96 protein-coding genes, 1 pseudogene and 1 riboswitch (1 of these 98 running past the window's edge) are annotated in these 115,343 nt (G+C 44.2%); of the genes and pseudogenes, 25 read left to right on the top strand and 72 right to left on the bottom strand.

What is annotated here, in order from left to right; all coding sequences use genetic code 11:
- The 6 genes in view from ACFQZX_RS13965 to ACFQZX_RS13940 are tightly spaced (at most 6 nt apart) and all read right to left on the bottom strand, a layout consistent with a single transcriptional unit that may run on beyond the window.
- Positions 1 to 1,557 carry the beginning of an RHS repeat-associated core domain-containing protein gene (locus ACFQZX_RS13965; protein WP_377116367.1) on the bottom strand. The gene continues 6,945 nt to the left of window position 1, outside the view, so only the first 1,557 of its 8,502 coding nucleotides appear in the window; its start codon is at positions 1,555 to 1,557; the stop codon falls past the left edge of the window.
- A 1-nt stretch (position 1,558) separates the two neighbouring features.
- On the bottom strand, positions 1,559 to 2,353 hold the full coding sequence (locus tag ACFQZX_RS13960) for a hypothetical protein (protein WP_377116364.1): 795 nt from the start codon (positions 2,351 to 2,353) through the stop codon (positions 1,559 to 1,561).
- A 1-nt stretch (position 2,354) separates the two neighbouring features.
- The gene (locus ACFQZX_RS13955) at positions 2,355 to 8,963 is read right to left on the bottom strand and encodes a hypothetical protein (protein ID WP_377116362.1); all 6,609 of its coding nucleotides are present in this window, start codon (positions 8,961 to 8,963) and stop codon (positions 2,355 to 2,357) included.
- A gap of 6 nt (positions 8,964 to 8,969) precedes the next feature.
- Entirely contained in the window at positions 8,970 to 9,407 is a 438-nt protein-coding gene (locus tag ACFQZX_RS13950) for a hypothetical protein (protein WP_377116359.1), read from the bottom strand.
- Entirely contained in the window at positions 9,388 to 10,476 is a 1,089-nt protein-coding gene (locus ACFQZX_RS13945; RefSeq protein WP_377116357.1) for a DUF928 domain-containing protein, read from the bottom strand. Before ACFQZX_RS13945 ends, ACFQZX_RS13950 begins: the two co-directional genes overlap by 20 nt.
- A gap of 2 nt (positions 10,477 to 10,478) precedes the next feature.
- Positions 10,479 to 13,559, bottom strand: a complete 3,081-nt coding sequence (locus tag ACFQZX_RS13940) for a hypothetical protein (RefSeq protein ID WP_377116354.1) — start codon at positions 13,557 to 13,559, stop codon at positions 10,479 to 10,481.
- Between the two features lie 329 nt (positions 13,560 to 13,888).
- On the opposite strand from ACFQZX_RS13940, the gene ACFQZX_RS13935 reads away from it, so the two are divergent.
- The 3 genes and pseudogenes from ACFQZX_RS13935 to ACFQZX_RS13925 form a co-directional block, all read left to right on the top strand.
- Positions 13,889 to 17,479, top strand: a complete 3,591-nt coding sequence (locus tag ACFQZX_RS13935; RefSeq protein WP_377116351.1) for a PKD domain-containing protein — start codon at positions 13,889 to 13,891, stop codon at positions 17,477 to 17,479.
- 231 nt (positions 17,480 to 17,710) lie between these two features.
- Complete coding sequence (locus ACFQZX_RS13930) at positions 17,711 to 17,866, top strand: phosphoenolpyruvate carboxykinase (ATP) (protein ID WP_377116348.1); 156 nt, start codon at positions 17,711 to 17,713, stop codon at positions 17,864 to 17,866.
- A 39-nt stretch (positions 17,867 to 17,905) separates the two neighbouring features.
- Positions 17,906 to 18,480: pseudogene (locus ACFQZX_RS13925) on the top strand (phosphoenolpyruvate carboxykinase (ATP)); the annotation flags it as partial.
- Between the two features lie 766 nt (positions 18,481 to 19,246).
- On the opposite strand, the gene ACFQZX_RS13920 reads toward ACFQZX_RS13925, so the two are convergent.
- From ACFQZX_RS13920 to ACFQZX_RS13895, 6 genes are all read right to left on the bottom strand, one after another.
- Entirely contained in the window at positions 19,247 to 19,438 is a 192-nt protein-coding gene (locus ACFQZX_RS13920; protein ID WP_377117078.1) for an HRDC domain-containing protein, read from the bottom strand.
- A gap of 109 nt (positions 19,439 to 19,547) precedes the next feature.
- A complete protein-coding gene (locus ACFQZX_RS13915; protein ID WP_377116346.1) occupies positions 19,548 to 19,793 on the bottom strand; it encodes a hypothetical protein in 246 nt (81 codons plus the stop codon).
- 27 nt (positions 19,794 to 19,820) lie between these two features.
- The gene (locus tag ACFQZX_RS13910) at positions 19,821 to 20,021 is read right to left on the bottom strand and encodes a phage integrase SAM-like domain-containing protein (protein ID WP_377117076.1); all 201 of its coding nucleotides are present in this window, start codon (positions 20,019 to 20,021) and stop codon (positions 19,821 to 19,823) included.
- Between the two features lie 641 nt (positions 20,022 to 20,662).
- Positions 20,663 to 21,901 (bottom strand): RNA polymerase sigma factor, encoded by a 1,239-nt coding sequence (locus ACFQZX_RS13905; protein WP_377116343.1) that lies wholly within the window; start codon positions 21,899 to 21,901, stop codon positions 20,663 to 20,665.
- 39 nt (positions 21,902 to 21,940) lie between these two features.
- Positions 21,941 to 22,294: a YciI family protein gene (locus tag ACFQZX_RS13900; RefSeq protein ID WP_377116341.1), complete on the bottom strand. Its 354-nt coding sequence runs from the start codon at positions 22,292 to 22,294 to the stop codon at positions 21,941 to 21,943.
- 186 nt (positions 22,295 to 22,480) lie between these two features.
- Positions 22,481 to 24,124, bottom strand: a complete 1,644-nt coding sequence (locus tag ACFQZX_RS13895) for a TPR end-of-group domain-containing protein (RefSeq protein ID WP_377116339.1) — start codon at positions 24,122 to 24,124, stop codon at positions 22,481 to 22,483.
- Positions 24,125 to 24,235: 111 nt separating this feature from the next.
- On the opposite strand from ACFQZX_RS13895, the gene ACFQZX_RS13890 reads away from it, so the two are divergent.
- Both ACFQZX_RS13890 and ACFQZX_RS13885 read left to right on the top strand, forming a co-directional pair.
- Positions 24,236 to 25,612: a sensor histidine kinase gene (locus tag ACFQZX_RS13890; protein ID WP_377116336.1), complete on the top strand. Its 1,377-nt coding sequence runs from the start codon at positions 24,236 to 24,238 to the stop codon at positions 25,610 to 25,612.
- Entirely contained in the window at positions 25,587 to 26,276 is a 690-nt protein-coding gene (locus ACFQZX_RS13885; protein WP_377116334.1) for a response regulator transcription factor, read from the top strand. Before ACFQZX_RS13890 ends, ACFQZX_RS13885 begins: the two co-directional genes overlap by 26 nt.
- Positions 26,277 to 26,529: 253 nt before the next feature.
- On the opposite strand, the gene ACFQZX_RS13880 is transcribed toward ACFQZX_RS13885, so the two are convergent.
- The 5 genes from ACFQZX_RS13880 to ACFQZX_RS13860 form a co-directional block, all read right to left on the bottom strand.
- Positions 26,530 to 28,044, bottom strand: coding sequence for a TlpA family protein disulfide reductase (locus tag ACFQZX_RS13880; RefSeq protein WP_377116332.1), 1,515 nt, complete (start codon positions 28,042 to 28,044; stop codon positions 26,530 to 26,532).
- Positions 28,041 to 28,367 carry a hypothetical protein gene (locus tag ACFQZX_RS13875; protein ID WP_377116330.1) on the bottom strand — a complete coding sequence of 109 codons (327 nt, stop codon included), beginning with the start codon at positions 28,365 to 28,367 and terminating at the stop codon, positions 28,041 to 28,043. The genes ACFQZX_RS13880 and ACFQZX_RS13875 overlap by 4 nt, the downstream gene beginning before the upstream one ends.
- Positions 28,360 to 28,899: an RNA polymerase sigma factor gene (locus ACFQZX_RS13870; RefSeq protein WP_377116329.1), complete on the bottom strand. Its 540-nt coding sequence runs from the start codon at positions 28,897 to 28,899 to the stop codon at positions 28,360 to 28,362. Before ACFQZX_RS13870 ends, ACFQZX_RS13875 begins: the two co-directional genes overlap by 8 nt.
- Before the next feature lie 8 nt (positions 28,900 to 28,907).
- Positions 28,908 to 29,249: a DUF6249 domain-containing protein gene (locus ACFQZX_RS13865; protein WP_377116327.1), complete on the bottom strand. Its 342-nt coding sequence runs from the start codon at positions 29,247 to 29,249 to the stop codon at positions 28,908 to 28,910.
- Positions 29,250 to 29,949: 700 nt separating this feature from the next.
- Positions 29,950 to 30,453 carry a hypothetical protein gene (locus tag ACFQZX_RS13860; RefSeq protein WP_377116325.1) on the bottom strand — a complete coding sequence of 168 codons (504 nt, stop codon included), beginning with the start codon at positions 30,451 to 30,453 and terminating at the stop codon, positions 29,950 to 29,952.
- A gap of 269 nt (positions 30,454 to 30,722) precedes the next feature.
- Here ACFQZX_RS13860 and ACFQZX_RS13855 point away from each other — a divergent pair, with 269 nt between their 5' ends.
- On the top strand, positions 30,723 to 30,980 hold the full coding sequence (locus tag ACFQZX_RS13855) for a hypothetical protein (protein WP_377116323.1): 258 nt from the start codon (positions 30,723 to 30,725) through the stop codon (positions 30,978 to 30,980).
- Positions 30,981 to 31,129: 149 nt separating this feature from the next.
- The gene (locus ACFQZX_RS13850; protein WP_377116321.1) at positions 31,130 to 32,293 is read left to right on the top strand and encodes a glycoside hydrolase family 43 protein; all 1,164 of its coding nucleotides are present in this window, start codon (positions 31,130 to 31,132) and stop codon (positions 32,291 to 32,293) included.
- Between the two features lie 91 nt (positions 32,294 to 32,384).
- On the opposite strand, the gene msrA is transcribed toward ACFQZX_RS13850, so the two are convergent.
- The 3 genes from msrA to ACFQZX_RS13835 form a co-directional block, all read right to left on the bottom strand.
- A complete protein-coding gene (gene msrA, locus ACFQZX_RS13845; protein WP_377116319.1) occupies positions 32,385 to 32,873 on the bottom strand; it encodes a peptide-methionine (S)-S-oxide reductase MsrA in 489 nt (162 codons plus the stop codon).
- A gap of 223 nt (positions 32,874 to 33,096) precedes the next feature.
- Complete coding sequence (locus tag ACFQZX_RS13840) at positions 33,097 to 33,792, bottom strand: adenylate/guanylate cyclase domain-containing protein (protein ID WP_377116317.1); 696 nt, start codon at positions 33,790 to 33,792, stop codon at positions 33,097 to 33,099.
- 249 nt (positions 33,793 to 34,041) lie between these two features.
- Positions 34,042 to 35,406 (bottom strand): hypothetical protein, encoded by a 1,365-nt coding sequence (locus tag ACFQZX_RS13835; RefSeq protein WP_377116315.1) that lies wholly within the window; start codon positions 35,404 to 35,406, stop codon positions 34,042 to 34,044.
- A 289-nt stretch (positions 35,407 to 35,695) separates the two neighbouring features.
- On the opposite strand from ACFQZX_RS13835, the gene ACFQZX_RS13830 reads away from it, so the two are divergent.
- The gene (locus tag ACFQZX_RS13830; protein WP_377116313.1) at positions 35,696 to 37,060 is read left to right on the top strand and encodes an APC family permease; all 1,365 of its coding nucleotides are present in this window, start codon (positions 35,696 to 35,698) and stop codon (positions 37,058 to 37,060) included.
- Here the strand turns inward: ACFQZX_RS13830 and ACFQZX_RS13825 are convergent.
- From ACFQZX_RS13825 to ACFQZX_RS13715, 23 genes are all read right to left on the bottom strand, one after another.
- Positions 37,032 to 37,868, bottom strand: coding sequence for an amidohydrolase family protein (locus ACFQZX_RS13825; protein WP_377116311.1), 837 nt, complete (start codon positions 37,866 to 37,868; stop codon positions 37,032 to 37,034). The genes ACFQZX_RS13830 and ACFQZX_RS13825 overlap by 29 nt on opposite strands.
- Positions 37,855 to 38,712, bottom strand: a complete 858-nt coding sequence (locus ACFQZX_RS13820) for a fumarylacetoacetate hydrolase family protein (protein WP_377116309.1) — start codon at positions 38,710 to 38,712, stop codon at positions 37,855 to 37,857. The genes ACFQZX_RS13825 and ACFQZX_RS13820 overlap by 14 nt, the downstream gene beginning before the upstream one ends.
- 12 nt (positions 38,713 to 38,724) lie before the next feature.
- The gene (locus tag ACFQZX_RS13815; protein WP_377116307.1) at positions 38,725 to 39,489 is read right to left on the bottom strand and encodes an SDR family NAD(P)-dependent oxidoreductase; all 765 of its coding nucleotides are present in this window, start codon (positions 39,487 to 39,489) and stop codon (positions 38,725 to 38,727) included.
- Between the two features lie 7 nt (positions 39,490 to 39,496).
- Positions 39,497 to 41,164: a UxaA family hydrolase gene (locus ACFQZX_RS13810; protein ID WP_377116305.1), complete on the bottom strand. Its 1,668-nt coding sequence runs from the start codon at positions 41,162 to 41,164 to the stop codon at positions 39,497 to 39,499.
- A gap of 108 nt (positions 41,165 to 41,272) precedes the next feature.
- The gene (locus tag ACFQZX_RS13805; RefSeq protein WP_377116304.1) at positions 41,273 to 42,079 is read right to left on the bottom strand and encodes an OmpA family protein; all 807 of its coding nucleotides are present in this window, start codon (positions 42,077 to 42,079) and stop codon (positions 41,273 to 41,275) included.
- An 18-nt stretch (positions 42,080 to 42,097) separates the two neighbouring features.
- On the bottom strand, positions 42,098 to 42,760 hold the full coding sequence (locus ACFQZX_RS13800) for a DUF2461 domain-containing protein (RefSeq protein ID WP_377116302.1): 663 nt from the start codon (positions 42,758 to 42,760) through the stop codon (positions 42,098 to 42,100).
- Positions 42,761 to 42,791: 31 nt separating this feature from the next.
- Complete coding sequence (locus ACFQZX_RS13795; RefSeq protein ID WP_377116300.1) at positions 42,792 to 43,070, bottom strand: hypothetical protein; 279 nt, start codon at positions 43,068 to 43,070, stop codon at positions 42,792 to 42,794.
- A gap of 13 nt (positions 43,071 to 43,083) precedes the next feature.
- Positions 43,084 to 43,659 (bottom strand): DUF420 domain-containing protein, encoded by a 576-nt coding sequence (locus ACFQZX_RS13790; RefSeq protein ID WP_377116298.1) that lies wholly within the window; start codon positions 43,657 to 43,659, stop codon positions 43,084 to 43,086.
- Between the two features lie 99 nt (positions 43,660 to 43,758).
- The gene (locus tag ACFQZX_RS13785; RefSeq protein ID WP_377116296.1) at positions 43,759 to 44,457 is read right to left on the bottom strand and encodes an SCO family protein; all 699 of its coding nucleotides are present in this window, start codon (positions 44,455 to 44,457) and stop codon (positions 43,759 to 43,761) included.
- A 5-nt stretch (positions 44,458 to 44,462) separates the two neighbouring features.
- A complete protein-coding gene (locus ACFQZX_RS13780; protein ID WP_377116294.1) occupies positions 44,463 to 44,828 on the bottom strand; it encodes a cytochrome C oxidase subunit IV family protein in 366 nt (121 codons plus the stop codon).
- An 18-nt stretch (positions 44,829 to 44,846) separates the two neighbouring features.
- On the bottom strand, positions 44,847 to 45,557 hold the full coding sequence (locus ACFQZX_RS13775; protein ID WP_377116292.1) for a cytochrome c oxidase subunit 3: 711 nt from the start codon (positions 45,555 to 45,557) through the stop codon (positions 44,847 to 44,849).
- Positions 45,558 to 45,564: 7 nt separating this feature from the next.
- Positions 45,565 to 46,149: a cytochrome c oxidase subunit 3 gene (locus tag ACFQZX_RS13770; RefSeq protein ID WP_377116290.1), complete on the bottom strand. Its 585-nt coding sequence runs from the start codon at positions 46,147 to 46,149 to the stop codon at positions 45,565 to 45,567.
- Positions 46,146 to 47,036 carry a heme o synthase gene (gene cyoE / locus ACFQZX_RS13765; RefSeq protein WP_377116288.1) on the bottom strand — a complete coding sequence of 297 codons (891 nt, stop codon included), beginning with the start codon at positions 47,034 to 47,036 and terminating at the stop codon, positions 46,146 to 46,148. The genes ACFQZX_RS13770 and cyoE overlap by 4 nt, the downstream gene beginning before the upstream one ends.
- Complete coding sequence (locus ACFQZX_RS13760; RefSeq protein ID WP_377116286.1) at positions 47,033 to 48,094, bottom strand: COX15/CtaA family protein; 1,062 nt, start codon at positions 48,092 to 48,094, stop codon at positions 47,033 to 47,035. The genes cyoE and ACFQZX_RS13760 overlap by 4 nt, the downstream gene beginning before the upstream one ends.
- A 136-nt stretch (positions 48,095 to 48,230) precedes the next feature.
- A complete protein-coding gene (locus tag ACFQZX_RS13755; RefSeq protein ID WP_377117074.1) occupies positions 48,231 to 50,021 on the bottom strand; it encodes a cytochrome c oxidase subunit I in 1,791 nt (596 codons plus the stop codon).
- 118 nt (positions 50,022 to 50,139) lie between these two features.
- The gene (locus tag ACFQZX_RS13750) at positions 50,140 to 51,345 is read right to left on the bottom strand and encodes a cytochrome c oxidase subunit II (protein ID WP_377116284.1); all 1,206 of its coding nucleotides are present in this window, start codon (positions 51,343 to 51,345) and stop codon (positions 50,140 to 50,142) included.
- 48 nt (positions 51,346 to 51,393) lie between these two features.
- On the bottom strand, positions 51,394 to 52,653 hold the full coding sequence (locus ACFQZX_RS13745) for a quinol:cytochrome C oxidoreductase (protein ID WP_377116282.1): 1,260 nt from the start codon (positions 52,651 to 52,653) through the stop codon (positions 51,394 to 51,396).
- Positions 52,654 to 52,665: 12 nt separating this feature from the next.
- Complete coding sequence (locus ACFQZX_RS13740; protein ID WP_377116280.1) at positions 52,666 to 53,241, bottom strand: c-type cytochrome; 576 nt, start codon at positions 53,239 to 53,241, stop codon at positions 52,666 to 52,668.
- Positions 53,234 to 53,770 carry a DUF3341 domain-containing protein gene (locus ACFQZX_RS13735; protein WP_377116278.1) on the bottom strand — a complete coding sequence of 179 codons (537 nt, stop codon included), beginning with the start codon at positions 53,768 to 53,770 and terminating at the stop codon, positions 53,234 to 53,236. Before ACFQZX_RS13735 ends, ACFQZX_RS13740 begins: the two co-directional genes overlap by 8 nt.
- Before the next feature lie 2 nt (positions 53,771 to 53,772).
- On the bottom strand, positions 53,773 to 55,245 hold the full coding sequence (gene nrfD / locus ACFQZX_RS13730; protein ID WP_377116276.1) for an NrfD/PsrC family molybdoenzyme membrane anchor subunit: 1,473 nt from the start codon (positions 55,243 to 55,245) through the stop codon (positions 53,773 to 53,775).
- 27 nt (positions 55,246 to 55,272) lie between these two features.
- Positions 55,273 to 58,368, bottom strand: a complete 3,096-nt coding sequence (locus ACFQZX_RS13725) for a TAT-variant-translocated molybdopterin oxidoreductase (protein ID WP_377116274.1) — start codon at positions 58,366 to 58,368, stop codon at positions 55,273 to 55,275.
- Positions 58,369 to 58,416: 48 nt separating this feature from the next.
- Complete coding sequence (locus ACFQZX_RS13720; protein WP_377116272.1) at positions 58,417 to 59,691, bottom strand: c-type cytochrome; 1,275 nt, start codon at positions 59,689 to 59,691, stop codon at positions 58,417 to 58,419.
- Positions 59,692 to 60,139: 448 nt separating this feature from the next.
- Positions 60,140 to 61,120, bottom strand: coding sequence for a deoxyhypusine synthase family protein (locus ACFQZX_RS13715; protein ID WP_377116270.1), 981 nt, complete (start codon positions 61,118 to 61,120; stop codon positions 60,140 to 60,142).
- Between the two features lie 115 nt (positions 61,121 to 61,235).
- Here ACFQZX_RS13715 and ACFQZX_RS13710 point away from each other — a divergent pair, with 115 nt between their 5' ends.
- The 4 genes from ACFQZX_RS13710 to ACFQZX_RS13695 all read left to right on the top strand — a co-directional run bounded on the left by ACFQZX_RS13710 (position 61,236) and on the right by ACFQZX_RS13695 (position 65,049).
- Complete coding sequence (locus ACFQZX_RS13710) at positions 61,236 to 62,372, top strand: polymerase (RefSeq protein ID WP_377116268.1); 1,137 nt, start codon at positions 61,236 to 61,238, stop codon at positions 62,370 to 62,372.
- A 96-nt stretch (positions 62,373 to 62,468) separates the two neighbouring features.
- A complete protein-coding gene (locus ACFQZX_RS13705; RefSeq protein WP_377116266.1) occupies positions 62,469 to 62,951 on the top strand; it encodes a hypothetical protein in 483 nt (160 codons plus the stop codon).
- Between the two features lie 142 nt (positions 62,952 to 63,093).
- On the top strand, positions 63,094 to 64,530 hold the full coding sequence (gene asnS / locus ACFQZX_RS13700) for an asparagine--tRNA ligase (RefSeq protein ID WP_377116264.1): 1,437 nt from the start codon (positions 63,094 to 63,096) through the stop codon (positions 64,528 to 64,530).
- Between the two features lie 57 nt (positions 64,531 to 64,587).
- Positions 64,588 to 65,049, top strand: a complete 462-nt coding sequence (locus tag ACFQZX_RS13695; protein WP_377116263.1) for an SRPBCC family protein — start codon at positions 64,588 to 64,590, stop codon at positions 65,047 to 65,049.
- On the opposite strand, the gene ACFQZX_RS13690 is transcribed toward ACFQZX_RS13695, so the two are convergent.
- The 5 genes from ACFQZX_RS13690 to secA all read right to left on the bottom strand — a co-directional run bounded on the left by ACFQZX_RS13690 (position 65,042) and on the right by secA (position 72,443).
- Positions 65,042 to 66,247 (bottom strand): MFS transporter, encoded by a 1,206-nt coding sequence (locus ACFQZX_RS13690; RefSeq protein ID WP_377116261.1) that lies wholly within the window; start codon positions 66,245 to 66,247, stop codon positions 65,042 to 65,044. The two genes, ACFQZX_RS13695 and ACFQZX_RS13690, sit on opposite strands and share 8 nt — an antisense overlap.
- Positions 66,248 to 66,386: 139 nt before the next feature.
- A complete protein-coding gene (locus ACFQZX_RS13685; RefSeq protein ID WP_377116259.1) occupies positions 66,387 to 67,319 on the bottom strand; it encodes a hypothetical protein in 933 nt (310 codons plus the stop codon).
- Between the two features lie 51 nt (positions 67,320 to 67,370).
- A complete protein-coding gene (locus tag ACFQZX_RS13680; protein ID WP_377116257.1) occupies positions 67,371 to 68,555 on the bottom strand; it encodes a M20 metallopeptidase family protein in 1,185 nt (394 codons plus the stop codon).
- On the bottom strand, positions 68,548 to 69,015 hold the full coding sequence (locus ACFQZX_RS13675) for an SPOR domain-containing protein (RefSeq protein ID WP_377116255.1): 468 nt from the start codon (positions 69,013 to 69,015) through the stop codon (positions 68,548 to 68,550). Before ACFQZX_RS13675 ends, ACFQZX_RS13680 begins: the two co-directional genes overlap by 8 nt.
- Before the next feature lie 122 nt (positions 69,016 to 69,137).
- Positions 69,138 to 72,443: a preprotein translocase subunit SecA gene (secA, locus tag ACFQZX_RS13670; RefSeq protein ID WP_377116253.1), complete on the bottom strand. Its 3,306-nt coding sequence runs from the start codon at positions 72,441 to 72,443 to the stop codon at positions 69,138 to 69,140.
- Positions 72,444 to 72,712: 269 nt separating this feature from the next.
- Between secA and purD the strand changes: the two genes are divergently transcribed.
- Positions 72,713 to 73,987, top strand: a complete 1,275-nt coding sequence (gene purD, locus ACFQZX_RS13665; protein ID WP_377116251.1) for a phosphoribosylamine--glycine ligase — start codon at positions 72,713 to 72,715, stop codon at positions 73,985 to 73,987.
- A 237-nt stretch (positions 73,988 to 74,224) separates the two neighbouring features.
- Here the strand turns inward: purD and ACFQZX_RS13660 are convergent, their stop codons facing one another.
- The 3 genes from ACFQZX_RS13660 to ACFQZX_RS13650 are packed head-to-tail and all read right to left on the bottom strand — an operon-like array spanning position 74,225 to position 77,813.
- The gene (locus ACFQZX_RS13660) at positions 74,225 to 75,355 is read right to left on the bottom strand and encodes a redoxin domain-containing protein (protein ID WP_377116249.1); all 1,131 of its coding nucleotides are present in this window, start codon (positions 75,353 to 75,355) and stop codon (positions 74,225 to 74,227) included.
- Positions 75,356 to 75,407: 52 nt separating this feature from the next.
- A complete protein-coding gene (locus tag ACFQZX_RS13655) occupies positions 75,408 to 76,580 on the bottom strand; it encodes a redoxin domain-containing protein (protein WP_377116247.1) in 1,173 nt (390 codons plus the stop codon).
- A 51-nt stretch (positions 76,581 to 76,631) separates the two neighbouring features.
- Positions 76,632 to 77,813 (bottom strand): formimidoylglutamase, encoded by a 1,182-nt coding sequence (locus tag ACFQZX_RS13650; RefSeq protein ID WP_377116245.1) that lies wholly within the window; start codon positions 77,811 to 77,813, stop codon positions 76,632 to 76,634.
- Positions 77,814 to 78,041: 228 nt separating this feature from the next.
- Here ACFQZX_RS13650 and ACFQZX_RS13645 point away from each other — a divergent pair, with 228 nt between their 5' ends.
- Complete coding sequence (locus ACFQZX_RS13645) at positions 78,042 to 79,028, top strand: SDR family NAD(P)-dependent oxidoreductase (protein WP_377116243.1); 987 nt, start codon at positions 78,042 to 78,044, stop codon at positions 79,026 to 79,028.
- Between the two features lie 253 nt (positions 79,029 to 79,281).
- Here the strand turns inward: ACFQZX_RS13645 and rlmD are convergent, their stop codons facing one another.
- From rlmD to ACFQZX_RS13620, 5 genes are all read right to left on the bottom strand, one after another.
- The gene (gene rlmD, locus ACFQZX_RS13640) at positions 79,282 to 80,706 is read right to left on the bottom strand and encodes a 23S rRNA (uracil(1939)-C(5))-methyltransferase RlmD (RefSeq protein WP_377116241.1); all 1,425 of its coding nucleotides are present in this window, start codon (positions 80,704 to 80,706) and stop codon (positions 79,282 to 79,284) included.
- Positions 80,707 to 80,928: 222 nt separating this feature from the next.
- The gene (locus ACFQZX_RS13635) at positions 80,929 to 81,297 is read right to left on the bottom strand and encodes a hypothetical protein (RefSeq protein WP_377116239.1); all 369 of its coding nucleotides are present in this window, start codon (positions 81,295 to 81,297) and stop codon (positions 80,929 to 80,931) included.
- A gap of 47 nt (positions 81,298 to 81,344) precedes the next feature.
- The gene (gene creD, locus ACFQZX_RS13630; protein ID WP_377116237.1) at positions 81,345 to 82,703 is read right to left on the bottom strand and encodes a cell envelope integrity protein CreD; all 1,359 of its coding nucleotides are present in this window, start codon (positions 82,701 to 82,703) and stop codon (positions 81,345 to 81,347) included.
- A 51-nt stretch (positions 82,704 to 82,754) separates the two neighbouring features.
- On the bottom strand, positions 82,755 to 83,057 hold the full coding sequence (locus ACFQZX_RS13625) for a winged helix-turn-helix domain-containing protein (RefSeq protein WP_377116235.1): 303 nt from the start codon (positions 83,055 to 83,057) through the stop codon (positions 82,755 to 82,757).
- Entirely contained in the window at positions 83,054 to 83,677 is a 624-nt protein-coding gene (locus ACFQZX_RS13620) for a hypothetical protein (protein ID WP_377116233.1), read from the bottom strand. The genes ACFQZX_RS13625 and ACFQZX_RS13620 overlap by 4 nt, the downstream gene beginning before the upstream one ends.
- Before the next feature lie 85 nt (positions 83,678 to 83,762).
- Here ACFQZX_RS13620 and ACFQZX_RS13615 point away from each other — a divergent pair, with 85 nt between their 5' ends.
- Both ACFQZX_RS13615 and ACFQZX_RS13610 read left to right on the top strand, forming a co-directional pair.
- The gene (locus ACFQZX_RS13615; protein WP_377116231.1) at positions 83,763 to 84,368 is read left to right on the top strand and encodes a hypothetical protein; all 606 of its coding nucleotides are present in this window, start codon (positions 83,763 to 83,765) and stop codon (positions 84,366 to 84,368) included.
- 57 nt (positions 84,369 to 84,425) lie between these two features.
- Positions 84,426 to 85,106 carry a DUF421 domain-containing protein gene (locus ACFQZX_RS13610; protein WP_377116229.1) on the top strand — a complete coding sequence of 227 codons (681 nt, stop codon included), beginning with the start codon at positions 84,426 to 84,428 and terminating at the stop codon, positions 85,104 to 85,106.
- A gap of 4 nt (positions 85,107 to 85,110) precedes the next feature.
- On the opposite strand, the gene ACFQZX_RS13605 is transcribed toward ACFQZX_RS13610, so the two are convergent.
- From ACFQZX_RS13605 to kbl, 6 genes are read right to left on the bottom strand one after another with little or no spacing between them, the layout of a single operon-like run.
- Positions 85,111 to 85,692 (bottom strand): TetR/AcrR family transcriptional regulator, encoded by a 582-nt coding sequence (locus ACFQZX_RS13605; RefSeq protein ID WP_377116227.1) that lies wholly within the window; start codon positions 85,690 to 85,692, stop codon positions 85,111 to 85,113.
- A 3-nt stretch (positions 85,693 to 85,695) separates the two neighbouring features.
- Positions 85,696 to 86,112, bottom strand: coding sequence for a hypothetical protein (locus ACFQZX_RS13600; protein WP_377116225.1), 417 nt, complete (start codon positions 86,110 to 86,112; stop codon positions 85,696 to 85,698).
- A 4-nt stretch (positions 86,113 to 86,116) separates the two neighbouring features.
- Positions 86,117 to 87,151 (bottom strand): phenylalanine--tRNA ligase subunit alpha, encoded by a 1,035-nt coding sequence (pheS, locus tag ACFQZX_RS13595; protein WP_377116223.1) that lies wholly within the window; start codon positions 87,149 to 87,151, stop codon positions 86,117 to 86,119.
- Positions 87,151 to 87,567 (bottom strand): PIN domain-containing protein, encoded by a 417-nt coding sequence (locus tag ACFQZX_RS13590; RefSeq protein WP_377116221.1) that lies wholly within the window; start codon positions 87,565 to 87,567, stop codon positions 87,151 to 87,153. Before ACFQZX_RS13590 ends, pheS begins: the two co-directional genes overlap by 1 nt.
- On the bottom strand, positions 87,557 to 87,841 hold the full coding sequence (locus ACFQZX_RS13585; RefSeq protein WP_377116219.1) for a DUF6364 family protein: 285 nt from the start codon (positions 87,839 to 87,841) through the stop codon (positions 87,557 to 87,559). Before ACFQZX_RS13585 ends, ACFQZX_RS13590 begins: the two co-directional genes overlap by 11 nt.
- A 42-nt stretch (positions 87,842 to 87,883) precedes the next feature.
- Positions 87,884 to 89,074, bottom strand: coding sequence for a glycine C-acetyltransferase (gene kbl / locus ACFQZX_RS13580; protein WP_377116217.1), 1,191 nt, complete (start codon positions 89,072 to 89,074; stop codon positions 87,884 to 87,886).
- Positions 89,075 to 89,191: 117 nt separating this feature from the next.
- On the opposite strand from kbl, the gene ACFQZX_RS13575 reads away from it, so the two are divergent.
- Positions 89,192 to 91,669, top strand: coding sequence for a DUF5686 and carboxypeptidase regulatory-like domain-containing protein (locus tag ACFQZX_RS13575; protein WP_377116215.1), 2,478 nt, complete (start codon positions 89,192 to 89,194; stop codon positions 91,667 to 91,669).
- Positions 91,670 to 91,894: 225 nt separating this feature from the next.
- Positions 91,895 to 92,842, top strand: coding sequence for an oxygen-dependent tRNA uridine(34) hydroxylase TrhO (gene trhO, locus ACFQZX_RS13570; RefSeq protein WP_377116213.1), 948 nt, complete (start codon positions 91,895 to 91,897; stop codon positions 92,840 to 92,842).
- A gap of 83 nt (positions 92,843 to 92,925) precedes the next feature.
- Here the strand turns inward: trhO and ACFQZX_RS13565 are convergent, their stop codons facing one another.
- Positions 92,926 to 94,203 carry a hypothetical protein gene (locus tag ACFQZX_RS13565; protein ID WP_377116211.1) on the bottom strand — a complete coding sequence of 426 codons (1,278 nt, stop codon included), beginning with the start codon at positions 94,201 to 94,203 and terminating at the stop codon, positions 92,926 to 92,928.
- Between the two features lie 393 nt (positions 94,204 to 94,596).
- Here ACFQZX_RS13565 and ACFQZX_RS13560 point away from each other — a divergent pair, with 393 nt between their 5' ends.
- Positions 94,597 to 95,400, top strand: a complete 804-nt coding sequence (locus ACFQZX_RS13560; RefSeq protein WP_377116209.1) for a carboxylesterase family protein — start codon at positions 94,597 to 94,599, stop codon at positions 95,398 to 95,400.
- A gap of 188 nt (positions 95,401 to 95,588) precedes the next feature.
- Here the strand turns inward: ACFQZX_RS13560 and ACFQZX_RS13555 are convergent, their stop codons facing one another.
- Positions 95,589 to 95,849: a hypothetical protein gene (locus tag ACFQZX_RS13555; protein ID WP_377116207.1), complete on the bottom strand. Its 261-nt coding sequence runs from the start codon at positions 95,847 to 95,849 to the stop codon at positions 95,589 to 95,591.
- A gap of 216 nt (positions 95,850 to 96,065) precedes the next feature.
- Complete coding sequence (locus ACFQZX_RS13550) at positions 96,066 to 97,469, bottom strand: tetratricopeptide repeat protein (RefSeq protein WP_377116205.1); 1,404 nt, start codon at positions 97,467 to 97,469, stop codon at positions 96,066 to 96,068.
- Between the two features lie 238 nt (positions 97,470 to 97,707).
- Here ACFQZX_RS13550 and amaB point away from each other — a divergent pair, with 238 nt between their 5' ends.
- Positions 97,708 to 99,249 (top strand): L-piperidine-6-carboxylate dehydrogenase, encoded by a 1,542-nt coding sequence (gene amaB / locus ACFQZX_RS13545; RefSeq protein WP_377116203.1) that lies wholly within the window; start codon positions 97,708 to 97,710, stop codon positions 99,247 to 99,249.
- 66 nt (positions 99,250 to 99,315) lie between these two features.
- Positions 99,316 to 100,962, top strand: a complete 1,647-nt coding sequence (locus ACFQZX_RS13540) for a S8 family serine peptidase (RefSeq protein WP_377116201.1) — start codon at positions 99,316 to 99,318, stop codon at positions 100,960 to 100,962.
- A gap of 134 nt (positions 100,963 to 101,096) precedes the next feature.
- Here ACFQZX_RS13540 and metF read toward each other — a convergent pair whose 3' ends face one another.
- The 3 genes from metF to ACFQZX_RS13525 all read right to left on the bottom strand — a co-directional run bounded on the left by metF (position 101,097) and on the right by ACFQZX_RS13525 (position 106,618).
- On the bottom strand, positions 101,097 to 102,053 hold the full coding sequence (gene metF / locus ACFQZX_RS13535; protein WP_377116199.1) for a methylenetetrahydrofolate reductase [NAD(P)H]: 957 nt from the start codon (positions 102,051 to 102,053) through the stop codon (positions 101,097 to 101,099).
- Positions 102,054 to 102,162: 109 nt separating this feature from the next.
- Positions 102,163 to 105,879: a methionine synthase gene (metH, locus tag ACFQZX_RS13530; protein WP_377116197.1), complete on the bottom strand. Its 3,717-nt coding sequence runs from the start codon at positions 105,877 to 105,879 to the stop codon at positions 102,163 to 102,165.
- Between the two features lie 135 nt (positions 105,880 to 106,014).
- Positions 106,015 to 106,125: riboswitch (SAM riboswitch) on the bottom strand.
- Between the two features lie 136 nt (positions 106,126 to 106,261).
- On the bottom strand, positions 106,262 to 106,618 hold the full coding sequence (locus tag ACFQZX_RS13525; RefSeq protein ID WP_377116195.1) for a DUF6249 domain-containing protein: 357 nt from the start codon (positions 106,616 to 106,618) through the stop codon (positions 106,262 to 106,264).
- 219 nt (positions 106,619 to 106,837) lie between these two features.
- On the opposite strand from ACFQZX_RS13525, the gene ACFQZX_RS13520 reads away from it, so the two are divergent.
- From ACFQZX_RS13520 to ACFQZX_RS13510, 3 genes are all read left to right on the top strand, one after another.
- Entirely contained in the window at positions 106,838 to 107,419 is a 582-nt protein-coding gene (locus tag ACFQZX_RS13520) for an RNA polymerase sigma factor (protein WP_377116193.1), read from the top strand.
- A complete protein-coding gene (locus ACFQZX_RS13515; protein WP_377116191.1) occupies positions 107,416 to 107,910 on the top strand; it encodes a hypothetical protein in 495 nt (164 codons plus the stop codon). Before ACFQZX_RS13520 ends, ACFQZX_RS13515 begins: the two co-directional genes overlap by 4 nt.
- Before the next feature lie 311 nt (positions 107,911 to 108,221).
- A complete protein-coding gene (locus tag ACFQZX_RS13510) occupies positions 108,222 to 109,079 on the top strand; it encodes a DUF2911 domain-containing protein (protein WP_377116189.1) in 858 nt (285 codons plus the stop codon).
- A gap of 38 nt (positions 109,080 to 109,117) precedes the next feature.
- Here ACFQZX_RS13510 and ACFQZX_RS13505 read toward each other — a convergent pair whose 3' ends face one another.
- The 4 genes from ACFQZX_RS13505 to ACFQZX_RS13490 all read right to left on the bottom strand — a co-directional run bounded on the left by ACFQZX_RS13505 (position 109,118) and on the right by ACFQZX_RS13490 (position 114,699).
- On the bottom strand, positions 109,118 to 110,056 hold the full coding sequence (locus tag ACFQZX_RS13505; protein WP_377116187.1) for a cation diffusion facilitator family transporter: 939 nt from the start codon (positions 110,054 to 110,056) through the stop codon (positions 109,118 to 109,120).
- Between the two features lie 61 nt (positions 110,057 to 110,117).
- Positions 110,118 to 111,824, bottom strand: coding sequence for a sodium:solute symporter (locus tag ACFQZX_RS13500; protein WP_377116185.1), 1,707 nt, complete (start codon positions 111,822 to 111,824; stop codon positions 110,118 to 110,120).
- Between the two features lie 111 nt (positions 111,825 to 111,935).
- Complete coding sequence (locus ACFQZX_RS13495; RefSeq protein WP_377116183.1) at positions 111,936 to 112,127, bottom strand: hypothetical protein; 192 nt, start codon at positions 112,125 to 112,127, stop codon at positions 111,936 to 111,938.
- Between the two features lie 61 nt (positions 112,128 to 112,188).
- The gene (locus ACFQZX_RS13490) at positions 112,189 to 114,699 is read right to left on the bottom strand and encodes a PIG-L family deacetylase (protein ID WP_377116181.1); all 2,511 of its coding nucleotides are present in this window, start codon (positions 114,697 to 114,699) and stop codon (positions 112,189 to 112,191) included.
- A 170-nt stretch (positions 114,700 to 114,869) separates the two neighbouring features.
- Between ACFQZX_RS13490 and ACFQZX_RS13485 the strand changes: the two genes are divergently transcribed.
- A complete protein-coding gene (locus ACFQZX_RS13485) occupies positions 114,870 to 115,184 on the top strand; it encodes a superinfection immunity protein (protein ID WP_377116180.1) in 315 nt (104 codons plus the stop codon).
- Positions 115,185 to 115,343 lie beyond the last annotated feature (159 nt).

Here is a 115,343-nt window from a genome sequence, read left to right as displayed (position 1 = left end):
CTGGTAATTCGGATCAATGACCGTATTTTTGGTATAGTGATCGGCAAAGCCAATGTCATTACCGAATAACTGATCCAACTCCCACTGTTCGGGCTTTCCGTACAAGTATTTGGTTGTACGGCTCGGCGTTCCGGATCCCGGCTGAAAAGGCTGCCCAACGCCGCCTTGCAGGCGTATCCGGCCCGTATTATCAGGTGTATACTGTGTTATCGCAACCGGGTAACCCTGCGCGTCAGGCGTGTAGCCCTGATAAGATTTGTTATTAAAGGTCTTAAAATCGCTAACGGCAGAATAATAGCGCGAAGAACCTGAGGTTGTGCTCAGTGCTCCAGGTAAAAATTCGCAACCGGCGGCAGATGGATCGCTGATATCGAGGTAACCATAGGTATTGCCTGCAGTATTTTTGTTAAGGGCAGAAAAATAGTGAAGCGTTGGTGCTGCGCCATCAGATACTGGTGCCGGCAATATCGAGGCGACCGGCCGCCCAAAAACGTCATATACCTTTTCCGCCACTACAGGTACCTGGTCACTCGTGTTGATTGTAACCGTTTGCCGGTCACGCAGCGTACCATCAAAATAATTGATGACCTCTTTCTTTTTGCCTTCTTCCGCATAAGCGGCCGAATACTGCCAGTTAAGCGCCGGTGACTGCCAGTTCGCAGCAATGTTCCACGCAGCATAGGCACTGGTGCCCAGCTCATAGGACCAGGCCCCTGTCTGCCGAACGCCAGCCAGTGTGTACTGCACTCCCCTTACCCTCGCCACCAGATAATCATCATTGAAAACAAGTGAAATGGTATGGTCATGTCCCGCTGTAGTTATACGGGTCGCGTTGTTTCGAAACAGCAGGTCTGCCTGCGCGAGGGCGGTGCTATTATAGCTAATAAGGCCCTGCGCGATACTTTCATTACCGTCACCTGCGGAGAGAGTGGTCCATTCCAGGTCATACTCTTCAGCCCCAGCAAGCACATCCCAACTAAGCGGCAAAACCTTGCTCGCAGCAGTGATACTGGTAGTAGACAGCTTTGTCTGGGCAGATAGGTTAAACGGATAAATGCGGTCTATGGTAATGCTGTTTTTTAATACAACAGCACCTGCCGGGGGCACCTGATCACCGGCATTGATCACACCTGCAGAATTGATGGTGATCTTCACCTTGTAATAACCAGAAAAATTATGCGCTGACACCCCCCTGTAGCTTACACCTTGATTGATATCATAGTTAATGCTCAACTCCTTAGAAAAACTGTATGCAGGACTTGTCTGTGCCGGATTATTGTAACAATCTACTGTCACGTTCACCTTATAGGAGAAATTTGAAGCGATCCGAACATTGTCATTGACCCGTAATGCGATTTCATTATTTACGCTCCGAAACTGATAGGTAGCCCATGTACCGTTATTCAAAAACAATGGGTCTGCATTCTCCAACGTTGCGGGCAGGGTAAATGGACCGTTAAGCGACTTTGTATAGGGCTCTACACCGGCAATCGCGTTAGAAGCGGTAAAGGCCAGTAATATAAATCCCAATGCTAAATACACCTTCAATCTTTTCATATCAATCGATCCTGATCACTTGAAAATTTCGGTACTTCCCAACGGCTATAACAAATTTTCCGTTGATTTTTAAAAGGTTGTCTATGCTTAAAAAATCAGTTGGTTCAGCTGATTCATCAACACTAGTCAGCCTCAGGTCAACAGCCCTTTTACTTACGCCGGCGCCCTGGCCGCCTGCATCGCTTATCCTGGCAAAAACACGCGTCACGCGGCCTGTTGTAGTGTCGCAAGTAATCGCGTACTCCTGGCAGGCGATATGCTGAGGATTCAATAGCCGCATAGTGCGCAGGCGGCCTTCACTTGAAGCTGTCAGGGTGTAATGTTCATCAGCCATCGCCTTTAGTAAACTCTTGCTGTCAATCACTTCAGTGGCGTTAATTACCTTTTGCTTCCCATAGGCAATTTTTTGCTGATTATAATCAATGTAGAGAAAGCGGCCACCGGCGTTCAGCGTTTCTGTACCTGCATAACGGTAAAAACAATCATTACCACGCCGGCAAATCACATAGGGCATATTCTTGATATCTGCGGTACTGTCGCCTGATGTTTCTATCGTCAGTAAACCTTCCATAGCGCCCGTAAAATGGCTCAGGTCGATGGATCCTGCCCAGCAACGAAGCGTATCCAGCTGCCTTTCGTCACAAACCGCTGGCAGGTGCTGAACATGAACAGGCACCGAAGCGATTTCAATAGGAGTATTTCTCAAACGAATATGGTAAGCCATTGCAGCAGCGAGCGCAAAGAACAATACTGTAGTAATCAGCACCCGCTTAGTAATTTTATTTGCTTTTTTCATACTATAATGTCTTTTTTTGTGAAGAACGGGTTTCCTTTATGGTCATCACCCCACGTTCCGTTTCCTTCTTGACCCTTATAAGCGTCCCCTGACTGTCATATTCATAAAGGGTCGCCAGACAGTTTTCGTCCAGCTCTGCCATCAGTCGCATCGAGGCAGCATCATAGCTGTAAGTCTTCATCATCGCCGCCACTGGGTGTATCCTCAGGTCATCAAGATAAATGGTTGTGCTGATGGCCGGATAAAATACGACCTGAAGCGCGCCTCCTAAGTTTGCCGGTGTTGAAAACGTGCCTTCCAACAATTTCCAACCCTCTACCACTGCTTTGCAAGTCAAGGGCCTTTCCTGCCCGTTAATAAACATTTTTAATTTAGGCGTAGTAACAAACGGCGCATCGTCCTTTACCCAAACATCTGCGATATAATTTTGCCCTGGCAAAGGCTGAAAACCATTCGTATAAGCGCCTTTACTGCTATCCTTTATAAACTGATTATTGATATTCAAATCCAGGTAGCTGGTCCTTTTTTCCTCTACCATGTGTACCAGCGTATTCAGAACCAGGGAATCTGCAGTAAGCGCCACACTGGAGTTCCCCGTATGGGACCAGGCACTCGTTGCACCATCTTGTATATAGCCGCCTGTCTTCGAATATTTAAATTCGCTTCTTGCTGGATCAATGATATAAACCGGCTTACCCGGGCTAAACCGTGCATCCTCGAAGCTGTTCGCGTAAATCTCACGATAACCTGCATTACTGGCGACCGCTGCAGGCAGTTCGCCGTTAAAATCAAATTTGGCGGCACTGTTGCGGCCGAGCGCGTCACGGTTCTGTAGTTCCTGACCAAACTTATCATAAAGCGTCACTGTGTTTGTAGTGACCCAGTTCTCTAAGTTGCCCGTATTCATACTCCAAACCGACCCGCTTAAAGGCATTTTCCAGTAATTGTAAAAATTCGCCAGGTAGCCGGCGTCCTTTACATTCATTACTTTACCCGAAAAAGAAACGGCATTAGCATATACTCTGTTCTGTTGAAATACTTCCGCCTGATAGGGTCGCCAGTTACCTTTAAAGCCGTATACATAAGGATTGATTCCTACCGGCGGCAAGATACAAGGGGAATACCCGGTTCGGTTAAGATCCGAATAGCGATATTGATAATACGTTGTACCATTTTGTACCGTCTGCACATTAGCGGAGCTAAATTTCAGATTGCTTGTTGAAAAAAGCAGCGTTGGATCTGCGGTATTACCTGCGGTTCCGAAAGCATTCAATTCTTGCTGTGCACAATCGTAAACTTCTATTCCTATTCCATTATAAATTGGATTAGGACCAACGCTTATTTCAATCACCAGCGGGGTCCATCCTTTGGTTAGATCAATTTGCTCAACCCTCCAGCCGCGTTCAGATTTATAGTAGTTGCTTACGTTGAAATTATTACTACATATGTTAGAAAAAGCAAAACTGAGATTTGCATGAGAATTATATCCAAAGTAATAAACACCGCTTCGAGGCACATAAAAACTTGTATAGATTACCATCTTTTTGTTAGTTCCTGACGAATATAAACCGTTCACTGTACTTCTATTGTCGCCGATTAAAGCATTTTGCTCTCTTGAAAGCCAGTAATTTTTTCTCGCATCGGTTACTTCCCCGATGCCTGGTAAAAACACAGGGTGGCTGGGCGCTTCTGGTCTGCCGTACCCATTATAAATTGTAAAATTGTAGGGATCATCCGAAAGACCTGGCTGAATCTCCGGCGGTTCGGAATTCCAATTTTCGTCATAGGTCTTCGCCGATGCATTGATAACGTGAAGACCGGTCAGATCAGATTCATTCAGCGCGATGCGATACCCGTTGCCGCTGCTATTGGGCACTATTGGATTGGTAAGCATTACCAGCTCGTTCATTGTAGCGTCAAGTTGATTGCGGGAGCTTCGAACAACTTTTACACGGGCAAATGTTTTGCTTACCGGGTTGCCGTATCTGTCGACGACAGTTTTGATATCAATATTGGCTATGTCGCTGCTGACATGCCGGGGAACAATCCAATAACGCAATCCGGTTGCCAGGTCGATAAACTCATCTCCATAAGCCAGATAATTTCCAGAATTGTTGTCTAACATGGCAGCACTGCTGGAAGTGACGTTCGCCAGTTCCATGCCATTTCTTTTCGAGCCCGGTCCCATACCCGGATATCCCCAATATGCTGGAATTTTAACAGAATAGATTTCGCTATTAAATTCGTTCTGTGTACTGGTAATCAGGGGCATTCCTGTAATCGCATCATAGGCGATATTGCTGGTCCGGATGCTAGAACCATTTGTTTTGACTACAATGCTATCCACCACACCATAATACTGGCTGACCTTGACGGCGCAGGCCGAGCGGAATAATTTATACTCTGAGTTGTCGCCCGTCGGCCAGTGCGGAATCGGGATAGGAAACCCGAACGCCGGTACGATGTCTATCCCCAGATTAAGGCTTTGCCCGTCATTGATACTTTCCTGTTCGCGAAAATCCGTAAAAAAGTCCACATCCCGGCCAATCACACGGTTTTGCTCAACGGTTCCATCAGGATTAACCACACTGACCTGGTTTCTCAGGCGCATGGAAGTCCCGTTAAGCGGAGCCGTGTTATAGTAGGTCTTTGTTGAAGATACCTCTGCACCGGCCTGGTTAAAAATCGTGGTGGCCTTCGGCTTACCGTGCATATCATTCAGCTCGATACTATACCCCTGTGATAGAGTCGTTTGCTGTATACTGCTTGTATAAACAATTCCATAGCTGTTTTTAGGGGCATTGATGATGGACTGCAATTCGGTTGACCTGATCTGCACCGGAAAATCGCGAGCGGTATAAAATTCGTTCACCGTATAGCCTGTCGGTCCATTAGGATAAGGATTTTGTTGTGCATCGAGATCTGAGACCGTTACTTTACTATAGACAACCGAAGGCGCTGGAAAGTAAGACTCACCGAAAGGTTCTTCCAGATCCAGCAGATTGGTAAGCGCCCCTTTATTTCGCTGAATGTAAAAAAGCGGCTGATGCAGCGGATTTTCATCATTACCAATCGCAGGTTCATAGCTGGCAACGCCGCTGCTGATGGATATGCCGTCCTCCGTTGTAGAGTAATCGTAGGCCTGTCCGTAAGTTCTTCCTTCCGTCCAGCCGTCGCTGATACTGATTTTCTTTACACGCACTCCTCCTCCCAGCTTATGTCCGTCAACTTTTGCTATCCTGACAAAGCTTTTGCTCATGGTCCCGGTTGACGCATAATTTTTGCTATTGGCCCGCTGATAGAAATTCTGCTTCAGTTCTGACAAATTGGAAATGGCCGTCTTGATGGCTGCAATAATACCGTCGCCTGACTGTGATGCCGCATCACCGCCCAACCTGCGGTCAAATCCCGGGTAAGCGTAACGCGGATACTCTTCCTTGATTTTTTGCCAGGCAGCAAAAATAATCGGATTTTGACTGATACCAGCTTCCAAACGATCTTTAAAAATGATGTTCGCTTTTCCGTTACTGGTAATATTTACCTTTTTAATTTCTGCAAAACAGGCCACGTAATCATCGGTCCTGCCTTTGGCATTGCTTAACCCGGTTGCGAGTGTCACGAAAATTTTTGTATACAGATAAGGCGATCCATTTAAAAATGTACGGCGGAACCACTCTGTTGCATCTGACATGGCCGGAGTTCCGGCTGGGACATTTATTTGAATTCCTTTAGCAGCCTTCAGATTGCTGCTGGCAACAGCAGAGTAGCTGGCATTGTCGGCAATTAACGTAGTAACCGGTGTCATCACCATGGCCTTTTTATCCTGCACATAAGCGTAATCATCCGCTTCGTAATTGATATCGATACCTCCACCTGTCGGCAAATTGATGTGGCTGAGGTGCCATACGGAAGCTGCTTCGCCTGCACTGGTAACTACGCCGGTAGTAGGGCCGTTTAAATTTTGTACACTGTAAGGAAAATGATCATTATAAAGATTGGTAAAAAAGGGATTGTCCTGTTGCGGATGATACACTCCCCAGCGGTCGGAACTCATGGTAGAATACCCCACATTATTTACGACAGCGCCGGTATACTTCGTGAAACTGGTCTTGTAGCTGAATGTGTAAGGAAATGATTGTCCTTTAGCAGTTCCCCTGTACTCAAAATAGACTTTTTTCAGCGTAAGTTTACCATTGTTTGGCGCAGCAGCCGTATTGTTCGGAACCCCCGGACATAAGGAGTAATCGTATTCAAATTTAACTACTTTGATAGGCCGCGACATGTCGCCTTTCGAATAAAGGCGGATTTCCTTCAGCATCTTCTGTCTTACGGTGCTGTTTACGCCACCCGAAAAATCATTAACGCCCAAAGCGTCATTACGGTCCGCTGTAATAAAATAGGCAATCTTTGTTTTAGATTCTATCGAATGCACATAATACAGCTCCTTTTCACCGTAAATTATATTGGCTTTATCGTCATCAGCGTCAGCCATAAGCCCCTTGTTAAGTGTAGCGTTCTTATAAGGCGACCTCCAGCAATATTTGGGAATGTAAGAATAGTTAAAACGGATTGCGGTACCTTGGTCATCATCGCTGATACCGTTGCCGGAAACATCGACGTAATCGGGTGACAATATACCCGAAAGCAGGTAGCTTGCTGCGTAGGGCGCCGTTTCGCTTTTGTGGTAATAATTGTCGATCCCTTTACCTTTGCCAAGGTTGCTTTCAGTCTGTCCGGCTGCAAAACTCACCTGATCCTGTGATCCGGATACCAGGCTGTAAGCACCATCCGCATTGGCGCCGATCGCAAATGTGTATTCTGCCTGACGCGTATTGTACACTGGTATGCCGTAAACCATCCTGGCTCCAGCAGCATCCGTAACAGTCATCTCCGAAATGTGGTGCCCTTTACGGTAGCCGCCCGTTCTGTCCAACACATGTTCAGTTTTGGAAGGTACACTACCGGCTGCAAGGAAATCATAGTATTTGATTTTTTTGTCCAACCCAGAGGTCGCGCATTCTGCGTTTGTCAGGTAGCTGATATTGGTACGTTGTGGCTCCCGTTCGCTTTTTTGTATACGGGTAAGCGGCACATCATCTGTAAATGCCCCCGAAGCAGTCGTTCCGTTTACGCGAACAGCAACCGGTGAATTATTTTTCAGTGGATTGATCAGCGAAGAACTTTCAGCAGATTTTTGGCCGATTTCCTTGAAATAGACCTGCTGATAACTCGGATTAGCATCAGATTTGTCCTGAAAGTCGCCAACGGGAAGATAATTATTCTGACGCGTCCATTTCTGGGTTGTTAAACGCGAATCCTGCTCATATTTGGATGCCCCGCCGTGAAAGTAGGCACCGAAGCCCGCCTCAAAACCGTAGCTGTCCGCGTTCGTGGTATTTTCCGTTTTGGCATCGAAGTAAATTCCTGTTCCGCCCCTGAATAAACGGAACTGGCCGCTGCCGGTCTGGCTGGAGTAAGTGAACAGGTCGGGCAACGCTACCGGCACTGCCAACTTTGGCAAGCCCGGCGTTACAGGTACGTCTTTTTCCCTGATAAAATCCATCATGGCATTAGGCTGATTTTTTCCTGCTTCCGCGTAAAGAAAACCGTACACCGGATTTTTTATGGCAGGCGACTGTACCTGACTAATCGTGCGGTAACCCATACCGCCCACACCGCCGTATACAATGCCCCCTGCCACCCCTACGTCTATACTGACCGCGAAATAATCTGTTTTGTAAGGAACCTGAATAGACGGTTGTATCGGTTCGGTATTGTAACTAATGGTTGAATTCAAGACATTCAACACGTCGGAAATGGTATTATTCTTGTTATTTTTAACGTTTTCCTTGTCTTTCCTGGCCAGGTAACCGTATGACGCACCCAGTGTCAGGCTCTTCATTCCGCTCCTGGTATTATAGCCAAGAGCAGCACTCAATCCCGCAACCCCCGTTACCGCTTCATCTGTCTTATTCTTGATATTGAAGTTCATATAAGGCGAGACATCAACACCCGAAGTTGTACTCGACATAAGGCCCACCCCCAGGCTCGCTGTAAGCGGGCCGTCCATTTGTTTACCCAGCGATATACCCGGGTTAACGCCAATTTCCGCGCCGATGCCCGTATAGTTATCATTGAAAATACCGATGGTAAAAGTCCCTTCTCCCTTTACAAAGGCTTCACTGCCCCCTATCTCCGCTTTGGCCCGAAGACGGCCACCGATCGTAATGTGCGGCTTGGTGTAATGTGTTGTCTCAACCTCATCACCTTTCATATCATCGGGAACACCGCGCAATTGCCGGTTAATGCTGCCAACGTTCAGATTCCAGCCAAGCCCTACCCAGCCGGCCTCGTCCTCAACACCTACACCGGACTGGTAATTTAGGTTAACCGGATAACCGTCCACGTCAAGCAAGGGAATGTTGTATTTGAAATCACCTGTGGACAGGTCAACCATATCTGAGACGCCGGCTGGCAAAAAACCCTGCATTTCAGGCTGGGCAGGGCCTGAGGTTAAAGCAAGGGCCACCTCAGGCAGCAATATTTGCAGTGATATTATGGAGAATAGTGTCAGGGCTATGGCTTTGCGTTTTCGGACGGTGAATATCATTTATTTTTAAAAGGCTAGGTTGAACTCGTATTTAATATCGTTGATCGCTTTATCGGCAAAAACGAACCGGACTGAATCGCTTGAATCAGAAGGCATTTCCCTGACAAATTGTAATAGGTATTCATAATTATCCTTTGACCCGTTTGCTACAGGCTGCAAAACGACGGGATATTGTTTATGCCCTGCATGGTCCAGGTAAAAACAGCTGTCCATCCGGTACCAGTAATGCTCAGATCCTAACTCCTTATGAATAGTTCTTAAGATCTCGCTGGGAATCAGGCGGACCCGGTATACAGCCATATCATCCTTTGGTGTAACAGGTGTCATCCTAGCCACCTGTACCCGCATATTCCGGTCGCTTTTTTCTTTAAGTGCACCAGCCCGACGGCAGCCCGACGCTAAAGAAAAGGCGATAAGAACGATACTAATCTTTAATATCTTCATATAAAAAACGTAAATTTCTAACGGTACCATTGGGTAACCGGATCTCTAAAATATAATACTTACCAGCCCGGAAACGGCCGTTTGCGGCCAGATCAATGATGATATAATTATCTCCCGTATTCAAACTGATCTTCCCCAGCCCCCTCATTTTTTTTGAAGGCTCGCTGACAGGATGAACCGTATAATTCATCGCCTGTTCCCCGTAAGGGTTGGTCAGCGCAAACCTCAGGTAGCCTTTCGCGACATATAAATTGCCTCTGGCCAAATCCTCTACATCCCGGTATGCAGAAACCGTATCGACCGGTTTCTGCAATGAATCGGGGCAGTTCAAGGTAAACTGCCAGACATCCGACCTTGATAATATGGTCTGATCTTTGTAAGCTGTTACCTGCCAGGCATACTTTTTACTGCTCACCAGTTCCGGTGCGATCGACGGGTATGGCAGCATTGGCGCATAAAGATTACGCTGATTGATGACAGGCAGATTGTAGTTTAACGCTTCGGTCGGACTTTGACCTCTTTTGACCTCCGCAAGCACTAACTGATAACTTGCACCGGGCACAACAGGCAGCAACGGCTGCCATGTCATTAACGGCCGCTTTTCACAAATACTTTCCCCGTTGAATGGTTCTATCAGTGACATGTCGGCAAAAGGCTCCAGCGTATAACTGAAACACTGGTCGTCCGGAGGAAGGTCGCTTCCGGCTATCTTGACCGTAAAGCAATAGTCATAATCTCCCTGTGGAAACGTACGGGATCTGGCGATCAAATTGCCGATTTTATCCTGCGAGAATTGTACTGTTGAGCTTCTAGCGATATTTGCAGACAGATAAGTAGACCCTGAAGTCACGGTAAATTCAGGCGTTCTGACGCGTAAAACCGTTCCTGCGCGCCGTTCATTTACAGTTATGGTAACCTGAGCGCGGACAGCCGTATTCTGATTGATCAGCTGAAAACCCAGCAGGCCTTCCATATTTCGGCCATTCAGCTCAGGGATAAAATTAACCGTAATCTGCCCGGAAACAGAAATGGATAATAAAAGCGACAGCATAGTTACGATGGATCTCATGGCTAGTAATTAATGCGGTATTGTAAACTTAATTCAGCACGGCAGGCCGCATAAAGGTCCGGGTAAAGCGAGCGGATCAGGTTCTTGCGGATATCGATAAATGCGGATACACTAAACCGTTCTGCCGGACGGTAATTCACGTTTTGACGGATTCCCGCCTGCCTGGCTGAGTTTGCATTGTTTAAATAAGTCAGGCCGGATGAAAGACTGAATCGGCGCGACAGGTTGTATTGACAGGACAGATCAGAATTCAGCATATCACCGATCAGCCTGGCTGTTGCCAGTTCCTTATTATAAAACACATTGGCCGTCAGCACGTTCTTATCAACCACCAGGCTTTGTGTATAATTCATCATAAAGAGCCGTGTCCCTGAAACCAACGCGGCATAATTGGAGAGCGACTGGCCGGAAACCATCAATCTGCTTACCGAAAAGTACCTGCCAATTTTGTAATTGGCATTTGCTCCCAGCTGAAATTTGTTAAAGGCGTAGACGCTGCTGGACAGTCCATCGATTTGTTTGTTGGTATTGTTACCGGCATATTTCAGACTGACGGCGAGTTTCCTGCTGAAAACGTATCGCCCGTCTACCTGTACCTGACGCGTTTTCCAGCGATCGTCCGACGTATAACTGATGGGTTGATTGTTAAAGTCCGAGCGCAATCCGATTTGCAGGCGATTATTCAGGAAAGATTTTTTGAGGTTCGCGCCGAATTTCGTTCGAGCGCCGCCGGGGCCGTTTACACCCGGGTTCTGATAGCCTGTTCCTGAGTAACTGACATATACATCTTCAGAGATGTCCTGCTTGTTTAATTCCAGATGATGTGAAGCGCCGAAAGACAGGGCACTGAACAGGTCGGTGGCAGCATCGTACTTTAATCCGCCTTTACGCATCAGCACGGCGTCGGTACCGATCTGATAGTTGCTGCTGAAAAGCGTCGTGGATTTTGACACATCCATATTAAGATTACCGTAGCTGCCCATTTTGACTTCTTTGGAAACAGTGAGTGCTACGTTATCAGCGCTGATACCAGTAAACCCATAGTTCCGGTAACCCATCCCGCCACCCAGCGAACTGATCACTGTAAACTTAAGACTACCGGAAACGGGGTTGCGGATCTCAGCTCCCAGGTAAGTCAACCGCCGTGACTGATTATATACCGAACCGTTAAAGCTATCATCCTTCAAAGCATTTATATCGTTCACGGTTCCATAACCTGCGGTTACCGGGTACCGGCCTGTGTTAAGTATAACGTGAGCTCCCTGCATAAAAACGTCTTTATGCTGAACAAGCGGTGAGGGCTGGTTACTGAAAGAGCCTAACTTAAGGGCGGAAAGGTGGGACATCAGCGACTGTCCTGTTCCGGATGGCCTCTTCACATACAAATCCCGGGCATATTCTGCCATTCCCTCTCCTGTTTGTTGCTTGTCTAATAATGTTTGAACCGCAAGTAACCTTGAGACGTCCACGCCACTTTCCTTCAAGCTGGCTTTCATTGCTGTAATCGAGGTGGCAATACTATCCGCCTCCCCGGCCAGGTTAGCCCGCTCGGATTTACTCAGCTCGATCCGTCTCGCAGGCCCTGCGTTTTCCTCGGCCAGCGGCAAATAAGCCATCTTAAGGATACCGGTCATTTCATGATTAACTACCGAAGTTTGCACTGTCATGATTTTCCCATAGTCAACGAGATTATCCTGCTTTGCTGCAAGCATGATCGCCCTTGCTGCATCTTTTACGGCATCACTGTCACACCGGGTCTGCTGCGCGTATAAGTGGTGTATTAAGGCATCCAAATCAACTTTCGGCGCATTGACCAACGTATTATAGTGCGTAAACCGCGAACCGGCGGAGAAGGATTGAACAGTGGAGCCCTTCAGTTGATAAAGTCTTTTGGCAATTTGGTCCTCGTTCATCAGCCGGATTTCCGGTAACTTATTCGGATCTGTAAAAAAAGCCCTGAGACTGTCATTGCCGGCAAGGCCTTGATAGCTTGCCTTTTTAAATGTCAGCGCTTGCAAGCTGTCCATTGAGGCAGCAGAAAGTCCATTGGCAAGCGTTTTGATATTCATCTTGGATCTAACAGGGTTTAGTTCCGCCCGACGGGTGGCTTCGTCAAGTATCCTGAGCCTGATCTGTTCCTGAGATAAGCTCAACAGCTCATTCAACTTACCGGGTCTGTCCAGGTAATCTGTAAGCAGCCGGTTCACTGTTTTACCTTTCATTACCTGTTGGCGCTGATTGATTTGCGCTGCTAGTCTGCTATGTGCATAGTCACCTACATTCATGCCGCCGAACGCCATTTTATTGATCTGACGGTATTCATCCAGTTCGCTTTCCAGCATGCCGGAAAGGCTTTTTGTGTCCAGGTCGAATTTAAATATCGGGTTATCGGCAAACGCACCGGCAATCAGGCGGGGTTGTGAAGAATAGTCGATAGCTAAGGGAACTCCAAAAACGGAGGCGGTTCCACGTACATTGATGACATTTGCGAATTTTTGGCCAGCAGTTCCTCCTGTAAGCGCCGAGACCGGATTATAGCGCACACTTTCTTTCAAGGCAAGGTCGAGCCCGATTGGTGCGGATCTAAGGGTAGGTATTTTGCCTTTAAAATGGCTCGTCAAATTGTTCAGTTCCCCCGAAGCTTTTTTGCTGACCCGCTCTTTTGCTTCCCCCAGTTTGTTTGTAAACTTCTTTCCTTCCCGGTCACCAAAGCCATCTGTATTTTTCTTTACCGTATCGCTGCCGGAGGGTATCGATTTCCAACCGTTTGGTTTACCAAGTGACGACAGAATTAAGGCCGGGCCATCACCTGCCCTCAGCACCGTGCCGGTAAAAATCTGAGCATACTGCGAAGGAATCTTTACAGTTGAATCTTTCAAAGGCATGCCTGCGGTTGCCTTAGTAGCCGGCGCAACGGCGACACCAGGGAGGGCAGAAAAATTAGCTCCGTTCCCCGCAATCACTAAAGCTGTTTGAAGATCTGGCGATAAAAGAAACGAACCATAAGTGATTTGCTGACCAAGACTGCATATAGGCACAAGAAGCCAGCAAACGGCCAGAAATAGAAGTAAAAGTTTCTTCATACAGCAGCTTAATTGTGCAAGGTTTGATTGTCTCAGCTAAACAGTGTCCCGATGCCAGAATTAAAAATCATAACTCCAAACATTAAGACGGCTGCCCTGCCTGAATTATTAAATCTGCAGGCGAACCACATACCGGGGGCCTTTAGAAAATGATCAATGCTGTAAGACAATTCAAAAATAAACCAAAATTTTTCCAACGCAAATTTTTTAAAAAAAAATAAAACATTTTTAAGATTACAGCGTTAACGGCAGATTTTAATACCTTTAACCGCGCAAGGGGCCATTTATATCTTTGAGATAAAAGTTACCTGAAACAATTACACTGTAGTTTGTATATTGTACTACAAATTTTCACCAGTTTGTTTAACCGATTAAAACCTTACTCACAACGATTTCTACTTCTGCTGGCATTGCTGATTGCGACAGCAAGGAACACGGCCGGGCAAACGGTCAGCAATGCGGGCACAGACTTCTGGACCGCGTTTCCTTCACACGTACCAGACCACAACCCTGATGGCTCGCTCGGGCTTCCCAATTTCAGTATCTTTATTACCAGTAGCGCAGCGTCATCCGGAACAGTGACCGCGGGTTCTTTCAGCCAGCACTTCAGTGTTTCAGCAAATGCTGTAGCAGAGATCAGCGTACCAAGGAACGGTATTTATATAGATGAAACGGAAACCAACCGTGTCTTGATCAAACGTGGCATTCATATCGTAACGGATCCCGGACAACCCCCTATAGTCGCCTATGCACACATATTTGCAGCACAGCGTTCGGCTGCAACCTTATTGCTGCCTACCACAGCACTTGGCCAGCAATACTACAGCATCAATTACGCCCAACACCGGGAAGGAAAAAATTTCATGCTACTTGTGGCCACAGAAGCGAACACACGTATACGTATACAAACACCTTACGGGGAACTGGTACCAGGCGGTGTCTTTCTCCCAAATCCAGGAGATGTTTACGAACTGGCCGATGATTTTGAACTGACCGGTTTTGTGGCAACTGTTGACGCCGAAACATCAGCGTGCAAGCATTTTGCGTTGTTTTCAGGCAGCAGTGGCACGCCTGTCGGGCAGAATTGCGATTATACAGGTACGCTTGATCCTTTGTTCCAGCAGACCCTTCCCGTGGAAAGCTGGGGCTATAATTATGGTTTTGTTCCGTTCAGCACATTCAGCCCCAACACCAAAAATCCCGTCCGAACAGCAGGCCAGCGCGTGAAAGTCGTGGCAAAGGAAAACAACACCATTGTAAAGATAGGTGGCAAAGACGTCGACACATTGAATGCGGGCGAATACTACACCACCTATGTCGCGTTAAAAACAGCCACTTTGGTGCAGGCCAGCAAGCCGGTAGAAGTAGCGCAGTATGCCCTTTCCCAGGAATGCGCCATGGACCCAGCACAAGGGAGCAAATACCTTTGCTACAGCGACCCCGACATGGTCATTCTTAACCCTGTCGAATACCGCATAAAGGACATCACTCTTTTTTCTTCGGAACGCGAACACATCGCCGAACAGTATATCAATGTTTTTATGAAAACAGCGGCGGCACCGTCCTTCCGGATCAACGGACAATTGCCGTCGACGCCGTTCACGCCCGTAAACGGGTCCCCTGAGTATGCGTATTTGCAGCTCAATGTAGACGGCTCCAAAAACAATACGTTTCACCTCGAGGCGGATGACGGCTTTAACGCGGTAGCTTACGGTTTTGGCAACTATGAGTCCTACGCTTATTCCGCAGGAACCAACCTCGCCGCAAATCAGTCTCTCACTGCCGTAAGAACGGCAACGGGAGAGACCATAGATTCGGCGTGCGTCAACGAATCTTATTACTTCCGATTAACGCTGCCCTACCGGTCACCTGAAATCACCTGGCAGGCGGATCTAAGTGAGCCGCCGCTCCACTTGCAAAATCCACCTTTTACCACCCAGATTATCAACGGCACGCCGGTGTACTTGTATACACTGCAGAGGTCTGCCGCTTACAACCTGGCCGGAACGCGTCATTTCAAGGCAATCGCAGCTTATCCAGCATCCATGGGCGGCTGCGCCAACGGGACGCAGACAATTGAAGGAGACTTCAAGGTATTACCATCCCCGGCGCCTGATTTCTCTTTTGAAGCAGGCAGTTGTGACAATCAATACCTTTTTCATGACCTTTCGGCTGCCGAAGACCATCCAAGCTCATGGAGCTGGAACTTTGGCGACCCCGGCAGCCTCGGTGAAAATATTTCAGACCAACAAAATCCTACCCATCGTTTTTCTGCTGCCGGCATTTACCAGGTGAGCCTTACGACAACCGGCTCAGGGGGCTGCCAAGGCTCAAAAACCATAACGGTGACCGTTTCTCAAAGCATTTCACCTGGTATTTTAAGTCCGGCCACTGCCTGCCAGGGTATGCCCGTCCAGCTTGCCGACACCAGCCACTCTGCGGGTTTCGCCATTAAAAGCCGTCATTGGCAATTTGGCGACGGCAGCACTGTTTACACCAGCGGCGACAGCGCAGTGTCCCACACTTATACTAAACCGGGTATATTCACCATAAAAATGGTACTGCAAAGTAAGGCAGGATGCTTTTCTGATACGGCGTCCAGAACAATAAAGATCGCTCAGGCAACAAAGGCAGACTTTTCTTCGTCCGTTTCCTGTGCTGCTGACATGTCAACGCATTTTAATAACCTTAGTTCAGGCGTTATGCTCCGCTTTAACTGGCAGTTTGGGGATGCCGCAGCAGCAGCAACGGACAACGAATCAACTTTAGCAGCCCCAAGCCATAATTACAGTGCCGCCGGCAACTATACGGTTCGCCTGATTGCCACCAATGACAACGGCTGCAGCGATACGCTGACAAAAAAGATATCCGTCAATGGTATCGAACCGAAAGCTGACTTTGTTTTTATTGGCGGGAACGCGATTTGCAGCGGTCAAGTGCTGCGGGTACAAAACCTTTCCCATATGACGGACTTCGGTGCAATTGACCGACTGGTCTGGGTTTTTGACGCAGTACATCATCCGGCTGACCGGCAAAGCGTAGATCCGGCCGCAGCCGGCAACGTATTTGCAACGGTTTACCCCGAGACCAATACAACAGAAACTTATCAGATCAGGCTGCTGGCTTATTCCGGCGCTTCGTGCGTTGATTCCACCGAAAAGACGGTCACCGTTTTACCCCGCCCCCATGCGGCGCTGAAAACCATTGCGCCGGTCTGTCTGAACACGGGCAGTTTTAGCCTGGTAGAGAAGGACGGAACAAATCCACAAACCGGGACCTGGAAATTTACCGGCCCGGGCATAGATAATAAAGGTATGTTCAACCCGGTTTTAGCAGGCGTCGGTGTCCATACCGTTACCTGTATATTTACCAATATATCCGGCTGTACCGATACGGCAACCAACGCAATCACCGTGTTGCGCGGCCCCGTTGCACAGCTTCAGCCTGTGCTAACGATTAACGCCGGTGAGGGTATTTTCCTGAACCCATCGGGCAAACAGGACGGCTTGTCTTACGAATGGACACCATCCGTTGGTCTGAACTCGGCGCTCTCCGCAAACCCTTACGCTACGCCGAAAGAAACCATTACCTATCATTACCGTATCAGCGACGGCAATTGCGATGCGCAGGGTATTGTTCAGGTCAACGTGAGATTACAGATCGAGGTAACCAACACCTTTACACCCAACTCCGACGGCGTAAACGATTTTCTGCAAGTTAAACATGCAGAACTTTACCCGGGGGCTCAGCTATTCATCTACAACCGCTGGGGGATGGAGGTTTTTCATTCCAGGGGTTACGATAAGCCTTGGGACGGCACCCTGAACGGCAACCCCTTGGCCACCGGTGTATATTATTACGTCATCCGGATTCCCGGAAGAAGGAAGCCGTTAAGCGGCAACATCACTTTGTTACGGTGACCGCCGCTATAGCTTGCAGCCACGTTTTGTGAACATTCCATATCTGGTACATAGCACCCGGGCTGTCGCGCAGATGAACAATCATAGCACAGCCCAAGCGAACCAGCAGTATATGACTACTTACTTCATTCAGCATCCTTATTGCTCACCAACTAACGCCTGACGATTAAGGCTTGTTATCAGCGAACGGTTAAGACAACAAGCCCTTTTTCAGGGGACAGGCTGTAACCAATGATACTGGGGCGCTTGTACATTCAAACCGGCAAATTCACCGGCCGCAGCCCTGTTGACAAATTCATTGTTAGCGACGAAGAATACAGCGCTATCGTCGACTGGAACGATTTCAACCAGGCGCTGGCCCCTTACTCATTTTTTCCGACTGCTTGATGACATAACCGCCTATCTGACCGCTGGCCCGAAGTCTGGATGCCCTTAAACCACAAAGTACTCAGCATACATTGCAGCGCCAGCGACGGTAAAGAAGGCGTTGCCCTGTTCTTCGGTCTGAGCGGCACCGGAAAGACCACATTAAGCGCAGATCCGGCCCAGCAACTGATTGGGGATGATGAGCATGGATGGGATGATAACGGCGTTTTTAACCTTGAGGGTGGCTGCTGTTCCAAGGTATATCAACTTTTCGCTGAACGCGAACCAGGAATTTACAACGTCATAAGGGAAGGCGCCATTGTAGAGAACACCTTACTTTCCCCTGGAACGAATACCATAGATTTTACTAACAGCTCCGTCACCGAGAATATACGCGTAAGTTACCCGCTTCATTTATCGAAGGCGCCAAGCAGCCCGCGATAGGGATACATCCCAAAAACGTTTTCCTGCTGACCTGCAATGCCTACGGCGTACTGCTGCCGATTAGCCGCCTGACCAAAGAGCAGGCGGTAGCTTACTTCCTCAGCGGTTACACCGCGCACGTATCCGGGACGGAAAACGGCGTACTCGAACCAAAAGCTGTGTTTAGCTCCTGTTTCGGCGGCCCGTTCCTGCCCTTGTCCCCCACCATCTATGCCGACATGTTTGCTGAGCATGTAAATGCCCATCACCCCAAGCCTGGCTGCTCAACACCGGCTGGACCGGGGCAGCTATGGCACCGGTAAAAGGATCGATCTGGTCCATACCCGCTGTATGGTACAGGCAGCTTAAGCGCCGCACTGGACCATATTCGCTATGAACATCTTCAATGCTTTAACCTTCCCGTCCCAACCTCCTACTCCGGCGTACCTTCCACACTATTCAACCCCCGCCTTTCGTGGAAAGACCCTGTAGAATACAATGCCGCAGCTACACAGCTCGCCGCAAAGTTCGAAACGAAGCTAAAAAGATAAAAATTGTTGCAATGCATATATGACCAGTTATTTAATGGTTAGTGATCGTTCTCCTGCAGTGTGACCATCTCGTTACCTTTTAAATCTTATTCAAACAGCCTCCTACTTATCGTCCCTGTATTAGCACATAGCGCCATAAGTGGAATTCAACCTATCAGTCTCCGGCTCGCCTGTCAAGGCCTTAATGCTGTCCCGGACGTTATTTGTTAATGCCTCATTAAAAAAGCTCATTTTTCCTTTTCCGTACCCGGCTTGTCAGACGGTCAGTCATCAGAACCGCTTCCCTCCCCGGTATTTCAACAAGGTGAATCGCTCCAAGCTTATCATGAACGAATTGCGATCGCTGCACCTGTTTCATAAGTAACCATCCGTCAAAACAAACTCACCTGGTCCTTTCCATCACTGCTCTGCTACTCATAGGCGCGTATCACGTCAGCATTGCGGTGCCGTACCGATTGGTCTTTTCAGGTCCGATCCCTTTAATGCCACTCAGCGACTTTAGTGTTTGCGGCAGTTTTGCAGCTATGGCGCTAAGGTTTGTTCGGTAAACACTATGCCGGTCAGGATATTTTTCTGTTCGGGCCGTGCGGTCCCGCCAGTCCATCAGCTGTTCAAACAGCGCTTCAATCAGTTAGCGGCGGTCGCTTTGCGCTCCTACTCGGATTTCCAAAGTGGCCGGTGCACCGGCCACTTTGGAAATCCGACCATTTTGATCAATAAAGCATCAGTTATCCGCATACCAGCAAAATAAATGCTACAAGACAAATGTTTCGCGCATGATACAAACGTGGTTTATCTGACAAGTCAATATTTTCCAGTTTGCTCAGCTCGTCGAAGTCAAATCCGATCTTTTTAGATTCAGGGAACTTGATCCGGATGTTGTTTTTTGAACCGAATGGATAATCATCTTCAGAAGCTACTTTCGCGGTGATCTCCCGGTTCCGCAGTGTTCTTATTATCAGCAAATGGTCCATGATCGCCCTTTCACTTAACGGCCTCGGTCATATGTTTTCATTACCGTTTCGCTTTTTTTTGGCGTCTGAGAACAAGGTATAACGTCTGAGTAACTCACTATTTATTTCGGTAAACGGTATATCACATACTCCGGTAAATTCATGAAAGCGGCTAATACTACTGGTATCGGTACAATGAACATCGAGCTTTCCGTTCTCCCATAGTTCCGAAAGGTAGATATTTGCGATTTCTTTAAAATGTACTGCTTTATCCGCTTTCGGTTCATTTCCGCCCTTGAGCGCGCCTTTAATAGCCTGGGCGGTCGGTTTTGTTTTATCCGTTTCGGCCTTCAGCGTTTCCGCTTTAATTTCTGCCAGGCGTTGAATAATAGATTAGTGAGCCGCGCGGCTTGAGTTACAGATTTCTTTACCTCTTGTTTCTTTTCGTCTCATGAACTGCGTGATTGAACAGGGTGCCCTTCGAAGATATAGGAAGGTCTTCCGGATGTAGAGATTTTGATGCCGATAGGACATTGACCATCCTTGGTGGGTCGGCTCCAGGTAACAATTTTTACAGTTGCCATTGATTAATTTTTAAAGTTAAGAAATTGGATTTGTGGCAATTACAAGCTAAGATTTTGTTGACGGTTTCGCTGGGACAACCTACGTTTTGAGCATCAAACATGACCTTCTTAAAAAATCCAAAAAGTGCATTTTTGGCCAAATAGGGCATTTTCGCTCATTGCTTAACAAGTTCACCTAAGGTCGGCAGTTCGATCCTGCTCCCAGCTACTTGAAAATCAGCCTATTACAGATTCCGTAGCAGGCTTTTTATTTGTTGCTGAAAGTTTAATTCACTAACCATGTATGCGTACTTCCTGCATAGTTGGCTAATCAGTTTTAACGATTTGCCGCAGGACAGCAATCTTTTTATTGACTAAGTTTTTAACAGTTTCTGACCTGACGATGGCAAGCGCCTGATTATAATATTTGTAAGCTTCATTTTTATCTACCTTACTGTATAGTTCCCCTAAAAGTAAATGATAAAATTGGCTGTTATAAAGGTTTAATTTTTTGGCCTCAGCAATTGCAACTTCATATCCGCGAACTTTTGCCACCGCATAAGTGCGATTTAGTGCAGCAATCGGCGAATACTCCTGCGCAAGCAATTGATTATATAAATCCAGTATATTCTCCCATTTTTTGTCGTCGCCTTTAACAGTATGCCAATATGCTATGCCAGCCTCAAGATGGTATTTTGAGAGGCTTTTTCCAACTGCGGCTTGCCTTAGATAATAGGCGCCGCGGGTAATTAGTTCATGGTTCCATAGCCGTTCATCCTGGTCGTCATATAATACATGTTCACCGTTGCAGCTGTTCCTTGCCTCAAACCGCGAAGAATGAAAGCACATTAAAGCCATCAATGCATTTACCGGCGGCGTGTTTGTTGAAGGGTTTGCTATCAACAGGTAAGTTAGTCTCACAGCTTCTAAGCAAAGGTCCTTTTGCAGGATAGTGTCTTGGCTTTCGGAGTAATAACCTTCGTTAAAGAGCAGATAAATGGTTATCAAGACAGCATCAATGCGGGAGACAATCTCATGTTTGGAAGGAAATTTAATTTCAACCTTTTCGGCACGCAACTTCTCTTTTGCCCTGTAAAGGCGTTTATTGATGGTTTCTTTCGTTGTCAAAAAGGCATTTGCTATCTCCTCGATACCGAAGCCGCAAAGTATGCGTAAAGCAAGGCCAACCTGCGCCTCGACAGGTATAACCGGTGTACAGATAGCAAACAGCATTTGTAACTGGCTGTCGGCTATATTTTCTTCTGAAAGATCGATCTGCTCCGCCCCAGCTTCCGCCCCGCTAAGGGTAGGCTCAACCTTTTCCCTGAATACCTGGTTGCGATTTAACCACGTTTTTGTCTTGTTTTTAGCTACGGCATATAACCAGGCGGTCGGATTTTCAGGGATGCCTTTATAGGGCCATGTTTCCAGTGCTGTTAAAAAGGTTTCGCCTACTATGTCTTCGGCAACTTGTACATGTTCTATCCCGAACAGCCTGCACAACACCGCCGTTATCCTGCTCGCTTCGGTACGAAATAGATGCGGAATCAATTGTGTCGGCTGCATAGCATAAAGTAAGCCCCTTATTCAGGGGCCTTGATAAGGTTAATGTGTTCCGTCGTTCTTGGCGATCTTTCTAATTTCAACCGTATTGCCTTCAGCTTGCAATACCGGGCAGCCCTTGGCAAATTCGGCAGCCTCATCAGCGCTACCTGCCAACACAATGATAAAGCCGCCAATGGTCTCTTTGATATCGCCGAACGGTCCATTGGTAACCACCTTATTATGGTGCACTACTTTGGCCTCGTCAAACGGTAAACCGGTACCGCTTACAAATTTATTCTGCGCAGCAATACCGCCTATCCAATCCATGGTTTGTTTCATCCATATTTGCATCTGCTCTGGTGATGCAATCTTTTGGCCATCCTCGTGCCTGAAAATTAATGCGTACTCGTTCATGATCTTAAAATTAAAGTTATTGGATTATGATTATATCCCAATAACTAACAGAATATAAAGAACTGGACAAGGCAGCTTAATTATTTTGCTTTTGCATTCTATTTACTGCTAATTTTTAAACCTTTACAAGGTTATAACGGTTTATTTTCATTCCTTCAACCCTAAGTAGGTTTCATAGATTGCCGCTCATTTCCGCACGATTTCCAGGTCCCCCTTATTGCCGGCTTTTTGCAGTACCCAACCAGGGTTCAGTATCAATTCATAATTAGGACCCGTTATCTTGTTCCCTTCTATTTTAACCGGTAGCGGAAAGGTAAATTGCCTGCCGTTAAAGCTTCCGAGAACACCCGCCGGATGGTCGGTATCGCCGGTATTCGTCGTTTGGAAGCTCCCAAAATTCTGGCCTTTCAAATCCGTACCCCGCAGGGTCGTGTAGACCATTCCCTTGTCCGCCAGCACAAAGGTGCCGTTCATATCGAAAGAGCGGCTGTACGTATCCGTTACCACGGTTGCCCTTAGCACCGGGGCCTCAACCAGTGTTTTGGTGAACCAGGCTGTGCAGCGTTCAAATAATGCCTTTCGCGCCATTTCTTCATCATGAATTCTGCCATAACCATGCCTTTCAGCCGCTGCCCGGAACGCCACGCTGTCAGTTGCCACCACATCCTGCAGGTAGCGTTTTTCAAATATACCGCCGAAGTTATAATGCATACCGATACCATCGCGCCAGTTGATACCGAGATAGTCGAACAAGAAACCGTAGGCAGGTCCTGTTGCATAAGGGAAGGTACGTGTATAGGTCGGCGCACTTTCACGGCCGTTGATCTCTTTAATAGCCAGCGCGTATTTATCCCGGTGGTCTGATAATTTAAAGCCGGTATAGTTCGCCAGTCCCTCCGAGCTTTCAATATCTGTCTCCGCGTCCAAAGCTTCCGGCGCCAGGGCGCGGCGCAGTTTACGGAAGCAAACCGCATCGCTCAGCGCCTGCGCCACAGATGTTTTTGGCGCACCGGTCCTTGCCAATTGCAAGCCGCTTTTTAGCGCTTCATATTCCAAACGAAGATATTCCCGCCCCTGCCATCCGTCCAGGTAATTAACCGGGTTGCCGTTCAGCAACACCTGTTTTTCCTGCGCCAGATGAAAAAGCTCATGGATCAGTGTTGCGCTGCTGTCCAACAGGTAACTTGTCATGACGATGGCATATCTTTTACCGCCAAAGTCCTGCGGGGCATTGCTTTGGTTCAAGGTACGTTCTGGCAGGTCCTGTGACCAAAGCGAATCACGAAATACCGCTCCCTTGAAAGGCTGGACACCGTAGGCCCTGTTTTTTGGATCCAGCACAAGCACATCATCACTCCAAAGCGCCGTACCCCATAACTGCCCGTTATCCGCCGTCAGGATCGCTTTTGCCCGACTTAGCGCAGCGCGCACTGTTGACGCATTGCGTGCCGGCTCTGTTTTCAGATTAGCGTCAACCTTCGCGATCAACTGCTGCCAACGCGCTGAACCGCGTAAGCCCGCCAGGTCCGTATCTGTTTCCAGGCGCTGCGCGTTACTCATGAAGTATTTTGTGGCCAGGATATCCAGCAGGCGAAAAGCCGCATCCTTTTTTCCCGCCATTGAATAGATACAGGCGCTATTGTACAGTTCCATGCTGCTCAGGCTTTCTCCCTTATTTTTAATGAAGGGGTCGAGCAGCGCAGCGCCGCTTCGGTAATCTTTTTGCTCATAAGCCTTCATCGCCTCGTTGTATTTTTCCTGCTGGCCGTATACACTGAAAGCAACCATGCAAAACCAGCAAAACAGTAATAGCAATCTCAATCGTTTCATATTCTCAAAGGGAAGAAATCGCCGGCATACCAATGGTTAATGAAAGGTTAATGAAAAGTTAAAGGCTTCCTGACCATCACCAAAGCTCTTCGGATCCGTGTATCTTTGGTTATGCCATTCCGCCGGAAATTTTTTCTTTTGACCATAGGAAGCCTGATCATATTTGCAGCGCTCTGCTTCTTGCAGTACCGCCTGCTCCGAAACACCTACCGTTTGGAGAAGGCGGCATTTTTGCGTGAACTGGATGAAGCGCTCGCCTCCAAGGCGCAGCAAGCTACCGACACGCTCAACCGCAGGGCCATGCAACTGCTGATAAGCGATGTTAAACTGGCGCTTGGCAAAGGCTTTCGTCCAAACACCGGCAATCTTCAAAGCAGCTTTGACCATAATTTTAAGGCGGAACGTGCGGCGCTCAACAAAAGCTTACAACAAGACAGCCTGCTCTCTGGTACCTGCTACACACTGACGTATGACCGGGTCATTCTTTACAGCGGCAAGGAGGCAGATTCCCTGCTAAGTTATAAAGCAACACCCCTCCGGTTAACCAGCGCCTGCTTTGCTGACGGCAGCAAGGCTTTCCAAACCGGGCAAAGCCAGCAACAAGTCGGGTTCCCGGTAACTGGCCCATCCGGAAAGGCCCGCTTTTACCGGCTTGCCGTCTGGACATCCGGCCGGATCATTGCGCCAAACTGGCAAGCGGCTATCTATCACCGTATGCTGTTCACCTTAGCAGCTACAGCCGCACTAATTCTGGCTGTACTAACGCTTTTCTTAGCCGCCTTTACTGCTATTTTACGCCAAAAGAAGATAGCCGATATCACCACTGATTTCGCTAATAATATGACCCATGAATTGCGGACACCGCTTAGCGCCGCAGGCATTGTAGTCAAGTCGCTCCGCACCACCGAGGCCAAACAGGACGCGCAATGGACTACCGAGTTGCTCAACCAACTTGATAAACAACTGGAACGCCTGCAGCGCCTGCTCGATAGCGTCTTCAGCAGCCTGGAGCAACCCACGGAAACACTACAATGGCAGCCCCTCTCTATGGTGGTCCTGTTTTCAGATCTCAGTGATATGGCAGCTCGCTCAGGCAGGGACTTATCCATTAATGGCAACCCTGACCGTACCATCCTTACAAATGCAGACCTGCTGACCGGAATACTCATCAATCTGCTGGATAACGCCATCAAGTACACATCTGGCGATATTTCCGTCAGCATTGTTGAAACAAATAAAAACATGGAAATCAGCATCAGTGACCAGGGACCGGCAATTCCTTATACTTACCGGCCTTACCTGTTCAATAAATTCTTTCGTGTTCCGCAGCCTGATGCGCACAATGTGAAAGGGCTGGGCCTTGGACTATATATCTGCCGTCGGAATGCCCGCAGGCTTGGCGGCGACATGAGTTATCGGGAACTCCCGGAAGGTGGCAACCAGTTTATCATCCACTTACCCTATGAAGAAATACGTACTGCTCGTTGAAGATGACCCCGACCTGGGCAGCTTGCTCAGCCAGTACCTGAGGGTGAAAGGCTTTACAGTAACGCTGGCGGTAAACGGCGAGGCTGCGCTTATACAGTTAAGCACGCAGTCATTCGATATCGTTATACTGGACGTAATGCTGCCCGGCAGCGACGGCTTTGTTCTGGCTGGTAGGCTTCGGCAGCAATACGCGTCGATACCGTTTCTTTTCCTGACCGCCAGGCGGCAGCAGGAGGACGTACTGCGGGGCCTAAGCCTGGGTGCGGACGACTACCTTGTCAAACCCTTTGATGCCGATGAGCTCGTACTTCGTATAAGCAATATCCTGCGACGCTGTGCTGGGCAGATAACCCAGCCCGACATTTTCCGGATTGGTAGCTACCGGTTTGAACCCGCCCAACTGCAGCTGACCCGCAAAGGACAGCGGCAGCAGTTAACGCAGAAAGAAGCCGACCTTTTGGAGATACTCTGCCAGTCTGCCGGGCGCCTGGTGCAGCGCAAAACCATTTTGGAAACCGTTTGGGGCAGCGCCGACTTTTTTAACGGCCGGAGCCTCGACGTATTTGTGCGCCGACTTCGCAAACATCTGGACCAGGATCCGAACATCAGGGTGGAGGTTATACGCAGCAGCGGATTTATTCTACGGATTGAAACAAACGTATAATTTACTTTACCAATTGTTTGAGCTGTTTGTAATAGATGTTTTGCAATAGTTGTTTAAACCTTGATCAGTTATTTCAACACTGGACCATGAAAAGATCATGGCAGGCCTCAAATTGCGAACCCTCATAACGACAGCTTTTACTTTACCCCAAGCGGCCTTTGAGCGACAAACCTACTGTACAAATTCCAGGATGAATATCCTACTGTTCGAAAACAAGTTTGAACAATCCCTTAATTATACCAGTTTTCAAAATCTATTTTTTCAGCACTTCCATTAATTGCTGATATAACGCATCCCCATCGCCTGGACGCTCCGCCGTCTTTATCACAATCTTTCCCGACCGGTCAGCAATCAGGTAATGCGGATAGGCCCAGTCCTTTTCCGGGATGCCAAGCGCATTCCATAGCATACCGATATCCGTAGCGCTTTTGCGCACATGCTCACCTACAACGTTGTTCACGAAAATAAAATCCCGCCATTTCTCGTCATCGCGGTCCTCATCCTGGGCGACATACAGGAAAACTACGTCTTTCCCTTCCAGCCGCTTTTTCAGCGCAGGCTCATAAGCCATATCTTCTATACAATGCGGGCACCAGGTACCCCACATATCTATAAATATCACTTTGCCTTTATACGGCGTCAGTAACGCCTCAACAGTATTAAGTTCTTTGTAATCCGGGCGTATCTTAATGTTCAGGTTAGCCGCATATTTATCCCGCGCCTTTTTTAATGGTGCATATATACCTATCGCTTGCTGAACCAACCGCGTATCCGTGGTATTCCGCTGAATGAACTGCAGCAGCCAGCCACCGTCCTGCAACCGGCCTGACATGCAGCAATTATACAAAGCATTGTTCAGTAATTTTTCCCAGGCATAAACGGGCAGCAGCGCTTTTAGCCGAGGTTTAAAAACCAGCATCTCATTTCCCCTGTCCGTTACTTCTTTTCGCAAATTTGCAAAGTGCAGTCCGGTCAATCTTACAAACACGCTGTCTGCATTCGCTTTATCGGTATCACTTTGATACACATAAAGCAGCTTCCACATCCTAAGCCTAAATAACCTTTCCAGGTAAAGATTTGCCGCAGGACTTACGGCCAGCTCAGCAGCAGACGGCACCGGGAAATGTGCCTGTAGGGTATCAATAAAATGAAGATGGAAATCCTTACGGTTTTTACCTTGGTTCAGCCAGTAAACCAGGTCACCCGTCATTCCGCAAGCGTAATGATAAGTAAGTTCTGACAAGATGCTTTGCGCCACGTTCCCCGGCAGGCCGGCACGACGGACCACCTGCCTCGCTGAGTCCAAAGACCTCATTATCAGCGGCAGTTTAAAACGGATCACCGAATCTACCGCCGCATTCGCATAAGAAGGCTTATTGCTCAATTCTTTAACAAAGGATAAGTTTTGTACGCTCTCTAAACCCAGTCGCGCGATCAGGGAGTTCTCTTTACCTGCAGGGCCGCTAAACGATAAGCTGTTGTTTCCGATCCTTATCGTTAGCGGTCGTTCGGGACTAAGCAACACGCATTTGCGGTTCGCCTCATCACCAATCCACAGCCATTTCGGTAATGAACCGCTGTATGTCTTTTTGAATTGACCGGCCGCATCTGCCCTTAGTGATACCGTACTCTTCTTCCAGTAGTTTCCGTCGTAGGTCTCATTAACCTCGACAGTGGTACCCGGTTTTGTCGTGCCATGAAGGATCAACTGCTGCGAGAACACTTTTTGCCCGCTCAGACATAAAAATATTATTAGGAACTTTTTCATAGGGAAGATTTAAGGATTCGCCACCGCGAACCGGATAATAAATAATTAAGCGCCGCCAACATTAGGATGACATAGAGCATCCGGCAGCCCAGCACTACTAACTCACCGTTTATGCCCGGCAGCATCGTTATAACTACGGTTGCGCAGCCACCCATTATAGCGCCCAGTATAAAGAATAACCAGGCTATTTTGCGATAGCGTTCCGCCGACGCTTTAGCACAGTTTTCCTGCTCCAAACGTAGCATCATGCGCTCTTCAAAATCATTAAAAGGCTGCTTCAGCCGGCTCAGAGCCATCAGTTGTTTAAACTCTTGTTCATTCATATTTCATCAGTTTATTTATCACTGCCAACATGCTTTTACGCGCCCGGTGCAGTATCACTTTAACATTCGCTTCACTCCAGCCCGTAATCTCGCTGGTACCCCTGATCGATTCATCTTCCAGGTAAAATAGCCGCAATACCACCGCTTCACGGTCGGGCAAACGCTTTAAAGCTTCGTTAACCAGCCAGGTTTTTTCCTCAGCACCTTTCTGGCCCAGCAAGGCTTCATCAGCATAATCCGCATCATACTCTTCCCGAAACTCTAAAAAATCCTTTTGCTGTTTTTTGCGGCGTAGAAAGGCCTCGTTCAATACGATCCTGTAAAACCATGTTTTAAAGGCAGATTGTCTGGAAAACCCCGGCAAGCCATCAAAAGCTTTCAGGAAAGCATCCTGTACCGCTTCTTGCGCCGCAAATTCATCTTTAAGTACGGACATGGCCAGCGAGAAAGCCATATCCTGGTATGCCCGCAAAAAATACCTGAAGGCATCCGTGTCGCCCGCTAATACCCTGGCTATGTACTCCTCATCCATCAGCCTGCTTAGTTCTTCTTTTGCGTCAAACGATTAGCAACGATAAGGCCTGCGCCACCGCACAGCCCCAAGATACTCGTCGGAATTGCTCCCGAACGGCCCAGCGCATTAAGCTGCACCAGGATGCCGATGATCGCGATACCTATACTTAATCCGATCACCACAATACCGAGCTTGAGCAAGGCTTTCTGCGTACCCGTGCCGCCCCGTGCGTTTGCGTCAGGATCCATACCTTTTCCTATCATCAGCAGCCTTTCCCTGTGGCGGGCCTTGTGCGAAAAATACCAGGCCATGAAGATAAAGAAGCAGCAGGCCAGCGCCAGCAGGCCGAAGATTTGTATATTTTCCATGTCTTTAAATGCTTTCTGCCTATTGGATAAGGATCATGAAAGAAAGGTTACAAATACTTTCAATTCATTCCTACAGAGAGCAATACGGAAGATCAGCGATCCTGACCGCTTTTGTTAATACATTGTCTGCTTCCCGCTTTGATCGGCGGGATGCCCAGGCGAGGAAGGGCATAAGGCCGGCAACCGTAAAATGAGTTATTAATGACTATTGCACACGCAAAGAGGGGTAGTTAACAGCATGATTGCTTCGCTGAATGCGGCTAACTGGTTATTATACAACAAGTTTAAAATTTTGGTGAATGATAGGAACTTGGAGCCACTATTTTTTTAGGATTTGAATTTATCGCCTTAATAATTCCTTAACTACCATAGCCAGTGACCCGAGATAGGAAAGTGCGATGCGAATGTATAACTACCCATGAAGAAGACCAGCGTGAATAAGCCCTCCGCTTTGTAGTCGTCGATAAAACGGGTATCAAAAGCAATGTTCAAGGAGCAGATATCTATTTTTTTACAAGTCCATTATTGGTAAGTTTTAATTCGTGTAAGTTTAAGTGATAACTGCGTTGAAACATAGCAGCGATATTTTCGCGATAGGCGCTTACTGTGTTGTTTCTTAATGACTCCTGCAAGCCTAAGGCCAGGATAACCGTCTGTAACTTCAGTTCCTCAGCCGTCCTGGCCCTAGTAGCGGAAGAATTCAGTTTGCCATCTTCGCTAATATCCCGGCTATCTGTGCTCTGGCGGCACGTTCCATCTTTGCGGTAACTTGTTCATCTGGAACATTATTGGCGATTTGGTAGCCAACCAGGATCAAGCCGGTCAACGCATCCGCCGCGTCGTTATTATGCAAAGCGGACGTTTTAAGCATTTGCGCATAGATTGTTTCATAATCCGCCTTACCCGGCCCGAAAGCAGCCGCGATAGCCTGAGCACCGCTTGGGCTTTGGCTTTGCAGGCGTTTGGTAAAGCCAGCTACTACTGATTTCCTTAACGCAAGTGTTGAACTGTATGGAAAGCTTAGCTTCATAGCAGCGCTTTTATTACCGCTCAATGTGTTACCATACGCAAGGTTTCCAGACCAGCCTGCCATAAGCGTAGGATCAAGGGCCATGATCGGCGCATCCTGGCCAAGAGCAGTATCGTAACGTAAAAATGAAAAAAGAGTGATCAGCGTTCCGGCAAACAAGGTTATTTTTTTCATATAATCAGCTCTTACATCAATATACTCCACTTGCAGTGGTTAGCTTTAAAGTTATTAGTATATAAGAATTTGATTAATAAAATGTTTGATAAATGCTTTAGCCAATTTTCATGTCATTCCACGTCGGACTTACATAGCAGGAAAAGAATTAAGTTGTTTGTACTACCAACTTTATGCATTGGGATGATTATTTTTCACAACAAAATAAATAATGGCTGGTTATATTTATAATAGCTTTTACTTTCTTCCATATCATCCAACATACCATTATGAAATTTTTAAAAAGTACAGCTGGTGAAGTAACCGGTGCGCGTGCAGATGGAGCCATGGTAGTAGGCGCAGCAGCAGTAGGAGCATCTGCTTTAGGTGCTTTAGCCATAGGAGCAGTAGCTTTTGGCGCAATTGCGATAGGTGCAATAGCAATAGGAAAAATTGTTATTAAACGGGCCGTAATACGCGACCTGCATGTGGGAAAACTAACCGTTGATAAACTGATCATCAAAGAGCGAAGTGATAGTGATTTATAACATACACTCACCCAACTAAAGCGCAATCCAATTTAATTGCTGCCTTTACCAAGCGGAATATTAATGTCAGGAGTTTTGCACATTGGAGTTTATTATAATACTGTCAGTTAAACAGTAATTACTTATCTTTCCGCTTTGTAAAACATCTGATGAGCTTTAAACGTAGTATCTCTTTCGCTTTAACAGTATCTGTTTTATTTGCTTGTAAAATTGTTAATGCTACCGCCGCTATTAACTATTCCGGCCATTTAACCTTAAGTGCTGACAGCGGAAAAACCAAGACCGTTAAACTAACCGCCTTTGAGCCCGGCGCTATCTGGAAAGACAACAATGGCATACATATCAATGCGCATGGCGGCGGCATACTTTATCAAAAAGGTAAGTACTACTGGTATGGCGAGCATAAAATAGAAGGCGGGGCAGGTAACAGGGCCATGGTTGGTGTACACTGCTACTCCTCCCGGGATCTATATAACTGGAAAGATGAGGGCATCGCCCTGCCTGTATCATCAGATACCACCAGCGATATTACGAAGGGTTGTATCCTGGAACGACCAAAAGTAATTTATAACGCAAAATCCCATAAATATGTAATGTGGTTTCACCTGGAACTAAATAATCAGGGCTACAAAGCCGCGCGTACCGGTGTTGCCATTAGCGATAAACCTACAGGTCCGTTCCGCTTTATCAGAAGCTACAGGCCAAATGCAGGCAAGATGCCATTTTATCCGGCAGGTACACCGGTAAGCGAGCAACTCGATTGCAACAACACCAAGAACGAAAGTGAAACTTTTTTTTGCCGCGATCTGCCCGGCGGACAAATGGCCCGGGATATGACCGTATTTGTTGATGATGACGGCAAGGCTTATCATATCTTTTCTTCAGAAGAAAACGCCACCTTGCACATTGCCGAACTGACTGAAGATTATACCGCCCATACCGGCAAATTTGTTCGCGTATACCCTAACGAGGCTACAGAAGCGCCGGCAATATTTAAACGTAACGGTATTTATTACATGATTGGTTCGGGGACTACAGGCTGGGCTCCAAATCCGGCACGCTGGTTCTCGGCACCATCAATATGGGGACCATGGACCTATCATGGCAACCCCTGCGTTGGCGACAAAGCCAACATAACCTTCGGCGGGCAAAGCACCCATGTTTTACCGGTTGCGGGCAAAAAGGACACTTTTATATTTATGGCCGATAAATGGACCCCTAAAAATGCCATAGACGGGCGTTACCTTTGGTTACCCATAACTTTTGAAGGCGATAAGATGATCATCAAATGGTATGATAAATGGTCGTTGTGACCTTTAATCAGCTATAACGCCTTATAACAAAACATGGCTGTCAAAATATTGACGGCCATGTTTTATTAGCTATCCAATTGACCTTATATCGTTACAATTTCCACTCGGGGCGTTCGTAGTGGCAGGTGTAACCAAAAGGGTGCTTTTGCAGGTAATCCTGGTGCTCTTCTTCGGCATCCCAAAAATCTCCAGCTGGCACAACTTCGGTCACAATTTTACCGGGCCATTTACCAGAGTTTTCCATTTCAGCTATTAAAGCATTGGCGATATCGCGCTGAGATTCGTCCAGGTAAAAAATGGCCGAACGATAAGATGTACCTATATCATTGCCCTGCCTGTTGCGGGTTGTTGGGTTATGTATCTGAAAGAAATATTCCAACAGCTTGCGGTATGATAGTACGGAAGGATCAAAAGTAATGCTGATACCCTCTGCATGTGTGCCATGATTACGATAAGTAGCATTAGGCACATCACCTCCTGTATATCCTACTATAGTAGAAACAACGCCCGGCAGGTTTCTAATCAACTCTTCAACGCCCCAAAAACAACCGCCGGCTAATATTGCTTTTTCAGTATTCATAAATTATTTTAATTGGTAAATGTCAACAGTTATGCCAGAAAACATTAACCGCTGATTTTGACGCTTATGCACATTTTTAACTGACAAAAGTGCATTTGTTAAGGAACGAGCAGGAGAATACGAACCTTAAATAATGTCTTAAAGCTTGTTGTATACGTATCTTTGCCTTAATTGCGGATTTAAATTGGAATTTCGATACAATACTCAGCTTTCCTTGATCAACTCAACCTGAAATAGCTAACAGATAATCCAGCTCTGGCGCGCCGGTGTTAAGATAAAGGCTGTTCACATAAGGCTTTCCGGCCAGGCGCACCTGCTGCCCATGGGAAATACCCTGCAGTGTAACAGTTTGACTACCCCACGAATCACCCACAGTATCAAGTAAACTATAAGCTTCTTCAGATATCAGCATATCGTTATCCAACTCTTTAGTTTTTGCCTGAAGCCTTGCTGCTATGTTTACTGGCAATCCCATAACAGATAATTGTTTATTGCCATTAAGCCCAAACTCACCTACAAATACTTTACCGGCATGCATACCAACACCAATTTCAAGCGGGCCGCCGTTGTATGATTCTGCATAGGCTTCGTTAAAAAGCGTCACTGTCTGAAACATGGTTTTAGCAGCCTGATAAGCATTGTTTGCGGCCTCGCTTAAACTGGTTTGCAAACCAAAAACCGCGTATAAATTATCGCCTGCTATTTCAATAACCCTCCCTTTAAAGTTTTTCACGATTTGGTTAAAAGCGGTAAAAAGGCGGCGTACAATATGGATAACCGTTTGGCCGGGCTGTGCTTCCATCAATCCGGTAAAGTTGCGTATATCAAGAAATAAGATTGCCAGTTCGTGCTCTACATCCGGTTCAGTCTGTATATAAGCCTGACAGGCAGTATTGAGTGATAAGTATTCGTTTTTCATAAGCTTTGCTGAGTTGTTATACTTAGGTAGACGCAAAGCTCTTTAAAACATTTTAAATAAAATTCAGAAAATTGATGTCCTGATAAAACGCTGACAGTAAATAGATACGTTGATGACAATTGTAAGTATTATAAAAAGGGCTGTCTCATTCTTATGAGGCAGCCCTTTTTCTTGTATTTATTTAGGTAGATAATAAAAACGTTTTATTATAAGCGATTTTTTAGCGCTCATTTTATTTTTTAAGCCTCTTTATTCTTTTATTTTTCTTATCCGGTGATTATTGTAATCGGCTATATAAACGTTACCGTTAACATCAGTGGCAATTCCGCGTGGGTCATTAAACCTGGCTATTGTACCATTGCCATCGGCCGAGCCGCTTTCGCCGCTTTTTCCGGCAAAGGTTGATAATACATTACCGCCAGCTAACTTTATTTCCAGTATACGCCCATTGCTATCACCTATATACATATTATTATTACCATCTATGTTGATGCTTTGCGGCTTTCCTAATGCTAAGGATAATGAGTCGAGGCCACCTGTAAAGGTAGTTACCCGGTAATCACCTTTGTTAATCTTTCTGATAGCATTACTACCTGGCTCTGTAACATATATATTACCGGTGGCATCCAAAGCAATACCAGTAGGCTTGTTTAAACTGGCTGCTGTACCTAAACCATTTATGTACCCTACAGTCCTGCTGCCTGCTACTGTAGTCACCACGCCGTCTTGTGTAACCATTCTTACTACACTATTACCGGTATCTGTAACATACAAGCTTCCGTCGGCAGCAAGTACTATACCTGTAGGTGAAGAAAACGAAGCAGCATTACCTTTGCCATTAGAAAACCCTGCAGAGCCATTACCGGCAAGAGTGCTTACTACACCAGTTGCAGATATTTTCCTGATAATATTATTGCCCATATCTACTACAAAGATGTTTCCTGCTGCATCTATTGCCAAACCAGAGGGCACATAAAATTGTGCAGATACTGCGGGGCCATCAGCATATCCTAATGTACCATTACCTGCTATTGTACTGGTTACACCATCAGGAGTAATTTTCCTGATAACTGAATTATACGCATCGGCAACGTAAACATTTCCGGCTGCATCTGTAGCTACTGCAGATGGATGATTAAACATTGCTGTAATTCCTGTTCCTTCTGCATACCCGGCTGTTGAACCTGCAAATGTTGTTACCGTACCATAAGTTGGTGTTATATCATTACCGGTTTTTATCTGTATCACGTTACCATATCCCGTACCTGCTGTATTGGTAGCATATGCCCTTATATAATAGGTAGTATTAGGTGTAAGGTTTTGGATGTGCGAATTCCAGGTATTATATATAACCTTTTCTTTGGTCTTGCTGTCGTTAATTGTAGGTTGCGAGTTAGTTGTACTATAACAAACACCATACATAGAAAAACTCACGGCGTCGTTAGTTATAGTACCGCCTGTCCAGATACTTTTAGATGAAGCGTCAACCACAACATCAGTGGTTAGCAGCTCCGGAGATGACGGTTTAGTATTATTATTTTTAAAACATGATGATGACGCAAGCGCAATAACCAACAGAAGCAATAAATTAGCGTGGGTCGATATTTTTTTCATATCCGGTACAGTAAAACAGTAATAGCTTTTAGCGGCTTAAATATGTACGTTATTTATCAAAAGTAACAGATTTAAAATGTTAATTTATGTTAACGATACCGCCTTTTTACACTTAATACGGCAAAGAAAGGAAATTTGAAACAAACAAGCGCATTTAGTATCGACTAATGTTAAAATGTACCGGTTAAACTCATTACAAAAGCCTGACCTAATTAATTTCACTAACAGCTTCGTAAAGCTATTTTTGTGTTTATTAACTGATTTATTGATCCACTTATTTTAAGCATGCATGGCTGACAATTCTTTGGCCCGACGACTTGGCCTCACACAAGCCACTGCAATTAACATGACAGATATGGTTGGCATTGGGCCTTTTATCACCCTGCCAATGGTTATCCACATGATGAACGGCCCCTGGTTTTTATATGCCTGGCTGGCCGGCGCAATTCTTTCTTTTATAGATGCCATGGTTTGGAGCGAATTGGGCGCTGCCTTTCCGATGGCTGGTGGATCATACAATTTTTTAAAAGAAACTTACGGTAAAAATAAGGCCGGTAAGCTGATGAGCTTTCTGTTTGTGTGGCAAACCATGATACAGGCACCGCTCGTTATAGCTTCTGCCGCTATAGGGTTTGCTTCATATTTATCATATCTATTGCCCTTATCAGCCATTGCTTCTAAAGCAGTAAGTGGTGGGGTGGTAATATGCATTGTTATTCTATTGTATCGCAAAATCGAATCGATAGGGAAGATAAGTACCATATTATGGATAGGCGTTTTGATAACCATACTCTGGATCATCGGCGGCGGACTGGTCCATGGTAACTTCCTTTCGCCTGTAAAACATATCAATGATGGCCTGGATATTAACTATGCGTTTGTAACAGCTCTTGGCTTTGCCAGTGTAAAAAGTGTTTACAGCTACCTGGGATATTACAATGTTTGCCATTTGGGTGGCGAAATTGTAAATCCATCAAAAAATATCCCGAAAAGCATGTTTTTATCTATCGCAGGAATTGCCTTACTATATATGCTGATGAACGTTAGCGTGGTTAGCGTGATACCCTGGCAGCAGGCAAAGGACAGCCAGTTTGTTATCAGTGACTTTATGGAAACACTGGCAGGGACAACCGCTGCAAAAGTTGTAACCTGCCTGATATTGCTGGTTGCCTTTTCATCTGTATTCTCGGCAACATTGGGGTACAGCCGCATACCCTATGCCGCCGCCGCCGATGGCGCTTTTTTCAAAGTATTTGCACGCCTGCACCCTACAAAACATTTTCCGCACATATCGCTGTTGGTTTTAGGTGGTATAGCCTTTGTGTTCAGCCTGTTGTTCAAACTTAGCGATGTTATCAGCGCCATATTGGCCATGCGCATACTTATACAGTTTATTTCCCAGGCTTTTGGTTTGTTCCTTTTGCGAATGCGGAAAAGCGATACACAGTTCCCCTATAAGATGCCGTTGTTTCCCTTACCCATATTTGTGGCGATAGCCATCTGGATAGGTATATTGGTCTCTACGGGTTTCCACATGGTATTGGGCGGATTAGCTGCTATACTTTTAGGGATCATCGTATACTTTATAAAAGCAGGTGTAAAAAGAGAATGGCCTTATAAAAAGGCTATATCTTCAACCGATAAAAATCAATAGCATTTTTGGCCCAGAATAGTTCCTGCTCATTTGCAGTAAGGGTATTTATATAACCATTTATAACTGTAAGCACAGCACTATAACCACCTGCCACGTTACATACCGGCCAGTCGGACCCGAACATTACGCGATCGGCTCCAAAAGCATTGAATATTACCTCCAAATAAGGTTTAAAATCTACCGGCCGATGATTATGCCAGTCGGCCTCGGTTACCATTCCTGATACTTTGCAGTGGACGTTCTTAAATGTCGCGAGCGCCTGTATATCTTCTTTCCAGCCGTTAATTATTTTTGCTTTAATATCAGGTTTCGCAATGTGGTCTATCACAAAGCGCTGATCAGGGTGTGCGGAAACAAATTGCCGCGCGGTTTTCAGATGACGGGGAAAAACCAATATATCGTAACTAAAGCCATATTTATCAAGCAGCGCAATCCCTTTCATGAACTTTTCATTGAGCATATACCGCTCATCCGGTTCGGATTGTAGTATGTGCCTGAAGCCCTTTATCAGCGGCAATGTGCTATGACACGCTAACTGATCTTTAATATCATCAGCCGTAAAATTAACCCAACCTACAACGCCTTTAATAAAGCTATTCTCTTTTGCCAGATTAATTAAAAAATCATTTTCTGCAGGTGTTTGGTCTGCCTGCACAGCTACACATCCCGAGATGCCATATTGCTGTAAGTAAGGCTCCACATCAGCAGGCAGGTGGTCGCGACGAAGCACCTGCATGCTGTCAATTATCCAGCCATGACGCTGTTGTTCATACACCCAAAAATGCTGATGACTGTCAATTTTTAACATAGGCTTCAACCACCTGGCGTGCGGTACCCAATCCGTCGATACCCAGCTCAACTACATCCCCGGGTTTTAGGTATACAGGCGGCTTCATCCCCAGGCCCACCCCTGCCGGTGTACCTGTAGATATGATATCTCCGGGCAACAACGTCATGAACTGGCTGATATATGATACCAGATAAGGAACATCGAATATTAAATTTGCCGTAGTCCCATCCTGCATGGTCTCGCCGTTCACCGTTAACCATAAGCGCAGGTTGTGCACATCACTAAGCTCATCAGATGTCGCTAAAAATGGGCCAACTGGCGCGAATGTGTCACAGCCTTTGCCCTTATCCCATGTACCGTTACGTTCCAGTTGAAACTCGCGTTCAGATACATCGTTGTGCAGGCAATAGCCTGCTACGTAACCCATGGCGTCAGCCTCATCCACATAAGAAGCCTTTTTGCCTATTACGATAGCCAACTCTACTTCCCAATCGGTTTTTACAGAGTTTTTGGGTATGATAATATTGTCGTTGGGACCTACGAGAGAGGTGGTTGATTTAAAAAAAATGATAGGTTCTTTTGGTAACGGCGCGTTTGTTTCTTCGGCATGGTCTTTATAGTTCAGCCCGATACAAACTATTTTCGAGGGCCTTGCTACCGGGCTTCCCAGGCGCTCATTGTCACTAACCTCAGGCAGGTTATCTGCATTGTCTTTTAAAAATTGCTGCAAGCGATTTAACCCATCATTTTCAAAAAACAGTTCATTATAATCTTCACCAAAGGCAGAAGTATCATACTTGATATCGTTAATGATTACTCCGGTTTTCTCTTTGCCAGGTACACCGTATCTTATCAGTTTCATTTATTGGTAGTATTAGTTGTTTATTTTAACGAAGCCGCCATCTATCAGGTAATCGCAGCCGGTAATAAAAGCAGCTTCATCAGAGCATAGATAAAGCGCCAAACTTGCCACTTCTTCAGGCTTGCCCATGCGACCTATGGGTTGACTTTCAGATAACTTATCAAATATCTCTTCCTCACGCCCGGCATAATTTTTAGCGATAAAGCCATCCACAAACGGCGTATGTATCCTTGCCGGCGAAATGGTATTACAACGGATATTATGCTGCAAATAATCGCGTGCTACAGACATGCTCATGGCCAGTATGGCCCCTTTACTCATAGAGTAAGCAAATCTATCAGTAATCCCTACGTTAGCTGCTATAGAGGCCATATTTACAATAACGCCGCCACCGTTTGCCTTCATTATTGGCACCGCGGCGTAGAGTGCGTTATAAGCACCTTTAACGTTTACACTGTAAATGCGGTCTAAGTCCTGCCCGGTGGTATTTTCCAGGTTACCTACGTGGGCTATGCCGGCATTATTTATAAGGATATCTATAGCTCCTATGCCGGCAAAAGCTTCGGCTACATGCTGCTGGTTACTGATATCGGCAGCATGGACAAACGCTTTACCGCCCGAGCCGGTTATTTCATCAGCGACCTCTTTTCCGGCATCAGCGTTCAGTTCGATGATATGAACCGTTGCGCCCTGTTTGGCAAACAATTGCGCAATGGCTTTGCCTATGCCGCTTCCGCCACCTGTAATTACGGCCTGCTTATTTTGTAAACTAAACATAATGGGTTTATAATGATACTCCCCGCTTCCAGGGTATAAAATCGTCCTGACCTAATTTAACTGCCTTAGGTTGTGTTAAGCCGCTGGCTACATCGATCACATAATCCAACATGCGTATAGCTGCTTCTTCAATAGTTTCCTGTCCCTCTATAATGGTACCGCAGTTAATATCGATGATGTCCGGCATGCGCTTGTAAACCGCTGTATTGGTAGCTACTTTGATAACGGGAGCTATGGGGTTCCCGGTTGGCGTACCTAAGCCTGTGGTAAACAAAACTATGTTTGCACCAGAGCCAACTTCTGCCGTGGTGCTTTCCACATCGCTGCCTGGGGTACATAATAAATTTAAACCGGGCTTAGTAACCTTTTCCGGATAATCCAGCACTGCGGCCACCGGGGATGTCCCTGCTTTTTTAGCGGCACCGGCAGATTTAATAGCATCGGTAATCAATCCGTCCCGAATATTCCCCGGCGAGGGGTTGGCATAAAAGCCTGAACCATCGGCCTCGGCGCGGGCGTTATAGTTGCGCATCAATTGAATAAACCTTATTGCTTCATCTTCGGTAATACAGCGGTCGCTCAGTTCCTGCTCTACCCCGCAAAGTTCCGGAAACTCTGACAGGATAATACTTCCGCCCAGGCTTACCAGGATATCAGAAAGAAAGCCCAATGTTGGGTTAGCCGATATACCCGAAAAACCATCAGAGCCGCCACACTCCAACCCTATGCACAGCTTTGACAATGGCGCTGGCCGGCGCGTTTGCCTGTTTGCTTCCATTAACCCTGCAAAGGTTTGTTTAAGCGCCTCGTGCAGCAAGTTACTTTCAGTGCCCAGTTGCTGTTGCTCCAGCATGATTATTGGCTTGCTGAAATTGCTGTCGCGCTTTTTGATCTCGTCCATCAAAATGGCGGCTTGCGCATGCTGGCACCCTAAGCTTAATACAGTTGCGCCAGCCACGTTGGGATGAGTAATGTACCCTGCTAACAAGCCGCACAGGGCTTCGCTGTCGGTACGGGTGCCTCCGCAGCCCATATCATGTGTCAGAAATTTGATTCCGTCGATGTTTTCAAAAAGCTTTTTAGTGGTTGCCTGTTCGGGCGACAGTTGGAGGTCAGCATTTAGTATTTCCTGCGTCGACCTGCCATCATGGTACATTTGCACTAAACTATCCACCTCGCTTTCATAACCACGAGGTTTGCTAAAGCCAAGTTTTGCAGTTAAAGCTTCTTTAAGAATATTGATATTCCGGTTTTCGCAAAACACCAGCGGTATAACCAACCAGTAGTTAGCAGTACCTACCGAGCCATCCGCCCTGTGAAAGCCCATAAATGTTTTATCCCTGTAATCAGCAGCAACCGCAGGAACCTGCCATTCCGTTTTACGGTTGCCTAAAGCAAAATCATCAGCAGCATGCACAATGTTGCCGGTTGTAATGGCCTCTCCTTGTGCTACCGGTTTACTTAGCTTGCCTACCAATACACCGTACATATAAATCGCGTCGCCCGGCTGCATGGCATTAATAGTAAACTTGTGTTTGGCGGCTACATTGGAAGTAAGCGAAAAAGTATCTTGCTGAAAGTTAATCTGCGTGCCCAAGGGCAAATCTGTCAAGGCGACCAAAACATTATCCCGGGGATGAATTTGCAAATAAGTATGCTTGATGCTTGTGGGCATATAATGTGCGCTTAACAGGTTTTATAAGAGATACGAATATAGCTAAGCTATCATTTAGTTAACTACTGATAACAAAAAAAGTCCCTCTTTTTGGGGAGGGACTTTCTTTTATTTACTGATCAGGTTATAAAGCTCGTCGAGCTTTGGCGACAGTACAATCTCAATGCGGCGGTTCTTTGAAAGCGCCTCCGGTGTTTCTGCTGTATCAATTGGTTGAAACTCTCCCCTACCTGTTGCTGTAAGGCGATGCGGGTCGATGTTTTCTGTTTCGGTCAGATATCGGGTAACAGATGTGGCACGCAATACGCTTAGGTCCCAGTTATCTTTTATCTGGCCAAGGTTTTTTATTTTCTTATCATCCGTATGGCCTTCAACTGCTATGTTAATATCCGGTTCTTTATTTAACACTGCGGCCAATTGCTTAAGCGCTTGTTTACCTTTATCATCAATTACAATGCTTCCGGATGGGAAAAGCAGCTTATCGGTAAGCGAAACATAAACTTTACCATTGCGGATATCAACCGTTAAGCCACTTTGCTGAAAGCCAAGCAGCGCTTTCTGCAGTTTATCCTTCAACGCGTTTGTAGCTTCATCGCGCTTACGCAAAATCTCTTCCACTTCTTTTAAACGGGCTTCGCGTTTTTGCAGGTCGGCAGATAACTGCGTAACCTTCGATGAGCTTGCGCTATAGTTGCTGTTAAGAGATGCATAATTTTTTTTCAATTGAGCCAGTTCCTGCCCTATACGTGAGGTATCGGCCATCAGTTTAGCTACCTGCTCTTCAAGAGTTGTAGTACGTGCGGCCAGCGAGTCGCGCTCGGCAAGTAATGCCTTATGTTTTTTAGGCGACATAACAACGCACGATTGCAAAGCGGACAGCAATAAAAATGCAAATAATAGATGTTTGATCTTCATAGTTACTTGGGGTTATGTTCAGGCTAATGCATTTTTAAGAAATACATTCATCGGGTATAATTTACTGCAAACGCGGGCTATTTCATCAGCAGCAGATGCGCTTGTCAGCTCTTTATCTTTAAGAGGGTGCCAGGCAATAAAGCTTTTGAGCTTGATCAGGTCGATATTCTCGTTATCGGCATCATAGCCTTTAGGTGTAGTTTTTAATTGATCCTGTTTCCTGAATTCACCAAAAAGTTCAATAAACTCCTTATCATCAATTATCTTTTTAAGATCATCGGCATTATAGTCTATCTCCTGCCTTATGGCTTTCAGGTGTTCTGCCTCGGGCATCCAATAACCCCCGGCTATGAATGATTGTCCCGGCTGTATATGTAAGTAATATTCAACACCGCCCAATTTGCTGCCCTGAGTTGGGAAGCTTACCCCAAAATTGTTTTTATAAGGAAGCTTATTCTTGCTGAACCGGATGTCCCGATAAATGCGCATTACACATTTTTTGGCTTCCAGATCAGGGCTGATAGTTGGGTCTATCTTTTGCAGCCTGCTGATAACAGCTGCAGTAAAATCAATTACATTTTCGCGAGCTTCGTCGTACCGTTCTTTATTCAGCTGAAACCAGTCGCGGTTATTATTTTCAACAAGTTCCTTTAGGAAGATAAAGGTTTGGGGGTTTATCATTATTTATACTTTAGTATGCCCCTTAAGCCAATTAATTCAAATTAAGCTTTTCCTGGCGCATATTCAGTTCAACATTTTTACGGCGATATTTTTTGTACCAGATAAAACCTAAAACTGCCACAGCAAGGTAAGGCGCAGCCAGGAGATACATTATGCCATTATTTAAACCGTTGGTTGCGCTTGCACCACTTTCAGAGTTACTCTCAACAGTGGCAGTACACATAGCGCACTGTGCTTTAGCCGGCACTACAGTAGTGATAGTTAGGCCTAATGCTAAAAAGAAAAACAAAAACCTTAATTGCTTTTTCATGGTGCCTTTTTATTTAGAAGTGGTAATATGGTTTTATCATCAAATATACAACAACGCCCGATACTGTAACGAATAACCATAAAGGAAACGTCCATCTTACTAATTTCTTATGCTTTTCTACCTGCATTTGTAATCCGCGGTAAAAGCTCAGTAATATTAACGGTAACACACCGGCAGCAAGTATAATATGAGGTATTAATATCGTCAGATACAGCGTACGTAATCCACCGGCCAAAGTTTTTTCATCAGATGAAAGTATGCCATCCGCATTGGCATCCCCATAAAGGGTATCATTACGCATCAGATAATGAAACAAAATGTAAGACACCAAAAACAGCGATGATAAGCAGAAGGTTAAAATATTGATGCGCTTATGCATTGCAATATTGCCATTTTTAATAAAGTATAATGATACTAAAAGCAGCACGCTGCATGTGCCATTCAAAATAGCGTTAAGTAATGGCAGATATGGTGTAAACGCAGGCGGCGTAGCCGGGCCGGGTATCAAATGGCGGTTAAGTACAATCACCACGGCTATCACAAATATGGTGATACCGGCAACAAATCGGAATATAAATTTATCAGTCATTTTTTTTAAGAGAGTCAGGAATCAGGACGCCATGAGTCAAGATTCTTTTATTTATGTTGATCAAAAGATGTCTTGTCTCTTGATTCTAAATTCTTGCTTCTAATACAAAGCTTTATCCACCTTACGCAGTTCTTCGGCTATTTGCACTTTTATTTCATCATTCAGCCGGGCTACATCTGTTGTGGAGGTACCTGAATAATATCCTCTGATCCGCTTTTCAGCATCGATCAATATTAACCGGTCGTCGTATATAAAATCGTTATCACCCCGTTTAAGCGCGTTAACTAAAAACCCTTTTCGCGCAAGCCCATAAATGGTACTGGTATCGCCGGTGAGAAACTGCCATTTGTTCACCGACTCAAATTTTTTTCCGTAAGCTTTAAGTGCATCGGGCGTATCGTGCTCCGGGTCAACAGTAATGGATATAAAGTGTACCATCGGGTTTTTGCGGTAGGCATACACAAGCTCGCTTAAATTCTTATTTACCGTATTGCAAACTGTAGGGCAGTTAGTATAAAAAAAGTTGGCTATAAAAATCTTTTTATCAAAGTTCTTAAACGATACTTCTTTACCATTCTGGTCGGTAAGCTTAAAGTCACTCAGCTTATGATAGATAGTATCTGGTATGTACTCACCATGAAACTTATGCCCGGTTTTAGCCACTACCTTTGGGCCATAAAACGCCAGTGGTTTGTAACGATTTTTTCCCTTTGCGGTAAGTAAATAATATAAAAATCCCGGTAGCGCTAATATGGCTACCAGGATCAGTATCTTTTTCAGAATGGAAGCTTTACGCATTATCCTTATTTGTGCCCTGAAATGGTTCCTCTCAGGTCAATCCAATAATGGCTTTCGTTAGTAAGCACCAAAATCAAACCAATGATGAACAATACAGGTACGATCAGGGAAAGCATCAGGCCTATACGTTCAAATTTCAAGTGCATAAAGTAGGCCACTATGTAAAATGCTTTTGCCAGTGTCAGTACGATATAAATAGGGTTAGCTATATGTAATGGAACAATACCTTTTGGTACTAGCAGCAACGCTATAATAAACTCAACTACGGTTATACCCAACAGTACAAAAAATACTTTCCATATTTTACCGCGGGTCATTGATTCATGCTCGCCATGCGCTTCGTGGTGAACTTCTGTTGTTTCTGATGACATGATATATCAGTTAAATTTTTAAACTAAATAAAAGAATGTAAATACGAATACCCAAACAAGATCTACAAAGTGCCAGTAAAGGCCTACTTTTTCAATCATTAAGTAGCTGCCGCGTTTTTCATAAGTACCGGCAAGTACATTAATGGTGATGATGATGTTAATTACTACCCCGCTGAATACGTGGAAACCGTGGAAACCGGTAATGGTAAAGAACAGGTTAGCAAACTGCTGGGTATAAGTTGTAGAAAGCGCATCGCCTTCGCGGAAGTATTCTTTCAGGTCATGCGGAATGCTTCCCCACCAAAAACCTTCGTGGTGCAGGTGGCTCCACTCTAAAGCCTGGCAACCTAAAAACATAAAGCCACCAATAATGGTCAGTATCATCCAGGTAACAACTTCTTTACGTGCCATGCGGTGACCGGCTTCAACGGCTAATACCATTGTTACCGAGCTCATGATCAGGATAAAGGTCATTAAACCTACAAACACCAGTGGGGCACCATGATCTATCATGCCTGGAACCGACTGAAATATCAGGTCTGCTGCGGGCCAGCTGTTTGAGCTGAAACGTAGCGCGCCGTAGGCAATTAACAATGATGAGAAGGTAAAGGCATCTGACAACAGGAAAAACCACATCATCATTTTGCCATACTCCACATTAAACGGCGATTTCCCGCCAGACCAAGGCGTAGTTTTTAATTCATCAATAGAAGATACTTGTGCACTCATTGTGTTTTTAATATTGGTTCAAAAGTAAAAAAACATACAGATAAATCCATATAATATCGACAAAATGCCAAAATATTGAGGACATCTGCATACTGAATAAATTTTTAACCTGCGGTACGTTTTTATAGCTGCGTATAAGCGTATTGGCTAATAACAGTATGCCGGCTAAAATGTGTAATAAATGCATCCATATAAATACATATACAAATGACTGTGAAGCATTAGGATTGCTAAAATAAATACCCATTGAAGGCAGCAAAATAAGCCACGCATAAATCTGTATGGCGAAAAAAGCTGTCCCGAGGCCAATGGTAAGCCATAAATAAAGCCTTTGTTTAGCAAACTGTAGCCTTTTGGCGGCGTGTGATGCCAAAAACATGGTAAAACTGCTTAGTACTATTACAATAGTGCTGTATAAAAATACCGGCGGCATTTTCATGTTAAGCGCATGTTTTGTACCACCGCTGTAAACTATGAAACCGCTGGTTAAAGCCGCAAAAAACATAAATGATGTGAATATGAATATCCACATGTTAAATTTTTTGGGCGCCAGGTTTAGCTTATCTTCTTGTTGTAACTGAGCCATCATCATTTTCCGATAAAATCAAACAAAAACATTAACTGTACCACAGGCAGATAGTAAAATGAACCAAACATTAACGTGCGTGCTGCCTTAATTTCAAGGGTGCGCAACAGGTTAAATGCCTGATATAAGAATATTAAACTCATTACCAGCGACACTCCGCCTACGTAGTAACCACCAAAACCATAAATAGTTGGTAACAAACTAACCGGCACCATTATAATGGCAAATATGAAAGTAACCACTGCGCTGGTTTTGTCGCGCTCGCCAGTAGGCAGCAAACGAAAACCTGCCAGTTTGTAATCGTCATCCAGCACCCAGGCTATAGCCCAGAAATGTACAAACTGCCATATAAATTGTATAGAGAACAATAACAAAGCAATCTCATCTATACGGCCGTGGGGCTGCCCTGCCACGTATCCTATCAGGGCCGGTAAAGCACCCGGTATAGCACCTACAAAAACCGCAATGGCCGACTTGCGCTTAAGCGGCGTATAAGCAAACGCATATAACAATATTGAAAATACCGAAAGCAAACCGGTGAGCAGGTTTAACGATCCTAACAGATAGGTACCAATAATGCCCATGCCCATACCCATTACAAGCCCTTGCCCGGTTGTCATTCGCCCTGCAGGCATTGGCCTGTCCATGGTGCGTTTCATCAGTTTATCAAGCTTAACTTCTATCACCTCGTTGAAGCAGTTGGCTGCTGATGTAACCAGGAAACCGCCAACAACAAGTTTAAACCAGTTGATCCACATGACAGTGCTGTACAATGATCCCCAGGTGTTACCTCCATTAGCTTTCACAGCAATAATAAAAGATATCGATGCAGAGAACGTAACCAAAAAGGTTAGGCGCAATTTAATCAGCTTTGAAAAATCACCCCACTTCATTGGCCTGCCCCCTGTACACTACCTGATTTGAACAGGTTTAACAATAAATAAAATTGCGCTCCAAACATCAGGCTTGCCAATACAATATGCGATGCCTGTGCAAACGGCGGCAAAGCAAAGTACGACAGGAAAATACCCGTAACTATCTGCAGCATTATCATTAGAAATGTAAAACTCATTAATTGCTGCTGTATAGAGTGCCTGTTGAAGCTTTTACGTATCAGCGCATACAAAATAACATTTAATACCAGTACTATCAATGCTACGTCCCTGTGCTGACTAAATATCTCGCCAGCTCTTCTTACCCAGCTATCACGGTAACTGCCTTCAAGATGTGTTGCAACGGCATCAACCTTTTCCCGTACCTCGGTTCCGAAAGTTATTTGTAAAACACTTAATGCTATAGCTGCTAAAGTAACTATGCTAACTAATGGCTTAACAGTAACTTTATAACGCCCCTGCACTTTAGCCATATGATAAGTAGATATGCTTATAGCAAGAATAGCCAGCGCCAAAAGCATGTGTACGGTTACTATCCACGCTACCAGGTTAGTAGATACCACTATTGACCCTAACCAGGCCTGGAAAAACACCAGCAGCAGGTTGAAAACACTCAGGAAAACAATAAGCTTGTTGGTTTTGCGATACTTGAACGAGTAAACCGCGCAGAGCAACAAAAATATACCAGAGATAGCACCCACCAGGCGGTTAACATATTCTGTCCAGGTGCGTGCGGTATTGAACTCTTCGGGTACTAATATTGATTTGTCATTACGGATACGGTTTGCCAAGTCACCGTAACCAAAAACATCCAGCATTTTGGCAAATTTTTGGTTTTTGGCCATGCGCTTATCGGCATAGGTTTGTTTGTAATCTGCCGGTAACTGGCTAATGTCTGTAGGGGGTATATACCGCCCAAAACATTTAGGCCAATCCGGGCAGCCCATACCTGAGCCCGAACTGCGCACAACCCCGCCTGCCAATATCACTAATAAAAGCATGATAATGGCAATAAGATTTACTTTAATGAATGTATTTCCGGATGTTTTAACAGCCATTTATTTAAAAAAACAGGGTATCTGTTTTGAAGCCTTAAGTTTAAAGTTCTGAGCCGAAAGTCTTAATTTGACTTAGAACTCCAGACTAAAGACTTACAACTTAACAGATACCCTAAAAAATCAGATCAGTATATTATTACTTAACCTCTTCGTTACTTTTTTGAGTATTTATCCATTTGGTATGTTCTTCCAAACCCGTAGGGTTGTCTTCAAAATCATGCGGAAGGTTAGAACTCATAGTTTGAGAAAGCGGTACGGTTTGAGGTATATAGTCCTCATCTGCACCAGGCTTGCTATAATCATATGGCCAGCGGTATACAGCAGGTATCTCTCCCGGCCAGTTACCATGGATGTGCTCAACCGGAGCAGTCCACTCAAGTGTGTTAGCCTCCCATGGGTTCTGAGTTGCCTTTTTACCAAAAAACATTGAGTAAAAAAAGTTAAACAGGAATGCACACTGAGCAACAGCAGCCATTATAGCGGCCCATGTTACAAAAGTGTTTACTGATAACCATTGTTTCATCGACTCAAACTCGGTGAATGCGTAATAACGACGTGGCACCCCGTCCAAGCCCATAAAGTGCATTGGGAAGAACACCAGGTAAGCACCTATAAAAGTTAACCAGAAGTGCAGGTATCCTAAGCGCTCGTTCATCATGCGGCCGAACATTTTAGGGAACCAGTGATACACACCTGCAAGCATACCAAATATAGCTGCCGAACCCATTACCAGGTGGAAGTGAGCTACCACAAAGTAAGTATCGTGCAAATTGATATCTAAAGCGGCGTTACCCAGGAAAATACCTGTCAAACCACCAGAAATAAAGAATGACACCATACCAACAGCAAACAGCATTGCCGCGGTGAAACGAATATTTCCTCTCCATAGCGTGGCCAGCCAGTTGAATGTTTTTACTGCCGATGGTACTGCAATAATCAGGGTAGTGATCATGAATACGCCACCCAGGAATGGGTTCATACCGGTTACAAACATGTGGTGACCCCAAACAATGAATGACAATACAGTAATACCTATCAGTGAGTAAACCATCGCATGGTAACCAAATATAGGTTTACGTGAGTTTACTGACATTACTTCTGACGATATACCCATCGCAGGCATAATTACGATATATACTTCGGGGTGGCCCAGGAACCAGAACAAGTGCTGGAACAGGATAGGGCTACCACCTTCGTAAGGTTGTACCTGTGAGCCGTTCAGTACGATTTCTGAAAGGTAGAAACTGGTACCAAAGCTACGGTCAAATATCAACAGTACCACACCTGCAACAAGTACAGGGAATGATAATATACCAAGAATAGCTGTAAGGAAGAACGCCCAGATAGTTAATGGCATTTTCCACAGATCCATCCCTTTTGTACGCATATTTAATACGGTACTTACATAGTTGATACCACCCATTAGTGATGAGGCGATAAAGAATACCATACTGATCAGCCAAAGCGTCATTCCAAGTCCTGATCCGGGCATAGCTTTAGGCAATGCCGATAGTGGTGGGTAGATTGTCCAGCCGCCGCTGGCAGGGCCTTTCTGAATCATGAATGACGATAGCATGATAACGCTGGCTAAAAAGAAGAACCAGTAAGATAACATGTTCATGAAAGGAGATGCCATATCACGTGCACCAACCTGCAATGGGATAAGCAGGTTACTGAATGTACCGCTAAGGCCTGCAGTTAATACAAAGAATACCATAATGGTACCGTGTATGGTAACTAATGCAAGGTAAAAGTTTGAATCCAACCGGCCACCAGGCGCAAAACGACCTAATAAGGTTTCCAGCAAAGGAAATGCTTTATCAGGATAGGCTAACTGAATCCTGAATAGGATTGACAGGATCATTGCGATAACTGCCATAGTAATCCCTGTAATAAGGAATTGCTTTGCAATCATCTTATGATCCATACTAAATATGTATTTAGATATGAATGTTTCTTTATGATGATGTCCGTGATCGCCTTCGTGATGTGCTACTCCGTGATCGTGAACTGCTAATGTTGACATACTCGCTAATCTTTTTGTATTAATTGTTTAACGCTAACCTGTTATCCTGTACCTGTTTGTTATCCGCCTCAGCAAACTTCAAATCCTTTTTAAGCTGATCTGTTAAATATGGTTTTTGCTGAGCTATCCACGCCTGATATTCAGCCTGGGTAACAACGCGTACAATTTTTTTCATGTTATAGTGGCTTCCGCCGCAAATTTTGTTGCAAAGTACTTCGTATTCAAACGTAGGCCTGTCAAGTTTGGTACGCATCTCTGCAGTAGTAACGGTTGGCATAAACTTAAAGTAAGTAGGCAAACCAGGCACCGCATTCAGCTGAACACGAAAGTGAGGAATGTAAACACTATGGATAACATCCTGTGAATGGATATTTAACCTTACTGATTTATTTACAGGAATAACCATGGTATCGGCCTGTAAATCATCATATGAATATTTATCTTTAAAGTTGATACCTAATTTGTTGCCACCGTTTACCAGTTTGTAATTAGTTGCACCTAAATGCCCGTCTTTACCAGGATAACGGAGTTCCCAGGCAAACTGATGGCCGGTTATATCAATATTAAGTGAAGCAGGCTCACCTTTAGCATCAACACTGTTGGTAATTTTTTGCCAGGTAAAGAAACCGAAGATAACCAGTACGGTTAAAACGATTGCCGGGGCAATAGTCCATACCTTCTCAATGGTATTGTTGTGTGGCAAATAATGACCGCGACGTTTGGCGTTGTAACGATATCTGAACAGGAAGGTAAACAGCAATATCTGTGTAATAAAAAACACTGTCATGGTAATGCTGGTGGTTGTCCAGAACATTTGGTCTAACACCTTACCATGTGCCGAAGCTGCAGCAGGCAATATCATGCTTCCCTGAACGGTGAATGACCAATATGCACCATACAGGCCTGCAATTAAAAAGATCAGGAACATTACACCGATAATGTTATTCCAGTTCATCGGTTGTTTGCCCCTTATTTGCTGGGTAAGGTCATAAACACGGAATATTTTGCCTACAATGCCTATTATAAAGCAAACCACCAGGAACAAAAGTATATAGTAGCCTGCAGTAGCAAGGCCGTTATCTTTAGCTGCAGCATCGGCAGCCGGCGATGCACTGGTGCCTGCCGACTCTGTACCCTGAGCAAAAAGCAGGCTTGTGCCCAAAAGCATAAACACAGCTAAAAGCGAAAGTATTTTTTTAGAATTGAATAGATTTTTTAATCCCATTTTATTGGTTATTTGAAATTGCTGTATCCGGTTGCAAATTTAACAATATTATCTGTGATGATGCAGACTCTCTTGCAAGAACGGGTGTTTTTTAGGTATAAGCGATTGCGCTTTACTTAACTTGGTTAACACTGTAAAGGTGAATAACCCGGCAAAGCCTAAAAATATACCTATCTCTTCAACACCAAAGCCTCTTTGGATGCCTAAAGTGCCAGGCATGATCATCAGGTAATAATCTAACCAGTGACCCGCTATTAACAAAATACAAACCCACATAACACGGTTGCTTAAACGCTTTGCATCACGGGACATCAGTAATAGTAACGGAGCAACAAAGTTAATTACAATATTTAACCAGAACCACCATTTGTATTCAGGTTCCCAGCGTTTGTAAAAATATACCGACTCCTCTGGCATGTTTGCATACCAGGTAAGGAAAAACTGGGCAAACCAAACGTAGGTCCAGAAAATAGAGAAACCAAATATTAGTTTACCAAGGTCATGTAAGTGGTTTTCGTTTAACCAGGTCATGTATCCCCTTCTTTGCAGATAGATAATTACCAGGGCAATAATTGCAAGGCCGCTTACGTGCATGGCAGCCAGGTTATACCAGCCAAACATGGTTGAGAACCAATGCGCTTCCAGCGACATGATTACACCAAAGGCAAATATTGGGAACGTGAAACCAAATATTACAAGGAAAATACAAGAATATTTAAAGTTCCTGTCATAGTTAATCATACCGCCTTCGCTATCTTCCGCTTCAGAGAACTGAGCCATTTTGACACCGAAGAAACTATAAGCGCTCAGTAATACTACTAATACGCCGAAAAAGAAAGGAATATTCAAGAAGCCTTTTTTACCTGCAATTATAGCATCATAGTTCTCTGCAGAAGGATCTGTTAAGCCATGTGCAGCCCAATGTGCATACAGGTAAGGCACTACCTCCTGTTTACCGTGCTCTTCAATGGTATGGGTATGCAGTAAACCTGCAGTAATAATTAATACAAGGATAACACTTGCTATAGGCAGTGCTTTTGCAAATGCCTGGGGTACCCTGATGAGCGATGCAGACCATCCTGCCTGCGCTACATAGTTGTATGCCGAAAAGAATACACCGGCCGTACAAACGCAAACAAAAAAGTATCCCATCAGCAACAGGTTGCTGTAAGCGCGTTGTATGTGGTCGCCACCTGCAATAAAGCCGAACGCAATTGCTATAACACCAATTACAATAGCAACCAAACTGTATGTTTTGGCATTGCCTGTAAATTCAAAACGTTCGTCAAAATTATTATGAGTCTTCATTAATAAATAATCTTATAAAGTTTGTAAATGGTGTACATACATAACTATCTTCCAGCGCTCCTCAGGTGCTACCTGAGATGCGTATGAACCCATTGCGTTCACACCGTAAGTTATGGTATGATATATTTTACCGTCGGTAAGATCTTTCATCGCTCCACCACGTGATGACTGTCCTTTTGAATAAGATGGCGGCGGTGGATAACCATGCTGAACTACCAATCCATCTCCCTGACCATTTATACCATGGCACGGAGAACAAAAAGTGGTAAACAACGCCTTACCATCTTTCAGGTTTTCAGCTGAAGCAGTTAACGGATTTTTCACCTCGGTACCTGCCAGCTCATAGCCTTCTTTGGTATTTGGATAATCAAAGCGTTTGAAACCGATTGGTATAGTACCTGCAGGCGGAACCTGTGCGGTTTTACCATCTTTAAAGTTATCATTAGGCTGATCGTATTCGTAAGCCTTATGCTCGTACATATTGGGAGCATATTCCCAGCCGGTGCTGCGCTTATCCTTGCATGAAGTAATTACTATCGATGCAGCGATAACGAAAGCCGTTGTGCCCAATATTTTAATTTTATTCATAGCTAACATATTTCCTTTCGTTATGCTTTACTTCTACAGCTCCTGCTTCTTTTAACAAATTGGTTATATCATCATGCGGTATATTACCTTTTGCGTCAACAGCAATTATAAAGCGGTCGTCTGTCGCGCGCAGGTCCATCACCCTTGGCGCACGGCCTGGAAACAGGTGGGTTGCTGCAAAAAAAGTCAAGGTCATACCAAAAGCGGTGAACAGGATGGTCCACTCAAATGTAAACGGCACAAAGTTTGGCATGGCAAAGTTTGGCTTACCACCTACGTTCAAAGGCCAGTCATGTACCAGTGTATAATACAATAAACTGAAGATTACTGTGCCACCAAGGCAGCCAAAGCAAAATGCCGCATAACCTAATCTCGAATCTTTAACGCCCATTTTAGCCTCGATACCGTGTATAGGCATTGGTGAATACACATCATAAATAGGCACACTGTTTTTTTGTAAGTTGGTGATACCCTGCATCATGTTATCAGGATCATCAAAACAGCCCAATATAAATTTAGTCTTGCTCATTTTTATACTTTTTCGTAATCAGCCAAATCAACGCTGTCATACTTGGTTAACGAATCTTTATAATACTGTACCTCTGCCGGCTCAAGGTGGCCTTCATCAATTAATTTCTTTTTGGCCTGCTCACTTGAAGTTTTCAGCAGCAGTTTTACCTCGGCAATTGCCACTGAAGGCAATACCCTGATAAATAACAGGAACAAGGTGAAGAATAAACCGATTGAACCGATGAACACGCTTACGTCTACCCAGGTTGGATAGAACATAGCCCAGCTTGATGGTATATAATCGCGGTGAAGTGAGGTAACGATGATTACGAAACGCTCAAACCACATACCGATGTTTACGATGATTGAAAGGAACCATGAGAAAGGTATGCTTGTACGCAGTTTCTTTGACCAGAAAAGCTGCGGGGAAATTACGTTACAGCTCATCATGCTCCAGTATGCCCACCAGTAAGGGCCGGTAGCACGGTTGATGAAAGCGTATTGCTCATACTCTACCTGTGAGTACCATGCAATAAAGAACTCAGTAATATAAGCCACACCCACAATTGAACCGGTAAGCATGATGATCTTATTCATCGATTCGATGTGGAACATGGTAATGTAATTTTCTAAACCTAACACCTTACGGGTTACCAGTAACAACGTTTGCACCATGGCGAAACCCGAGAAGATAGCACCCGCTACGAAGTAAGGCGGGAAGATGGTAGTGTGCCATCCTGGTTCCAAAGATGTAGCAAAGTCAAAGGATACGATGGTGTGTACCGATAGTACCAGTGGTGTAGAGATACCGGCCAGGATAAGTGACACGGTCTCGAAACGCTGCCAGGTTTTTAATGAACCTGTCCATCCGAAAGATAATATAGAATAGATACGGCGACGTATACCTGTAGCGCGGTCGCGGATGGTTGCAATATCAGGCAATAAACCAGTGTACCAGAATAATAACGATACAGAGAAATATGTTGATATTGCGAACACGTCCATCATCAGTGCAGAGTTCCAGTTTACCCAAAGTGAGCCGTACTGGTTTGGCAGCGGTAGTGTAAAGTAAGCTAACCATGGGCGGCCCATGTGCGCTACAATGTAGGTAGCCGCGCAAATTACCGCAAAGATTGTCATCGCCTCGGCAGAGCGGTTAATAGAGTTACGCCAGTTTTGACCGAAGATAAGGAGTACCGCGGAGATAAGCGTACCGGCGTGACCAATACCTACCCACCATACGAAGCCGGTGATATCCCATGCCCAGCCTACGGTTTTATTTAAGCCCCACTCGCCCAAACCAAACCAAAAGGTAAGGCTGATGGCAACTACCCATAACATGGCGCCTAATGCAGATACAATGAAGCCGATCCACCAGGCTTTGTTAGGTTTATTTTCTACAGGCAACAAAATTTCATCAGTAATGCGGGCATAGGTCATGTCCTTGCCTGTCATTAACGGTTCCCTGATTATCGATTCATGATGATGAGCCATATGTTATGATATATCTCTTTATAAAATTTAAGCCAGTGATTCAGTTCCTGTATTTCTAACTTTTACCTGGTAACCAATACCCGGTTGTACGTTAAGCTCTTCAAGTACATAGTAAGTACGCTCGCTCTTTAAAGCTTTTGAAACTTCAGAGTTAGGATCGTTCCTGTTACCGAAGATGATTGCGTTGGCTGTACAGGTTTGCTGACAAGCCATTTTAATTTCACCATCTTTAAGCGGGCGTTTCTCCATTTTAGCTTTAAGCTTACCAGCCTGTATACGCTGTACGCACATAGAGCATTTTTCCATCACACCACGGAAACGTGTGGTTACATCCGGGTTAAGTACTAATTGTGTGTGCTCGTTATTCAGGTAGTTATCAAAGCGAGAGTCATTCCAGTAGTTAAACCAGTTGAAACGACGCACTTTGTAAGGGCAGTTATTTGCGCAGTAACGTGTACCTACACAACGGTTGTAAGCCATCTGGTTCAAACCTTCTGATGAGTGAACGGTAGCTAATACCGGGCACACGGTTTCGCAAGGCGCGTGGTCGCAATGCTGGCAAAGCATTGGCTGGTGCACAACGGTAACGTTATCAAAGTTTTCCAGTTTATCTATCTGTTTTTCTTTGGTTACCATTCCTGTTTCCTCATCGGCCTCAGCTTCGCCGTTCTTGGCAAAACTATAGTAACGGTCTATACGGATCCAGTGCATTTCCCGGCGACGGCCAACTTCTTCTTTACCTACAACAGGTACGTTGTTCTCAGCACTACAAGCTACAATACAAGCGCCGCAACCGGTACATGCGTTAAGGTCAATAGCCATTACCCAATCATAAACCGGGCGGGCGTGGCTTAGGTCCTCGGTACTTTTTGCCCAAAGGTCGTATTTCTCATGCTCACCTTCGTTACCACTGTGTGATGCAGGATTTTTCTTGAATTCTGCAAAAGTAGTTTCCCGGATAACGTTACGGCCCTCATAAGAGTGGTGGGTTTGCGTTTGCGAAAGCGGGAACATATCACCAGTAGCTTCTATAGTTGCCTGCGCGGTAGTTTGGAAAGTACCGTTGCGGAAGCTATAGAAAGGATATGCGTTTTTACCTACATTGTTACCTACCGGGCCTGCTGAGGTACGCCCATAGCCAACTGCTACAGAGATGGTACCTTGTGCCTGGCCTGGCTGTGAAAGCACCGGAAGTTCAACACTATAACCATTTGCCTGTATTTTAATTACAGAAAATTCTTCCAGACCTAACTTTTTGACGTCTGACGGCGACATGGCTGCAAAGTTATCCCAGGTAACTTTTGTTACCGGATCCGGCAACTCCTGCAACCACGGGTTATTTGCTTTTTTACCATCTCGCATGGCGTTATTCTGATAAACCTGCAGCTCAACTTTTTTACCATCTATGCTTACACCTTCGCCAAGTTTAGCGCTTTGGCTAAGAATGGTTTGTGTAACAGCATTCAAGTCGTAGTTAAAAGTATAAGTGCCGGCTGCAACCGGAGCTGCTTTAATAAAGCCGTTTTGCAGTAAGGTTTCCCAACCTGCCTGGCCAGATAAACCGCCTAAAGCAAGTAATTTATTGTTCCAGTTATTCCTAACGTAAGTGTAATAATCTTTAACAGCGTTATCGCTCCAAACCAACAGGCTGGTTTCTGCCTGGCGTGTATTGTAAACAGGGTTGATGGTAGGCTGCAATATGGTGTAGTAACCTTCTAAAGCACTATCGTCACCCCACGACTCAAGGTAGTGGTGATTTGGCGCTATAACATTACATAAAACAGCTGTTTCGTCATTATGATCAGAGAAAGACACCCTTAAGCGTACATTCTTTAAGGCATCTTTTACAGCCTGTGGAGAGTGATAATCATAAGCAGGATTAGCATCAAGGAAAAGCACTGCCCCTACTTCGCCGCGTTTTGCTGCAGCTATAAAGTCAACAATATCGCTATCGTTACCTGCATACTGACGGGATGGATTATCCAGATCAATAGTAGTACCGTAGCTACCCAGTAAAGAGTTGATAGCGTTTACCAATACCTGGGTTGCAACATCGTTAGAACCACAAATTACAAGCGCACGGCCTTTTGCTGCTGTCAGTTCTTTAGCTACAAGCGTAATGGCTTTATCAGCGTTGGCTGTAGTTAGTTTTCTTGAACCCGGTAAGCTTGTTCCGCTAAGTGCATTATATAAGTTTACCAAAGCCGGGCCTTCTTCTGAAGGCTTAATTGCGATGCGCACATCAGCGTTAGTACCGGTAAGGCTCATCCCACTCTCAAACTGGATATGACGAGACATCTTTTTCTCTTCAAGAGATTTTGCGCCCCTGTTTGATACGTATTGGCGGGTAAACTCTTCGCCAGAGATCCAGGTTCCAAGGAAATCGGCGCCAAAGCTTACTATAACGTCAGCCTTATCAAAATTATAATGAGGTAATACGGCTTTACCAAAGCTGTTTTGGTTAGCTTTAATAATACCTGTATATGATACTGCATCGTACGTTACATGTTTAGCAGTAGGGTACTTTGCAATAAAATCAGCAATTACAGCTGTAGTAGATGGGCTATGAACAGTTGATGATACAATGCTGATGGTTTTACCTGCTGCTGCAACGGCTGCAAGCTCATTTTTAACAAACGTATCAATTTGTGGCCACCCGGCATCATTGCCATCCATTTGCGGATCTTTAACACGATTGGTATCGTACAGATCAAGCACTGATGCCTGGGCATGGGCACTTAAACCACCCTTTCCTAAAATATCTTTAGGGTTACCTTCAACTTTTATAGGGCGGCCTTCGCGGGTTTTTACCAATATAGCGTTACCCTCAAATGTAGATGAGTAGTAATTGGCAACACCCGGTGTTACTTCCTCCGGTTTGATTAAGTAAGGGATAGATTTGTGTACGGGTACTTTTTGGCAAGCTGCTAAAGTAACTGCACCCACACCAAAGCCCAATGCCTTCAGGAAGTCGCGACGGGGAGTTTTTGCCGAAAGGCCTCCACCGCTCAATACTTCTTCAATAGGTATCGGCTCGGCAAATTCGTGTTTATTTTTCTCAACAAATTCTGGCGTGTTGTTTAGTTCTTCTAAACCTTTCCAGTATTTTTTATTGTTATCCATTTAAGTTATATAAACTGTAATGCTACGTTCTTTTATCTATTCTGATTATTAATAGTGGCACTTAGCACACTCTATACCGCCAAGTAAAGCTGCGGTAACTTTCTCGCCTTTCTTGAATTTCTCATGAGCGGCAAGGATGCTATCGTAATAAGCGTTACCTTTTGAGTTAACCTGTGTGCGTTTGTGGCATTGGATACACCATTTCATGGTAAGTGGAGAGTATTGGTATACCTCTTTCATCTCCTGTATCTGGCCATGGCAGGTTTGGCATTTTATACCACCCACTTTAACGTGCTGAGAGTGGTTGAAGTAAGCCAAATCAGGCAGGTTGTGTACACGCACCCACTGGATAGGTTTAGCTTTAGTGCTGTCGTATTTAGCTGTGTTAGGATCGTAACCCAAAGCGTCATAAATCTTGTGGATCTCTGGCGACTCTGTTTTAACCGATTTGTGGCAGTTCATACAAATGTTCAATGACGGGATTGATGCATTTTTGCCTTTAAACGCAGCTACGTGGCAGTACTGGCACTCAATTTTCATGGCACCGGCATGCAGCTCGTGCGAGTATTTGATCGGCTGCTCCGGCTGATAACCCTGGTGAACATTGGTATTCCACATGGTTACCCAGTTCCAGCTACCAAAAGCAATGGTTAAGCACAACACCACAAAGAAAACAAGCTTCTTATTTTTGATAAGCTTTTTAAATACCGCTGCGCGCGCTGCTTTTGTTTCAGCCTCTTCAGCAGTTTCTTCTTCAATAAGGCTAACACCTTGCCTGTTTAACAATAAGCGCTCCAGTGTACCGATAACCTTGTTCAATACAAGTATCACGATAAGGGCGATTACTATTACACCGATTAAGCCCCACACTACAAGGCTGCTTGGGCCTTGTTCTGCGGCAGCTGCACCACCTGCAGGAGCCTTAGCTCTCTCTTCCTGCATTGTTTTCCACTCGGTACGAACGTAGGTAATAATGTTACCTACATCAGCATCGCTTAACTCGGCAAACACGGTCATGCCGGCCTGGTTAAACTCATTATAGATTTTTAATGCTTTTGGATTTTTAGCGGCGATAAGAGCCTGGTTGTTCTGGATCCATTTAGTAAGGTAGGCATCGTCTGTTTCCTGTGTAAGCTGGGGGCCTAAGGCAGGGCCGGTCATACGGGTGTCTATTTTATGACACGCAGTACATTTGGCCTTAAATAAAGCTTCGCCCTTTGCAGCATCGGTTTGTGCATTAGCGTTAAACCCGCAAACAGCCAACCCGGCTACCAGTAAAACCGACCTCGAAAACTGTTTAAGAATCAATGAGATATTTCTCATAAAGTGTATTTATGCTAAATAATTTTATATTTTAAGTGTTAAACGAGACGTAGTATGTATGTTTTAGCCACTTTTTCAGGCACAAAAGTATAACTTTATACACTATCGCTGACAATTTAATGACAGCAATATATAATTTATAATCGTTCTAAATTGAATAAAAACCCTCTCAAATTTGTTTAAATGGCGTTTTTGTTATTAGGATGATTATCAGCAATAAAAAGTGTAATTATTACCCTTTCAAATTTAATTTTTTTGTATTAATATCTGTAAAGGAGGCAACAGAAAGCTAAAGCTTTGCCAGGCATCGTATAATCCAGCCAGATAACTTACCTGACCAATACTTATCAGGCCATTTTTTATTGCTGATCCGCACTGTGTATCCAGAGATCAAATACAAAAAAGCCCTTTAAAAAATTTAAAGGGCTTTGCGCGTTATAATAGTTTGTTACTGCTTAAGTATCCATGCAAATATTAAAGGAGCTACAATAGTAGCATCACTTTCCACAATAAATTTAGGAGTATCTATATCCAGCTTACCCCATGTTATTTTTTCATTAGGTACGGCGCCAGAATATGAACCGTAAGATGTGGTAGAATCTGATATCTGGCAGAAATAGCTCCAGAAAGGTATGTTTTCCATCTCCATATCCTGGTACAGCATAGGCACAACGCAGATAGGGAAATCGCCGGCTATACCACCGCCTATCTGGAAAAAGCCCAAACCCTTTCCGTCCGAGTTTTTAACGTACCAATCGGCAAGCCATGCCATATATTCTATACCGCTCTTCATGGTCGATGCCTTGATCTCCCCCTTGATAACGTATGAAGCAAAGATGTTACCCATGGTTGAGTCTTCCCATCCGGGTACAACTATTGGCAGGTTTCTTTCAGCTGCGGCCAGCATCCATGAGTTTTTAGGGTCAATCTCATAATACTGTTCCAATTCGCCGCTTAATAATATCTTATACATATACTCATGCGGGAAATAGCGCTCGCCACTGTCATCAGCATCCTTCCATATTTTATGGATGTGTTTCTGTAAACGGCGAAAAGCCTCTTCTTCCGGTATACAGGTATCGGTAACACGGTTATAGTGGTTCTCTAACAAATCCCACTCATCCTGCGGGCTTAAGTCGCGGTAATTAGGTACACGTTTGTAATGCGAGTGGGCAACCAGGTTCATGATATCCTCTTCCAGGTTGGCACCAGTACACGAAATTATATCAATCTTACCCTGCCGAATCATCTCTGCAAGCGATATACCCAACTCAGCAGTACTCATGGCGCCGGCCAGCGTTACCATCATTTTGCCACCTTCGGTAAGGTGTGTTTCATATCCTTTAGCTGCATCCATTAATGCTGCTGCATTAAAGTGCAGGTAGTTTTTCTCGATAAACTGAGATATAGGGCCTCTTTCAGTGCTCATATTCATTCCTCTAAATTATTTTGCAAAAGTAGCTATTTTGGGCACATCATAATTTTATAAATGCAAATTCGGCAAAACAAGTGCTATTAAAATTATCTTTATGGCACTATACCCCATGAAAAAGATTGTAACCATATTCATATTGTTTTTTATTACCGCTCCTGTTTTTGCTCAAACACATTTGCTGCCAAAGTTTATCCGGAAAATGTATTTTGAAAAAGATACCAGCAAAAAAGGCAGCTTTGTTATTTTACCCGTACTCAGCTCAGCACCTGAAACAGGCCTTGAATTTGGTGGGTCGGGCTTGTACTCTTTTTATACAGATACTTTGAGCGAGTACACCAGGGTATCTAACCTATTTGCCTACGCCACTATTACAACCAAAGGCCAAAGCAGGTTAAACCTTAGCAGCAGTTATTGGACGCCCGGTAACCGCTACCATTTTATCGGCGCTATCAATTACATTAATTTTCCGTTTGATTTTTACGGCATTGGCAATAATACCGCTAAAGCTGACGCCGACCGACTTGGCCAAAAGCGTATAAGGGCCAATTTCAGCGCCGAAAAGAAGTTTGGCCGGTATATTTATGCCGGGCTGGTAGCCGGCGGGTATTATTACCGCTTTAATGATAGGGAAGCGGGAGGCATTTATAGTACTAACCCAACCATTGAGGATAAAAGTGGTGGTAATATTGTTTATATAGGCCCTACGCTGATTTTTGATAACAGGAACAACAACACCTATACTACCCGCGGCGGTACACTTACTACCTACCTTAACATTATGAGCGGCTTTGGCCGTAACAGCAGTTATAAAGGGAGTTTTTTTAATGCTGAGCTTACCCATTTTTTTGCATTAAGCAAGCGTTTAGTTTTAGGCCTTGATGTACAAAGCCAGAATCTTTTAGGCAACTCCTCCCCTTTTTATTTGCTGCCTGCCATGGGTAGCGATGAAATGATGCGTGGCTATTATAACGGCCGCTTTCGCGATCGTAACTACCTGGCAGGGCAAACCGAATTGCGCTACCGCCTTAGCGACAGGTTTGGCATTGTAGGGTTCGCCGGTACCGGCGAGGTATTTAATAAGTCTTTTGATTTTGATGCGCTTAAACCCAATTATGGTGGTGGGCTTCGTTACTTTTTTGATGTACAAAAAGGCTTAAGTGTACGTATTGACTATGGCATAGGTGAAAAACGCCCCGGCGAAAGCAGGCAAAGCGGTGTATATGTAGGTTTAGGCGAAGCTTTTTAACCGGCTAAGCATAAAGTCAATCGGAAAAAATAATAATACCCCTGTAGCGTTCGTAATTTATTTAACGTAAAGTATAATGTTAAATAATTACTGATCATGAAAAAGCTAACATTTACTCTCCTGGCCTTTTCGGCCCTTTTGCTATCATCCTGTTTAAAGCACGATGATAATTGTTGTTATGTATCATACGACCCTTATTTTGTAGCCGAGAAAAACGGACTGGCGATTTACGGCTACCCTGCCACCGGCAAAGTGGGTACCGACTCTATTGCGGTTGCTGGTTTAAGCCAGGATGCAGGCATTGTAATGCACATTAAGTACACCGGCAAAGGTGTATACCAGTTAACCGGTAACCAGGCTAAATATTACCAGGTAGTAGGTAAAGATACCGTAAGCCGCTATAATGTAGGCACTGCAAGCGGCAGCTCGCTTGAGGTAACCGCTTTAGATTCTATCAACAAGATCATCGGCGGAAAATTCAACCTGAAGTTTGTAAGAACATTCCCGGTAACATCAAGCACTTATCCGGATAGCGTAAAATTTACTAAAGGGCAGTTTGTAATAGCCCTGCCGAAATAACATTGCTACCTCACTTAGCCCTCTCAACCGGAGGGCTTTTTAATTTCTGTACATTTTTTTTAACCACCACTTGCTATGCAAGATTTACAGGGAGCTTTTTAGCAAATAATTGTATTTTTGCCGCTCGACTATTGTTTATTATATGAGCCAGCGTACAAAAATTAAAGCACTGCTTGAGGGCGGTAAAACCGATATTGATGTAACAGTTAAAGGATGGGTGCGAACTTTTCGCAATAACCAGTTTATAGCTTTAAACGATGGCTCTACTAACAGCAACCTGCAAATTGTTGTTGATTTTGAAAATACCGACCCAACGCTTCTAAAACGCATTACCACAGGTGCTGCCATTAGCGCTACAGGCAAACTTGTCGCCTCATTAGGTAAAGGCCAGTCTGTCGAGGTAAAGGCTACCGAGATTGAGATACTGGGCGATAGCGATCCTGAAAAATATCCGCTTCAGCCTAAAAAGCACAGTCTTGAGTTCTTAAGAGAGATAGCGCACCTGCGTTTTCGTACCAATACGTTTGGCGCCGTATTCCGTGTACGTAATACGCTGTCTTACGCTATTCATCAATTTTTCCAGGAGCGTGGTTTTATTTACCTGCATACGCCTATCATTACCGCATCAGATGCTGAAGGCGCAGGCGAAACTTTTCACGTAACTAACTTTGATATTGCTAACCCACCAAAGACAGAGACCGGCGAAATAGATTATAAGCAGGATTTTTTCGGTCGCTCAACTAATCTTACGGTTTCAGGCCAGTTGGAGGGTGAGCTGGGAGCCATGGCTTTAAGCGATATTTACACCTTTGGCCCTACTTTCCGTGCCGAAAACTCAAATACCACACGCCACCTTGCCGAGTTTTGGATGATAGAGCCCGAGATGGCTTTTTATGACCTGAAAGATAACGCCGACCTTGCCGAAGCCTTGTTGAAATACGTTATCAGCTATGCGCTGGATAAGAACAAGGAGGATATAGAGTTTTTAAGCCAGCGTTTACAGGAAGAGGAAAAACAAAAACCGCAGAACGAGCGCTCGGAAATGACCTTGTTAGAGAAGCTGCAGTTTTGTTTGAATAACGATTTTGAACGCCTTACCTATACCGAGGCAATCGATATATTAAAGGAATCAACCCCTAATAAGAAAAAGAAATTTCAGTACCTGGTTGAAGGCTGGGGCACCGACCTGCAATCTGAACATGAGCGCTACCTGGTAGAAAAACACTTTAAAAAACCGGTTATTCTTACCGATTATCCTAAAGAGATCAAATCTTTTTATATGCGCCAGAACGACGACGGCAAAACCGTTGCTGCTATGGACATTCTTTTCCCGGGCATTGGCGAAATTGTAGGCGGATCACAGCGTGAGGAACGGTTAGATAAACTGGAGCAGCGCATGGATGAGATAGGCATCCCTAAAGAAGAACTTTGGTGGTATTTAGATACACGCCGTTTCGGCGGATGCCAGCATGCAGGTTTCGGCTTAGGCTTTGAGCGCCTGGTATTATTTGTTACCGGCATGGGTAATATTCGCGACGTGATACCTTTCCCAAGGTTCCCCAAGAACGCGGAGTTTTAACAAAATTTAATGATTTTATCAAAGCGCTGATTTTTTATCAGCGCTTTTTGTTTGTAGATGCCAACGATTAACTTAACAACCACTATTAACGCCCCAATTGAACGCTGCTTTAATGTTGCTCGGGATATCGATGTACACGTAGCTTCAACTGTACACACCGGTGAACGCGCCATTGCAGGACGCACGAGCGGTTTGATAGAGTTAGGCGAAAACGTTACCTGGCGGGCAAAGCATTTTGGTATTTGGCAAAACCTTACCTCTAAAATAACTGATTTTGATTACCCTACTTATTTTGCCGACGAACAGGTAAGCTGCGCTTTTAAAAGTTTCAGGCATGAGCACTATTTTGAACAGCAAGGCGCTCAAACAACCATGCGCGACGTGTTTAATTATAGATCACCATTAGGCTGGTTAGGAAAACTGGCTGATTGGTTGTTCCTGAAACAGTATATGACCACGCTTTTGGTTAAACGCAACGAAGTTTGTAAAGCAGTTGCCGAGCAAATTGGGATTAATTAACAACAGGTACAGGTCTGTTTAGATAACTACGTAGCGTTAAAAGCATAAGCGCTATTAAAATTACCAATATAATATAGCTGATAGCAAAAGTTTGCTGGTTATGAATATTAACTACAGTTGCTATAGCATAGCTAAAAATAGATGTCACAATATAACCTCCACCACTTGTTAATCCGCCTGATATGCCTGCATTATCGGGAAAACGGGTCAAGCAGTAAGTAAAGTAAATATTGTATATAAAGCCCATTAAAAAATGAAGTGCTATTACAAAGAACATTATCGCGAAAATGCTGGTAAACAAATGTGCGGTAGCAAACATGCTGATCGCAAATACACCTTGTAATGAGTTAGCCCAGGTTAATTTACTATAAAAATCTTTAGCTATTAAATACTTACTTAGCATGCCCCCCAACAATAAAGCTATGCCCGAGCTTAACGCGGCATACCCGGTTATAACCGGTGAATAGTGAAAAATATTTTCGATAAGAAAGGGGGCCGACATGCCGAATATGATCGCCATGGAATAACTTAACCCAAGCACTATAATGCCATAAGCAAAATCCTTTGTGCCAAGCATATTTTGGTATGTACGGATAACGGAGCTTAAATGAAATGGCCTGATCTGTTTAAGTGTTTCGCCGCTGTATTTTAATTCTAACAGCAGCATTACAAAAGCATAAAAAGCAAGGAAGTAGAAATTTGCGCGCCAATCAAAACTATGCTGCAGATAGCCGCCCAAAAAAGGGGCAATAACAGGAGCGGAAGACCACACTACAGATAATAAACTGGTGTAATGCTTTTGCTTATCCCCCGTAAAAACGTCGATAAACAACGACCGTTTTGACACCATTATCATCGAAATTACAAACCCTTGTAAAGCGCGCATCACAAAAATTAACTCGATGCTATGCGTAGTTATAATTACTATATTACTTATTATAAACGCAAATAAAGAGATAAGACCAAGGCGGTAACGCCCGTAGCTATCCATAATACTGCCAACAAAAAGCTGCGAAACCCCGTAGCTTATCAAAAATATAGTCATTGTAAACCTTACGCTGGAAATTGATGTATGAAGATCCTTCACCATTGCAGGGAAAGAGGGCACATAAACATCCATTGCAAAACCCGAAATGGGGATAATTAAAAAGGCTAATATCGCGCTGATCTTTCTGTTATCGTCTGTTACGTATCTCATACAACAAAGCTTTCTTTGCGCGGCAAAATTATAAACTAATCCCGGGCATTTGCCGGCCGGGCCTAATAGATGTAATTATTGGATGAAATATTTCATTTCGCTGATAATGCGATTTCTTTACGGTGTTGGTGAACAACAATTATTCTTTTTTATAATCCTTATGCACAATCAAAAAGCTGGCCCGCTCCTCTTTATGAAAAGGAATGTCCCAGTTGCCCTGGTAGGTTATTTTGGTGGGCAGGAGCTCGCCTTCAAAACGGTTAAGTTCAATATCCATCTGCACGTTAAAATCAAAAAACATATTGCTGAACTTCATGTCGATATACCTTCCCAATATTTGAAATGTGTTCATATCAAAGATGGTGGTCATCTCTTTGATCATGGTATCACCATCGGAAGTACTTGGCTTGCGGATAACTTTAAAACGGTAAACAGGTATAGTATCCAGATACTTACCGCGGGCAAACTCATATAAATAAAATTGCCGCATATCTTTTCCAAAAATTTCAGTTTTGCCGCTGATGAAAGGAATGCCGCTTATCTTTCGCCCCGGTGTAAAGATCAGTGCTTTCAGTTTAGCTTTATACCCTGCGTTTTTACCCTTATTTGCCGCAGATGTTCCGTCGCTTTGTATAAACCCGGAATTATAAGCGTTCATAAAGATGTAATCGAACATCTCAACCGTATATAACTGGTATTTACCGTTCTTTTTGTAAACTGCCCCGGTATCCTGTTTGGCAAGATAGGTTACCTGGTGTTTACCGTTAACATTTTCATGCCTTATTTTACGGTAAATTCGGCCGTTTACACGGTTCTTTTTGTTATAAGTGTAAATGCGGTTCTCTGCAGTAAAGGCATATTTCTTCATGTTTTGAAATGCCTTATAAAAACTGGTATCATTTACAATGGCGTCAATAAAATCCTGCGCATTAAGCCGATGGGATACGATGTTAACAGCAGAATCGATAACGATGGTACGGATGGTATCCGGATTATAGCGCTGTATCTGTTGCGCTTTCAAGCCGAAAGTAAAAAGAATCAGGCAGAAGGATGTCGAAATTATTTTGCCCATGTTTTTCAGTATAACAGTTATGGTTCGCGGCTAATAACCATGAACTATCAACTAATTCCCCAACTGCTTAACTGCCAGATATGCCATCAAACCTACGCTTTGTTCAAGCGCGCTTTCTTCAATATCAAAAGTTGGGGTATGTACCGATGAAGTAATGCCACGGGCTTCATTACGTGTACCCAGTCTGTAAAAGCATGAATCTGCTACTTGTGAGTAGTAAGCAAAATCTTCTGCAGCCATCCATATATCAAGATCTAAAACGTTTTCTTTGCCCAGGTAATCTTCAGCAAAACCACGAACGGAGGCAGTCAGTTTTTCCTCGTTAATCAGAAAAGGATAACCTTTCATGATCTTAAAGTCGCAGCTACCGCCCATACTTTCGGCAATACCTTCGGCCATTTTTTTCATCTTTATATGAGCTTCGGCACGCCAGCCCTCATCCATGGTGCGGAAAGTACCTTCCAGGTAAACCTCATTCGGGATAACATTAGTAGCGCCATTGGCAATTACTTTACCAAATGAAAGCACCGACGGGCTTTTAGGATCGGCAAAACGGCTTACTACCTGCTGTAAAGCTGTTAAAATATGCGCGGTGATGATAACCGGATCAACATTTTGCTGCGGCTGGGCGCCATGGCCGCCCTTGCCTTTAACAGTTACATATAATTCATCTGTAGAGGCCATGTACTTACCCGAGCGAAAGCCTACCTTGCCCGCATCTATAAGCGGCATTACATGCTGGCCTATAACGGCTGATGGTTTTGGGTTTTCCAATACGCCCTGTTGTATCATCAGGCTGGCGCCACCTGGTAACTTTTCTTCGGCCGGTTGAAAGATCAGTTTAACCGTACCGCCAAATTCGCTTTTTAACTCGGTTAATATTTTAGCTACACCAAGTAATGATGAGGTATGCACATCATGGCCACAGGCGTGCATTACCCCTTCATTCTGCGACTTGTAAGGCACATCGTTAGCCTCCAGTATAGGCAACGCATCCATATCCGCACGAAGCGCAACCACTTCGGTACCCGGCTTATCCCCTTTTATTAAAGCGACCAAACCGGTATCGGCCATTTTGTGATACTCAATCCCTAATTCTTCCAATTTGCGGGCAACAAACACAGAGGTTTCTATTTCATGAAATGAAAGTTCGGGATGTGAATGTAAATGACGGCGGTTGGCTACCACATCATCAAAAATATCATTGGCAAGCTGCTGTATTTTTTCTTTAATCATTGGCCGGGCTTACTTTAGGAGGATTGATTTTTTCTGAAATAATAAAAAGTATCGGAAAGTAATCTTTTAACTGTTCGCGAAAACGTTCGGCTTCAATGCGCGTTCTGAAATCGCCGGCACGTACCTTAAAATTAGGTTCGTGATATACTATATAAGTGCGTAATTCCGGAAACTCCCTGTTACATTTAGCCTGCGCGTTGTATGCGGCCGTGCGATTGCTGCCGCTAAAAATCTGCACGCGATATCCGTATGAAGATGCGTACCCTGCTATACCACCCTTTTTGCCCTTATTCAAATCGGCACGTTTAGCCAGCAAAGTATCGAACAAAGGCGGTGCTATTACCTCCACTTTACCCGCGTTTTGGGAAAAGCTTTCAGTGGTTACGAACAGGAATAAAAGTAAAAAGCAATATCTGATACAAGGCTGTTTGGCTTTAAGATCAAATATTGCTTTTTTCATGTGTTATAATTCGTTTTAACCGTCATTGCGAGGGTACGAACCGCTAACTGACAAGTCTTCGACAAGCTCAGACTGACACTTAATGTAGGTTATACTGGCCTATCAAGCCGCTTCGCTATTTTTTAATTCTGCCCTATGCCGTGGCAGTTTTTATATTTTTTGCCACTTCCGCATGGGCAGGGATCGTTTCTGCCTATTTTTTGTTCAACCTTTACTGGTGTTGGCTTCTGCAACTCACGGGTATCTTCCATCGGCATACCACTCTGATCAACCAGTTCCGGTTTTGAGGTGCGCATCTGCTTCATATCTGTTTTAGGCTGCGGAGCTGCCTCACGTACCTGCTCCGGCGCCTGCTGTACAGCAATGCCCCCCCTGAACAGGAAGCTAACCAGCTCTTTATTCACGTTGGCCAGCATCTGGCGGAACAGCTCAAATGCCTCAAACTTATAAACCAGTAGTGGGTCCTTCTGTTCGTAAACGGCATTTTGTACAGATTGTTTCAGCTCATCCATTTCGCGCAGGTGTTCTTTCCAGGCATCATCAATAAGCGATAAGGTGACGTTCTTTTCAAAAGATTTAAACACCTCCAGGCCGTGGTTCTCTACTGCCTTTTTCAACGGTACAGCAACCTGCATACCATGTACCCCATCGGTAAACGGTACCACAATATTTTCTACGTACTGGCCGCGGGTATCATACACATCTTTAATTACCGGGTAAGCCTGTTGGGCAACCGCCTCTGCTTTACGTTTATAAAAATCTGTAACTTCTAAAAATGTACTATCTACCAGTTTAGGGATGGTGGTGTTGGCAAATTCTTCGGCGGTAATCTCAGTATCAACAGAGAACAATCGGATGATCTCTAACTGGAAACCTTCAAAATTGTTCCCTTCCTTATATTCAGTAACCACATCTTCAATCACATCAAAAACAGTGTTATTGATGTCTACTTCAAGGCGGTCGCCAAATAACGCGTTTTTACGTTTGGCGTAAATAACCGTACGCTGTGAGTTCATTACGTCATCGTACTCCAGCAAGCGCTTACGTATACCAAAGTTGTTTTCTTCCACCTTCTTTTGCGCACGCTCTATTGATTTTGAAATCATAGAGTGCTGGATAACTTCGCCTTCTTCAATACCCATGCGTACCATCAGGTTGGATATACGCTCCGAACCGAACAAACGCATCAGGTTATCCTCAAGCGATACGAAGAATTGAGATGAACCCGTATCACCCTGACGACCCGCACGACCGCGCAACTGCCTGTCTACACGGCGCGACTCGTGTCGCTCGGTACCCACAATGGCTAAACCTCCGGCTTCTTTAACACCAGGTCCTAATTTAATGTCCGTACCACGGCCGGCCATGTTGGTGGCAATAGTTACCGTACCTGCCTTACCTGCTTCGGCCACAATGTCGGCTTCTTTCTGGTGTAGCTTAGCATTCAATACGTTATGTTTAATACCGCGCAGTTTAAGCATACGGCTTAATAATTCTGATATCTCTACAGAGGTAGTACCTACCAGTACAGGCCGGCCTGCTTGAGTAAGATTAACTATCTCATCGGCTACGGCGTTATACTTTTCCCGTACAGTACGGTAAACCAGGTCCTGTTTATCTTCGCGCGCAGTTGGTGTATTGGTTGGTATCTCCACCACATCCAGCTTATATATCTGCCAGAACTCGCCTGCTTCGGTAACTGCAGTACCCGTCATACCGCAAAGCTTGTGGTACATCCTAAAGTAGTTTTGCAGCGTAATGGTTGCAAATGTTTGGGTAGCATCCTCAACCTTAACATTCTCTTTCGCCTCAATAGCCTGGTGTAAACCGTCAGAGTAACGGCGGCCATCCAGTACGCGGCCTGTCTGCTCGTCAACTATCTTTACCTTACCTTCATCAAGTATGTATTCGGTATCTTTTTCAAATAAAGTGTATGCTTTAAGTAGCTGGTTGACTGAGTGAATACGCTCTGACTTTATAGAAAAATCGCGCATTAGTTCATCCTTCCGGGCCAGCTTTTCATCTGCAGGCAGGTCAGACTTCTCGATTTTAGCGATCTCGGTACCTACGTCTGGCATCACAAAGAAGTTAGGATCTTCGCCTGATGCAGTGATCAGCTCGATACCTTTTTCAGACAGTTCAACAGAATTATTTTTTTCATCGATGATGAAAAACAATTCCGAATCAACCTTAGGCATTTCCTTGCCCTGGTCCTGCATGTAATAATTTTCGGTCTTTTGCAATATCTGCCTGTTACCACCCTCGCTTAAAAATTTTATAAGCGCTTTATTTTTAGGCAGCGCACGGTGCGCACGTATCAAAGCCAGTCCACCTTCATCGGTGCCGGTCTTGCCTTCGTTGATAGCTTTTTTAGCCTCGTTAAGCACTGTATTCACATACGCTTTTTGCGCGTTTACTAAACGCTCTATGCGTGGTTTAAGCTCATAAAACTCGTGCTCGTCACCACGTGGTATAGGGCCCGAAATAATTAATGGTGTACGTGCATCATCAATCAATACCGAGTCAACCTCATCCACCATAGCATAATGCAGTTTACGCTGTACCAGCTCTTCCGGGCTACGTGTCATATTGTCACGCAGGTAGTCAAAGCCAAATTCGTTATTGGTACCAAAAGTAATATCAGCCAAATAAGCACGGCGGCGTTCCTCAGAATTTGGCTCGTGCTTGTCAATACAATCGACAGATAGGCCGTGAAACTCGTACAACGGGCCCATCCACTCGCTATCGCGGCGTGCCAGGTAATCGTTAACAGTTACAATATGCACACCCTGTCCGGCAAGCGCGTTAAGGTAAGCAGGCAGCGTAGCTACCAGCGTTTTACCCTCACCTGTAGCCATCTCGGCAATTTTACCCTGATGCAGTACAATACCACCTATCAGCTGTACATCGTAATGTACCATGTTCCAGGTAACCTCGTTACCGGCGGCTATCCAGGTATTGTGGTGTATGGCTTTATCGCCATTAATGATCACGTTATTTTTCCTGGCGGCCAGGTTACGGTCAAACTCGGTTGCAGTAACCTCAATGGTTGGGTTACCCGCAAAACGGCGCGCCGTTTCCTTTACAACTGCAAAAGCTTCCGGCAGGATGTTCATCAGGATATCTTCCAGCTCTTTGTCGCGGTCTTTTTGCAGCTTATCCAGCTGGCCAAAAAGATCAACTTTTTCATTAACATCCATATCCGGCTCATTTTCCGTACGATCTTTAATGGCTTTAATCTCATTATCAATCCCCAGTAAGCCTGCAGCAATTGTTTCTTTAAATTCTATGGTCTTAGCTCTAAGCTCATCATTGCTTAGTTGATCAAGCTTGGCATAGGCCGCCTTTACTTTTTCAACTATAGGCGTTATACCCTTAACATCTCGCTCCGATTTGCTTCCAAAAAGCTTACTAAAAAAGTCTAACATATTAATTTGATATGATGCATTGAACTCAACAATTAAGCCAATGCCATTATATGGTCATTTTGACAGACAAAGGTAAGATTTTATTCGATGTGCAGATATGCGAATGTGCAGATATGCAGTTTGTAACACGAAAATTCATCTATATAATGTCTGCTGAATAAGATGGCCACTTCAAGCCATCATTAACCATTAGCTACTATAACGCTTAAAATGTCATCTGCATATCTGCACATTCGCACATCTGCACATCAAACCTTATCTTTGCCCTTATGAACATCCTGCTCCTTGGTTCGGGCGGAAGGGAAAGCGCCTTCGCCTGGAAAATTTCACAAAGCCCTAAATGCACCAGCCTTTACATTGCCCCCGGCAATGCAGGTACCGGTAGGTATGGCACTAACGTAAACCTTAAAGTTACCGACTTTGAAGGCATAAAGGCATTTGCTTTGGCAAATAATATCGATATGGTTTTAGTTGGCCCCGAGGAGCCGCTGGTAAAAGGTATACATGACTATTTTCTGGCTGATGAGCAATTAAAAAACATCCCGGTGATTGGGCCGCAACAGGAAGCCGCTCAACTGGAAGGCAGCAAAGACTTTTCTAAGGCATTTATGCAGCGCAACGGCGTACCTACAGCCACATCGCGCACGTTTACCCGAGATACGCTGCAGGAGGGTTTTGATTACCTGGCAACTGCAGGCCTGCCTGTTGTTTTAAAAGCCGACGGACTTGCCGCAGGAAAAGGCGTGCTGATTTGCCTTACGCTTGAGGAGGCCAGACAGGAACTTAACGCCATGCTTACCGAAGCTAAATTTGGCCATGCCAGCTCAAAAGTGGTTATCGAGCAGTTTTTACAGGGCATTGAGCTTTCGGTGTTTGTGCTGACAGACGGGAACAACTATAAGATATTACCTGAAGCAAAAGATTACAAGCGTATTGGTGAAGGCGACACCGGCCTTAACACTGGTGGCATGGGCTCTGTATCTCCGGTGCCTTTTGCTGATGCTGCCTTTATGCAAAAGGTTGAAGAAAAAGTGATCATCCCAACTATTGAAGGACTTAAAAAAGAAGGCATCCCCTATAAAGGCTTTATCTTTATCGGCCTGATGAATACACTTGGTGAACCATGGGTAATAGAATACAACTGCCGCATGGGCGACCCGGAAACAGAAAGCGTTATGCTGCGAATAGAAAGCGATCTGGTTAATTTGCTGCAGGGCGTAGCCGAAGGTAACCTTAACGAAAAAGAAATGATCATATCGCCCAAAACGGCGGCTACCGTTGTTTGCGTAGCAGGTGGCTACCCGGGCGAATATTTGAAAAATAAAACCATCAGTGGGATTGATAATGTACGCGATTCGCATGTTTTTCATGCGGGCACAACACAGGTTGGCGATGATGTACAGGCTACAGGTGGCCGGGTTTTGGCTATCAGCACCCTGCAGAACGATATGTTCAGCGCCTTACAACAAGCCACAGCCGACGCCAGCCGCATTTACTACGACGGTGTCTATTTCAGGAAAGATATAGGTTTTGATTTGTTGTAACTCGCGAGTCAGTAGTCGAAAGTCCGGAGTCGGAAAGTCCGAAAGTGAAAATCGATTGAAAGCGTTGATTTACTTTATAATAAAAAGGTCCGAAAGAAATATTTCTTTCGGACCTTTTTATTTAGGATTTATCCTTATAAACGCCGGCTCAGTGTCTTTCGGACTTTCCGACTCCGGACTTCCGACTTAATTATATTTTTGTCTTTCGGACTTACCGACTCCGGACTTTCGACTTGATTATATTTTCCCAAACAACTCTGCAAGTTTGGCTTCCAGATCTTCGCCGCGCAGGTTTTTACCAATGATCTTACCGTTTGGATCGATCAGGAAGTTTTGAGGTATAGCACGAACCCCATACATGTCTGCAACCTTGCTGTTCCAGAATTTCAGGTCAGATACCTGTGTCCAGGTCAAACCATCGGTATGGATCGCTTTTAACCATGCTGCTTTAGCATCCGGACGATCTAACGATACCCCCAAAATAGTAAAGTTTTTTTCCTTGTATTTGTTAAAGGCCTTAACCACATTTGGGTTTTCATGACGGCATGGGCCGCACCATGATGCCCAGAAATCTACCAGCAAATATTTCCCGCGGAATGATGAAAGGCTTACCATTTTACCGGCGGTATCTGCTTCAGAAAACTCCGGAGCGGTAGCGCCTAAAGCAACGGCTTTAAGCTTTGGCAACATCTCACCAAATTTTTTGCCTGCTTCGGTAGCTTTGACTTCCGGCGATAAAACGTTGTAAAGCGGTTCAATATCTTTATAGTCTGCGCTATAAGCATATGATTGCAAAACATTCAGGCTGATAACTGAATTTGGATGCGTCTGAATGAATTTTTTGTTCGCTGCTTTTTCAAGCTCGTCAGCCTTTTTTTCATCGGCCTTGGCTTGCGCTAAAAATTCAGGCGATTTTTTTTGCTCTTCGGTAGCCGCCTTTTCTTTAGCCTCCATGGCATCATAAATATCCATTGAAGGTTTCAAAGCCGCCTTATACTCCTCGTTTTCAAGGTTGGTTTTTGTACCGCTTACCTTTGCTTTTGCTAAGGTACTATCGCCTTTTACATCTATAGTTCCCTGCTCAATGTAAATTGATTTATAATCGCGTACCGTGTTCATGCCCGTACCTTTATCATTAAACAGCAGGTAAGCCTGGCTTGGTGATGCCGGGGCATCGCCGGTAAGCTTAAAAGCTCCGTTAGTTACAACGGTCGAATCGATAGTTGTCTTGCCGTCTTTACGGTATTGTATATAAACCTTTGCAGGTGCGTTATAGGCGCCTAATTTACCCTGTACGGTAAATTTGCCTGTTTGTGCAAATGCAAGGGCTGGTAAAACAGCCACTGCACTTAGTATCAGTTTCTTCATTTTTTGTTAGTTATTAGTTTAGGTATGCAATATCCGCTAATTGCGTTAAAAATCAAATTTTACCAAGCAATTCTTCCAGCTTGGCATCCAGATCATCTCCGCGCAGGTTTTTGGCTACTATTTTTCCCTGCGGGTCTATCAGAAAGTTTTGGGGTATTGATTGAACATTGTAAAGCCTGGCCGCCATATTGTTCCAATATTGCAGGTCTGATACTTGCGTCCAGGTAAGGCCATCACTTTTTATTGCTGCCAGCCAAGCAGCTTTACCATCAACTTTATCCAGCGATACGCCAAGCACAGTAAAATTTTTACCACGATATTTATTGTAGAGTTTTACCACGTTAGGGTTTTCCTGGCGGCATGGAGGGCACCACGAAGCCCAAAAATCAAGCAGTACATACTTGCCTTTAAAAGACGAAAGAGTTACGGGCTTGCCATTAATATCATTCTGCGTAAAATCAGGCGCTATGGCACCTATTGCCGTTATTTTCAACGCATCAATACCGGTTTTCATTTGCTTGCCGCCTTCAGAGTTTTTTAAATCGGCAGATAAAATATTGTACAAAGGCTCCAGCTCATTCACATCCGGCGATGGGCCTGCATAGCTTGAGAGTGCCAGCAAGCTTAAGTAACTGTTAGGATGCGTATTGATGAAATTTTTAAACACCATTTTCTGCTCGGCCTGCAAGGCTTTGTATTTAGCCTGCATATTGTTTTGGAAAGCCGCAGAGCGTTGCTGCTCGGCAGTGGCTTTTTGCGCCTCCAAACTTATTTGTTTGGCTTTATCTGTAATGGTTTGCAATTGCGCTTTAAGCGCCTTGTTCTCGGCATTCAAAGTAGAACCGGTTATATCTGCTTTTGAGATGGAATCTGCAGCAGCAATGTTCATGTTCCCTTTCTCCAGGAAAAAGGTTAGGCCATCCGCGGTTTTAGACGGGCCGCCATCCGGAAAGTTCTGATCTATATATTTAGCGAAACCAAGGTTTTTACTATCCATGAAAAGCGATGCCATAACCGGGTCGGCCACCGCACCTGTAAAAGTAAAACCGCCGTTAACCACATTGGCAGAATCGGTGATGTTATTGGACCCGACGGTATAAACTAAATAAACCTTTGCGGATGCAGGGGCCTTTGTCAGTTTACCATTCAAAGTGAAATCTTTTGCAGTTTGGGCGAATACTACTGCGGGTAGTATGGCCAGTATAGAGGCAAGTACTTTTTTCATTAAAAATCTGTCAAAGCTTTAATAACGTATAAACAGCTTAAGAATTGCTGCTTAGTTAAGTTTTTGATACGTGCGCCACCATAGGTCGGGCATTTCGCCGGATACAGCTGTGCGGTAATCCTCATACCTGCAAGGCACCAGGTGAAACCGCTCGTTTTTTGAACCTCCTGTTGGGTAAGGCACCTGCATCCACCAGCGGTCGCTTTTTTTGCTTTTCACAAACACCAGTTCGTGATCTTCGTGCTTTAGGCTGGTTTTATAAATAAGGTATTGCGATTTAGGGTTAAGCGGAAAATCCTTCTTGCGGTTATAAAAGCCATCGATGAAATACCATATCATCTGCGATAGCAGCATGGCTGTTTGGCCGTTGTTATCGTAAGCCGGATTAAACTCATAAAAACCTACAGAAGTAAGCTTATCGCTAAAACCGGCATAGCGGCATATCTGGCATGCCTCCTCACCATAAAAACCGTTAGGTTTAGCGTTACCACTAGCAGCCGCGTCTGACGAACGGATGGCTCCCATATCAAAACTCAGTATGTTTGCATTACGGATAATGGGTTCGGCCACGGCGATGTTTTGAGTAAGCTCACCAAGCCGGTGAACGTCAAAATACAGCTTTTCCATCACCCGCAAACTGTCCTGACTGGCAAAATAGGTTTGATAGCCCATATTGCTAAAGTTGAACAGGTAATTAGGGTTATGCAGAAATACTTTGTTGAGGTAAGATGTGGAGGTGGTTTCGATACTTTCGGGATGCGTGTCTTCTTCCAGATCGAAATGCGAATCGATAACCAGCAGATCTACTTTCTGCTCCAGGTTTTCATAACCCAGGTACTGGGCATAGGTAAGGTCCTGCCCACCGCCAATGATCACGGGAAGGATATCTTTTTTTACAAGCTCCTCAACTACTGTTTTTAAAGCGTAATACGTATCAACCACTGTTTCGCCCCGGGCGATATTACCCAGATCAACAATATGGGTATTATAGCTGCCCTCGTTTAACTGGTACAGTTTCTCCCGAACGTAATCCGGCCCGAGCGCACAGCCTGCATTGTTAACTGCATTACGGTCGTCGAGCACACCGATTATAGCTATATCTACTTTCTCTTCCATCGACGGAAAATCAACTGAGTAATGCTCGATCTTATCACCAAGCTGACTGGTGTAATAACCGTTTTTAGGTGTAATCTTTTTAAGGTCGATGGGCGTAAAAAAATCAGCTAATGACATGATGGTTGATGTGCAAGTGTGCAGATGTGCAAATGTGCAGATTTTTTTGAATGATACAGACAGTTAATTGATGTGCAGATGTGCAAGTGTGCAGATTTTGAAAATATAAATATTTATACCCTGACATTTTGAATGATTTACGATTTCATTTGCATATCTACACGCTTGCTCATCTGCATATTTGCACATCTGCACACTTGCACATTTAAATATTCTGCATATTTGAACATGATTTTAGTTACAGGTGCAACGGGCTTTTTAGGCGCTGAACTTGCAAAGGAGCTTGTTTCCCGGGGCAATAATATCCGCTGCACTAAAAGGGCATCATCCACTATTCCGCATATACTTATACCCTACTCAGCTAAAATTGAATGGGTAACCGCCGATTTGATGGATACCTACTCTTTAGAAGAAGCTCTTGAAGGTGTTAGCCAGGTTTACAACTGTGCCGCTTTTGTATCGCTTAAGCAAGCCGATAAGGAGCAAATGATTAAAACCAACATTACTGGTACTGCCACCCTTGTCGATTTATGCAATGATGCCGGTATACGCATGGTGCACACCAGCTCGGTAGCGGCGGTTGGCGAAGCCAAGCCCGGCGAACTGATCACCGAGAAACACCATTTAGACCCTACTACTGAAACAGACGGTTATGCCATATCCAAACTGGAAAGCGAAATGGAAGTATGGCGGGGTATTGCCGAGGGGCTCGACGCTGTAATTGTTAACCCTACCATCATCATAGGTGCCAGTGCGGGCATTGAGGGAAGCGGTCAAATATTTGAAACCGTGCGTAAAGGACTAAAATACTACACCCGTGGCAGCATTGGCTTTGTTGATGTAAACGATGTTGCTAAATGCATGATAGCCCTGATGGAAAGCGGCATCAGCGCAGAGCGGTTCATCATCAGTGCCGAGAACCGAAATTACAAGCAGTTATTTGAAGAAATTGCCCAATGCATGGGCGTTAAAGCGCCCGCCACCTTAGCCAAGCCCTGGATGATGGAAATTGCCTGGCGCGGTGCAGCCTTTTGGGGTATGATCACCGGCAAAGCGCCTGCCATTGACAAAACCAGCGCTAAGGCAGCATCAAACACCCGCAACTTTGATAACAGTAAAATTAAAAAAGCTATAGGATTTGAGTTTCGGCCGGTTAGTAAAACTATAAAGGAAATTTGCGCGGCGCTTAATCATCGAATTAGAATTATTGGGTAAAAACCCCTTCCTCCTCCTTCCCCGGGGAAGGAATCACACGAGGCCATTATAAAATCAATCCCCTCCCATGGGAGGGGTGCGGTTGGTTGCGCGTTGGCGGGGTGGGGTTAATTTAACCATACTTTAGAAACCCCTTCCTCCTCCTTCCCCGAGGAAGGAATCGCACGCGAGGCCATAATAACCCAAATTCCCTCCCTTGGGAGGGGTACGGTTGGTTGTGCGCTGGCAGGGTGGGGTTAATTTAGCAAAGCTTTTATTTTCTCAATCTTAATAGCACAACATTTTCCACGTGTTGAGTATGAGGGAACATATCTACCGGTTGTATTTTAACCGTGTCGTATTTCTCTTTAAGCACCAGCAGGTCGCGGGCCTGGGTGGCGGCGTTACAGCTAACGTACACAATCTTTTCCGCTTCTATTTCCATAAGGCGCGCTACAACATCGGCGTGCATACCAGCTCGGGGCGGGTCGGTTATAATTACATCCGGTTTGCCATGGGCAGCTACAAATTCAGGCGTAAGCACATCCTTCATGTCGCCAGCATAAAATTTAGTGTTGCTGATATTGTTGATCTGCGAATTGATCTTGGCATCCTCTATAGCCGATGGCACATACTCAACGCCAACTACCTCTCGCACTTGCCCAGCCACAAAGTTGGCAATGGTACCGGCACCGGTGTAAAGGTCGTAAACCAATTCGTCGCCATTGAAACCGGCAAAGTCGCGGGCTATTTCATAAAGCTTGAGCGCCTGTACCGAGTTGGTTTGATAAAATGATTTCGGCCCAACCCTGAAACGGACCACGCTGCCATTTGCAGATGGCATCTCCTCGTGTATGAATTCTGGTCCGCGCCATGCTTTCACTTCCTGGTCGAAGATGGTATCGTTTAGTTTGGTATTGAGGATGTAAAGCAACGATGTGATCTGCGGGAAGGCCGAATCAACGTAGTTCATCAGCAGATCAACCTGCTCCTGAGATGCATGGGCAAAAACTACGATCACCATGATCTCGCCCGTGGACGATGTACGGATGATAAGGTTGCGCAATGCACCGGTATGCTGACGAACGTCGTAATAATCTATACCGTTCTTTTTAGCGAATTGGTTAATACTGTTACGCAGATCATTCGATGGCTCGGCCTGCAGATAGCAATGGTTGATGTTCAATATCTTATCGAACCTGCCGGGGATGTGAAACCCAAGGGCGTTCATATCCAGTTGCTGGTCGTCACGGTTTTCTCCATCGTAAAGCCAGCGTTTGTTAGAGAAAGTAAATTCCAGTTTATTGCGGTAGTAACGGTCAGCCGGCGATGGTACAATGGGATCCATGTGCTCCACCTCTATCTTAGCCAGGCGGGTAAGCGCATCCCTAACAGCTTTTTGCTTAAACTGCAGCTGCGCACCGTAAGTCATGTGCTGCCATTTGCAACCGCCGCAAATGCCGAAATGCTCACAAAATGCAGGGGTGCGATGTGCTGAAGGTGTAATGAGTCTGGTGATCTTAGCTTCGCCAAAGTTTTTTTTACTCCGGTAAACTTCTACATCGGCCACATCGCCGGGTACGGCTTTTTCTATAAACAGCACAAAATCATCGGTCTTGCCAACCCCTTTGCCTTCTTCGGCAATATCAATAACGCTTACGTTTTCAAAAAACTTAGGCTTTTTACCAGATCTACTCATCAGGCTGCAAAGGTAAGTAATTTTGAAAGTTTGTAACGTACCAACTTATCAGATGAACAAGTTCAGGATATTCTGCCAGAAATCGTCAACTTCAATTTCAAGCTCAATATCAAACTGCTCATCTATCCGGTTTGAAAATTCTATCAGTTCTTTACTCATGGCAATAAAATTTACTATGCAAACATAATAATTTTTATACCAAAAACCAAAATGGTATTTTGATTATAAAAACAGGAATTGGCACATAATTAACAGAACTAAAACTATTGGCAGAGACACTGAAAACCAATACCCCACAGCAAAAAGGTTTTGGCGGAACAACGAGCTATTATTCTTATTAAAGCATATATCAGTTAAATAGCCTAACGTATAAAATACATTTGCAATGCAAACAATTAATAAATAGGCAATTCCGTGCACTATCACTAACACCCCAGTTTCATCAAATTCTTCATGTGGTTCTATAATTATAGGACCAAGAATATTATATAGCATAAACGCTATAAAACCTGCTCTAAACAGACCTTTATTATAGTCAAATCTTTTATCCCACCACCATAGTCGGGCATATTTATAATTTTTATTATTCATTATTTGTGGTAAATAGAGGCGCGAAGTATCGCGCCTCTGCAAGTTTATTAATGTTTATCCCAGTTGATCTTTCTTGAAAAATACATCAGTAAGGCTACAATGATGAACAAGGCAATACTGCCAATCATCAGCGCAAGTTCTTCCAGTTGTATGATCACGAAGATGAAGGTGTAAATGATAGTAAGTATCAAGGCAAACAAGGCGGCGGCCCCTTTATTCTTGAGCAATGAACCAATAAAGATAGTCACCAAGGCAATTGTGGCAAAGGAGGCTATAAGATACGCAAAGTTATAGCCTACCTGCTCGGAGAACGAAAGCAGCAGCGTGTAATAGATGATCATTGCTGCTCCTATCAAGGCATAATTAAAGGGGTGTACCCTTTGTTTGCGGATAACTTCGGTCAGGAAGAGCGACACAAAGGTTAATAGCACAATCAGTATGGCATATTTGCTGGTGCGCGTTATTTTCTGATACTGATCTACCGGCAGGCGGAGCTTTACCCCAAAAGAAGCATTGGCAAGTTTGTTTTCGTCAGTTAATAAGTTATCATCAACTACCCATTGCTGCGGGTAAGGGCGGTTATAGTAGAGCATCCGCCAATGGGCATTAAACCCGGCAGTGTCCATCCGGCGCTCATCGGGCAGGTAGCGGCCATCAAAGCTTGGCGTGCTCCAGTTGCCTTTTACCGATACATCTGTAGTTTTACCCAAATGCATAAAATGAAGCTCCTGGCTCCCTTTAAGATCAAGCGTAAAATCAAACGAGAAGCCGGCTTCCTTCACCGCCCCCAAATTTACATTGGTCTGCAAACCATCATTAAAAACAGGATGAGCAATAAAGGAAGGCTCGGCAGCGAGCTGCTGCCCCGCCGCGTGGATGACCGGGTTATTTTTTAAACCTTTAAGATCGGATATGCTAAACTCCAAACGGGCCTTTTCCCACAAAAGCTGATTTGGCGTCAGTGATAGCGCGGACAGATCCGCCCTGGCAAAGTTACCGCTAACTTTAACCTGCGAATTATAAACTACCGCGTCAAACATACCCCGGTGCAACTGTTCTGCTTTTAACGCGGCGTCCATCTTCAGGTGCTCGGGCAGCAGGTAAAGGTTTTCGGTTATCTCTTTAGTGATCTCCTTTTTATCACTGTCAATGGCTTTTACAAAGCGTTTGTATGGCACCACCAGCACGGGGCCTTTAATGGTTTGGTCGCCCGACCAGCTATCAGCTATTTCCTTTACCACTGCCGACTGCCTTGCCGAGCGCTCAAATATCAGATCATTTATTAAGGCTGATGGTATCAGCAGCACCAATATTAAAAAGCCAATAAATACCAGCTTAACTGTAACCGACTCCTGGAGCCAGTTCATAAATCCTCTGAATGCGGATGGTTGTTGTTCTTCAATCATATAAAATAAAAAGTACTTTGTAATTCAAAGTTATAATTCAAAAAAAATCCCTTACAGCTTTTGCTGCTTTATTATTTGTTCTAAAGCGTTTAAATGTTGTTTAAATGCCTCTTTACCTTTTACAGTCGCTTCATAATTTGTATTGGGTTTACGCCCTAAAAAAGATTTATGCACCATAATATACTCCTCTTTTTCCAAAGCTTTAAGATGCGACGCCAGGTTACCGTCCGACGCGTCAAGCAGCTCTTTAAGCGAGTTAAAATCGTAACGTTCATTTACCACCAGCACGCTCATTATTTGCAGCCTCAGGCGGTTCTCAAACGCTTTATCAAGTTTTTCAAATGGAAGTTTCACCTATCGTATTTAATGTACATGATACTGCCGTAAACAATATGCAGTAAGCCAAACCCTATCGCCCAAAACAACAAGCCGTAGCCCGGCATAATTGCGGCCAGCAAACCTAACAATATATCAGAAATACCGAGGTAATGAATATCCTTAAAAGTTATGCTGCTCGCATTGATCAAGGCAAGCCCATAAAAAATGAGCGATGCCGGGGCCACCACGCCAAAATACCCACGCCATATCAGTATCAGTATCAATGCGCCGCCGGTAAAAAGCGGCACGCACATGTTGTACAATAACTGCCTGCTGGTACGCCCCCAAACGCTTTGGCCTTTTTGTTTGGCTTTGCGCACGGTAAGTATAATGCCGGTGGCGATAGATGCAATAAGTACACCGGAAGCAACTATTATAAGCGATGTTGTAGTTGCATTAACACCATTATTATTAAAGTGGATTGTTGCATGCCATCCGGTATGAGGATATAATATAAAATATGCACAGACCGCCCCTATGAGCGCATAAACACCAGCCAGCACGCCCGACAGGCCGCTAAGCGATATAAACTTTGATGAACGCTCCATCATGCTGCGGATGGATGCAAGCTCGTCCTGTATTTCGTTATCTTTCACGCAAAAGTACTTTGTTATTCAAAGTTAAAAAACGCAATTTGCTTTACCAAATTAATCTAGAGATATTGGTTTAAAAACTTTTATAATGTTGAGTAATCTGTTTCAGAATCTTTTTGGTAAAAAGCAAGTAATTCAGGAAAGCTACATAGTTGTTCAGTTAAACGATAAAATTATGCCAATTGACCGGGGCGAGCTATATGAGGATCCTTTAGATGAATTTTTAAAAGTAAAATTTTATGGTGAAGTATCCGGCGGTGGCACACTTCAAGATGTAACCGGAGAAATAGAATATTGCGATGTTGAAATTAAAGTAAATCGCAAGCTCAGTAATGCAGCCATTGATGATATAATAAATAAGCTTGAAGCGTTAGGGGCGCCTAAAGGATCTAAATTGATAATTGAAGAAACGGGTGAACAGATACCCCTTGGTAAGTTAGAAGGAATGGCTATATATCTTGATGGAATTAATCTTTCTGATGAAATTTATAAAAACTCAGATCCCGGGGCATTGGCTGAAGAAATTAATAGTTTAATAAAGAGCCGTGCAGATATAGTGAGGCACTGGAAAGGCGAGACTGAAACGGCGCTTTACTTTTACGGCCCCTCTTTTGAAGAGATGAAAGCCTCTATCAGCGACTTATTGTTAGCTGACCCATTGTGCGAAAACGCGCGGGTTGTGCAAATAGCATAGGCTTTATAACTTGCACATCAACAAACATTTCAACCGCTTATGTACTTATTGATGCATATGAGCTGGTCAGAAGTATTTGTTAAAGATCTCGATTTTCACTTTGCCATTGAAATCATAGTACGGACATTGATCATGTTCGCACTTATACTGATTATTTTAAGGCTTACCGGTAAAAAGGGCGTAAGGCAACTTTCCATATTTGAAGTAGCCATTATCATAGGGTTTGGTTCGGCAGCCGGCGACCCGATGTTCACAAAGGATATCGCCATAGTGCCCTCTGTTATTGTATTGGTTACTATTTTAGTCTTATACCGATTAGTTACCTGGATTGCTACAAAAAGCGAGCGGTTCGAGTCGGTTTTAGAAGGTGAACCTATGTATATCATAGAAGAAGGACGGTTTGTACTGATAGACAAAGCCGAACTGACCTTTGCCAAGGATGAATTTTTATCAGAGATGAGGCAGCAAAGTATAGAGCATCTTGGCCAGGTACGCATAGCTGTTTTGGAAACAACAGGAAATGTAAGCTTTTACTATTACAGCGATGAGGAAGTAAAACCCGGTATGCCCGTACTGCCCAAACCCTACAATTTAAAAAGTAAAACCATAGGTGTGGAAGGAGATTATGCCTGTACTTATTGTGGTGATGTAAAATATATAAACAGCCAAACCCATAAGTGCGAACGTTGCGGAAGAGAAGAGTGGGTAAAGGCCATCGTAACCAAAAGGCTGTCCTGATAGCCTAAACAAGTATAGCCGCCTTTACCAGGTAGGGCAATATCTCTTTCTGGAAAGACACAAAGTTCTTGCGGACATCGCTATCGCTAACCGATGTAAATGCAAAGCTGAACACGATGCTCTTGCTGCATTTAATAAGAAACCGGATACGCTGGTGGAAGCTTTCATTACGGCGCATACCCCCTACCTGGGTAAAGGAATGTACCAGCAGTTCCTCTAACTCGTTAGAAAGATTCTTTAAAAACTCCTGAGAGTTGGTACTCTCGCGAATAAAGTCCCAACCGATGAATTCGTTGCAAACGGTGTATGAGAGGCGGCAGGTTTTCATGATGAGGTTACTGAGGTGGGTTTCCTCATCTATCTCATCGGTATCGGTGTGTATCAGGTCGTCTACACTTACTTTAATGTAATCCATCAGCAGCACGTGCAGTATGGCCTCTTTGCTGTCAAAATACTTATAAATGGTGGCCTTCGCAATTTTAGCGCGCCGGGCAATTTCGTTTACGCTGGTTTTGTGGTATCCAAACTTGCGAAACAAATCCTGCGCGGCGCGCTTAATACTATCTTTAATTTTATCGGCTTCCATTAATCAGTTTGTAACAAATATCTCAAATTGGGTGGTATTTACAACATACGACCGGAGATATTTGGTTGCCGGGGCTTTAACCGGGCCGCCATCTGTAAGTGAAAATTTGGCCCCGCTACAGGGGTCGGTAGCCGTAAAGCCTGTATCATCAATATTAATAGCACAGCGTTTTTCGGGTTGGTAGCTACTGCAGCGGTCATAAGCAGCATAAGAGCCGTCGTTTTGCCGGTATATAATTATGCCGGCTACCCCTACGCCCGAAATGGTCACCGAGCCACCGCCGCTATTAAGCGCTGTTACCCGTGGGTCTGTTTTTGTTATCCTGAAATTAACCGGCACGCTTGGCACAACGTTTTCCGTTTTACCGCACGATAGTAAGAACATCCCCATCAAAACCGTTAACCACAATACCCTGTGCATCCGTTTATATAATATCCGTTTTAAACTGATTAAGGAACCTTACATCATTCTCAGAGAACAGACGCAGATCGCGTATCACATATTTCAAGTTTGTTATACGCTCAATACCCATACCAAAGGCAAAGCCGGTGTATTTCTTACTGTCGATACCGCAGTTTTCCAAAACATTGGGGTCAACCATACCACAGCCTAATATCTCTACCCAACCGGTGTATTTACACATGTTACAGCCAGAGCCTTTGCAAATGGTACAAGAAATATCCATTTCTGCCGATGGCTCGGTAAACGGGAAATATGACGGGCGGAACCGTACTTTAAAATCTTCGCCATAAAGCTCTTTAACAAAGTGATAAAGCGTTTGCTTCAAATCAGAAAACGAGACGTTCTCATCAACATACAAACCCTCTACCTGGTGAAAGAAGCAGTGCGCACGGGCGGATATAGCCTCGTTACGGTAAACACGCCCCGGCATTATGGCACGGAACGGCGGTTTGCCATTTTCCATCATACGCACCTGTACTGATGAGGTATGCGTACGCAGGGCAATATCATCGTTTCCTTCGCCTTTACGGATGAAGAAAGTATCCTGCATATCACGGGCCGGGTGCTCCTCGGGGAAGTTAAGTGCCGAAAAATTATGCCAGTCGTCTTCAATTTCCGGGCCTTCGGCCACCACAAAACCAAGGCGTTTGAATATATCGATGATCTCGTTACGCACCAATGATAAGGGGTGACGTGAACCTACTGCAAAACCATCTCCGGGCAGGGTAAGGTCCAGCGACAGATCCTGAGACTGCGTTCCTGAACCTAAAGATTCTTTCAACTCGTTATACTTTGTTTCGGCCAGTTGTTTAAACTGGTTAAGCACTTTACCAAAAACACGTTTTTCTTCCGGGCCAACAGTTTTAAACTCCTCGAACAAGTCTTTAATAAGGCCCTTGGTACCTAAAAACTTTATGCGGAATGCTTCCAGCTCATCGGCGTTTGCCGGTGAAAAAGCGTTGATCTCCGCGGTATATTGATCTATTTTTTCCTGCATTATAATTGTCTTAAAAATTGCTCGGCAGTTAATACCGGTATAGTTGACTGTTTATAATCTTTTATATTTCGTGTTATGATAATATCGCAATTATGTTTAATTGCAATATGGTGTTGAATAGCATCTTCAAAATCTGTAAAAGAACCGCTTAAAGCATTTTCAATAGCATCCTTTTCAAAAGAAAATATTTCAAGCAACCTTAAAAGCTTCTTTATTCCTTCTTTTGCACCTGATTTTCCTATCGTTCTTGAAAGGATATAATTAATATTACCGATTATCAGCGTTGATGTACTCAGTTTAATTCCACTCACTTTCTTTTCTATTAGCAACATTTCTGCATAAGTGGAAAATGGTTGCCGGTCGGTCAGCATATCTAAAATAATATCGCTGTCTATAAATAAGTGCTTATAGGCCATGCCGTTCTTTTAGATACTCCCATTTAATGTCTTTGTAATCTACATTTTCCGGAACTTTACCTTTCAAAATTCCCTTGAGAGCTTTAATATCTTCTGAAATCTCGATGTTTTTATATCGCTCTATCAAAGGATCTTCTTTTCTTCTTTTCTTCGAAAAATCATTTAGGAGTTGTTTGAAAAGCTTAGAAACGCTAATATTATCTTCTGAAGCAATTCTTTTAGCTAACTCAACAGTTTGCTCGTCAGCACTCAAAGTTAATTTTGTTGTTGCCATAACATCAGCTTATACGTACAAATATAAAAAATTTATACGTAACTATTTAATCACCCCCAGCTCCTTACCTACCTTGGTAAAGGCGGCAATAGCTTTGTCCAGATGATGCGTATTATGCGCAGCTGATATCTGCACACGGATACGTGCTTTGCCTTGCGGCACTACTGGGTAGTAAAAGCCAATAACATAAATACCTTCATCAAGCATTTTTGCTGCAAACTCCTGCGCCAGTTTAGCATCGTACAGCATTACCGGAACTATGGGATGAACGCCCGGCTTTATGTCAAAGCCGGCCTCTGTCATTTTTTCTCGGAAATATTTGGTGTTGCTTTCCAGTTTATCGCGCAGGTCGGTAGTTTCGCTAAGCATATCCAGCACGGCAATTGACGCACCTGTAATGGCAGGCGCTAAGGTGTTACTGAACAGATACGGGCGCGAACGCTGGCGCAACATATCGATGATCTCCTTACGGCCAGATGTAAAACCGCCGGACGCACCACCCAACGCTTTACCTAAGGTACCGGTAATAATATCTATCTTACCCATTACATTATGGTGCTCATGCGTACCACGGCCGGTTTTACCCATAAAACCGCTGCAATGGCTTTCATCTATCATTACTAAAGTATTGTACTGCTCGGCAAGGGCGCATATTTTATCAAGCTGGGCAATGGTACCATCCATAGAGAAAGCGCCGTCTGTTACAATGATACGGTGACGAAGTCCCTGGGTGGCTTTCAGCTTTTCTTCCAGATCAGCCATGTCATCATGTTTATAGCGGTAGCGCTGCGCTTTGCAAAGGCGTACACCGTCTATAATAGAGGCGTGGTTCAACTCGTCAGAAATAATAGCATCCTGATCATTAAACAAGGGTTCGAACACGCCACCGTTGGCATCAAAGGCCGCGGCATAAAGTATAGTATCTTCGGTGCCTAAAAACTCGGCTATTTTACGCTCAAGCTCTTTATGGATATCCTGCGTACCGCAAATAAAGCGTACGGATGAAAGGCCGTAGCCGTGGGTATCCATAGCATCTTTAGCCGCCTGGATAACTTTAGGGTTGCCGGATAAACCAAGGTAATTGTTGGCGCAAAAATTAATCACTTCTTTACCACCCTGCACAGTAATATCTGCACCTTGCGGCGAAGTAATTATTCTTTCTTTTTTATATAAACCAGCGGCTTCTATATCAGCCAGTTCCTGTTGTAAAACCGGTTGTAGTGTATTATACATATCAGATGGATTTAAGGCCGTAAAATTAGGGATTTAACATCAACATCTTTAACTTTTAATATTTATACCACCAAAACAAACATTTAACAGGTATTTAATATTATGTAGAAAAATTATATGAGAAGATACTTACTTATATTCCTTTTCACTTTGCTGGCTTACGGCGCTACTGCTCAACAGTTTACATTGTCTGGCAGGGTTACAGGCAATAAGGGCGAACCAGTATCTTTTACGGCGGTTTACATACGAAACTCAACCTACGGAACTACCGCTAATGAGGAAGGCCGCTACCATTTAAAGCTTGAGGCAGGCAACTATAATATTGTTTACCGTTTTGTAGGCTATCGCGAAAAAGTAGTGCCTGTTACCATTGGCAATAGCAACGAAACACTTAACGTTCAGTTGGAAGCAGAGATCTTCAGCCGGGAAGATACCGGTACATACGACCGTAAAGCCGACCGCGGGATGGCAATCATGCGCGAGGTTTTGGCCAACCGCGCCCGCCACATGGACGAGTTTAAGAGCTACTCGTGCCTGGTATACATCAAAGGTGTACAACGCCTGGTAAAAGCACCCAAGTCATTAATGGGCAGCGCTGTTATCAAAGAGCTTGATCTGGATTCGGCAGGGCGCGGGATATTGTATCAATCAGAGTCACTTTCACAATTCAACCTGCAGCGGCCCGATAAGTTTAAAGAGATTACTATCGCATCAAAAAACACCGGTGGCAGCCCGGCATTCAGTTACAACAAGGCATCTGACCTTCAGCTCAACCTTTACGAAAATGTGTTTACCGTTGAAGGCTTAAGCAGCCGTGGCTTTGTATCGCCGGTAGCCGATAACGCATTTGATTATTACCGCTACCGCTTAACAGGTACAACGGTATCCAATAACCGTACTATCCATAAAATACAGCTACTGCCGAAGTCGCAGTACTCACCTACCTTTAGGGGTAACCTGTACATTGTTGATGGCGACTGGCGTGTATACAGCGCTGATCTGATGCTGACTAAAAAGAACGATAACATCAACCTGATAGATACACTGAACATCAGCCAGCAATACATCCCAGTACGCGATAGCGTTTGGCTGCCCGGTTCAATACAATATAACTACAAGGGAAGTGTATTTGGGTTTAGGTTCACCGGCTATTATGTGGGCATTTACAACAATTATAAGATTGACCAGAAGTTTCCGGATGGCTACTTCAACGGCGAGGTGTTAAAGGTTGATACAGCGGCCAACAGCAAACCATCACAATATTGGAACAACATACGCCCTATACCGCTTACCGCCCAGGAAACGCGCGACTACCATAAAAAAGACAGCCTTTTCGCCCTACAGCATTCAGACCCTTACCAGGATTCTGTGCAGCGTGCTAACAATAGTTTTAATCCGCTCAGTTATACTATTTTTGGGTATGAAGCAAAAAACCGGCGTACTAAAGAATCGTTTTACGTAGCCCCGCTTTACCGCACCATTTTTTACAACACGGTTGAAGGCGTGGGGATAGATGCGCAGGTAAAATACACCAAAAAGTTTGATGACCTGAGGTCGTACAGTATAACGCCGGTGTTTCATTACGGCTTTTCAAGCAAACTGGTAAGCCCCAACGTACATGCCGAATATATTTACGACCCACTTAAGCAGGGACGTTTTTTTACTAACTTTGGCGCCGATGTGCTCGATTTAAACGACGTTGGCACACGTTCGCTTTGGTTCAATACATTAAGCTCGCTGTTGTATGAAAACAACTACGTAAAATATTATCGCAGCCATTACGGCGACTTTGGCTATCAGCGCGAGTTGGCTAACGGTGTATTATGGACAGCCAGTTTAGGCTACTCAAGCCGCAAGCAATTATACAACACCTCTTATTATCACATTTTTGATGCTAAATCCAGGCAGTATACTTCAAACAATCCGTTAGCGCCTGCAGGTACTCCGGCCGATGACCGTTCGTTTTTGTTTCCGGAGCATCAGGCTTTAACATTCAGAACATCTCTTACATTTACATTTAGCCAACGCTATGTTACCCGGCCAGACGGGCGTACTTTTATGCCATCCCTGTACCCTAAAGTAGTGCTTAACTATCGTAAAGGCATCAACAATGTGTTAGGATCAGATGTGAATTATGACTTTGTTTCACTTGACATCAGTAAAGATCATATGCCTGTAGGGTTAGCCGGATACTCGTCCTTTAAGATAACAGCCGGAGACTTCTTTAATAAAAAAACCCTGTACTTTATGGATTACAACCACTTTTTAGGTAACCAGGGTACTACTTTTGATCCTACTTATATTGGCAGTTTCCACTTTTTACCCTTCTATCAATTCAGTTCGAATGATGCTTTCCTTGAAGCGCATTATCAGCATAATTTTGCCGGTGCGATATTCAACCGGATCCCTTTTATGCGTAAGCTAAAGCTGGAGGAAATTGTGGGCGCCAACTATCTTACCGAGAAGAACAACCCCAATTACTCGGAGCTTTATGTAGGTATACAGCGCCTGTTCTTTAGGGTTGACTATGGTGTTTCCTTTACCGGCGATAAAAAATACATCCAGGGTTTCAGGATATTTTATGGGATAAGATAACGGGAGTCGGAAGTCTGAGGTCCGAAAGTCCGAAGACAGAAAAGTTATGAACAGCAACTCTTTGCCTTTAACTATCGTTCGGACTTGCGGACTTTAGTCTTTCGACTAAATTGAACTTTCTTTTGACTTCGACTATATCTTCCGTCTTGCGGACTTTAGTCTTTGCGACTAAATTATTAACTTTGCGCTTCATTTAACACTGTTTGCAGCAGTATCAATGATTTTATGGCAAGATACAACACACTACTGTACTATTGTTACTCAACAATAGAAAACGGCGAGCAATTTGCTGCCGATCATTTAAAATTTTGTAAAGATTTAGGCTTAACCGGCCGCATCATTGTTGCCAATGAGGGTTTGAATGGCACCGTATCAGGCACGCCCGAAGCTTGTAAAGCCTACATGGATGCCATACATGCCGACGAGCGTTTTGCTGCCACCGATTTTAAAGTGGACGAAGTTGAGGAACCTTCTTTTGTAAAAATGCATGTGCGTTATAAGTCGGAAATTGTACACTCAGGCCTGCGCGACCCCAATATCATCGACCCTAAAAAGCAAACCGGCAAACACCTGGAGCCAAAAGAATTTATGGAGATGAAGGACCGCGATGATGTGGTAGTACTTGATGTCCGCTCTAACTACGAGCATTCTTTAGGTAAGTTTAAAAACGCCGTAACGCTGGATATCGAGAATTTCCGCGATTTCCCGGCCATGATCAATGAGCTGGCGCAGTATAAAGATAAAAAGATACTGACGTATTGTACCGGCGGTATCAAATGCGAAAAAGCGTCGGCCCTGTTATTGCACGAAGGCTTTAAGGATGTTTACCAACTGCATGGCGGTATCATTAAATATGGTAAAGAAGCCGGTGGTAAAGACTTTGAAGGCAAGTGCTATGTGTTTGACAACCGTTTATCTGTAGATGTGAACAGTGTAAACCCGGTTGTTATTTCGGCCTGCCGCAATTGCGGTAAAACCACGCCTAAAATGATCAACTGCGCCAACCCCGAGTGTAACGAGCATTTCACCCAGTGCGATGAATGCGGCGAGGCTATGGAAGGCTGCTGCAGTGATGCCTGTAAGGCACATCCGCGTAAGCGTGTGTATGATGGCACAGGTTATTATGTAAAAGTACCACAACCGGTAAACACTTCAAAAAAAGGCAAAACATAACTTGCCTGATTACCTGTCTAAACAATAATAGGCTGCATTATCCGGCAGCCTATTATTATTGTTTTATCTCCTTTTTAACCGGTTTAATAAACGCTGATATGGCCGGTACCAGAAGATCCGGTGCGCTGAAAATAACCAGACCACGAGGCGGAACCACTTGCAGGCATAGTAAATGTTTGTGTGGTGCTGTTATTTTGTATATAAACGCTGTTGCCCATTGGGCCGCTTAAAGTTGGCCCGTTAAGCTGAAAATTAGTAAGCGTACCCGGCCCGTATGCAGATATGGTAACATGCACCAGTGTACCCGCGGGCGCATTAATGTATCCGCTGCCAGAGCCATTGCCGTTAAGCCAATCGTAACTTAAAGCATTATTGATATTGATTGGCGGAGGTGGAACCGGCGGATTGCGAAAATAAAGGTCGACCTCGCCGTTTGGCGAACCGTTGGTTGCAATTATCGTATGCTGGTTATAATCTGTTATGGCATTATAAGCCGTCCAATAAAGCGGGGCCTGGCTTGTACCCGTTTTTAATTCTATATTTTTCATGGCTACAAAATCATTTGTAGGGTACTGGTTAGCATTTGTCACGTTATACTGTTCAAATGATTCGGCCGCCCAATATAATTGCGGGATATTGCTGACAGGAAGTACAGAGGAAGGGTAACCTGTAAATGATGATGTATAATTATAATTACTACCCGTTTGGCCCGTTTGCTGCATTATGCCATGTAAGGTTGTGCCGGATGATACAGCAGTGAGCGAGCCATGAAAAACCGGGCAGGTTGCACAGCCTACATACCAGCTGGTAATTGCCCAGTAATTACCACCGCCCGCCGGCGACTGCCCATACTGAAGCACCGGCTGCAGTATGTGATCGCTATTTTGTAAACCGTTAAAGAAATATAATAACTGCCCGCTGGATACCGAAGGGTTATTTGGCACTACCCAATCGGTAGCAAAGTAACTGATAGGCTGCGATGTGCTATTTGTCCACCCCGAATAAGTGACCCAGCCATTTGGCCCGGGCGGAGAAGATAGGGTTTTTAGCCTGTTAACACTATTTACCGATTGGCTACCTGAAAGAGGGGCTTGCTTGCCAAAGTTCATCAGTGTTTTATTTGTACCGTTTTGTACTTGCATCAATTCCTGGCCTTTATATTCCAGGTGGGTGCCTTCCTTTATCAACCGCACTTCAGACTGCTTCCTTGGCCCGAACGGGGTGAACACAATTTGATCCGTTCCGGATGGGCCTTTTGAATCGGGTCCGGCAGTTTCACCTGGCTGTAAATCGCCATGTTTAGCACATCCCCAAACTATCAAGGTCAAAATAAATAACCCGGCAGTAAACATTCTTTTCATAATAGTTATTGGTTTAGTTTATAATTAACTAAAGATATTGAAAGCAATACACCAAAAACAAGAAATAAAGAATAAATATTTGATTATCAGCAATAATTTACCTTATTTAAAAAACACAAGGCAATAACTAATAAGAAACAACATCAGTTAATTTGAAGCATCATGACACTTTAAGCGCATTACTTAATGGCCTATATGGAATTTATTTAACAATACTAAAAGTGAAGCGGGAGGGTACAAAAACTGTTTTTTTATAACTGCAACTGGTTAAAAAGTAGATTTAAAAACTTAAATAATACACTGCCCTTCTCTACATCTATAAAAAAAATTGAAGGTATTAAATAGAAAGCGTTTACTTTACGTTATTAAGTAAACCAACAGAAACTTCTATCAATGATCTTAAAAAAATTAAAAATAATGGCAATGCTGGGTATGATGTGCCTGGCATTTCCTTTTTTAGCCCTTGCGCAGGATAATTCAGCTTTTGACAGAGGAATGTACACCAGCAAATCAGACACCTTGCCTTACCGCATCTTGTTCCCTCGCAAGTTTGACCCAAAACATCAATATCCCATAATTTTTGTTTTACACGGGGCGGGCGAACGCGGAAAAGATAACAACAAACAACTGGCTTACGGGCCAAAATTGTTTTTAAATGACACCATTCGCGACAAGTATCCGGCAATAGTGGTTTATCCGCAATGTCCCGAGGGCAACTACTGGAGCAACGTAAAGATCGACACTAACGAAACCGGTAAACGCGTGTTTCATTTTCAGGAAGGTGGCGACCCGACAACAGCTATGAAAGCATTGCTGGGTCTGGTAGATGAGTTTTTGAAAAAACCCTACGTAAGCGAAAAACAGGTATATATTGGAGGCCTGTCTATGGGCGGTATGGGTACGCTTGAAATTTTAAGGCGCAAACCAAAGTTATTTGCTGCAGCATTTGCTATTTGCGGTGGGGATAATACCAACAATGTAAAAAAGTATGCTGATAAGGTGCCGCTATGGATATTTCACGGGCTTAACGATAGTGTAGTACCAGAGGATCACTCTGAAGTGGTTGTAGCGGCACTAAGGGATGCCGGTGCCGACCCAAGATTTACCCGTTATCCCAACACGGATCATAACAGCTGGGACAAGGCCTTTGCCGAGCCTGACCTGATCCCCTGGCTGTTCTCGAACGTTAAAAAGTAGGGAATAATTGGCATCAGTCAACATTGTATCTGTTTGAGCTTGTCGAAGACCTGTTCGCCACGACCTATAACTGTTAGTGACATGGCATTGCCACCAATATTTTAAATCATTTGTAAATCAGCGATTTACGAGTGTTCACAATGTTCACCTGTGTGTTCGTGAACACTCACAGAATCGCTGATCATATATCAATACAACTCTTCGCTGCTGGCGGTGGTATCAGAATTACCATCACTATTGGTAACATGGCTGTCTGCATTGAGCGATGTATCCGTATGATCATGGCTTAGTGTTTTCTCTATGGCATCGGTATCAGCCACAGCGCCATCTTTATTGGTTACCTGTTGCGCTTCATCATTATTGGTGATCACATCCTGTTCGCTTTGGTTTACTTTAGGATCTTCAGCCGGAGTATTGCTTCCGGGAGTAGGGCTATCTGGAGTATTCATAACTTCTGGGTTTATAAGATTAACATACCTCGATTAAGGTTGTTTGGGTTTGCAGATATTAGCCTCTCCTGACCCGCCCGGAGAAGGTTGGGGTACTGCAGCTTTATTACCCCCCCCTAAACCCAGGGGATGGCATTATATGCAAAACGCCGGGATCAATGTCCCGGCGTTTGATATTTGATTAATGAAAATTCACTATTCTCCACTCACCACTCTCTACTTAGTATACCTGTTTATAATATCAATGATCACTTTATTCTCCTGCAATTGCGGAAGATAGTCAAACAGGATGTAATGTTTTTCAGGGTCGGTAGCGAGGGCCATTTCCAGTTGGTTCAACGCTTCGTTATACTCGCCTTTGGCAAATAAATAGGCCACCATGCGATAGTACAATTCAGCAGCATCCGGATTATTCTTTATTGCCTGGGCAATCACTTCAATAGCATCTAAAAGCCTTTTTTGCTCATACATTATTGATGAATAGTCCAGCCAGGCATCTACATCCAGCGGGTTCAGCTCAACCACTTTCTCGTAGGCATGTTCAGCTTCGGCCAGGTGGCCCAGTTTGTACTCTGCATCAGCAATGGCAAACCAGTAGTCGGCATTGGCTATATCAAGGTCTAACGCCTTTTTGTAGAAATGCAGGGCTTCAAAGTAGCGTTCCTCAAAATCGAGCGTCACACCAATGCCAAACCAGGCATCAGCCAGTTTGGGGTCCATCTTAACAGATTTTTTATAGAATGACCTTGCCTCATCCATCTGCTCAAGCTTTTCATAGCATTCGCCAATGGCGCAATATGTATCAGCATTAGGCTGTTCGTACTCAAAGGTCTGTCGATATACTTCAATTGCCTCAGCAAATTTCTCGAGATTTACCAACGCGTTGCCTTTATTGAAGTACGCGGATGCAAAGCTGTCTTTTATCAGGATAGCATAATCGTATGCATCAATGGCTTTCTCAAACAAGCCCAGCTTTGTGTAAGCATTACCCAGGTTATACCATGCGGCATAGCTGTACGGCTCGTTATCGATATACTGCTGATAAAACTGTACGCTTTCTTCCTGGTTATCCAAAACATCGTAACAAAAAGCCAGCTCGTAAAGCGCGTCCTGGTTTTCCATGTTTTGCTTAAGGCATAGTTTAAGGTATGTAATCGCCGTATCATAGTCGCCCATGTTTTGGTACACATAAGCTATATGCAGTAAGATATCATCAGTTTCCTCAGCCAGATCGAGCGCCTTTTCGTAATTTTCCAAAGCTTCGGCATTACGCTCCATGCTTTCGTAAAGGTTTCCGCGGATGATATAAATATCAGCGTCCGACGCCTCCAGCATGGCAGCCTTATCCAATGCGGCAAATGCCTCTGAAACGCGATTAGTAACTACCAGTAACTGAGCCTGTTTTATCAGGAAAACTGCTGCAAACGGGTGTTGGTTGCGTGCATACTCCGATACCTGCAAAGCCTTGGCAGGGTCGTTTTTTTCTATGTAGTAGTCGATAATGTTCTCAAACGCCTGGGCATCAAAAAAGTACTGATCATGATTTCGAATCATCTCTTCGTACCGCTCCACCGAAAACTTTGGATCTTCGGTAAAACCAAATTCAAATTCTTCTTCCATTCAAGTTTATTTAAGAGAACACTATATTTTTCGGGTGGTTGCCTAACCTGCCCTATTCAAACATAAGTTCAAATTACAATAATAAGCCTCTTATGGGCAATTAAGTTTTCAACATACAAACATTATTAACAGCTGTTAATACAAGTGTCTGATAATAAATGCAAAGCGTTTATGCCGGCAACAGATGAGTTGATAATAATTGCCTTAAAGATTTTTACCTTTGACAAAAGTATTAATTATGAGCCTATCTATAAAGGATATCCTTGATCATTTACATATAAACGACACAAACCATGCTTTTAGTACAGGCAGCAGCCAGGGCAGTACTACAGGTGCCTTAGTTAAAAACATCGTCTCTCCTGTAGACGGCCAAAAGATAGCATCCGTTACATTCGCTACTGAAGAAGAGTACGATGCCGTTATTGATACGGCTACAAATGCGTTCAAAAGCTGGCGATTGATACCTGCACCCAAACGCGGTGAGATAGTGCGTCAGATTGGCGAACAATTACGTGCCCACAAGCAACAACTGGGTACCCTCGTATCTTATGAAATGGGTAAAAGCCTGCAGGAAGGTTACGGCGAAGTGCAGGAAATGATAGATATCTGCGATTTTGCCGTTGGCCTCAGCAGGCAACTGTATGGCCTTGCCATGCACAGTGAAAGGCCGGGTCACCGCATGTATGAGCAGCATCATCCGCTGGGTATTGTAGGTATCATATCGGCATTTAACTTTCCAGTGGCGGTTTGGAGCTGGAATGCCATGCTGGCATGGGTTTGCGGTGATGTGTGCGTTTGGAAACCATCTGAAAAGACACCTTTGACCGCCATTGCCTGCCAGCATATCGTAAAACAGGTTTTCGAAGAAAATGGCGTAGAGGATGGAGTGAGCTGCCTGGTTATAGGCGACCGCAGTATCGGCGAGTTAATGAGCAATGATACCCGTATCCCTTTGATCTCGGCCACCGGCTCTACGCGCATGGGTAAAGCCGTTTCCGCTGCGGTGGGTGCACGCCTGGGCAAAAGCTTACTTGAGCTCGGCGGGAACAATGCCATCATCATAACATCAGATGCCGACCTGGATATGGCGCTGATAGGCGCAGTGTTTGGCGCTGTTGGCACTGCAGGGCAACGCTGCACCACTACCCGCAGGCTGATTATCCATGAAAGCGTTTATGATGACTTTAAGCAAAAGCTGGTAAACGCTTACGCGCAAATAAAAATAGGCAACCCATTAAACGAGCAGAACCATATGGGCCCGCTGATAGACCATGATGCAGTCAACGCCTATCTGGATTCGATAGAGAAATGCAAAGCTGAGGGCGGCAGGTTTATTGTAGAAGGCGGCAGGCTGGAAGGCGATGCCTATGCATCCGGCTGTTATGTTACACCATGCATAGCCGAAGTAGAAAACCATTATAAAATAGTCCAGCACGAAACATTTGCGCCTATTTTATATTTAATGAAATACGCCGATTTAGACGATGCCATTGCCTTGCAAAATGGCGTGCCTCAAGGCCTGTCGTCGGCCATCATGACGACTAACCTGCGGGAGGCGGAAAAGTTCCTTTCTGTAGCCGGGTCTGACTGTGGTATCGCTAACGTTAACATCGGTACATCAGGCGCAGAGATTGGCGGCGCGTTTGGCGGTGAGAAAGAAACAGGCGGCGGGCGCGAAAGCGGATCTGACGCGTGGAAAATTTATATGAGGCGGCAAACCAATACTATAAATTATTCTGAAACGTTGCCTTTAGCACAGGGTATAAAATTCAACCTCTAAACAGAAGTTTAAACTAAACGGTTATATTGCCGTCAATAACAAATAAAAAGAAGTATTTATTAATTTATGCATTTTATCCGCAAGACGGTTACTGCTGTTGCACTTAGCGCGGCAATACTGATAAACTACAACGCAACCGCGCAGGTTGCACCTAAAGCCCCGGCAGAACTACCTAAAAACTGGCACTTAATGGACCTTAAAACTGATGGCTATTACGGCATCAGCCTTAACCAGGCTTATCAACTGGTAAAAGGTAAAAAAAGCAAGACAGTGGTTATTGCTACTATCGATAGCGGTATTGATACCGCTCAGGCAGATTTAAAACCTGTGCTGTGGACCAATACCAAAGAGATTCCGGGCAACGGTATTGATGACGACCATAATGGCTACATAGATGATATACATGGCTGGGACTTCTTAGGCGGCCCCGGCGGTAAATGCGATTTTACCGAAACTACTGAAGAGGTGCGCGAATACAATCGCCTTAAAAGCAAATATGAGAACCTGACATCGGCGCCTGCCGGGCAGGAAAAGGAGTTTGCTTACTGGGAGCAGGTGAAGCTTACCCATAACGAAACTGTCAATAAATCTAACACCGAGTTACAACAGCTACAGCCCATCCTGAATGCGCTGATGGCTACCAGCGGGTATGTAAAAAGAGCTTTAAATTTAAAGACTGATGGTACCTTTAAAAAAACTGACCTTGCTAAAGTTACTACCGCTAATGATACCGTGAAACAAAGCGTTGCCGTATGGCAGTCTGTTTTTGAGCAGGAAGGTGGTAACGAAACCAATGCCAAGATCATTAATGACCTAAGCGAATACCTGCAAAAACTAAACAACGATGTTAACCCAGATCTGGAAGCACGCGCGCGTATAGTTGGCGATGACCCTAATGTACAGGATGGCAAACCTTACGGCAACAACCTGCTTAAGTTTGCAGATGCTGAGCATGGTACAGGTGTTGCAGGCCTTATAGGCGCGGTACGCGGTAACAAATATGGTATCGATGGGGTTGCTGATAACGTTCGCATAATGGCAATTAAAGCGGTACCTAACGGCGATGAGTACGATAAGGACATCGCCAACGCTATAAGGTATGCCGTTGATAATGGTGCAAAAGTAATTAACATGAGCTTTGGCAAAAAGCTGTCACCGCATAAGGCATGGGTAGATGAAGCTTTTAAATATGCCGCATCTAAAAATGTACTGTTGGTACAGGCAGCAGGTAACGACAACCAGGATGTTGATGTTAAGCCTCAATTTCCTAATGATACATTTGAGGACGGCTCAGCCACTGATGCTGATAACGTTATCAGCGTAGGTGCATCTGCGGCACGCAAAGATGCCGAGCTTGCAGGCTCTTTCAGTAATTATGGTAAAAAGAATGTGGATGTGTTTGCCCCAGGCGTTAAAGTAACATCTGTAAATATGGATGCCGAATTTAACACTGCGGATGGTACCAGCTTTGCCTCACCTATCACTGCCGGTATTGCAGCTTTAATACTGGAGTACTATCCTAAGCTCAGCGCTAAACAGCTTAAGCAAGCTATTCTGGGATCGGCCACACCATTGACAGGCGTAATGGTATTAAAACCGGGCAGCAAAACAGATAAAGTTGATTTTACAACACTATCTAAAACAGGCGGCATAGTAAACGCTTACCGTGCGTTGCTTATTGCATCAAAAATGAAACCCGAGTTGCCTAATTAACACTATATATCATAACGAGTGCGGCCCGACTGAATCAGTCGGGCCGCACTCGTTTAGCACCTTGTCAAGATGAGCTTGTCCAACCACTTTGAAAGGTAAAGGCCTTCGACAAGCTAAGACTGACAAGTACTATACTAAAATATCGCCTCAGCAATGCGCTTTGTTGGGCCGGGATTACCCATTGTGTAAAAATGTAATACCGGCGCACCGAAATTAACCAGCTCTTTACACTGGTTGATCATCCATTCGATCCCAATATCCTTTACGTCCTTTTCTGATTTTGCATCGTGTATGGCATCACTCAGATCCTCGGGGATATCAATATGGAAAGTTTTAGCCAAGGAGATTAACTGCTTTGATGATGTTATTGGCTTAAGTCCGGGTATAATAGGTACATTGATACCGACTGCCCTACAGCTATTTACAAATTCAAAATAGCGTTTGTTATCAAAAAACATTTGTGTAACAATAAAGCTTGCCCCCATTTCTACCTTTTGCTTTAAATACTTAAAGTCGGTTTTAAGATTAGGCGCCTCAAAATGCTTTTCGGGATAGCCTGCTACGCCGATACAAAAATTGGTTTTCATCATGTTTTCGTAATGCTCATGCAGGTAAACGCCGTTGTTCATGTTTACAACCTGTTTAAGCAAATCGGTGGCATAACAATGCCCATTTGGGGTAGGCACAAATGATGTATCGCCTTTGCGGGCATCACCCCTTAGTACCAGTACATTTTCGATACCTAAAAAGTGCAGGTCTATCAAGCCGTTTTCGGTTTCATCTTTAGTAAAGCCACCGCATAATAAATGCGGCACGGTATCCACCTTGTATTTATTCATGATGGCTGCACATATAGCAATGGTACCCGGGCGTTTACGGTACGCCAGCTTTTGCAGCAGACCGTTATCCTGTTCTTTATATATAAAATCCTCGCGCAACGAAGTAACATCAATAAATGGCGGCTTAAATTCCATCAATGGATCAATAGCATCATAAATACCCTGGATGCTGTGCCCTTTCAACGGCGGTATCAGTTCAAAAGAGAATAGTGTTTTGCCAGCCGCGTTCTCGATGTGCTCAGTAATCTTCATTTAAGTATAATTTATCTAAGCGTCATTGCGAGGAACGAAGCAATCTACACAGGCAGGTTCGCTCTGTATAGTTTGGAGATTGTTTCGTTCCTCGCAATGACGCACCTCTTTAATAATTCAAATTAGGCCCCAGCCAACGTTCTACTGTTTCTATAGACATGTTTTTACGTTTGGCGTAATCTTCCACCTGGTCTTTGCTGATTTTGTTCAGGCCGAAATAACGTGCCTGAGGGTGCGCGAAATAAAAGCCGCTTACTGATGCGGCAGGCATCATGGCCAGGCTTTCAGTCAAATGCATATGGACACTTTCTTCAGCCTTTAAAATCTCAAATAAAGTAGTCTTTTCAGTATGATCCGGGCATGCCGGATAACCCGGCGCCGGGCGAATACCTTGATATTCCTCTTTGATCAGCTCTTCATTGCTCAGGTGCTCAGCCTTGGCATATCCCCAATATTCTCTTCGTACCAGTTCATGCATTTTTTCGGCAAAGGCTTCGGCAAGGCGGTCGGCAAGTGCTTTAGCCATAATGCTGTTATAATCATCATGGTCGCGTTCAAACTCAGCTACCAGTTCGTCGCAACCCAAACCGGCGGTTACAGCAAAGCCTCCCCAATAATCGGCAATACCGCTTTCTTTAGGCGCGATGAAATCTGCCAGCGCGTAGTACGGCTCACCTTTTACCTTTTCATTTTGCTGGCGAAGGGTATGAATGCGTGTAAGTAACTGACTCCGCGTTTCATCGGTGTATACTTCTATATCATCGCCTACACTATTAGCAGGCCAGAAACCAATAACTCCATCAGCGCGGAGCAACTTTTCATCAACTATTTTTTTTAATAGCGCCTGGGCATCATCAAAAAGCTTTTTAGCTTCTACACCTACAAACTTATCTTCAAATATCTTCGGATAGCTGCCACGCAGTTCCCAGGTATGAAAGAAGGGTGTCCAGTCAATATAAGGCACTAATTCTTCCAGCGGGAATGATTCAAATACTTTGGTGCCGGTAAAAGTTGGCGCAGGCGCCACCATACCATTCAGATTGATCTGAAATTTTTGGGCACGTGCTTGTTCAATACTTACAAAACGCTTGTCGCTCTTTTTATTGGCATGCGCTTCGCGTGCTTTAGCGTACTCATCTTTGATGCCTTGTATATAGCTGTCGCGGGTATCCTTATTCATCAGGCTGCTGCATACGGTAACACTGCGCGATGCATCCAGCACATGTATAGCGGCACCCGAATAATGTGGGGCAACCTTAACCGCGGCATGTATGCGCGATGTAGTGGCACCACCCAACAACAGCGGGATAGTAAAGCCTTCGCGCTCCATTTCCTTAGCAAAGTGTACCATCTCATCAAGTGAGGGAGTAATCAATCCGCTCAGACCAATAATATCCACATTTTGCTTTTTAGCTTCTTCAATTATTTTTTGTGCGGGCACCATCACGCCGAGGTCTATCACCTCAAAGTTGTTACAGGCCAATACCACGCCTACAATGTTTTTCCCAATATCGTGCACATCGCCTTTAACGGTAGCCATCAGCACCTTACCAGCATTACTTTTAGCGCCCTCACCCGGATTTTTAGCTTTTTCGGCTTCGATAAATGGCAGCAGGTAGGCTACGGCCTTTTTCATTACACGAGCCGATTTTACTACCTGCGGTAAAAACATTTTACCGGCGCCAAACAGATCGCCCACTATGTTCATGCCGTCCATCAGCGGGCCTTCAATCACTTCCAATGGGCGGGCATATTTCTGTCGGGCCTCTTCAACATCGTCATCCAAGTATTCAACAATACCTTTTACCAGCGCGTACGACAGGCGCTCTTCAACCGGTCCTTTCCTCCACTCTTCGTCTCTTACTATAGCTTTACCTTTACTTTTAATAGTATCGGCAAACTCAACCAAACGTTCTGTTGCGTCGTCACGGCGGTTAAGCAGCACATCTTCAACCAATTCAAGCAGGTCTTTAGGAATTTGTTCGTAAACTTCCAGCATACCGGCATTAACAATACCCATATCAAGGCCTGCCTTAATGGCATGATAAAGAAATGCCGAGTGCATAGCCTCGCGTACCACGTTATTGCCGCGGAACGAGAATGATATGTTACTTACACCACCGCTAACCTTGGCCAGCGGCAGGTTTTGTTTTATCCAGCGGGTAGCTTCAATAAAATCTACCGCGTAGTTATTGTGTTCTTCCAAACCGGTTGCCACGGTAAGGATGTTGGGGTCAAATATGATGTCCTGCGGAGGGAAGCCAACCTCATCAACCAGTATACGGTAGCTGCGCTCACATATCTCTTTGCGGCGCTCCAGTGAATCGGCCTGGCCTGTTTCGTCAAAAGCCATCACCACGGTTGCAGCACCGTAGCTTAATATCTTGCGGGCATATTCTTTAAACTTCTCTTCGCCTTCTTTTAGCGAGATGGAGTTGACGATACCTTTGCCCTGTAAACATTTTAAGCCCGCCTCCAACACGGTCCATTTTGATGAATCGACCATGATGGGTAGCTTGGCAATATCGGGCTCGCTCGCAACCAAATTCAGGAATTTCACCATCACAGCCTCAGAATCTATCATTCCCTCATCCATATTAATATCGATAACCTGAGCACCACCTTCTACCTGCTGTAATGCAACAGAAAGAGCTTCCTCATAATTTTCGGCAAGGATAAGCTTGGAGAATTTTGGTGAGCCGGTGATATTGGTACGCTCACCTATATTTACAAAGTTAGTTTCGGGAGTTAAAGTTACGGCTTCCAAACCGCTCAAACGCAGGTAAGGCTGTATCTCCGGAATTTGGCGGGGTGGATACTTTGCAGCCTTTTCGGCGATACATTTGATATGATCGGGCGTGGTACCGCAACAGCCTCCTACTATATTTACCAAACCAGCTTTTATAAAATCATCTACCTGGTGGGCGGTTTCATGCGGGGTTTCGTCATAAGCGCCAAACTCGTTAGGCAGGCCGGCGTTGGGGTAGGCTGAGATAAATACACCTGCCTTTTCAGAAAGTTCCTCTAAGTGCGGACGCATCTCTTTTGCACCCAGCGCACAGTTTAAACCAACCGATAACAAATTGGCATGGCTGACAGAATTCCAGAAAGCCTCAACAGTTTGGCCAGACAAAGTACGGCCTGATGCATCGGTAATGGTACCTGAGATCATGATTGGAAGCCTGCGATCTGGCCCCCCTCTAAATCTCCTCCCAGTGGCTGGAGACTTCTTTAATTCGTTGGCATACCTATCTATCGCAAACAACGCTGCCTTTGCGTTCAGCGTATCAAAAATGGTTTCAACCAGCAGCACATCAGAGCCGCCATCAACCAGCCCGCGCACCTGCTCGTAATAAGCCTCGGCAAGGTCATCAAAAGTAACGGCGCGGTAACTCGGGTCATTAACATCGGGCGACAGCGATGCTGTGCGGTTGGTAGGGCCGATAGCACCGGCTACAAACCGTGGTTTTGATGGATCTTTTGCCGTGTATTCATCAGCCGCTTCCCGGGCCAGGCGCGCACCCTCATAGCTTAGCTCGTAGCCCAGCTCTTCCATATGGTAATCGGCCAGCGAAATGCGTTGGGTGCTGAATGTATTGGTTTCTATAATATCGGCACCGGCTTCCAGGTACTCGGCATGTATAGCTTTTATAACATCCGGCCGTGTAAGGTTCAACAGGTCATTGTTACCTTTAAGATCAGATGGATGGTTACGAAAACGCTCGCCGCGAAAATCAGCTTCTGTCAGCTCGTACCGTTGTATCATGGTACCCATTGCCCCATCAATAACCAGGATGCGTTTTTGTAGTTCTTTTCTAATATCCATTTGTATCAGTTGGCAGTTGCCGGTTACCAGTGGGCAGTTAAACAAGCGGGTACAGCAAATACTGCAAACTGCTTACTCAAAACTGCAAACTGTATGTAGCTTACTCGAAAAGTCGGGGTGTAATGGGTTGACTTTCACTTATCTGTCCCGTTCATTTAATAGAGCCGGGTAGAATGTAGCACCTTGTTAAGTAACAGGTTGCTAAGACATCGCAGGGTCTAATCCCTCCGTCTTTCTCCATAAGCGGTACAAAGATGAATAATAATGTTGTAAAACGCAAATAGTAGCATAAGCGCTACAAAAAAAAGCCTTGCAGGTATTAACCCACAAGGACTATCTTTAACTCTAATTTTGTCAACCTGTTTCAGGACGACTGCTTTGCTTATTCCCCTTTGTTGTCGTGATACAGTTCTTTCTTTTCAATGCGATAGGAAAGCACCAGGCCGAGGCCGCCAAAAATCGCTATCAAGCCAAAGTAAATAGCCTCGTTCTCATCCTGTGTACTGGCAAAAGTAGTGCGATCTAAAACATAAGCTAAAAACAGGCCTAAGCCCGAACCTATTAATAGCAACCCCCATTTAAGATTTTGCCATGGAGCTGGCTGTGGTTTATAAGCCCGGGGGTCCATGCCTCGTTCTATCATTGCCATGCGCTCCCGGTTTCTCATATAAAAAATTCCAAATATTAGGGCAAATAAGCCCAGAGAGATTAAAATCGGTATTAATATTTTTCCGTCCATGATATTTATTTTTTTTTGTTGATGTCACCACCATGGTGTATTTGCAGGCTATGACCACATCGTTTTTTAAGAGGTTACACTCATTGATAAATATTTTTAAAAGTACGATAACACCTTTCTGTATAAACTTACCTATACATATGATTTTTAAACCGTATATCTAAAATCGTAATTTAGTATGTAACCTAATATTGAATGTTGTAGTCAGAGAGGTTGTATATGCAAAGCAGGCTTTCGGATATTGAGTTGATAGAACAAACACTTGGCGGCAACCAGTCGGCCTATGCCGATCTGGTAAGGCGCCATCAGCGCTTTGTTTTCACACTGGCTATGCGCTTTGCAAAAAGCAGGGAAGATGCTGAAGAAATTGCGCAGGATTGCTTTGTGAAGGCTTATCGTTCGTTATCTTCCTTTCAGCAACAATCTAAGTTCAGTACCTGGCTATATACAATTGTATATACAACCGCTATGACTTTTTTAAGGAAAAAACGTGTTAATACTTCATCAATTGATGACGATGAAACCTATATCCAAATAGAGAATAAGCCCGGCGGTTTTGATGAACATAACGTAGAAAACAAATCGCGCAGCTTTTACCTTAATCAGGCCATTGAGCAGTTACTGCCTGATGATGCGACCATTATAACCATGTTTTACAAAGGCGAGCAGTCGCTTGAAGAAATAGCAGGAGTGTTAGGTATAGAGGCTAATACCGTTAAAGTAAAACTATTCAGGGCGCGACAGCGTTTAAAGGAAAAGCTGGAGCGTAATTTAAAACACGAAGTTAACGAACTGATATGAACAGCATTGAAGAAAGACTTTGGAATTACATTGATGGAACTTGTACCGATCAAGAACGGCAGGCCATCGCCCGGCTTATAGAGCGTGACGAAGCATATCGTAATAAGTATAACGAACTGCTGCTGTTTAATGAAAGCCTTAACAATATAGAGCTTGATGAACCGTCCATGGCCTTTACTTATAATGTAATGGAGAGCGTACGGATTGAAAATGCCAGCCAACCGCTGAAGGCCGCTATCAATAAAAAAATAATATGGTCAATAGCTGTATTTTTTATAGCTACGGTTGCAGGGTTACTGGTGTACACATTTAGTACAGTAAACTGGTCAGCAGGTACTGATGTTGATATTCCGGTAAAACTGAATGTACCCCGTATAAGCAGCTACCTAACAGGGCCGGTAATCAAAGGTTTTTTGTTTTTTGATATTGTAATGGGCTTGTTTTTATTAGACAGCTATCTGCGTCGTGTCAAACTGACAAAGCAGCAATAAGTGTCACTTTTTGTGTATAAAAATCTTAACACATAAACCTACACCGCCAGTTGTATATAGCTTTTAATTAAATAAATCGGCTTGAAAGTGTAGATATGACACATTTAGAGCAGATCAATATATTTTGGTACAGTCTTTGTAACATCTTTTGCAACCGGTAAACTTACCGGTTAATTGTGATAAGGTTTAGGTTGAAAGTCCTCCGGAGCAAGTCTGGAGGGCTTTTATTATTTTATAGCTATTGATTATTGCTTTGCAACCCATTTCACTAAAAATTCATCTTGCAATTGCTACATTAGTGGTAAATTTGAATGATGAGAAAAACTAAATTTTACTTGCTTGCCGTGCTCTTTGCATGTGTAAGCCTAAATATTTATGCCCAGCAGGAACCCCGCATCCCTGAGGCCAGCTCCACACAAACCATTATACAGGATTTTGGACTGGGTAAAATAACCATAACTTATTCAAGGCCAAATGTAAAAGGGCGTAAAATATTCGGTGGTATCAATCCTTACGGGCAAGTATGGCGTACAGGTGCAAATGCTGCTACTACCATTACCTTTAGCGAAGAAGTAATTATTGAAGGTAATAAAGTGCCTGCCGGTACCTATGCACTTTTTAGCATCCCCGAAAAAAATGAGTGGACTATCATTTTAAACAAAACTGCTAAACAATGGGGGGCTTATGATTATAAGCAGGCTGATGATCTGCTTCGCTTTAAAGTGAAGTCATTAACTGTAAAAGAGAAGCGCGAAACGTTTACCATGCAGTTTGCTAATTCAACAACAAAAACTACCGATTTATATATTGTTTGGGACCATACTGCCGTACCTATTCATATGCAAACCAATGATGATGCACAAATAACTGCTAACATTGAAAAGCTGATGCAAGGTGAAATAAAAAAGCGTCCTTATTTTAATGCTATACAATATTATTACGAGAATGACAAAGACCTTAAAAAGGCCATGCAATGGGCTTTAGAGGCAGAGAAGCTTGAACCTAATGCACCATGGTTTAAACTATGGAAATCGCGCATACAGCTTAAGATGGGCGATAAGGCAGCAGCAATAGCAACAGCCCAACAGGGGATTAAACTCGCTAAGGACAGTAACGACGAAGAATATGTAAGGCTTAATGAAGCGGTTATACAGCAAGCCAAAGATTAATTAATTAATACCAATAAAAAGGCCTTAAGCTGCTTAGCTTAAGGCCTTTTTATTGGTATTATATCTGTAGGTAAGTTTGTATAAGTTTGTGGCTGTACAAAAACAAATTTAATATGCGGGAAGGCGGTCTTTATGGCAAGGCGTACACGCTCTATAGCTGCGGTTATGTCTTCTGTATCAATATCAGGGTCAAAATCTATGATCAGCATTAGCATTACATCATCAGGCGCCTGGTAAGTTGACAGCACATTTACCACACGTATAACCGCCCTATCCTGCTCGGCAAGTGTTCGTATTTTTTGTTGAGTTTCCGGAGCAATACCTTCACCCATAAGCAGGCTCCTGCTTTCTCTGGCCAAAATGGCTGATACAAATACCAGTAATAAACCTACCAGTACTGATGCCACTCCGTCCATATATTCCAGATGGTAACTGTGCCCTATCAGCATAAATACAAATACAATCAGCAGGCCCAGCACGGCAGCACCATCTTCAAACAAAACCAAAAAACTGCTTGGGTCTTTACTTTTAACAATTGCTTGCCACCAGCTTAAACCGTTGCGAACCTGGTTGAATTCTTTCGCCGCGATAACAAACGAGGCGCCCTCAAATATCATGGATAAGCCCAATACAACATAGTTCCACACAGGGTTTTCAACCGGTTCAGGCCTGATGATGTGCTGGATGCCCTGATAAATGGAAAGCCCTCCACCCAGGCCAAATATCAGTATAGATACAATGAACGACCAAAAGTAAAGCTCCTTACCATAACCAAAGGGATGGGTAATATCCGCAGGTTTCTTACTGTGGTTTAGCCCGTACAGCAGCAGCACCTGGTCAACTGTATCTACCAGGGAGTGTATACCTTCAGATATCATTGAAGAGCTGTTGGTGAAACCGCCGGCAATAAATTTAGTAACTGCGATCAGCAGGTTTGCTATTAATGCACTATATATAGATGTTCTGTTCTTGGCCATTTATAACATTTATATGTAGTAAATGCTAAACAGGCAGATGTGTTTGCTTCAAAGCAGCTTTTTAGCTTTCGCTTATGTATAATTTATCCTTGCTTATAATGAAATTCAACAGCCATGCAAAAATCACAACGCCTATGCACCCAATAGCATTTAACCATAAATAGGCAACAGCTTCGTAATACCCCATTAGGCATATAATGGCTTCTGTAATTACTGCGGCAACAAATACTGCTGTCGCGCTCACTTTTTTAAAGTAAAAGGCAACTATAAAAACACCCAATATGGTGCCATAAATATAGGATCCCAAAAGGTTTACCGCCTCCAGCAAATTGCCTATTTTGTTTGCATACAAAGCCATACCTATGCAAACTATACCCCAGAAAACAGTGGCCAGCCGCGTAGCGTTTACATATTGCCGGTCAGTTGCTCCTTTATAGAAAATACGTTTATAAACATCAACCACTGTTGTTGATGCAAGCGCGCTGATACCGCTTGCGGTTGAACCCATAGAAGCCAGAAAAATTATAGCTATTAATAAACCGATGAGGCCTTTGGGTAGATAATGTGTTACAAAAGTTAAAAACACATAATTGGTGTCATTTACATTTTGGTTGCCGCTTCGTTGTTTAATAATGTCAATAGCTTTATCCCGAATGTTATTCATTTGAATTTCGGCATCCTTCAACGCTGCTTTTGCAACGGTAATTGCTGGCTTGTTATTACTGCTTAACACTGTATTTAGCTGTTCAGCAAGATCCCTTTTATTTTCAAACGCATTTTGGTAATCTGTTTCCAGCTTATTAAACTCTGCGGCATAAGGGCTTCTTTTTACCTGTTCAACTTCGTAATTGTTAAAAAACACCGGCGGGCGGTTAAACTGGTAAAATGTAAATGTTAATACGCCTATCAGCAAGATGAGGAACTGCATGGGTATTTTGATAAGGCCGTTCATGATAAGGCCCAGCCTGCTTTGTGCAACCGAACTCCCGGTTAAGTAACGGCCTACCTGGCTCTGATCGGTACCAAAGTAAGATAGCTGCAGAAAAAAGCCTCCAATTACACCGCTCCAGATATTATAGCGGTTATCGGGATCAAACTTCCAGTCGATAATATTCATACGGCCCATATTACCTGCAATTTTTATGGCTTTTATAAACCCTGTGTTATCAGGCAAAAGCCATACAACACAACAAGCCGCCATAAACATTCCGGTAAAAATTACGCTCATTTGCAGCAGTTGAGTGTAAGATACTGCTTTTGCACCACCGTAAACTGTATAAAAAAGAACTAAGCCGCCTATAAAAAGAGTGGTATAGGTAGTATTAATATGTAATATTCCTGATAAGATAATTGCTGGTGCATAAATAGTGATCGCCGTTGAAAGGCCTCGTTGAATCAAGAACAGCGTTGCTGTAAGCACACGGGTTTTCAGATCAAAACGTTGCTCCAGAAACTCATATGCTGTATAAACTTTTAGTTTATGAAATATGGGGACAAAAGTGATGCACAGCACAATCATGGCCAGGGGCAGGCCAAAATAAAACTGAACAAAGCGCATACCATCACTATAGGCCTGACCAGGCGCTGATAAAAAGGTAATAGCGCTTGCCTGAGTAGCCATTACCGAAAGGCCAATATGGTACCATGGCAGCGAACGGTCGCCGGCTATATATTGATCTATGTTTTTACTTCTACCGCTTTTCCAAATGCCATAGGTTACAATTGATAAAAGTGTAACTGCAAGAACTATCCAATCGGTAAGGCTCATTCAAAATAAATTGTAATGAGCCAAAATAACAAAATTAAAAAAACCAGCCATACGATAACTATACCGTAAAACTGGTTCCAGGTTTTTATGTAAGATGGAAGGCCGCTGTTATCAGACCTCTTCACGTCCCTTTACCAGGAATTTGATAAATACCGCGGCAGTTAATAAACCAAAAACACCACCAACAGGTATCCATATAAAGCCTCTATCAACAATTGCGCCTACAAATAAACCGCAAACCAAGGCTACCAGGTAGTATATGTAATCGTAGCTTTTTTCTTCTTCGTGATGATGATGTGACATAGTATGTTATGTTAATACGATGCAAATTTAAATTAATAAACCATTGATGCCAATTGTATTATCAGTTTTTGGGTTTACTCAGTAAATTAATAAATAAACGATAGGCGCCTGGCACACCGGCAGGCAACTGCCTGAAGAAAGCAAGCGATGTATATACAAACCTGCCTTTACCATAATCTGTTACCAGCAGCGAGCCTTTGTTAGGGTTCATACCTGTATCGTTCATTTGCAGCGGCGTGCTGTAGTGGTTGTCTATATTATCTGCAAAATACAAACCCCGCTCCTGAATCCAGTCGGCAAAGTCGGCAGGTGTTATTTTATTCGGATAGTTCAATACCGGATTTTGCGCGTCAGTAAATGTTACTTTTGCATCTTCCTCTGTTACACGCTGGTTAACAATTGTAAACGGATATGGGCCGATATTATGCGTTACAAGGCCTGCATTATTGTTGTATTGAACAACCAGGTTTCCTCCATTTTTCACAAATTCCAGTAGTTTGGGTTGTTCGTACACAAGCCGGTCATTAACATTATAAGCACGCACTCCTACTATAATAGCATCATAACCGGATAAGTCGGTATTTAGAATCTCATTCTCAGTAAGCTGATGTACATCGTAGCCCACCTCGCGTAACGACTCTGGTATCAGATCTCCGGCGCCGGCAATATAGCCAATCCGTTTGCCGGCAGTTTTAAGGTTGATATTAACCAATTTGGCTTCGGCAGGCGGAAAGATAGTTATTGCAGGTATATGGTTATAACGAATATCCAGCAAACCTTGTGTAAAGGTTTTGCCATTGGCATTAATCTTTGCCTGTAGAACTGATGTTTGGGTTTTATTATCGGTTGGTGATACATTAAATGTTACCATCCACTCGTTTCCTTTGGTTTTATTACTAAAATCAATCTTTTCCGGAATAATCTTCCAGCCAATTACAGGCTTCAGGCTTATGCTGCCACTGGCATTAGTAAAGCTTTTTAATTTTATTTGTATGGTTTGCGGCTGTGGGGAGCTAAATACATATACCTTTTCGGCAATGTTGGCAGTAACCGGCGGTGTTATTTCTAAGGGCTGGTAAATTTCGCCGCGGGCCGGGTCAACATACTTGTAAACAAGTTTGCGGTAATAACTGATATTTTTACCATCAATGCTAAAAGTGACAATTGCCTTTGCAGCATCCGGGTTCTCGGGGTTGCCTACTTTAAGGTCATCATTTATTGTATAACTACCAATATTATGTGCCGACTCAAGCCAATAAGGTTGTGTAATTTTCCCCGCCTGCATATTATAAGAAACCGTCTTTAAAATATCCTTAGATAGTATAGTATCTTCAGATGTAATAAAAGTGTCATTCAGATCGACGCCAAATAGTTTAACAGCAGAAGAACCACGGTTAATCATCTGTATCCGCACAGTCATCGTATCACCTAATGCATAGGTTGGTTCTGCTACATACGCCTCAAACCATAAGCCGGCGCATTGTGCAATAAGTTCTTTCAGATCATTAGTTTTTTGCTTGTGCCAGTATTCATAATCGGCAGCTGCCTTTTCAGTAAGCCTTACCGTTTGCATGGCCTTGTCGGTACCTATGGTTTGATCAACCTTATCTAACAAATTAACCAGGGCTTTAACAGAAAGTTGCGGGCTATCTGCATTAAAACTTTTAGTAATGGCATCTACCTGTGCACCTATAGCCGCGCCGCCGGGTATGCGGCTCCAATCAGTAGCAATGCCTTCCATCAAATCTTTTTTTGGCGCATCGCCCAAAATAGTTTTGAAATATTCAAAGGCCTCTCCGCGCTGTCGTGCAGAGCCAAAGCCCTGTGTTTTATGGTTGCTGCGGCTCTCGGCAGCTATTTCACCGTAGCTTTTACCTAATAACGGGTTATAACCGCCAACATTAATTTTAAATTGGTCGGGCGATGTAGTATTAATGCTGCCAAAACTAAAGGTATTCCACAGCAGGCGTTTGGCCTGCCACACCTTTACATATTTTAACTGCTCGGGGTAGCGTTTAGGGTCTGCCGCTGCGCTAAAGGCTTCCTGCGCTAATATGGCAGATGCGGTATGATTTCCATGTCCGCCCTCGCCTGTAGTGGGAAATCGGCATATCATTACATCAGGCCTGAAGTTACGTATCACCCAAACCATATCACTCAACACTTTTTCTTTGTCCCAAAATTTCAGGGTTTCCTCCGGATTTTTTGAAAAACCAAAATCATTGGCACGGCTAAAAAACTGTTCTGCGCCATCAACCCGGCGTGCAGCTAAAAGTTCCTGGGTGCGTATTAGCCCCAGTAATTCCCCTTGCTCGGTACCTATCAAATTCTGACCGCCATCTCCGCGCGTTAGCGAAAGGTAGCCGGTACGATAATGTTTTTCCTGGGCAAGATAGCCAAGCAACCTGGTGTTCTCATCATCGGGATGAGCGGCTATGTATAACACGCTGCCAAGCACGTTAAGTTTTTTTAAATTTTGTTTGATAGTGCCAATATCTGCCGGAGGAGATGTTTGAGCAATTAACGAAAAGCTTGTAACGGTAAGAATAAGGGCTGCCAGTAAACGCTTCATGGCAACAAATATATCTGAAAGATAGCACGATTAATATAAGAGGATTGTCAATTATGGGCGAAAGTTGATTTTCTTATAAAGCAAATGACCGGCTAAAAATTGCGTATTAACACGTATTTTTTATCAGGAATATGCTGAGTACTTTTGAATGCCCCCTAAACCTCATCACAATGTTTATTATCGCCATAGTTTGTGTTGTCGTCTACTTTATTCCTACCCTATTAGGAAGAAATAAAAAGTGTGCTAACAGTATTCTTTTGCTCAATATTTTTTTCGGTTGGACAATCATTGGCTGGTTTGCTGCTTTAATATGGGCAAGGTATGGCGAGGCCTCTTCAAAAGTCTCTTTTAGTGAAGATGGAGTTCAATTAAATGTTGACTCTGCTTTAAGTAAGCTACAAAAGCTTGACCGCCTGATTGCGATGCATAAGCACGGTGTACTTAATGATGAAGAGTTGGAATTAGAGAAAAGAAAAATATTATAGAACAAGTTAAATATAGTTAATATCAGTAATGTAGTGAACAGCGTTTAGTCGCTGTTTAAAGAGGCCGTCTCATAAGTCATTATGAGGCGGCCTCTTTTTGTTTGGATTGGGTTAGTTAACAGTAAGGCTGGACCGTGTCAGCTTGCTTTATTCTTTTCG

Origin of the sequence: Mucilaginibacter litoreus, assembly GCF_042676805.1 — a bacterium.
Taxonomy (GTDB): Bacteria; Bacteroidota; Bacteroidia; order Sphingobacteriales; family Sphingobacteriaceae; genus Mucilaginibacter; species Mucilaginibacter litoreus.
This window is presented reverse-complemented; position numbering and strand designations above follow the sequence as displayed.

Coding starts and splice junctions, on each gene's coding strand:
- ACFQZX_RS13960 (WP_377116364.1), bottom strand. CDS start 2,353: ATGAAAAAAGCAAATAAAATTACTAAGCGGGTGCTGATTACTACAGTA.
- ACFQZX_RS13955 (WP_377116362.1), bottom strand. CDS start 8,963: ATGATATTCACCGTCCGAAAACGCAAAGCCATAGCCCTGACACTATTC.
- ACFQZX_RS13950 (WP_377116359.1), bottom strand. CDS start 9,407: ATGAAGATATTAAAGATTAGTATCGTTCTTATCGCCTTTTCTTTAGCG.
- ACFQZX_RS13945 (WP_377116357.1), bottom strand. CDS start 10,476: ATGAGATCCATCGTAACTATGCTGTCGCTTTTATTATCCATTTCTGTT.
- ACFQZX_RS13940 (WP_377116354.1), bottom strand. CDS start 13,559: ATGAAGAAACTTTTACTTCTATTTCTGGCCGTTTGCTGGCTTCTTGTG.
- ACFQZX_RS13930 (WP_377116348.1), top strand. CDS start 17,711: ATGATACTGGGGCGCTTGTACATTCAAACCGGCAAATTCACCGGCCGC.
- ACFQZX_RS13915 (WP_377116346.1), bottom strand. CDS start 19,793: ATGGACCATTTGCTGATAATAAGAACACTGCGGAACCGGGAGATCACC.
- ACFQZX_RS13905 (WP_377116343.1), bottom strand. CDS start 21,901: ATGCAGCCGACACAATTGATTCCGCATCTATTTCGTACCGAAGCGAGC.
- ACFQZX_RS13900 (WP_377116341.1), bottom strand. CDS start 22,294: ATGAACGAGTACGCATTAATTTTCAGGCACGAGGATGGCCAAAAGATT.
- ACFQZX_RS13895 (WP_377116339.1), bottom strand. CDS start 24,124: ATGAAACGATTGAGATTGCTATTACTGTTTTGCTGGTTTTGCATGGTT.
- ACFQZX_RS13890 (WP_377116336.1), top strand. CDS start 24,236: ATGCCATTCCGCCGGAAATTTTTTCTTTTGACCATAGGAAGCCTGATC.
- ACFQZX_RS13885 (WP_377116334.1), top strand. CDS start 25,587: ATGAAGAAATACGTACTGCTCGTTGAAGATGACCCCGACCTGGGCAGC.
- ACFQZX_RS13880 (WP_377116332.1), bottom strand. CDS start 28,044: ATGAAAAAGTTCCTAATAATATTTTTATGTCTGAGCGGGCAAAAAGTG.
- ACFQZX_RS13875 (WP_377116330.1), bottom strand. CDS start 28,367: ATGAATGAACAAGAGTTTAAACAACTGATGGCTCTGAGCCGGCTGAAG.
- ACFQZX_RS13870 (WP_377116329.1), bottom strand. CDS start 28,899: ATGGATGAGGAGTACATAGCCAGGGTATTAGCGGGCGACACGGATGCC.
- ACFQZX_RS13865 (WP_377116327.1), bottom strand. CDS start 29,249: ATGGAAAATATACAAATCTTCGGCCTGCTGGCGCTGGCCTGCTGCTTC.
- ACFQZX_RS13860 (WP_377116325.1), bottom strand. CDS start 30,453: ATGAAAAAAATAACCTTGTTTGCCGGAACGCTGATCACTCTTTTTTCA.
- ACFQZX_RS13855 (WP_377116323.1), top strand. CDS start 30,723: ATGAAATTTTTAAAAAGTACAGCTGGTGAAGTAACCGGTGCGCGTGCA.
- ACFQZX_RS13850 (WP_377116321.1), top strand. CDS start 31,130: ATGAGCTTTAAACGTAGTATCTCTTTCGCTTTAACAGTATCTGTTTTA.
- msrA (WP_377116319.1), bottom strand. CDS start 32,873: ATGAATACTGAAAAAGCAATATTAGCCGGCGGTTGTTTTTGGGGCGTT.
- ACFQZX_RS13840 (WP_377116317.1), bottom strand. CDS start 33,792: ATGAAAAACGAATACTTATCACTCAATACTGCCTGTCAGGCTTATATA.
- ACFQZX_RS13835 (WP_377116315.1), bottom strand. CDS start 35,406: ATGAAAAAAATATCGACCCACGCTAATTTATTGCTTCTGTTGGTTATT.
- ACFQZX_RS13830 (WP_377116313.1), top strand. CDS start 35,696: ATGGCTGACAATTCTTTGGCCCGACGACTTGGCCTCACACAAGCCACT.
- ACFQZX_RS13825 (WP_377116311.1), bottom strand. CDS start 37,868: ATGTTAAAAATTGACAGTCATCAGCATTTTTGGGTGTATGAACAACAG.
- ACFQZX_RS13820 (WP_377116309.1), bottom strand. CDS start 38,712: ATGAAACTGATAAGATACGGTGTACCTGGCAAAGAGAAAACCGGAGTA.
- ACFQZX_RS13815 (WP_377116307.1), bottom strand. CDS start 39,489: ATGTTTAGTTTACAAAATAAGCAGGCCGTAATTACAGGTGGCGGAAGC.
- ACFQZX_RS13810 (WP_377116305.1), bottom strand. CDS start 41,164: ATGCCCACAAGCATCAAGCATACTTATTTGCAAATTCATCCCCGGGAT.
- ACFQZX_RS13805 (WP_377116304.1), bottom strand. CDS start 42,079: ATGAAGATCAAACATCTATTATTTGCATTTTTATTGCTGTCCGCTTTG.
- ACFQZX_RS13800 (WP_377116302.1), bottom strand. CDS start 42,760: ATGATAAACCCCCAAACCTTTATCTTCCTAAAGGAACTTGTTGAAAAT.
- ACFQZX_RS13795 (WP_377116300.1), bottom strand. CDS start 43,070: ATGAAAAAGCAATTAAGGTTTTTGTTTTTCTTTTTAGCATTAGGCCTA.
- ACFQZX_RS13790 (WP_377116298.1), bottom strand. CDS start 43,659: ATGACTGATAAATTTATATTCCGATTTGTTGCCGGTATCACCATATTT.
- ACFQZX_RS13785 (WP_377116296.1), bottom strand. CDS start 44,457: ATGCGTAAAGCTTCCATTCTGAAAAAGATACTGATCCTGGTAGCCATA.
- ACFQZX_RS13780 (WP_377116294.1), bottom strand. CDS start 44,828: ATGTCATCAGAAACAACAGAAGTTCACCACGAAGCGCATGGCGAGCAT.
- ACFQZX_RS13775 (WP_377116292.1), bottom strand. CDS start 45,557: ATGAGTGCACAAGTATCTTCTATTGATGAATTAAAAACTACGCCTTGG.
- ACFQZX_RS13770 (WP_377116290.1), bottom strand. CDS start 46,149: ATGATGATGGCTCAGTTACAACAAGAAGATAAGCTAAACCTGGCGCCC.
- cyoE (WP_377116288.1), bottom strand. CDS start 47,036: ATGAAGTGGGGTGATTTTTCAAAGCTGATTAAATTGCGCCTAACCTTT.
- ACFQZX_RS13760 (WP_377116286.1), bottom strand. CDS start 48,094: ATGGCTGTTAAAACATCCGGAAATACATTCATTAAAGTAAATCTTATT.
- ACFQZX_RS13755 (WP_377117074.1), bottom strand. CDS start 50,021: ATGGATCATAAGATGATTGCAAAGCAATTCCTTATTACAGGGATTACT.
- ACFQZX_RS13750 (WP_377116284.1), bottom strand. CDS start 51,345: ATGGGATTAAAAAATCTATTCAATTCTAAAAAAATACTTTCGCTTTTA.
- ACFQZX_RS13745 (WP_377116282.1), bottom strand. CDS start 52,653: ATGAAGACTCATAATAATTTTGACGAACGTTTTGAATTTACAGGCAAT.
- ACFQZX_RS13740 (WP_377116280.1), bottom strand. CDS start 53,241: ATGAATAAAATTAAAATATTGGGCACAACGGCTTTCGTTATCGCTGCA.
- ACFQZX_RS13735 (WP_377116278.1), bottom strand. CDS start 53,770: ATGAGCAAGACTAAATTTATATTGGGCTGTTTTGATGATCCTGATAAC.
- nrfD (WP_377116276.1), bottom strand. CDS start 55,245: ATGGCTCATCATCATGAATCGATAATCAGGGAACCGTTAATGACAGGC.
- ACFQZX_RS13725 (WP_377116274.1), bottom strand. CDS start 58,368: ATGGATAACAATAAAAAATACTGGAAAGGTTTAGAAGAACTAAACAAC.
- ACFQZX_RS13720 (WP_377116272.1), bottom strand. CDS start 59,691: ATGAGAAATATCTCATTGATTCTTAAACAGTTTTCGAGGTCGGTTTTA.
- ACFQZX_RS13715 (WP_377116270.1), bottom strand. CDS start 61,120: ATGAGCACTGAAAGAGGCCCTATATCTCAGTTTATCGAGAAAAACTAC.
- ACFQZX_RS13710 (WP_377116268.1), top strand. CDS start 61,236: ATGAAAAAGATTGTAACCATATTCATATTGTTTTTTATTACCGCTCCT.
- ACFQZX_RS13705 (WP_377116266.1), top strand. CDS start 62,469: ATGAAAAAGCTAACATTTACTCTCCTGGCCTTTTCGGCCCTTTTGCTA.
- asnS (WP_377116264.1), top strand. CDS start 63,094: ATGAGCCAGCGTACAAAAATTAAAGCACTGCTTGAGGGCGGTAAAACC.
- ACFQZX_RS13695 (WP_377116263.1), top strand. CDS start 64,588: ATGCCAACGATTAACTTAACAACCACTATTAACGCCCCAATTGAACGC.
- ACFQZX_RS13690 (WP_377116261.1), bottom strand. CDS start 66,247: ATGAGATACGTAACAGACGATAACAGAAAGATCAGCGCGATATTAGCC.
- ACFQZX_RS13685 (WP_377116259.1), bottom strand. CDS start 67,319: ATGGGCAAAATAATTTCGACATCCTTCTGCCTGATTCTTTTTACTTTC.
- ACFQZX_RS13680 (WP_377116257.1), bottom strand. CDS start 68,555: ATGATTAAAGAAAAAATACAGCAGCTTGCCAATGATATTTTTGATGAT.
- ACFQZX_RS13675 (WP_377116255.1), bottom strand. CDS start 69,015: ATGAAAAAAGCAATATTTGATCTTAAAGCCAAACAGCCTTGTATCAGA.
- secA (WP_377116253.1), bottom strand. CDS start 72,443: ATGTTAGACTTTTTTAGTAAGCTTTTTGGAAGCAAATCGGAGCGAGAT.
- purD (WP_377116251.1), top strand. CDS start 72,713: ATGAACATCCTGCTCCTTGGTTCGGGCGGAAGGGAAAGCGCCTTCGCC.
- ACFQZX_RS13660 (WP_377116249.1), bottom strand. CDS start 75,355: ATGAAGAAACTGATACTAAGTGCAGTGGCTGTTTTACCAGCCCTTGCA.
- ACFQZX_RS13655 (WP_377116247.1), bottom strand. CDS start 76,580: ATGAAAAAAGTACTTGCCTCTATACTGGCCATACTACCCGCAGTAGTA.
- ACFQZX_RS13650 (WP_377116245.1), bottom strand. CDS start 77,813: ATGTCATTAGCTGATTTTTTTACGCCCATCGACCTTAAAAAGATTACA.
- ACFQZX_RS13645 (WP_377116243.1), top strand. CDS start 78,042: ATGATTTTAGTTACAGGTGCAACGGGCTTTTTAGGCGCTGAACTTGCA.
- rlmD (WP_377116241.1), bottom strand. CDS start 80,706: ATGAGTAGATCTGGTAAAAAGCCTAAGTTTTTTGAAAACGTAAGCGTT.
- ACFQZX_RS13635 (WP_377116239.1), bottom strand. CDS start 81,297: ATGAATAATAAAAATTATAAATATGCCCGACTATGGTGGTGGGATAAA.
- creD (WP_377116237.1), bottom strand. CDS start 82,703: ATGATTGAAGAACAACAACCATCCGCATTCAGAGGATTTATGAACTGG.
- ACFQZX_RS13615 (WP_377116231.1), top strand. CDS start 83,763: ATGTTGAGTAATCTGTTTCAGAATCTTTTTGGTAAAAAGCAAGTAATT.
- ACFQZX_RS13610 (WP_377116229.1), top strand. CDS start 84,426: ATGAGCTGGTCAGAAGTATTTGTTAAAGATCTCGATTTTCACTTTGCC.
- ACFQZX_RS13605 (WP_377116227.1), bottom strand. CDS start 85,692: ATGGAAGCCGATAAAATTAAAGATAGTATTAAGCGCGCCGCGCAGGAT.
- ACFQZX_RS13600 (WP_377116225.1), bottom strand. CDS start 86,112: ATGCACAGGGTATTGTGGTTAACGGTTTTGATGGGGATGTTCTTACTA.
- pheS (WP_377116223.1), bottom strand. CDS start 87,151: ATGCAGGAAAAAATAGATCAATATACCGCGGAGATCAACGCTTTTTCA.
- ACFQZX_RS13590 (WP_377116221.1), bottom strand. CDS start 87,567: ATGGCCTATAAGCACTTATTTATAGACAGCGATATTATTTTAGATATG.
- ACFQZX_RS13585 (WP_377116219.1), bottom strand. CDS start 87,841: ATGGCAACAACAAAATTAACTTTGAGTGCTGACGAGCAAACTGTTGAG.
- kbl (WP_377116217.1), bottom strand. CDS start 89,074: ATGTATAATACACTACAACCGGTTTTACAACAGGAACTGGCTGATATA.
- ACFQZX_RS13575 (WP_377116215.1), top strand. CDS start 89,192: ATGAGAAGATACTTACTTATATTCCTTTTCACTTTGCTGGCTTACGGC.
- trhO (WP_377116213.1), top strand. CDS start 91,895: ATGGCAAGATACAACACACTACTGTACTATTGTTACTCAACAATAGAA.
- ACFQZX_RS13565 (WP_377116211.1), bottom strand. CDS start 94,203: ATGAAAAGAATGTTTACTGCCGGGTTATTTATTTTGACCTTGATAGTT.
- ACFQZX_RS13560 (WP_377116209.1), top strand. CDS start 94,597: ATGATCTTAAAAAAATTAAAAATAATGGCAATGCTGGGTATGATGTGC.
- ACFQZX_RS13555 (WP_377116207.1), bottom strand. CDS start 95,849: ATGAATACTCCAGATAGCCCTACTCCCGGAAGCAATACTCCGGCTGAA.
- ACFQZX_RS13550 (WP_377116205.1), bottom strand. CDS start 97,469: ATGGAAGAAGAATTTGAATTTGGTTTTACCGAAGATCCAAAGTTTTCG.
- amaB (WP_377116203.1), top strand. CDS start 97,708: ATGAGCCTATCTATAAAGGATATCCTTGATCATTTACATATAAACGAC.
- ACFQZX_RS13540 (WP_377116201.1), top strand. CDS start 99,316: ATGCATTTTATCCGCAAGACGGTTACTGCTGTTGCACTTAGCGCGGCA.
- metF (WP_377116199.1), bottom strand. CDS start 102,053: ATGAAGATTACTGAGCACATCGAGAACGCGGCTGGCAAAACACTATTC.
- metH (WP_377116197.1), bottom strand. CDS start 105,879: ATGGATATTAGAAAAGAACTACAAAAACGCATCCTGGTTATTGATGGG.
- ACFQZX_RS13525 (WP_377116195.1), bottom strand. CDS start 106,618: ATGGACGGAAAAATATTAATACCGATTTTAATCTCTCTGGGCTTATTT.
- ACFQZX_RS13520 (WP_377116193.1), top strand. CDS start 106,838: ATGCAAAGCAGGCTTTCGGATATTGAGTTGATAGAACAAACACTTGGC.
- ACFQZX_RS13515 (WP_377116191.1), top strand. CDS start 107,416: ATGAACAGCATTGAAGAAAGACTTTGGAATTACATTGATGGAACTTGT.
- ACFQZX_RS13510 (WP_377116189.1), top strand. CDS start 108,222: ATGATGAGAAAAACTAAATTTTACTTGCTTGCCGTGCTCTTTGCATGT.
- ACFQZX_RS13505 (WP_377116187.1), bottom strand. CDS start 110,056: ATGGCCAAGAACAGAACATCTATATATAGTGCATTAATAGCAAACCTG.
- ACFQZX_RS13500 (WP_377116185.1), bottom strand. CDS start 111,824: ATGAGCCTTACCGATTGGATAGTTCTTGCAGTTACACTTTTATCAATT.
- ACFQZX_RS13495 (WP_377116183.1), bottom strand. CDS start 112,127: ATGTCACATCATCATCACGAAGAAGAAAAAAGCTACGATTACATATAC.
- ACFQZX_RS13490 (WP_377116181.1), bottom strand. CDS start 114,699: ATGAAGCGTTTACTGGCAGCCCTTATTCTTACCGTTACAAGCTTTTCG.
- ACFQZX_RS13485 (WP_377116180.1), top strand. CDS start 114,870: ATGTTTATTATCGCCATAGTTTGTGTTGTCGTCTACTTTATTCCTACC.